Consider the following 92,348-nt stretch of genomic DNA (forward strand, 5'->3'; position numbering starts at 1 on the left):
GTACCAGTAGACCGGGAACTGGAGGACGATGGTGTCGTGCTCGCGCAGCAGCTCCTGCTCGCGTGCGGCATCGATCTTGAAATCGGGGTAGGTCTCGTAGAGGTCGTGGACGGTGACGTTGTCCAGGTCCTTGATCCCGGCGAGCCAGGTGGCGTTGCCACGGGATTCCGCGAGGTTCGGGTGGGCGACAATGACGAGGGTGCGATTGGTGGTCACTGACTGGTCCATTTCTCGTGTAGGACGCGAACCCGTGTGCGTCATCACTGTCAATGTTGGCGAGCGGGTCGGTCGTGTCCGCGGTCATGCGTTCTTCACGAGCGCTTCGAAAGGGCGATCGTTTCGGAACGAGCGGCTGTGTCCCTGTAAGTAAAGGCAGTCGGTGATCCGAGCGGAATTTATCACGCAATATTGACGGACTCGTTCCACCGGGGACCCTCCTGGTGGTGGATATTCACGCGCACCCGCCCCCAGGGCCTCGGCGTGGCCATGGCGCGATGCCGGTCCGCAGCTCGGAGGCGTCCTCGGCGAAGGTGGTGTCGCGGACGTGGTGTCCGCGCGGCCGTGGCCTGTGCCCCGGCCCTGACCCCGGCCCTGGAGCGGGATGTCCTTCTGGCGAAGGGGCTTGAGCTGCCTGCGGAGCTTTTTCATGTCGCCCTTGACGACGATCGGTCCGCGAGCCGGCGCCCGACCGCCGCGTCGAGGGCGTCACCGTCGATCCGGGCCGGCAGCCGCCGCACCGCGGACTCGGAGGGCCGTTGCCGGGCGGGCAGCAGCGGCGCTGCCCCGCGGAGCCGGTCAAGAGCGGGCGACATCGGCGATGACGCGCAGACAGGCACGGTCTTCCACTCGGATCACGGGGCGTGGAGAAGTCCATGATCGGGGAGACCGTGCCTGTCACGCTTCCCGGCCCGCCCTGCCCGACAGACCGTCACGCATCGCCGCTCCGGGAAATGGCCCGCAGGGACTCACGGGGTGAGGAGTTCGCACTCCTTGATGACCAGCACCGTTCCGTCCTCGCTGAAGACCCGGCATTCTCCCTTGACGGTGACGGGGACGCCCAGGGGGACGCTTCGCACAAGCCGGAATGATTCCTTGATTCGGTGGTCGAACGGCAGCACGAAGATGGCGAGGTGGGGGCCTCCGGGGGTATCTGACACCTCGACCACCGGCGTACCGTATTGGCTTTCGCCCGTTCGAATTGAGACTCCCTCAAGGGTGAGGAATTTCCCGTAGTAGGCGCGCTCGGCGGCGGCGCGGTCCGCGGTGAACTCGTCGTGGAGGTCTCGAATGTTCATTGGTTGCCGCCTTCTCTGGTGTCGCGTGATCCTGCTGGTCTCAATCGAGTTTGCCGTCGATGCAGGTGCGGAGCTTGGCGTTGAGGTCTTTTGACCGCGCTCAGGGTCACTGCCCGATGGTGTTGAGTTCGGCGATCGCCTCTTCGGGCAGTTGCAGGTCGGCCGCGGCGATGTTCTCCCGCAGGTGATCGACGCTGGAGGTTCCGGGGATCAGCACCGTCGACGGCGAGCGCCGCAGCAGCCAGGCGAGCGCCACCTGCTGCTCGGAGGCGCCGAGGCGGCAGGCGACGTCGCGCAGGGTCCGTGACCGCAGTGGGTGGAATCCGCCGCCAAGGGGGAAGAACGCGGCGTAGGCGATGTTCTCCTCGGCGCAGCGATCGACGAGGTCGTCGTCGGCGCGGTCGACCAGGTTGTACTGGTTCTGCACGGTGACCACGGGGGCGATGGCCTGGGCCTGGGTGAGCTGGGCGCCGGTGATCCCGCTGAGGCCGAGGTGACGGATCAGGCCCTGCTCACGCAGGCCGGCCAAGGTGCCGAACGGCTCGGCGACGGAGGACCCGTCACCGCCGAATGCGGCCGTGCGCAGGTTGACCACGTCCAGGGTCTCCAGGCCGAGGTGCCGGAGATTCTCGTGGACCTGGGCCTTGAGGTCGGCGGGGTCCAGGGAGGTGATCCAGCCGCCGGTGGCGCTGCGGCGGACGCCGACCTTGGTGACGATGTGCAGGCCGGCCGGGTAGGGGTGCAGGGCCTCCTTGATCAGTTCGTTGACGACGGTCGGCCCGTAGAAGTCGCTGGTATCGATGTGGGTGATGCCGAGCTCGACCGCTGCGCGCAGCACGGCGATCGCCCGAGTGCGGTCCTTGGGCGGTCCGAAGACACCGGGACCGGTCAGCTGCATCGCGCCGTATCCCATCCGAGTGATGCTCAGGTCGTCGGCGAGGGTCAACGTCGGCAGGGCGGGGATACTCATCGGAAAGCCTCTCGCGTCTGTTCGCGGCATCGTTGCGGACCGCTCGGCGCGTCCATTGGGTACGTTTCCATAGGTGCGGCGGAGACAGGGACGCGGTCGGGCGGCCGGGGACGCGAACCCCTGGCCACCCGACCGGTAGAAGACGAGCGGTCCTTGACTGTTCGTGAAATATTCAGGTTTTCACGAACAGTCACGTCATTTACTCCGAGGCCGAGCCTCGGACCCCTCGTTCCTGCACGTCACCGGCGGTTCATGCGACGGACGCTGCCGGATTGTCTCCGACAGCCGCCTTGGCGATGTCATCCTGCGGGGAAATTCGACGGACCGTCGCAAAGTTGAACGCCTTGTCGCGAATGGTGATCGTCCACGAGAGTCCGGACCTCTCGCCCACGGTAAGCCCCAACACGATGAGCGGCATATGCCACTCGTACTTCACGAGCGTGCCCTGGTCCGCATGGGCGTCCGAGCCGTCGTGCGCCGATACATTGCCGTAGTTGTTGACGGCAAAGACGTCGGGCGTGGCAATCATCTTCCCGATTCGGGCCTGGCCGGCTTCAATGAAGTCTTCTCGCCGCTCGACGCCAGACAGTGCGTCTATCTGCCGCTGCTCCTCGGCGCGATAGTAGTCACGGATCTGGATTCCCGTGCTCTGCTCGATGAAGCTTCGCGGCACCGTCAGGAACCGAAGCGTGTTGCCAAGGGGCAGCTTCGGCGAGTAAAGACTGTTCTTGAGGACGAACATGTTCGCACTGTCGCGGTCGAGGAAATCCGCCTTCATTCTTTCCAAAAAGGAGCCGATCTTGACCGGCGCGTCAGCGCCTTCGGTGAAGGTGACGGGGAGTTCCTTGCTCGCACCGGAGGGCGAAGTCTGAGCGGGCGGCAAGAAGGCCGCCAGCTCATCAGCCCGGATCTCCAGCTCTGCGAGGCCTTCGGCGATCCGGAAGCCGTCCTGCCGGGTCTTCAGGGTGCTCATCAGCGCCTGGTGGAATCGGAAAACCTTGTATCCGTCCTGCAGCGGAAACGGTATGCACGTGAAGATACCCTGCAGGTGTGGGTCGGAGCGATAGGTGACGGAGGCGAGCAGAAAGCTGTCGTAAAAGCTTTCGTACTTTTCCGCGAGGAGTCCCTGGAAGGACGAGAGGGGGAAATCCTCAGGAGTGTCGAAGGTCAGCTCTACCAAGTGGCACTTGGAGAAGAGCGGATTCCCCCGGAAGAAGTGCTTCATGGCCTCCTCGAACTCGGCGAGCTCGAAGGCTCTGTCAACCTTGTACGTGGAGAGCGATGGAAAGAACTGTGACGCGTCTATGAACGGGAACGTGGTCAGGGAGAGCCGAAGGATTTTGTCGGCGATGGAGAGGGTCATTTCGTTACCTCCATTAACTGGTGTGTGCCGGGGAGCGCCGCCGGCGATTTCCCATCAGAACGCGCCACATGATGCCCGGGGTGCACACTGCTGTCGGCGGTTCGAGCAGGTACTGGACTTTCAGGAATTTCTCGGCCACGACCATGTCCGTTTCGGCTGCGGCGAGCACCTTGTCCATGTAGGAGTTGATGAGCCGCACGGGAAGTGGCCTCGGACCTTCGATCTGAGGCAGGGCCAGGTCACTGCCGGTCGCCATCTTCCAGGCGACGCCGATGGGCTTGGCGGCCTTGCGGAAGAATCGTTGCGCGACCTGATCCAGGTCACCGCTCAGCGAGTCACGAAGCGCCATCGCCTGGAGCGAGGCCACCGTCATCCCCTGGGCGTAGATGGGGTTGAAGCTGGATATCGCATCGCCCACCACCAGCAGCCTGCGCGGGAATCGGGTCAGCTTCTCGTAGCGACGGCGCACGCTCGCCGGGAACCGGTGCGCGGAGATCTCGCTGAGCGGCTCAGCGTCGCGGATCGCCGCGAAGACGTGTTCGGGAACCAGCGGCCTGGCGAACTCCACCCACCCGGCCGGGTCGGTCGGCGGATGGTGGTCGCGGTATCCGATCAGCGTCAGGACCCAGCGGCCGTCCTCTTCCTCCAGGAATTCCGCGCCCTTGGGGCTCCCCGGTGCGTGCCCGATGATCACGACCTTCTCACGGCCCATCGAACCCGGGGCCGGCCGCAGATACCGGCTGGTGTACATGATGTCGACGTCGATACGCTCCTCGAGCGGCGGCTCGTATCCCATCTCGACCAGCCACTTGGTGGTACGTCCGGACCGGCCGGTCGCGTCCACGACCAGATCGGCGGGGATCACATCCTCGGAGCCGCTGCCCACGTACCTGACACGCACACCGGTGACAGCGTCATTGTCCGAGGTGGTCTCGAGGCCGGTGACCTGGCACTCGTCGATGAGCTTGATCTTCGCGACATCCCCGATCCGGGCGCGGAGCCGACTCTCCAGATGCGGCCGGCTCGGCTGGTAGGTGCGGGACAGATCGGCGTACTCGCCGTCCATGCACAACAAGTGCCCGCCCAAGCTCATCCGCAGCTCGGCGGGTCCGTCGATGACGGGCGCGCCACCGGCAACGAAGTCGTCGAGTATCCCGGGGAACAGCTCCTCGAAGATCTTCGCACCCTTGGAGAGCAGGCCATGAGCGTGGCGGCCCTGCGGCACACCTCGCCGCTGAGTCCGCTGCCCCTCCGGCAGCTGGTCACGCTCCACCACCGTTACCCGGTCGAATGCCTCGGAGAGCACCCGGGCGGCAAGTAGACCCGAGATACTCGCTCCCAGCACCACCGCATGTTCACCAATACGCTTCACTGGAATTCCTTCCGGTCGGGCAAGTGCCTTGTGTGGGGTAGTCATGGAATATATGGGTGATCGCGGCCGATGCTCGGCAATAGATTCCCGAATCCTTCGACATGGAAATCATCGAGATGTGCGGTGCGCACCGCGAACATAAGTGCCCCATAGGTTTGGCCACCGCACGTGGCGCCGTATTGGCTTGTTCGTTCCATCGAGCGCGGCTCGCGTGGCCGAAATTCACGTCGGATGCGAGGCTCCAGCCCGCGCCGACGGCCAGGCCGGCGGCACGTGTCCGGGCACCGGTGCCGGTCCGGAGCTCCGGGCTGCCGGTAGTAGTGGTCGCGGGCGTCCCTCATACAGGGGACAGGAGTGCAGGCCGGCGGGCGGGCCGACTCCCGGACGGTCGACTGGCCGTCGCTCTGAGCCCCGATCGGTGGATCGGGGCTCAGAGCTCGTAACACGATCACGGTGTCGGCTTGTTGATCCTTCGCCAGTAGACGAGGGCGCATGCGACTGAGACGAGTGAGTCGTGGAGGTCGAGGCGTCGTTCCCAGCGGGTGGCGAGGCGCTTGAACTGGTGGAGCGGGGCGAAGGTCCGCTCGATGACGTAGCGGAGCTTGCCGAGGCCGCGGATGTCGGGCTCGCCTCGACGGGAGACGACAGGCAGGACCCGACGCCGGGTCAGCTCGCGTCGGACGTGCCGACTGCCGTCACCCTTGTCACCGGGAAGGGACTCGGGCCGCTTGCGTGGCCGACCCGGCCGGCCGCGGACGGGACGCCGTCGACCAGGGCGAGTGCCTGGGTGATGTCGGGGACGTTGCCGCCGGTCGTGATCACTTTCGGCGGCGTGCCGCTGCCGTCGCGGATCAGGTGGTCCGAGCCGAAGCCCGGTTCAGGCGGCAACTGCTGCCACGTGACGCCCGTGAACAGCACGAACAGGATCCCCTGCAGGCACAGCCGGTCGTCCACCGGCCGCGGTCCCGGGGAGCGCTCCGGCCACGGCGGCAGGACCGGCACGATCAGCGCCCACAGCTCGTCATCGACCATCCACGGTGCACTCACACCACTACAACGGACGAATCGTCACACCGGACACGGCCCACCAGCCCACAGCCACAAGATCGTGTTACGAGTGTTCAGGCAGAGTCGCGCCCGCCATGGAGCAGATCCATCAGACGGTGATTCCGGCTGGAATTTTTCGGTCAGACAGCGGTGTTCGGCTTCCCGAACCAGCCACGGCATGAACAAGATTCCGCCTACCCGCCGAGCGCGGGAGGGGGGTTCAACAGAAATCTCATGAACCAATGCATGATTGTGCTCTTTCGGCGTCGTCATGAATTGTTGGGTCTGCCCTTGTGCGCGCGGTGATCCCGCTTTACTTCGGCACTACAGGAAGAGCCAATGGTCGACATCACCGGCACCGCTGAAACCACCGATACGTTGTCGAGTTCCCGCGGCGACGCGGAACTGCGAGCGAGCAACCGTGCGATCGTGGCGCAGTACATGAATACCCGCGGGGAGGATCGCCTGCGTCGGCACCTTCTGTTCACCGAAGACGGCACCGGTGGTCTCTGGACGACCGAAACGGGGCAGCCGATCGTCATCACGGGCAGGGACCGACTGGGTGACCACGGCCAATGGTCGCTCAAGTGCTTCCCCGACTGGGCCTGGACGAACGTCGAGATCTTCGACACGCAGGACCCCAACCAGTTCTGGGTCGAATGCGACGGCGAGGGAACGATCCGCTTCCCCGACTATCCCGACGGCCACTACCGCAATCACTTCCTGCACTCCTTCCTGTTCGAGAACGGGAAGATCAAGCGCCAGCGCGAGTTCATGAACCCCTGCCAGCAGTTCAGGGCTCTGGGCATCGCCGTCCCTCAGGTCAAGCGGGCCGACATACCGACCTGAACGCCGTTCGCCAGGCGTCTTCTTATCAATCAATGGAGAAGGTCGTTATGGGAAACATCCTTGCCGACATCGATAGGGCCCAGGCGCGCCATCAGCCCGAATGGGACAGTCCCTCACAGGTCGAGCTCGTACGGGCGATGCTGTCGTCCGTCACATCGCTGGTGACCGCGGCGCAGGTGGAGAACCTCCGTTCCCACCTGGCCCGCGTCGCCACCGGCGAGATGCAGGTGCTCCAGGCCGGAGATTGTGCGGAGGACCCGGCCGAGTGCACCGCTGGGCACATTCAGGGCAAGACCGGACTCATCGATCTGCTCGCCCAGAACCTGGAGACCGCCACCGGCAAGCCCACGCTACGGGTCGGGCGGATCGCAGGGCAGTTCTGCAAGCCCCGCTCCAGCCAGGTCGAAAAACTCGGCGATGACGAACTGCCGTCCTTCTTCGGGCACATGATCAACGGGCCGGAGCCCACCCACGAGAGCAGGCGTCCCGATCCACTGCGCATGCTCACGGGCTACATGGCGGCGCGGGAGATCACGACGCGGCTCGGGTGGGTCGGGTCAGCACCTCGGCTTGACGGGCCTGTTGTCTGGACCAGCCATGAAGCGCTGCTTCTGGACTATGAGATGTCGATGCTCCGAGAGCGCGACGGCGGTCGGCACTTGCTCGGCTCCACCCACTGGCCGTGGATCGGCGAGCGGACCCGGCAGATCGACGGCCCGCACGTCGCACTGCTCGCCCAGGTGGCCAACCCGGTCGCCTGCAAGGTCGGCCCGTCGATGACCGCCGGCGAGATCGTCGAGCTGTGCGACCGGTTGGACCCGGAGCGGGAGCCGGGCCGGCTTTCACTCATCGTGCGCATGGGCGCCGACCTCGTCGCCGACAGGCTGCCCCGGCTCGTCGAGGCTGTGCAGTCGGCCGGGCACCCGGTGGTCTGGCTCAGCGACCCGATGCACGGGAACACCGATTGCGCGGCTGACGGCACCAAGTACCGGCTCGTGGAAACCGTCGCCCGGGAAGTCCGCGGCTTCCGGCGGGTCCTGGACCTGGCGGGGGTTCCGGCCGGGGGACTTCACCTCGAGGCGACCCCCGACGACGTGACCGAGTGCGTGCTGGACACGGCCGAGCTGGGGTCGGGCCCCGTCACCAGCCTGTGTGATCCGCGACTCAACACCCCCCAGGCCATCAAGGTGGTCTCTGCGTGGTCCGAGTACTGAGATTCCTAGAGAGGGAGCCTTGTGATGACGGGAATACCGCCGATCGCGCCTTACAGACTGCCGCCGAGGGATGCGCTGCCGGAAAACACCGTGCGCTGGACCGTCGACCCGGATCGGGCGGTGCTCCTCATCCACGACATGCAGAGCTATTTCCTCAAGCCCTTCGAGGACGGCATGCGCAGCGAATTGGTGAGCAACATCGCCGACCTCAAGAAGCGCTGCGGAGCGCTGGGGGTGCCGGTGGCCTACACCGCCCAGCCCGGCGGGATGACGGACCGGCAGCGTGGGCTCCTGAAGGACTTCTGGGGCCCCGGCATGCGCACTGACGAGACCGAACGCGCGGTCGTTCCCGAACTCGAACCCGACGCGGACGACTGGGTGAGCACGAAATGGCGCTACAGCGCGTTCTTCGGGTCGGAGCTGCTCCAGCGCATGCGCGCGCTACAGCGTGACCAGTTGATCATTTGCGGCGTCTACGCGCATATCGGTGTGCTGTCGACCGCCTTGGAGGCGTTCTCCAACGACATCCAGCCCTTCCTGGTCGCCGACGCGCTCGGCGACTTCTCCGAAGACCGCCACAAGATGACCCTCGAATACGCGGCACGGTGCTGCGCCATGGTGGTCCGAACCGAGGACGTGCTCGCATGAGCGCCCTGCTTGAGCAGGTTCTCGCGCTGGAACTCCCCGCCTTCGCGATCATCCACCGTCCCGAAAGCGGCTCCCCCGGCACGCTGGACGTCCTGGCCGGCCAGGTGACCGAGTACAAGTCGCTGGACGACATCCCGTTGGCCGACGACTCCGGGCCGGGTCCCGCGCTCGACACGCTGGTGCTCGTCCCCTACCGGCAGCTGGCCGATCGCGGCTTCGCCGCGCGGGACGACGCCACGCCCCTGCTCGCGATGAGCCTCACCACTCGCGACACGGTGCCGGCCGCCGAAGCGCTCGCCGGCTTCCCGCAGGTCCCGACGGAACTGACCGACGGACACTTCGACATGGACGACGACGCCTATGCGCAGATGGTGCGTCAGATCGTCACCGAGGAGATCGGCACCGGCGAGGGCGCCAACTTCGTGATGAAGCGCTCGTTCGTCGCGGACATCGGCGACTACTCGCCGACCAGCGCCCTGTCGTTCTTCCGGCGGCTGTTGGAGCGCGAGGAGAAGGCCTACTGGACCTTCATCATCCACACCGGCCGCAACACTCTCGTCGGTGCGACACCGGAGCGCCACGTCTCGCTCGTCGGCGGCACGGCCGTCATGAACCCGATCAGCGGTACGTACCGGTATCCGTCCGGCGGCCCCAGCTTGCAGGGGGTCATGGAGTTCCTCGCCGACACCAAGGAGACCGACGAGCTCTACATGGTCCTCGACGAGGAACTGAAGATGATGGCCCGGCTGTGCGACGACGGCGGGCGCGTCCACGGGCCGTACCTGAAGGAAATGGCGCGGCTGGCTCACACCGAATACCTGATCGAGGGCAGGACCAACCGCGATGTGCGCGAGGTCCTGCACGAGACGATGTTCGCCCCGACCGTCACCGGGAGCCCGCTGGAGAGCGCCGCCAAGGTCATCTCGCGCTACGAACCGAACGGACGCGGCTATTACAGCGGGGTCGCCGCGCTGATCGGACGGGACGCGGCCGGACAGCAGACACTCGACTCGGCGATCTTGATCCGGACGGCCGACATCGATCCCGGCGGCCGGATGAACATTTCCGTGGGGGCCACGCTGGTGCGCCACTCCGACCCGATGGCCGAGGCCGCCGAGACCCACGGCAAGCTGGCGACCCTGCTCAACGCGCTCAAGTCCGACCGTCCATCCGGCTACGCGGCCGACCCGGAGGTCCTCGCCGCCCTGGAGCGCCGCAACGAAGGGATCGCGGGCTTCTGGCTCCGGGACAAGGACAAGGATGACCGTCCGTCGGCCGGGGCCTCGCTGGACGGCATGACGGCACTGGTCGTGGACGCGGAGGACACCTTCACCGCGATGCTCGACCAGCAGTTGCGGTCACTGGGGTTGTCCGTGGAGGTCCGCCGCTTCGACGAGCCGTACGACGTGGCGGCCTACGACCTGACGGTCTTCGGTCCCGGTCCGGGAGATCCGCGGACGACCTCCCACCCCAAGATCGCCAAGCTGCGGCAGTCGATCGACACCGCGCTGGCGAGTCGCCGGCCGATGCTGGCCGTGTGCCTGAGCCATCAGGTGCTCAGCACGAAGCTCGGCTTCGAGCTGCACCGCCGCGAGGTACCCAACCAGGGCGTACAGCGTGAGATCGAACTGTTCGGCGTGCCCGAACGAGTGGGCTTCTACAACACGTTCGCCGGGCACAGCGCGGTGAGCGAGCGAACCGTCGAAGGGATCGGCGTGGTCGAGGTGAGCCGGGACCAGGAGACCGGCGAGGTGAACGCGCTACGCGGGCCGGGCTTCGCCTCGATGCAGTTCCACGCCGAGTCGGTGCTCACCGTCGACGGCCCGCGCATCATCAGAGAGGCGATACAGGGGGTGCTCGGCCGATGAGAGTGGATGTCGTCTGGTGGGACCTGGCCAGGTCCCACCAGACCGTCGAATCCCTGGAGAAGGATCTTCGTGACGGCTCCGTCGAGCCGTGGCACGAGGTCAAGGGACTGCGCCTGAAGCTGTGGATCGCCGACCGTGAACGCGGCCGTTGGGGCGCGGTCATGTGGTGGGACTCGGACGTTCCGGCAGATCAGCAACTGCCCCCCAACCGGGCGGCCGAGCTGATCGGGTACGCACCCGACCACCGCACCGGGTTCGACGTCGCAGCGGTGGCCGAGGGGATCGACTCGCTCGGCCTCGCCTTCTCCGCCGGGCCCTCGGTACCGGCACAAGCCCTGGAGCGCCCGTAATGCACCGATACATGGTCGTAGACGCTTTTGCCAGCGAGCCCCTGCTGGGCAACCCGGTCGCCGTCTTCTTCGACAGCGAGGATCTGACCGGTGAGACGATGCAACGCATCGCGAAGGAGATGAACCTCTCCGAGGTCACCTTCGTGCTGCCGGCCGAGCAGGACGGCGACGCACGGATCAGGATCTTCACCCCGGTGAACGAACTGCCGTTCGCCGGGCACCCGATGCTCGGCACGGCCTTCGCGCTCGGTCGGACCTGGGGACGCGACAGGCTGCTGCTGGAGACCGCGATGGGTGCCATCCCGTTCGAGCTGGGCACCCGCGACGGCGCCGCGTGGGTCCGGATGGAGCAGCCGGTTCCCAGTTCGAAGCCCTACGATCTCGCCACGGAGCTCCTGGCCGCACTCGGGGTCGGGGCATCGACGGCCCCGGTCGAGATCTACCACAACGGGCCGCGTCACGTTTTCGTGGGGTTGAGCGACGTCGAGGCGCTTTCCGCTCTCCACCCGGATCACCGCGCCCTCTCGCGCTTCCCCGACATGGCCGCCAACTGCTTCGCCGAGGCGGACGGGGGTTGGCGGACGCGGATGTTCTCCCCCGCCTACGGCGTGGTCGAGGACGCGGCGACCGGTTCCGCCGCCGGGCCTCTCGCGATTCACCTGGCCAGACACGGGTTCGCCGAGTACGGGCAGGAGATCAGAATTACCCAGGGCGTGGAAATGGGACGCCCGTCGGTCATGAGGGCGACCGCCGAAGGGGTCGGCGAGTCGATCAGCTCGGTCCGCGTCGGCGGGCACGCCGCGATGGTTGCCGAGGGAACAATCAATGTCTAGCGGGGGGCCTTTCATGGACGCGAGTGGATACGAGTCCCTCAGCGGGAAGGTCGACCTCCCCTTCCCCGAGTACGACCAGCCGCCGTCGGAGCCTCTCCAGCTGGTGCGCAGCTGGCTTTCCGAGGCACGGGACATCGGAGTCCGCGAGCCCAGCGCGCTGGCGCTGGCCACCGCGGACTCCCGCGGCCGCGCCTCCAACCGGATAGTCGCCATCACCGATGTCACCGACCTCGGTCTGGTGTTCAGCAGCCACAGCTGCAGCCAGAAGGGACGCGAACTCGCTGCTACGGGGTGGGCGTCGGGTTTGCTGTACTGGCGAGAGACCGGTCAGCAGATCATCGTCTCCGGTCCGGTCGAGCTGCTGCCCGACGCCGAGTCGGACGCCCTGTGGTCCGCCCGGCCGATTCCGTTGCACGCCATGTCGACGGTCACCGAGCAGAGCGAGCCGCTGGAGGACGTCGAGGCTCTGCGCGCCAGGGCACGCAGCCTGGAACTGACCGGGGAGCCCCAGCCGCGGCCGGAGTTCTTCGTCGGCTACCGGCTGCAGCCCGACGTCGTCGAATTCTGGTCCGCGAGCTCGGACCGGCTGCACCGCAGGCTGCGCTATGACCGCGACTCGCTCGAGTGGCGTACGAGCCGGCTGCAACCGTAGTCCCCGCTCCTTCGACGAACCCTCCTGGCGCTCACCGCCCTTCACGGCTTCGGCTGCGTCGTCGTCGTGCCCGGACACACCCGACCCTTTCCATGAGGAAGAGACAATGCCTCTTACCGCAGACCAGATCCTGGATCTTCCGTTCGACGTCCAGCCCGATCCGGACGAGTTCATCCGCGCCGCCATGGAGTGGCACTTCAATCCCGAGACCGGCTGCACGTTCTGGCTGGACCGAGCCGCTACTCTCGGCTTCGATCCGCGAACCGATGTCAAGACGCACGAGGATCTCCGGCTCTTCCCGAACGTGGCCGCGGACCTTCGTGACGTCCGTGGCGAGGACCTGATTCCCAGGGGATACGGAAAACAGCCCGACGTGATCGGGTTCTTCGAGAGCGGCGGCACCACGGGCGCCCCGAAGCGGGTCGTTCTGATGCGGGACTGGCTGCACCGCATGGTGAGCTGGAGCAACGCGAACCTTGACCGTCACGGTGTGCCACGCGGAGGGAACTGGCTGGGAATCATCCCGACCGGGCCGCACGTCGTGGGCACCCTGTTCCGGCAGCACGCCGTGACGCACGGCCGCCACGGCTTCACGATCGACCTCGATCCGCGCTGGGTGAAGCGGCTCATCGCCGAGGGTCAGTTCGGGCAGGTCGACGCCTACGCCCAGCACCTCATCGACCAGGCCGCCGATGTCCTGCGGACGCAGGACATCGGCCTGCTCACCATCACGCCCCCGCTGCTGGAACGGCTGGCCAGGGACGAGAAGCTGGTCGCCCTGGTGAACGAGCGGGTGAAGTGCATCAGGTGGGGAGGCACGCAGATGGACGCCGACTCCCGGCACCTCTTCAAGACCGAGGTGTTCCCCGAGGTCGCGCTGTGCGGCGAGTACGGAAGCACGATGATCATCGGGGTCGCGGGCGAGCGCGCCGGGATCTCCCTCGACGATCCGTGTGTCTTCGACTCGCTCTCCCCCTACGTGACCTTCACGGTCGTCGATCCGAAGGGCCTCGAGCCGGTGCCCTACGGAGAGCGGGGCCGGGTGCTGGTCAACCACGTCAGCAAGTCCTTCCTGCTGCCCAGCAACCTGGAACGTGACCTCGCCACCCGGATTCCTCAGGTGAACGGCTTGGTCGGGGACTCGGTCGCCGACATCTCCACGGTCGCGGTCTTCGAGGACGAGGACGTCATCGAGGGGGTCTACTGATGATCGACCTGCCCGCGCTCGGCGCAACGGGTGCCTACCGCTCCAGGAACATACAGACGGTCACCGATGTGGCAGGCACGGTCCTCGCGGAACTGAGCCTCGTGCCGCCGTTGTTCGTCAACCGCACCATGGCCGCGCTGCGCCGGAGCAGCATCATGCCGGCCGACGAACGGGCCGACGCGATGATCCGTGCGGCCAAGCTCTTCGCGACCGCGACGATCGACGGCCTGACCGTCGAGGAGTACCAACACGCTGTCAGCAGGGTCGGTGGCGTCCCGATCTCCTCCGTCGTCACGGCGACCACGACGGTCGCCGAGCGGGTGGCGAAGGCTCATGCGAGCGTCCAGTGCGCGCGCCCGCGGGGGGCGGTCGACAACTGGCGCGATCCGCTGACGCGGACCGGGCGTTCGGTGTGGACACGGCGCGGAGACGTGTTCGCCGTGCACGCCGCGGGCAACCACCCCGGCACCCACAGCATCTGGCCGGAGGCACTGGCGCTGGGCTACCGCGTCGCGGTCCGCCCGTCGAGCCGCGATCCCTTCACCCCGCACCGGCTCGTGGCGGCACTGCGGAGCGCGGGATTCGCCGACGACCAGGTGGTGCTCCTGCCCACCGACCACGCCGGTGCCGACGCCATCCTGCGCGGCGCCGACCTGGGGATGGTGTACGGCGGCGAGGAGGTGACCCGCAAGTACGGCGAGGCCGCGACGGTGCTGCCGCAGGGGCCGGGTCGGTCGAAGATCCTCATCACGGCCGACGTGGACTGGCGCGACCACCTGGACGAGATCGTCTCATCCGTGAGCGGCCACGGCGGGACCGGATGCGTGAACACGACAGCCGTCTTCGTGGAGGGCGACCCGACTCCGCTCGCCGAGGCGGTCGCGGCACGGTTGTCCGCCGCGACCCCCTTGCCGCCCGAGGACGACAAGGCCGTACTCCCCGTACAGCCGGTCGCGGTCGCCAAGGCGATCGAAACGCACCTGCTCAAGAAGGCAGCCGGCGCCCGGCCCTGGCTCGGCGGCGACGGCGTCGTGGGTGAACTCGGGGACGGGAGCGCCGCGCTGATGCCGGCCGTCTTCCAACTCGACGATCCGGCCGCTCCGCAGGCAGGTGTGGAACTGCCGTTCCCTTGCGTGTGGATCGCGCCGTGGACACCCGAGGCCGGCACGGAGCCGCTGAGGAACACGCTCGTGCTCAACGCGATGACCCACGACAGCCGGCTCATCGACCGCCTGCTCGACGAGCCGACCATCAGCAACCTGTACCTGGGAAGCCAGCACACCCACTGGATGGATCCCTCGGTACCGCACGACGGCTACCTGGCCGACTTCCTCATGCGGAACAAGGGTGTCATCCGGAACTGAACCTGGTTCCGGCAACGCTCACGTTCGCACCGTGAGCGCGGTTCCGATGTCGCCCGCGGCGGCTCGCCACCGGGACGCTCCCTCCAACTCCAGCGAGATCGAAAGGGTCCTACCTTGTCCCACTCCGTCGAACCGGCCGACGTCCTGATCGTCGGCGGCGGGTCGGCCGGCGCGGTGCTCGCCGCGCGCCTGAGCGAGAACCCCGCCCGGCGCGTCGTGCTGCTCGAGGCCGGGCCGGACTACGGCCCCACCCGGTTCCCCGACTCACTGCTCGACGCCAACCGCATCGCCGATCTCGATCACGACTGGGGATACACCTCGCGGGGCGGGCGACTGAGCCCCTCGATGGTCGCCCTGCGCGGCAAGGTGATGGGCGGGAGTTCCGCCGTCAACGCAGGCGCCGCCCTCCGCGCCCGTGCCCGCGACTTCGCCCGCTGGGCCGAGAACGGGCTCGACGACTGGAGCTTCGCCGACGTCCTGCCGTACTTCCGCGACCTGGAGAACACCCCCACCGGCGAGGACGAGTTTCACGGGCGAAGCGGGCCGATGCCCGTGCGCCAGCTGACCGACTCCGAGCTGACCCCCGCGCATCGTGGCTTCATCGACGCCGCGGTCGCACGCGGCCACAAGCGGATCACCGACTTCAACGGTGCCGAGCAGGACGGCGTCGGAGCCTTCGCAGTCAACGTCCTCGATGGGATCCGACAGAACACCGCACTGGTCTACCTCACCGTTGAGGTGCGCGCTCGCCCGAATCTCACGGTGCACGGTGCCGTCACCGTCGACCGGGTCCTGTTCCGCGGTGGCAGCGCGACCGGAGTGGTCACCGCCGACGGGACCGTGCACCAAGCCGACGAGGTGATCCTCTCTGCCGGGACCTACGGAAGCGCGGCGATCCTGCTGCGCTCCGGCATCGGCCCCGCCGGCGACCTGGCGTCGCTCGGCATCGAACCCCTCGCCGACCTACCCGTCGGACAACACCTGCAGGACCACCCTTTCTGCCCCGCGGTCCATGCACTCGCCCCGGGGCGAGGGGAGATGGCTCCGGCCCTCGGCGCACTGCTGTGGACCGCCTCAAGCGAGGCCGCGGACGGTGAACTCGATCTGAACGTCGTCGCCGTGCATCCCAACGGGGCTCCGTTCATGCCCGCCGGCGGCGTCATAGCCCTGTCCACGGCTCTCGTGCTCCCCGAGGCGCAGGGCACGGTGCGCCTCACCAGCCGCGATCCGCTTGCCCAGCCCTTGATCGACCACAACTACCTCGGCACCGAGCGCGACCGCCGGCGGATGCTCGAAGGCGTACGAATCGCCCGTGATCTGGCCCGTGACCCGGCACTCGCGCCGTCGCTCGCCGGGCTTCTGATGCCGCGCGAACTGCCCGACGACGCCGAGGAACTGACGCGGGTGATCGAATCCAGCCTCTCCATCTACGGTCACCCCACCTCCACCGCCCCCATGGGTGCCGCCGACTCGCCTCAGGCCGTCGTCGACTCCCGCGGAGCCGTGCACGGAATCGCCGCCCTGCGTGTCGTGGACGCCTCGATCATTCCGTACGTGCCCTCCAGCGTCACCAACCTCACCACGATCATGATCGCCGAACGCATCGCCCACCTCGTCTACAACCACTGATGACCCTGGGCTGCCGAGAGGCCGGCCACTCACCTTGATGATTCCGGGGCCGAGCCCCGGGCCCCGCGTTCCTGCACGTCACCGCCGCTTCCCCTGGCTGAACTCGGCGGGAGTTCAGCCAGGGAAGCTCGGCTCGGGGCGCGGCGAGCGCCGCATCCGACGGGTGCGGTGGTTGGGCGCACTTCACGCAGGCCAGGCCACGTCATCAGACCTCTGGTCGAGGGAACGAGGCGCGTCAGGCTGAATTGATACGTCTGGGGCTGCTTTGCAGGAACGGACTGCAGGTTTTCAGAGTCCTCTGGACAGGACTTGTTTCGAGCATGCGGATGGAGTCCAGCGCGCTGAGCCTATCGGCCAGATAGTCATGCAGCTCACTGGGACTCTTGCACAAGACGAGGGCCACCAGGTTGGTCGGGCCGGTGGTAGAGGCCAGGAAGGCTAGTTCCCTGTGTTGGATCAGGGTGCTCGCTACCTGATTCAGGTGCGCGGGGGCGACAGACATCCACAGCAAGGCTTGCGTGGTGATGCCGTATACCTCCGCACTGATCTCGACGTCGAAGGTGAGCATGCCGCTGGCCTGCAAAGCAGCGAGTCGGCGCGTAATGGTCGAGGAAGACTGGCCGGTCTCGGCGGCGAGGTCTGTGTAGCTGATGCGGCCGTTGTTCTGCAACGCGTCCAGCAGCTGCCAGTCCGCCTGCGTCAGGGATGAGCGGAGCTTGGGCTCGTCAGCGTCATCTGACGAGTCGAGTGGTCGGCGTAGTTGTTCCTGCTGCTCGTTGGTGAGAGCGCTAGTGTGCCCCTGCCATGCGGTGGGACCGCCTAAATAGGTATGCAGCAGGCGGTGCGCCGACACCTCGGCGATGTTGGCCACACGAGGGATCTCGCGGAACAGCAGCGCATGGTGCGCCGCGGAGTTCATGACGAAGCAGATTTCGGTTCCCCCGGACACGAGCCGCACCCAGGTGGTGTCGTCCCGCCGAGCCAGGCTGTACGCGACACTCTGAGCGGTGTTCGGGCTGGCCGTGAGCCTCAGAATCCACTTCCCGCCTGACGGTTGCCGCGGATTCACCACCCCGACAACGCGAAGCGACAGCTCGCTGCTCAGTCGCCCGTAGCGACGGGCGACTGTTTGCGTGGAGACGCCCAGAACCTCGGCGATCCGGCTGAACGGCGCCCGACCGTCGATACGCAGGGCATGAATGATACAGTGGTCCAATTCATCGACTGCGGGGACCGTTGACTCGGAAAATTCGCCCACTGGCCGTTTAGGGCCATGGACGCTCAGCAAGGCTTGCTCAGCAAGGTTTGCGGCACTATTTCCCCCGAATAGCCTAGGACAGGACCTCGTCAATGGGCTTGGCTGTCGGCGACGGCGTTTTTCATCACCAGGGCCCCGGCGAGTTCCGTTCCACGATGATGGTCAGTCAGTTCTCGTGATCGGTCATTGCTTTGCCGGACTTGGCGCGCGGGCATGGAGTCCACAATCGCGGTTTAAGGAATACGTGTTCGGGATCACCAGCCTGTCGGCCTCGGACGCGAGACCCAGCGACCTGGCGGTCCGTCAACAGTTGCACTGGTCCGCCGAGTACCGGCATCACGTCCTGGATGACACCTTCGAGGAGGAGCGCCGCCAGGCCCGCACTGTACGCCTGCCTGGGAACCTCTCCACCCTGCACGACCTGGCATTCCAGGCGGTCAAGGCCGAACGATTCGGCAATATCGCATGCAGCCGCTGCCACTACACCAGCCCCCCGACCAGCTCCTGAACCACTACGGACCATGACCGTCACCACGAAGTGGATATCAATAGGTCAAGACTCGCCGGGTCCTGACTCGTCGCCAGGGCTGGATCGGCGTAATCCACTTTGGTCCAATCTTCGGACGAGTGTACATGTTCCTACTCATCCTGGGTATGGCGGTCCGCCACAGGGCCCCCGTAGCGGGGCCCCGTAGTCAGCGATTGCACAATCATCTGCGGTGAGGCGGTCATGACCACCGGTCGACACTAAGAAGCCGTTGCCGTACCGGAACTTGAGCGGTGTGTTCTTGCAGCTCAGGCATGATGTCGGGGTTGGCGGGACAGGCTGGGACCGTCGGGTTGTCTCGTCGGTGGAGGTGCCGGGATGGTGTCGATCGTGGGGCTGCGGGAGGAGGCGGAGCGGGTGCCGGCCGAGCTCGCGGAGGCGGACTGGCAGGAGTGGCTGAATCGCGCGGCAGCGCGTGGGTGAGGTCCTGTCCGTGCCGGCGAGTCCGCGCAGCCGGCGAGACCGGTCCGGTCCCGGTGGAGGAGCCCGCCGTGCCCGAGCGGGAGCCCGAGCCACGCCGGTCGCGCCGATCCCTACCCAGCTCATGAAGTACGGGTGATCCTTCAAGTCAGCTGACCAAGCGGCGAGTTGAAGGAGCCGTTCCTTCTGGTTCGAATCCGGGTTCCTTGGGAACAGCGTTCTCGCCTGGCGATGGCGTCCACGCGCCTCTCCGGCGACGGGCCCGTTCGGCAGGTGGAACAGAAGGTCTGGCCCAACGCCGAATGTCCCGTACTTGGTCTGCAACGGGCCGGGCGGGAGGACATCGAAGTTATGGAGAGTGTCACGCCCAGGCTTCCAGGAGAACAACGTCTCGCTCCCGGCTGTTCACCCCGAGCCCAGTGCACTCACTGATGAATCGGGGGCTCGCCGCGGCGACCCAGGCGCGAAAAGAGGAAGAGCGGGCCTCCTTCAGCGGCGGGGACCGGAAACGGAGCGACAGTCACCGCGCCGGTCCCCGACCGGCTCAGCGGACCGCGCGCTCCGCGACGTCGGAGTCGACCACCTCGGCCTCGGCCGCCGTCTCCGGCACCACGACCGGCCGCGGCGCCGGACGAGGCGCACCGTGCGCGGCCATGATCCCGGCGATGACCAGCACCGCCCCGAGCGGCTGGTTCCACGTCAGCCGCTCGCCCAGCAGGATCACGCCCGCCGTGACACCGACGACCGGGGTGAGATAGGTGACCGCGGCGGCGTTCACCGCGCCCCACGCCTGGACGATGTTGTTGTTCCACAGATAGGCGAGGCCGGTGCTCAGGGCACCCAGCGCCAGCATGCTCAGCGCGATCGGCGCGTCGATGCGGGGTGCGGGTGCCGCGAGCCACGGTGTGGCCGCCAGCATGATGATCGCGCCGATGGTGACCTGCACGAAGGCGACGCTGACCGCCGGCAGTCCGCGCGGGGTGATGCACCGGCGCAGATAGACGAAGGCGACGCCGTAGCAGGCGGTGGCGCCCAGACAGGCGAGCTCAGCCATGAGATGGCCGCCGCCACCGGCCAGGCCCCCCGGGCCGATCAGCACCAGGACCCCGGCGAACCCCGCGAGCAGACCCGCCGTACGGCGCCGGTCGAGCCGCTCGTCCGCCAGGGCGACCGTACTGACGACGAGGGTCAGCAGCGGGGTGGTGGCGTTGAGGATGCTGGCCATGCCGGAGTCGAGGTGCTGCTCGGCCCAGGAGAAGAGCAGGAAGGGTACGACGCACAGCAGGACGGACACGACGGACAGCCGCAGCCAGAGCCCGGGATCCCGGGGGATCCTGCTGCGGGTCACCGCCATGACCACGCAGAGCGCCAGCGCGCCCAGCACCAGTCGGCCCCACACCACCTGAGCGGGCGTCAGCCCGTCCAGCGCGACCTTGATGAACAGGAAACTCGAGCCCCACGCGCACGCCAGTGCGACGAACTGTGCCCCGATGCGCACTCGCAAGCCGACGCACCCCCCTTTTCTTGTGTCGGTCCCTACTCCGCGGCGACCGGGACCGCCGGCGCCGCGATGGGCGCCACCCTGGGCGCCACGATCCGTACGTAGTCCTCCGTGGCCATGACCACCGACCGGTCCAGCCGTCCCGCGTTGAAGGCGATCTCCTCGTGGGCCTCGAGGAACTCCGCGTCCACGACGACGGGCAGCGAACCGGACAGCGACAGCGGCGGAATGGCGCCGACCACGCAGCCGGTGAGCTGCTCGGCCAGTTCCGACGGGGCGAACCCGCCCTTCTTGCCCTCGACCGCGGCAACGACCTTCTTCAGGTCCGCTCGCCGGTCTCCCGCCAGCACGGCCAGCACCGCCGGGGACTCGATCCCCTTCACCCGGCACACGAGCGCCTTCGCGCCCTGCGACACGGTCGTGCCGCGCACCGCGGACACCTCCTCGGAGCGCCCTTCGGCCGGGTGCTCGACCACGCGGTACCTGGCCTCCTCACGGTCGAGAAGGTCGACGATCTGCTCAAAGGGACTCAACTGCGGCCTCCCGGGGCCTCTGCGGGCGTACGGCCACGGAGCGGGGCCGCGTAGCACCGCTCCAGCCGGCTGACGAAGGTGTCGACGAAGGACGGCGGCGCCTCGGTCCAGGACCGCCAGTCACGTGTCGCCTCCGCAAGGTACGACATGCGCCGCACGTGCTTCCAAGACCCGTCACCTGTGCGTGAATTGGGATCCCCGCTGAGATCGACGGGCAGATGGGCGCGCAGCGCCTCCAGATAGTCGGCGTAGACCCCGCTGCCGAAGTTCACCCGGGCGACCCCGTGCGCCGGCAGGGACGCGAGGTCGACCCGCGAGATCGAGCTGCCGCCGTGCACGACCAGAGCGCGGCCGGTGCCCTCCAGGACGCCGGTGAGGGCCCGGACGAGCCCGTGGTCGATCGCCGCGTACCGGTGCTCGCGCGCGGGGTCGACGGCGAAGACCTCGTCCCACAGTTCGGTCTTGCGCCGGGCCTTGGCCAGCCGCCGCTCCAGCCACTCCTTCTCCAGGGCATCGAGCAGCGGCCGCTGGAACACCGGGACGCGGGTCCGGGCGTCGCGGAACACCGCGTCGAGCCGCGGCCCGGCGTCCGGGCCCTCCCCTTGCGTCGTGGCCCGGCGGGCCAGCGCGGCCACCAGCCGGTGCTCGGCCGAATAGCCGGGCAACCCGGACTCCGTGAGGTCCTTCTCGACGCGCGCGCAGGCCTCGGCGAAGGCGTGCAGATCGTCGCCGGTGACACGGTCGTCCAGCAGACCGACCTCGGCCATCGACCGGCGGGTGGCGGCGAAGCCGTAGTCGAAGCTGTGGAACTGGCCCACGTGCGCGCCGACCAGATCGAGGTCCGTGTTCTCGACGAACCGGGTGAAGTCGCTCGTGGTCGTCTTGTTCCACTTGCGCAGCCCGGCCCCGTCGATGGAGCCGATCTCGCCCTCGACGAGGACGCCGTAGCGGCGCGCCAGTTCCGTGGCCGCGTTGGTGAACAGCACGTTCTGGTGCAGCGTACGACCGGACCCGTCGACCATGACCGAGTCGAACCCGGCCTCGCAGGCGGCCTGGACCACCTCGTGGTCGTCCGCGTGATCGAGGTGCAGCCGCAGCCGCGAGCCGAGCGCGGTGTTCAGCTGGTCGACGTCCTGCCGGAGCCTGCGGAAGACCTCGGCGACGGCGGCGACCGGACCCCGGCCGACGCTGTCCGCGACGAAGAGCAGGGCTTCCTGCGGCGAGATCTCGCAGTAGACGTCCCGCCGCGTGCGCGCCGAGAGCAGGGCGTACGGCAGCAGCATGGACGGGTGCTTCACGTTGAAGTTCGGCACGGTCCCGGTCCACCGGGCGGGGGGCGCCGCCGCTTCCCCGGCCGGCGGCGTGCCGGGCCGCCGGTTGCGCAGTTCCCAGTGGTACTCGTGCCGCACGCGCCGCACTTCGGCGAGGAAGTCGGGCAGGTCCGTGTCGCCGGGTGACAGGGTGCGAACGAGCGGGCCGAGGGCACGGGGGTCCAGAGCCCGGTGGTCCTCGACCATGAAGATCACGCCGAGCAGCGGGTCGTCGCGGCGCAGCGCCTCGGTGCGGCGAGCCGCCCAAGCCATCGCGGCCAGGCCGCTGACCGGGAGTTCCTCGCACACGAACGCCACCGACTGGGGCGCGAGCGTGTCGAGCACCCGCTCACACGACAGCCGCTCGTCGGCGATGACGGTCCGCAGTCCGAGCCGTTCGAGGAGCGGCCGGGCCCACTCGGTGTGCCAGACCTCCGCGCCGATCACGGCGTGCGGGGCGTCGGCGCGGCGCGGCCGTACGGCCGCGCCCAGCACACCGGGCGGCAGCGGAGGCCGGGGGATCAGGCGGGTCATCGGGCCCGCCGGGGAGCCCGGAGCGGCGGCACGCGCGGGGATCGCCGTACCCGTCGGGGCCATGACGGCGGTGGAGACCGCCGCACCCGCCCCGGCGGCACCGCTCGCACGGGTCGCCGTGCCCGCGGTGCCCGCCGAGGCCGACGCGCTCGCCGGAGTCGCCGTGCTCACCGGAACACCTCCCCCAGCAGACGGGCCGCGGCCGGCGAGTCGACGTAGGAGTCGAAGGAGTAGGCGAGTCGGTCCAGAGAATGGTGCTGGAGCAGATCGGCGACCTCGGCGCGGACCGTCGCGGGCTCCGCGCGGCGCAGCACCACCTTGGCCACCAGCCGGGCCACCTCGCGCATCTCCGCCTCGCGCAGCCCGCGCCTGGTCATCGCCTGGACGCCGAGCCTGAGACCGTGCAGCCCGTTGGCGCCCGGCACCTCGATGTTGGTGGTGCGGATGCCCGCGTGCGCCAGGTCGCCCAGGGACAGGCGCAGCGCGTCGGCGGCCGATCCGGTGATGACGTGCACCTGGTGGGTCTCGGTGAACCCGAAGGACTCCCCGGAGACCCGCACCCCCTCCTCGTGCAGGGCGTGCGCGAGTGCCTTGGAGTTGGCGATCGTCTGACGCGCGTAGTCGTGGCCGTAGAGGGCGATCTCGGAAAGGGCCACGTACATGGGTGCGATCAGCTCGGCGTGCGAGTTGCTCTGCATCTGCGGGCAGACCCAGTCCGACACCGCCCTGAGCTTCGGGTGGTCCGCGTCCCTGAAGGCGATGTAGGCCTTCTGCGGTCCGGCGATGGTCTTGTGGGTGTTGCCGTGCACGGCGTCCGCGCCGAGCAGCGTCGGCTGCGGCAGCGCCCCGCCCGCGATCAGGGCGCCGTCGTGACTGGAGTCGTAGGCGAGGAAGACACCCTCGGGCAGCGCGGCCCTGATCTGGGCGAGCGGCTGCCAGCGCAGTTTGAACGACTGGTCGAGGATGACGAGCTTGATCTCCGGGTGTTCGGCGCACAGCGTGGCCAGCCGGTCCACGTCGATGAGCAGGGTCCGGTCGACCATCGGCAGGTGGTACGTGTTGACGCCGGCCGCGGCGGCCAGCGACTCCAGGGCGAAGTGGCCGCCGTCCTTGTGCGCGAAGTGCACGAAGCCGTCGCCGCGCCCGCAGTTGCCCAGCAGCACGGCCTGCTCGGCGACCGAGCCGCCGTTGGGCCGCCAGTCGAAGGTGGCCGCCTCGAAGAGCTGCCGGCCGATCCCGGTCAGCTTCCCCACCAGGGACGCGTTCGCGCCGGAGTCCGGGAAGGCCCACTCGCCCGCCTCTGCCGGGTACGGCGGAGCGAACTCGTAGAAGCCGCCCTGCAGTCCGCTGCCGAGCATCCGTACCAGCTTGCTCGGGTAGTTCTCGCTGGCCGTGAGGCTCAGGTGCTGCTCACGGTAGGTGTTGTCGAGCACGAAGTCCGAGGCGAGCCGCTCCAGCAGGTGCGCCACCCGGTCGTCCGACCACACGTGGCCGAACACGCCGGCGCCGTCACCCCCCGAGGCCTCGTCGATGATCTCCTCGGCCGCCACGACCGCGGCCTGTGCTTCGTCGTCGACAACACCGATACCACTGTCTTGTTCTGCCGCACGCATAAATCAACCCCGCTGCATGTCGAAAAGAACCGGAAAGAAAAAGTAAGAGACGCTGGAAAGAGGCGAAGAGGCGGCACCGGCGCACGGCACTGTGCGGGGCCATACACCGGAACAAAGCCGAACGCGGCCCTTCGATGCTCTTTTACGAACCGTCCCCGCCCCGGCACCCCCGCGGCCCTTCCCGAAGGCATCCGGACATCAATGGAATCGACTGTACACGGGGAAGATCAACACTGGACCACCGCAATCCAGCCACTCTGCACTCCCGCCTTGTCCGTGGAAACCGCGCTCCGCGGAAGGTGCGCGATGCAGGCAGACATCCGTCGCACGGCCCGAATTGCAGGCGCAGATCCCGCGCTCCGGCGCGTACGAGGTGGCCGGTAAAGCACCCGGGGGTCTCGCCACCAATTTGACTCAAATCCGATCCACCGCGTACCGGCTCCCGACCTCGGCCGGCCCTCGCACGACACATCGGATGGCCGGAAACCCGCAGACCTAGGCGGCGGCTCTCGAGGACGGCACGGATGTCCACGTGTCGCGCCTGCGTGGCGTTGCGCTGCCTCCCGCCCGACAAGGCCCAGTTCGGCACCGCGCGCGGCGATCGCGTCCGCCCGGGTCTCGTCCGGCTCCTGGCCCGTGCGGCGAGCTGCGCCTTCGGCGACGGCCGCTGCACAGAATCACGGCACCGCAATCCCCGACTTCAAACATCGAAATTCGGTCATTGCACTCGGAAGATCGGCTGATTGAACATGCGACCACAAGGCCACCGAATGCACGGTATGCCCGACTCGGCTCCGCCAAATTCACCTGTCCGTATTCCGGAACGTCATTGCGGATTCCCTTGGGCGTCATGCAAGATCCACACCGACGAGGAGCACGGAGACGCTCCTCGCCGGGCGTGATCACGTCCGTGCTTCGCAAAAGAAAGGCGATGCGTGCTGCCTGAATCTTCGTCGGCAGCGGGATCCGGGTCCAACGTCGCGGAAACCTTGCTCAATGCCTTCGTAAACCGCGGTCATTCACACTTCACCGGCGTGCCGTGTTCACTGTTGAAGGGGTTCTTCCGATTACTGGAGGACCCCGACTGTCCGGCCACGTACATACCCGCCCCGCGTGAGGACAGCGCCCTGGGGGTGGCCTCCGGTCTCGCCGTGGCGGGGGCCAGGCCCGTGGTCCTCATGCAGAACTCCGGCCTCGGCTACTCGCTCAACGTCCTCACCTCGTTCAACCTCATCTACGACGTCCACCTCCCGATCGTCGTCAGCTGGCGCGGTCACGACGGCAACGACGCCGTCGAGCACGACGTCATCGGCCGCGAACTCACCCGGCTGCTCGACGTGTTCGGGCTTCCCTGGACCGTGCTGGACAACGAGCACCCCGAGGACTCCGTGGAGGCGTTCCTCAAGCAGTACGACTCCGGGCGAAGCACCGCCGTACTGATCGTCCGGGAAGGGATCTGAGCGTTGCTGGACATCCGTGACGCCCTGAGCGCACTGCTGGAGCGCGAGTCCGCCGCCCTGACGGTGAGCACGTGCGGCTACATCACACGCGACGTGTACAACATCCGCGATCGCGCCAACCACTTCTATCTCGTCGGCTCCATGGGCATGGCCGCGCCGATCGGGCTCGGCATCGCACTGGCCCACCCGGACCGCCGGGTGCTGGTGCTGGACGGCGACGGCTCGTTCGCCATGAACCCGGGCTGTCTGCCGATGATCGCCCAGCACCGGCCGAATCTGGTCCATGTCGTCCTCGACAACGGCGCCCACGAGAGCACCGGCGGCCAGCGCACCGTCGCGCTCGGCGACCCGGCGGCCATGGCCCTCGCGGCCGGTTACGCGACCGCCCACACCGTGGACGACCTCGACCAGCTGGCCGCCCTGGACCTGACCGGCACGCCCACTCTGGTGCGGATCCGCTGCAAGCCGCGCAGCCACCCCGCCGGAAAGCGCGTGGAGCAGACGCCCCAGCAGTTGGTGGAACGTTTCCGCGCCCAACTGGCCGATCCGGCGGCGCACCTGGAAGGAGCCGTGTGAAACCCACCCTGCTCGACTGCACCCTGCGCGACGGCGGGAACCAGAACGACTGGCAGTTCACCGCAACCGACGTCCGCACCATCGTGAGCACCCTGGACGCCGCCCGCGTCGACGTCATCGAGGTCGGCTACCGCGGCGGCTCCGGGAGCAGGGCCAGCGCCACCGCGGGAACATCGGCGCACTGTACGCCCGAGTACCTCGCGGCGCTGCCGGCCGTCTCGCACGCCGAGCTGGCCGTGATGGTCGTACCCACCGTGTGCCCGGTGAGGGCCATGGACGACCTGCCCGACAGTCCGGTGTCCATGGTGCGCATCGCCGCCTACCCGTGGAACATCGACGGGGTCCCCGAGTACGTCCGCGCCGTGCGGGCGCTCGGGCTGAAGGTCGGCGTCAACCTGATGGCCGTCAGCTACACCACCCAGGAGCAGCTGGCCGAGGTCGCCGCCGTCGTGGCGTCGGAACCGCCCGACGTCTTCTACATCGCCGACTCCTTCGGCGCGCTCACACCGGACGACGTCCAGCGGCGCGTCGAGCTGCTGGCCGAGCGGCTGCCGACAGCGCTCGGCATCCATGCCCACAACAACCTGGGCCTGGCCGCGGCCAACGCGGTCGCCGGCCTGGACGCGGGCGTGAGCTGGCTGGACGCCTCGCTGTGCGCCATGGCGCGGGGCGCCGGGAACCTCGCCACCGAACAGGCCGCGGCCTTCCTCACCGCGTGGCCCAAGTACGACACCCACGCCGATCTGACCCTGGTCTGCGAGGCCGCCGAGTACGTGGCCGAGCAAGTGCTGCCGCGCCCCATGACGGTGCGCCGCGCGGAGATCGCCGCCGGGATCAACGACCACCACTTCTACTTCCAGGACCGCATCGAGAAGATCAGCGCCCGCCACGGACTCGACCCGTGGGAGGTCGGACGCAGGATCGGTGCGGCGCGGCCCCGCAAGGTCCTCGACACGACGGTCGAGGACGTGTGCCGGGAACTGGCCGAACAGAGCGAACAGACCGACGGAGGGGACGCATGACCGGGAGCCGACCGCCCCAGCAGGAACAGAACGACCCGCCGACCGGCGCGGCACAGCGGCTGCGCGCGGCCCTCACCGCCCCGCGACTGACACGTGCCATGGGCTCGCACAGCCCGCTCAGCGCGCGGCTCGCCGAGGAGGCCGGCTTCGACGTCGTGTGGTCCAGCGGACTGGAGATCTCCGCCGCGGCCGGCGTGCCCGACGCCAACATCCTCCCCATGGGCGAGTGCCTCGACGCGGCGGCCGACCTCGCGTCCGCGGTGGACATCCCCGTCCTCGCCGACTGCGACTCCGGATTCGGCAACGTCAACAACGTCATCCACATGGTGCGCTCCTACGAGGCGCGCGGCGTGGCCGGCGTGTGCATCGAGGACAAGCAGTTCCCCAAGCTCAACAGCTTCGTCGACGGCAACCAGGACCTCGCCCCGCTGGACGACTTCGCGGGCAAGATCCGGGCCGCCTCCGAGACCCGTACCGACATGGTGGTGGTGGCCCGCCTGGAGGCGCTGATCTCCGGGCAGGGCATGGCGGAGGCGCTGCGCCGGGCCGACGTCTACGAGCGGGCCGGGGCGGACGCCCTGCTCATCCACTCCAAGCGCAAGGACCCGGAGGAGGTCTTCGCCTTCCGCGAGGCCTACCGCGGCGACCTCCCGGTGATCGTCGTGCCGACCACCTACAACCAGGTCACCGTCGAGGAGCTGGAGCAGCGCGGCTTCGCCATGGCGATCTACGCCAACCAGGCGCTGCGCAGCTCGATCCGGGCCATGCGGGAGACCCTCACCCGGATCATGCGGGACGGCACCACGCTGAACGTGGAGCCCGAACTCGCCCCGCTCAAGGAGATCTTCGACCTGCAGCGCATGCCCCAGATGCTGGAGCAGCAGGAGCGCTACGAGTCCCTGGGACGCGAACTCGCGGAGGCCGCACAGTGACCACCCACCCCACCGCCCTGCGGCTGGACTTCCACGGCACCCGGCTCGACCTGGAGGTGGCGCCCGGCGCCGGCGTCGAGGACGCGCTGGCCTTCCTCGCCACGCATCTGACCGCCGAGGAGGCCAAGCCCGACGAGACGGACCGCGAGCCGGTCGCGACGCTGCGCGTGCACGCCCCGGCCCCGGGGCTCCTCGCGCCTCCCGCCGGGACCGTGCAGGAGGAGATCTATCTCCGCAAGAGCGCCAGCGAATTCTTCACCGTGCCGGCCCGGCGGGCCGCGGTGGACGGCCGGGAGTACCTGGAGTGCACCAAGACGGGCAGCCGTTTCGTCTTCGACCGCGCCACCCGCGTGATCGACGTGGCGCTCGGGGCCGACGGGCACATGGACCTCGTCGAGCTGGTGCGCGACCTGGTGCTGAAACACCAGGAGAACACCGGCGCCGCGGTGCTGCACGCCACCGCCGCCTACCGGGACGGCGCGGTCGTGCTGGTCACCGGCGCGAAGGGGGCCGGCAAGAGCACGGTGCTCCTGGAGCTGGTGGAGCACTTCGGGTACGAGGTGCTCAGCGGCGACAAGACCGTGCTGCACGAGCTGCCGGACGGCTCGGTCGTCGCGGCCGGCTGGCCCGACTACCCGCACCTCGGCTACGGCACCGTCGCCAAGTACCCGGGACTCAGGGAGATCGCGGGCATCGGGGACGACTACGTGCCCGCCGAGGGCCACGCGTTCTCGCCCGTGGGGAAGTTCGCAGTGGACCCGCTGCCGTTCCGGGACCGCTTCCCGAGCGCCCCGGTCGGGGTGCGCGTCCCCGTCGCGGCGATCCTGCACCCGGCGATCGGGCCCGGCGAGCGCACGCTCGTCGAGCCGCTGACCGGCAGCCGTCAGGAGCACGCCGAAGTGCTGCGCGCCAACGTGGAGTCGGCGTTCGACGGCGCCAACGCCGGCTGGCACCACTACCTCGACGACGGCCGCGCCGCCCACGCCGAGCAGCTCGCCCGCATCGCCGACGTCCTGGCCGGGGTGCCCGCCTGGACTCTGACCGGCCCGGGCGACCTGACGGCCGAGAACGTGCCGTCCGCGATCGGCGGGCCCGCGGAGGTGGTCCGGTGATCGAACTGACGGTGGAGAGCACCGGCCTCAACTCCCACTACGACCTCACCGACCGGATCGCCACCGCCCTCCAGGAGCACGGCACGAGTGACGGACTGGCAGGGGTGTTCGCGCACGGCAGCACCATCGGTCTCACCGTGATGCGCTACGAGCCCGGCGCCGTGCAGGACCTGCTGCGGACCCTGGAACGGATCGCCCCGGAGTCCCCCGCCGACGGCAGCCGCTATCTGCACGAGCTGACCACCGCCGACCCGAACGGCTTCTCCCACCTGAAGTCGTCGCTGCTCGGCACCAGTCTGCTCGTGCCCTTCCAAGGCGGCCGCCTCGCCATGTCGCCGAGTCACCGTGTGGTGCTCTTCGACTTCGACCTGAAGCCCGCCACCCGCCGCGTCTTCGTCGACGCGCCCCGGACCGCGGCGCCCACCCCCCACACCGACACGGTTAAGGAGAACAGCCGGTGAAGCTGCGGCTGGCCACACCCGGACCCACCGAAGTCCCGCAGCGCCTGCTGCTGGCCGGGGCCCGCGAGATCATCCACCACCGCTCCACCGAGATGGAGCAGCTGATCCACGAGATCAGCGGCGGGCTGCCCCCGCTGTTCGGGACCGGCGCCCCCGTGTACACCATCGCCTCCTCCGGGACCGGCGCCATGGAGGCCGCGGTCGCCAACTGCTTCTCGGCCGGCGACGAGGTCCTGATCGTCTCCAACGGCTACTTCGGCGAGCGCTTCCAGGCGATCTGCACGTCGTACGGTCTCGTCGTGCACGTCGTCGAGAGCGACTGGGGCACCAGCGCCGACCCCGAGCGGGTGGCGGCCGCCTACCGCGAACACCCTGAGATCCGGGGCGCGTTCGTCGTCTACAGCGAGACATCCACCGGGGCGCTCAACGATGTCGAGGCGATCGGGCGGATCTTCCGCGACACCGACGTGGTCGTGGTCGTCGACGCCATCAGCGGTCTGCTGGTGCACCCGCTGGAGATGGACGCGTGGGGCCTGGACGTGGTCCTCGCCGCCTCCCACAAGGGCTTCATGCTGCCGCCGGGGCTCGCCTTCGTCGCCCTGTCCGACAAGGCGTGGACGGCCGTGGAGCGTTCCACCGGGCCGAACTACTACTGGTCGTTCAAGCGGCTGCGCCACTTCTACCCGATGTCGTCCTCGTCCCCCGCGGTGTCCCTGCTGCTCGCCCTGCACGAGTCGCTGAAGATGCTCGACGAGGAGGGCATGGAGGCCTTCCGCAGGCGCCACGCCGTGCTGGGCAGGGCGGCCGAACGCGGCCTGCTGAAGCTCGGGTTCAGCACCTTCGTCCAGCCCCCGAACCGGCGCAGCCACGTCATCACCCCGGCCCTCGCGCCCGAGGGCATCGACACCGGCCGGCTGCTGAAGACGCTGTCCACGTCTTACGGGGTCACGATGACCGGCGGCCAGGCACATCTCAAGGGCAAGCTCATCCGGGTCGGCCACGTGGGCGCGGCCGACGCCCTCGACCTGAGCGGGATCTTCGGCGCCCTGGAGATGGCCCTGCTCGACCTGGGCCACACGTTCACCCCGGGCTCCGGCGTCGGTGAGATCATCCGCACATTCCACGAGGAGGGCCACTGATGCTCGTCCTGTTCCAGCGGGAGACCTGCCCGGACTGCAAGCCGGTGCGCGAACTGCTCACCAGGCTCCAGGTCTCCTACATCAACATCAACGTGCCCAAGCCGCGCGAGGAGCGGCACGAGCTGATCCGCACCACGGGCAGCAAATTCATCCCGGCCCTGGTCGACGGCGCCACCGTCATCCCGGGCAAGTTGCGGGAGAACGCCGACATCGTCGCCTACCTCAAGGAGCGCTTCGGCGACCCGGAGGCGGTGACGCCTCAGGCGGGTACCGCCGTGGAAGCGCAGCAGGAGCCCGTGGCATGACCTTCGGGCAGCAGGTGCCCGCGACACCGCGTATCGCGGTGCTCGCGGGCACCCCGCAACTGGTGCGCGCGGCCCGCGCGTTGGGCATCGACACCGTCTTCGTGCACGACGCGGCGCAGTCGGCGCCGCCGGTGGCCGCGGAGGCCGACACGGCCATCGCCGTGGACCTGGCGGACACCGACGCATTGCACGCGGCCCTGGCGCCGCTGCACGCCGAACGCCCCTTCGGGCGCGTGCTGTCGCTCACCGAGCGCGGCCTGCTGCCGACGGCCGCGATCGCCGAACGGCTCGGCCTGCCCGGCAACTCGCTGCACACCGTGAGCCTGCTCCAGGACAAGCAACGCATGCGGGAGCTCCTCAACGCCCGCGGCATCGGCCCGGTGCACACCGGCGCACCGCGTGACGCGGCCGACCTCGCCGGGTTCTGCCGTACGACGGGCGGACCCGTCATCCTCAAACCCGCGGCCGGCACCAGCAGTCAGGCTGTCTTCCGGGTGGCCGGGCCGCGGGACGCCGAGGCCGTCTGGCGGGCGTTCGAAGCGGCGGGCGGCACCCGGCCGATCGCCGAGGAGTACCTCGACGGGCCCGAGATCAGCGTGGAGAGCTTCTCGTACGACGGGAAGCACACCGTGCTCGCGGTGACCGACAAATTGGTCGGCACCGCGTTCGTGGAGACCGGGCACACCCAGCCGAGCGCCCTGCCCCCGTCCGTCCTGGCGGAGGTCGCCGCGCTCGTCCAGGCCTTCCTGGACGCCGTGGGCCTGACGGAGGGCCCCGCCCACACCGAGGTCAAGATCACCGGGAAGGGCCCCCGGATCCTCGAGTCGCACAACCGCATCGGCGGCGACAAGATCCGCGAACTGCTTGGCCGCGCCTACGGACTGGACCTGGTGACCCTCACCGCGGGCTGCCCGCTCGGTCTGCTCCGGCCGCCCGCCGGCCCGCCCGTCGCCCGCCGGGGAGCGGCCATCCGCTTCCTCGCCCCACCGCCCGGAACGGTCCGGAACATCACCCTGCCCGACACCGGCGGCACTACCGCCGAGATCCGGCTGGACGTCGCGGTCGGCGACCGGGTCCGCCCGGTGCGCAGCTCGCAGGACCGCGCGGGACACGTCATCGCCGACGGCACGGACGCGGCCGACGCCGCCCGTCTCTGCGAGGTGCTGGCGGGCCGGGTGCGGATCGAAACGAGTGGGTGAGACCGGTGCGCCATGCCGTTGTGACCGACATTCACGGGGACACCGCTCGGCTGCGAACCGTTCTCGAGGGGGCCCGTGAGCAGCGGGTGGACCAGGTGGTCTGCCTCGGCGACGTCTTCGAGTGCCGGATCGGGAAACGGGAGGCGGCCGGGTACGAGTTCGGCGGCCGGCTGACCGACGTCTTCGACCCGGACCCCGAACTCGCCCGGCTCCTGGACGGGGTACGGCTGGTGCGGGGCAACCAGGAGGAGCGGATCCGCGCCCTCGTGCCCGACCACCGCCTGCCCGGCTGGACCCGCCCGCTGCTCGACGCCCCCTTGGAGCACCGCACCGAGTTCGCCCTGTACTGCCACGGCCACCCGTTGCCGTGGCGCGAACCGGAGCCCGGGCTGTGGTGCCCTGCCGACGCGGACTTTCCCGGGCGGGCGCTGGTGCACGGGCACCATCACCGCAGTGCGCTGTACAGGCTGTGGCCCGGCGACACCGGCCCGGTGCGGGTGGAGCGCCTGCCCGTACGGTTCGGGTCGCCGGTCCCGCTCGCACCGGACGGCCGCTACGTCATCAACGTGGGCTCAGTCACCCACTGCGCCCCGGACCGCGGCCCCTCCCCCGCCTGGGCCGTCGTCGACGAGGACGCCGCCACCGTCACCTACCACCACGCACCGCACCCCACGGCCCCACAACCTACGGAGAAGCAGTGACCCGGCAGGTACTCCTGCTCAACTCGGACAAGCCCGAGGTCCTCGAGGCCCTGGCCCGCCGCCCCGAAGTGACCCTCCGTGTCATCACCCGCAAGGTGTACGCCGACCTGTACCGGAACCACGAGGTGGCGTACGTCGACAGCTTCGCCGATCTGACACAGGTCGAGCAGGCGGCGTACGAACTCGCCGCACACGGCCCCGTCGACCACGTCATCGCGGCCACGGAGAAGAGCGTGGTGGCGGCCGGGCTGGTCCGCGTCCTGCTCGGAGTGCCCGGGATGGGCTTCGACCAGTCCCTGCGGGGCGCCCACAAGCGGGCGATGAAGGACAGGCTGCGCGCCGCCGGTCTCCCGGTGACGGACTACGCCCAGGCAGCGACGCTCGACGAGGTGCCCCGGGCGGCGGAGCGGACCGGCTGGCCCGTCATGATCAAGCCGGTGTTCGGCGCCGCCTCGAAGTGCACCCACCGCGTGGACTCCCCCGAGGAGTTCGCCGAACGGCACCGGGCCGGCGGCTTCGCCGACCTCGCGGACACGCGGCTGCCGGTCCAGGTGGAGCGCCTGGTGCGGTTCACGCACGAGTACCACTGCGACGGAGTCGTACACGACGGCCAGGTGGCCCGCGCGGCCGTCTCCCGCTACTTCCTCCCTCCGCTGCGCACCTCGCCGAACCTGAACAGCGGTTACGTCGCCGACCGGACGGACCCGTTCTCGCGGGACGTCCTGGACCTGCACCGCCGGGTGGTCGCCGCGCTCGGCCTGCCGGCCGGGGTCACGCACCTGGAGGTGTTCCGCACCGGGGCGGGACCGGTCATCGGCGAAGTGGCCGTACGGCCGGGCGGCATGGGCATCTCCCGGATGTGGTGGCACGCCTTCGGGGTGGACCTGTGGGAGGAGTTCGTCCGGGTCTCGGCCGGTGAGCGGCCCAGCCGGCCGGCCCGCGAACCGCACCCCGGGACGATCGGCCGTTCCCGGCTGCCCGCACTGCCCGGTCTACGGGAGCGGGTGCTGGCCCTGCCCGGCGTGCTGGAGGTGCTGACGCCCGAGGAGTGCGCCAGCCCGGGGCGTCTGGAGGCGTACTTCACGGCCGCGGACGAGGCGGCCGCGGAGACCTTCATCGCTCGGCTGCACGAGATGGCGGGGCCCGCGGCATGACCACACCCGCTCCCGGCCGGGCGCGCGCCCTGCTCGACGCCTGTCTGCCCGCCGCCGGCGATCCCCGGCTGCTCGCCGTGTCCTGGCTGGTCAAGACCGTCGGCAGCGGGCTCTACCTGACCACCAGCACGCTGTACTTCACCCGCGTCGTCGGCCTGCCCGTGCACCAGGTCGCCACCGGCCTCACCGTCGCCGGGATCGTGGCGCTGGCCGGTGCCGTACCGCTGGGCGCGCTGGCGGACCGGTTCGGCCCCCGGCGGACGTACACCGTCCTGCTCGGCGTCCAGTTCGCCACCATGGCGGCGCTGGCCTTCGCCCGTACCTTCCCGGCGATCCTGGCGCTGATCCTGGTCTTCCTCCTCGCCGAGCAGGGCAGCACCGCGGCCCGCGGCGCGCTGGTCGCCACCGTCGGGGAGGGCGCCGAACGCGTACGGCTGCGGGCCTATCTGCGGGTGGTGACCAACGTCGGCATCACGATCGGCGCGGCGGCCTCGGCGCTGGTCATCCAGGCCGACACCGAGGCCGGATACATGGCCCTGCTGTGGTGCACGGCGCTGACCTACGTGGGGGCGGCGGTGCCGTTGCGGTGGCTGCGGGCGCGCGAGAGACGGCCGGCCGAGAAGGCTGCGCGCACCGGTTCCGGCCGGCAGGTCCTGCGCGACGGGCGGTACGCCGCCGTCACCCTGATCTGCGGTGTGCTGTCCCTCCAGGCGCAGGTGCTGTCGTTCGCCGTACCGCTGTGGGTGCTCCGGCACACCGAGGCGCCGCCGGTCCTGGTGTCGGCCGTCGTCGCCGTCAACACGGTGATGGTGATCTGTCTGCAGATACGGTTCAGCCGCGGCGCCGAGGACGACCGCCGAGCCGCCCGGATGTGCCGCAACTCGGGGATCGCGCTGTTCGTCGCGTGCGCGCTGATCGCGTTCACCGGCGGGATGGGCGGCTGGCCTGCGACGCTTCTGCTGCTGCTGTTCGCGGCCGCCCTCACCTTCGGCGAACTGTGGCTGTCAGCGGGCTCGTTCGGGCTGAGTTTCTCACTCGCTCCGGAGGGCATGCACGGTCGGTACCAGGGCTTCTTCTCCCTGGGGCGCGGTGCCGCGACCGCGGTGGCACCGGCACTCATAGCGGTGCTCTGCCTCGGCGGGCGCCCGCGGGAGGGGTGGCTCCTGCTGGGCACCCTGTTCGCCGTGGCGGGGGCAGCGGCTCCGCTGGCGCTGCGGGTGCGGGGGGCGGCGGTGCGCGAACCGTCCCTGTCGACGGCCACGGAGTAGACGGCGCGCGGGCCACTCGACGACGGCGATCCGCAGGGTGGCCGGAATCAGCCGCCCGCTGGGTCCACCGGCCACGAAGAAGGCCCTGGCGCGGGCTGTTTCCGCCGGGCCCGACCCGCCGGGCCGGGCGCCGCTCGGCCCCGGCCCCCGTCAGTCCGGCCGCTTGTCCTCGGCGGCGGGTACCGGGCCCGAGCCGACCAGGACGTCGCTGTGCGGGGAACGGGCCTTGGCCGGCGGGGGCACGGCCGCTCCATGGGCGCCCGCGGGGTCCGGGTACAGCAGCCCGTGGCGTCGGCGGGCCTCGGCCGCCGCGTCGGAGCGTGGCACCGCGGTGTGCTCGGCCCGGCCGTCCGCCCGCAGGGTGGTGACCAGGCACAGGTCGCCGAGGCGGCGCGCGCTCCGCACATGCCGGGCCGCGCCCCGCGCCCCGGTCGGCACCGTCAGACACGCCTCGCTCGCGATGTCGAACTCGGTGACCGTCAGGCCCTCGGCCCGCAGCCGTCCCCCGACCGCCAGGCGTTCCCGGCCGGACCGGAAGGACCACACGTCGCTGTCCTTGTGCACGACGACCGCGGCCGCCTCCGGGCCCCTCCCGACGGCGGTCCCGCCTCCCGGGCCCTCGCTCCAGGGAAAGGGCCGGCACAGCAGCCGCACCCCGCCGCGCTCCGCCCAGTCCACGGCGCCCTCGTGGACGACCTTGGCGCCGTGCCGGGACATCCGGCGCACTCCCTCGTAGCTGATCCGGGAGAGGGTGCGGGCCTCCGGCACCAGGTAGGGGTCGGCGGTGCAGACACCGGGCACGTCGGAGAAGAGCTCGCACGTGTCGGCGCCCAGCGTCGCGGCCGTCGCCGCCGCCGAGAGGTCCGAACTGTTGCGGCCCAGCATGACGGTCCGCCCGGCCGCGTCGACCGCCTGGCCGCCGGGGACGACCGCGATCGGGCATTCGGCCAGCGCCCTGGACAGCGCCTCGGGACGGGCCGAGACGAGTTCCGCCCGGTCGCCCGGCCCCTCGGCCAGGAGCCCGGTGCCCGCCGCCGGCAGCGGGCACGCGGGCACACCCTCGGCGTCGAGCGCGGCCGCGAGCAGGGCGACGCTCACCGTCTCGCCGGCCGTCAGGAGCATCGCCGCGGCCTGGGCGGGCGGGTCGGCGGCCAGAGCGTCCAGGGTCTGCTGGAGTCTGCCCGTCGTACCGGACATCGCGCTCACCACGACGACCAGCGGGCGCCTGTCCTCGCCGCTGCGGCGCACCACGTACCGGGCCACGCGGTGGTAGCCGTCGAGATCGGCGAAGGCGGAGCCGCCGAACTTCAGCACCAGCGGCCGCCTGTCCGGCATGTGACGGCCCGTCATCCCAGCCACCCGTTCTTCGCGGCGAGTTCCACGATCTGCAGCGCGTTCAGCGCGGCCCCCACCCACAGGTTGTCGGCGACCACCCAGAGCGCCACCGCCCGGTCGTCCTCCGGCTCGACGCGTATGCGGCCGACATGGACCAGGGCCCGTTCCTCGGGCCCGGCGAAGACCGTACGGGGCATGGGGTACGAGGGGTTCTCCGAGCGGCGGTAGACCCGCAGGCCGGGCGTCGCGGCCAGGGCCGCCTCGACGGACGCGGTCGTCACGGGCTCACGCAGCCGCAGGTGCGCGGCCTCGGAGTGGCAGTCGAAGACCGGCACCCGCACCGCGGTGGCACTCACCCGCAGGTCCGGCAGGCCGAGGATCCTGCGTGGTTCGCGGACGAGTTTGCGTTCCTCGTGCGTGAACCCGGTGTCGTCCTGCAGCCCTATCTCGGGGACGAGGTTGAAGGACAGCGGCTGCCCGAAGCGCCCGCCGGGGGTGCCCTGCGCACGGGGGTCGTCCAGGATGTCCCTCGAGCCCTCCGCCAGTTCCCGCAGACCGCGCACACCGCCGCCGGACGCCGCCTGGTAGGTCGCCACCACGACGCTCTCCAGACCCGCCAGTTCGTGCACCGGGTGCAGGGCGCGCACCAGTTGGATGGTCGAGCAGTTGGGGTTGGCCACGAGGTTGGACGCCGGCCGGTCGTCGAGCGCACCGGGGTTGACCTGGGGGACCACGAGCGGGACGTCGGGCCGCATCCGGAAGGCCGAACTGTTGTCGACGACCAGTACCCCGGCCGAGGCGAGCCGCTCCGCCTCCCGGCCGCTCACCTCCGCGCCCGCGGAGAAGACGGCGACATCCAGACCCCGGGGGTCCAGGTCGTCCAGGGTGACCAGGTCCGCCATGGGCAGGGCCAGCGCCAGTTCGGTACCCAGGTCCCGGCCGACGCTGCGCGCCGATCCCACGGGCACCACCTGTTCCACGGGCACGATCCCGCCGTCGAGCAGGGCCAGGCATTCCCGGCCCACCGCTCCGGTGGCGCCGACTACCGCGATGCGCAGCATTCCCGTCCTCCTGTCGCCCCGTGCGGGGGCTCAGTGCGTGGTCGTGTCGGGTAACCGGCCCCGGAAAGCACGCCGGTACGCGTTGGGCGTGGTGTTGAGGAAGTGCACGAACTGGTACCGCAGGGCGGCCGCGTTGGCGAATCCCGTGCGGGCCGCCACCGCCTCCATCGTCTCGTCGGTGTTCTCCAGCAGCCGCTGGGCACTCAGCACCCGCTGGGCCAGCAGCCACCGGTAGGGCGTGGTGCCCGTCTCCGCCCGGAAGCGGCGGGCGAAGGTGCGCGGCGACATGCAGGCCCGCGCCGACAGCTGCTCGACGCTGATCTCCTGGTCCAGGTGCCGCTCGGCCCAGGTCAGCACCTCGCGCACGCCGTCCTCCCCGTACTGCGCCACGGGCCGTTCGATGTACTGGGCCTGGCCGCCCTCCCGGTGCGGGGGCACGACCATGCGCCGGGCGATGGCGTTGGCGACGTCGCTGCCCTGGAGCTTGCGCACCAGGTGGAGGCAGGCGTCGATCCCCGCGGAGGTACCGGCCGAGGTGAGGATCGGGTCCTCGTCGACGTAGAGCACTCCCGGTTCGACCTGGGCCTTGGGGTAGCGCTCGGCGAGCGCGTCGGCGTACCGCCAGTGGGTGGTGCAACGCCGTCCGTCGAGCAGCCCCGCGGCGCCCAGCACGAAGGCCCCGACACAGACGCTGACCACCCGGGCCCCGCGGGCCACCGCCTGGCGCAGGGCCTCCAGAAGAGCGGGCGGAAAGTCCCGGGTGTGGAAGTCGTCCCCCACCGGAATGGCGATGAGATCGGCCTCCTCCAGCCGGTCGAGCCCGTAGGGCGTGCTGATGGTGAACCCCGGCACCGCCCGGACCGACGGGGATTCCGCGGCGACGAGCGCGAAGTCGTACGCGGGCAGCCCCTCCTCCCGGCGGTCGATCCCGAATACCTCACATACGACACCCAGCTCGAAGGGATGGACATTGTCGAGCAGGACCGCGGCTACGTTCTTCAGCATGTGTTCCAATGTGGCAGTAATACATGGTGTTCTGACAGTCCCTCCGCTGTCCCATGACCGAATCAGCCCTCATACTCACGGCATGGACCCTGAAGCGGTCAGGATTCACTCACTCGCGCTCATAGGCGGAGACACGCCGCTGACGGGCCCGCCAATGGACACGATCCCGCTGCGGATGCCCATGACGACGGCTTGCGTCCGATCGGACGCGCCGACCTTCATGAAGACCGCGGACAAATGGTTCTTCACCGTCTTCTCGGATATGCCAAGCGCCTTGGCCACGCGCCGATTCGAATTTCCCTGGGCGATAAGCACCAGAATTTGTCGTTCACGGGCCGTCAGCAGGGAGAGTGCCTGCCGTGTCGCGAGCACCTCCTCGGAGGGCGGCGGGGCGGCGACGGCCGTCCGCCGGCCGTCGGCCCATAAGTCCTCGATCAACTGCTCCTGGGCCTCCAAGGCATCCTGCGCCTCGCCCAGGGCCTTGTGCACCTTGGCGACGCCTTCGGCCAAGGCCGTCACGGGCTGCGTCGGCGCCCCGCAGACCTCGCAGCACTGCCGACCCCTCAACTCCTCGACCGACCCGCGCGCAACTGGCGACATCAGATGAACTCCCTCCACCGATGTGAATTGACCGAACCGCTCTTCTCCGTAGGGCCGAGGGCTTGCGGGAAAATCGACGCACCGGGTCAGGAAGGAAGCTCCGCGTGGATCGCCACCGTCTTGCACCGCGTGTATTCGCGCAGCGCCTCCAGTCCTTTCTCCACTCCGATTCCCGAGCGCCGGTAACCGCCGAACGGCAGCTCGACTCCCCCGGCCGCGCTGTAGTTGTTCACGAACACCTGGCCCACCCGGAGCCGCTGGGCGAGCCAGTGGGCGGTGGTCACGTCGGACGTCCACAATCCGGCGGCCAGTCCGTACGTCGTGTGTTCCGCGAGTCCGACCGCTTCCTCCAGCGAGTCGAAGACCGAAACACACAGGACCGGACCGAATATCTCCTCGTTGAACACCCGGTGTTCCGGGGTGACCTGATCGAGGATGGTCGGCTCGACATAGAAACCCTCGCCGTACGCGTCCCCTCGGGGTACTCCACCGCCCGCGCGGACCACGGCGTCCCGTCGGCCCTCGGCCAGGTAGCCGAGCACCCTGTCGCGCTGTTTCGCGGAGATGAGCGGTCCCATGTCGGGATCGCTCGCCCCCGGCCCGAGGGTCAGGGCGCGGAACCGTTCGACGAGCGCGTCCACCAGTTCGTCGTGGACGGACCGGTGGACGAGCAGCCGGCTGCCGGCCGAGCAGTTCTGCCCCGCGTGCTCGGTGATCGACTCCACGATCTGCGGCACCGCGCGGGCGGCGTCGAAGTCGGGGAGCACGAGGTGCGGGGACTTGCCGCCGAGCTCCAGGGTGACCGGCACGATGGTGCGCGCCGCCGCGCTCATCACGGCTTCGCCGACCTCCCGCGAACCGGTGAAGGCCAGGCGGTCCAGGTCGGGATGCGCGGCGAGTGCGGCGCCCGCTTCCGCTCCGTAGCCCGGCACGATGTTCAGGGCCCCCGTCGGGAGTCCCGCTTCCTCAACGATGTCGGCCAGCCGGAGCGAGGTCAACGGCGCGTCCTCGGCCGGCTTGAGGACAGAGCAGTTTCCGGCCGCGAGGGCGGGCGCCAGGGTTCTGGCCGCGATCTGCAGCGGGTAGTTCCACGGAATGATGTGCCCGCACACGCCATAGGGTTCGCGCAGGGTGAAGGCCAGCCGGCCCGGCTGCTGCTGGATCGTTTCGCCGCCGAGCGCCTCGACGGCGTTGGCGTAGAAGTCGAAGTACCGGGCGGCGACCTCGGCGTCGACCAGCGACTGGCTGAGCGGCTTGCCGGTGTCGAGCGTCTCCAGTGCGGCGAGCTCCTCGCGCCGGGCGCGCAGGACCTCGGCGATGCGATGGCAGACCCGCGAGCGCTCCACCGGCGCGGCGAACCGCCACACCGTCTCGTAGGTATGGCGGGCCGCCTCCACGGCCGCCTGGACCTCGGCCGGGCCACAGCGGGCGACGCGTGCGAAGGGGTGGCCGTTCGACGGATCGAGGACCTCGATCCACCGCGCCGTGGGAACCTGCTTCCCCGCGATGACAGCCCTGTATTCCGGTATTGATGCATCACTCACGGGTGCATCCAGCTCCTCGGCGTGGGGGGCGCGCTGCTTCGGTGTCAGGAGGCCATCGAACCGGCGATCACCCGCCCGAGATCACGTGAGGCGACGTCACGCGGGCAGCACACCAGCAGCCGCCGCTGTTTGAGCGCGCCTTCGACGAGTTCGGGGAGATCCTTCGTCGAGTAGCCGAAGTCCCGCAGTCCGGCGGGTCCTCCGGTGTCCGCCACGATGCTCAGCAACGTGGCCGGAAGCACGTCCGAACCGTTCGCCTCGGTCACGCCGTTGAGATTGGCTCCGAGCAACTCGGCGGCGCGCAGATGGCGTTCGGGAGACGTCGGGTAGGTGAACTCGAAGGCCGCCGCCGCGGTGGAGACGACCGCCGCCCCGTGCGGCACCATGGCGTGGTCGACGTCGTACCCGTCCGGCCGGTAGTCACGCACCATCCCGGCTATGGGATAGGCGCAGGCATGCGGAATGTGGGTTCCGGCGTTGCCGAATCCCATCCCCGCGAAGCTCGCCGCCCGGCTCATTCCGGTACGGGCCTCCAGATCGGCGGAGTTGAGCACGGCACGCCTGAGGTAGCGGCCGACCAGCTCCAGCGCCTGTTCCGCCCACACGTCGCTGATCGGATTGGCGCCGATGTACAACGGCCGGTCCTCGGGCGTGGGGTACGGGGGACGCCGGTCGTAGGCGCGGGCCGTGTACGACTCACAGGCGTGCGTCAGGACGTCGTACCCCGAGGAGGCCGTGACCGCCGGGGGCAGCGTCAGGGTGTTCGCCGGGTCGACGAGGGCCAGCGAGGGCATCAGCCGCAGGTCGCTGATGCCCGTCTTCACGTTCAGGCCCGTCACACCGAGGGCGACCATGGCGGTGCACTCACTGCCGCTGCCGGCCGTGGTGGGCACCGCCACCAGGGGTTTGAGCGGGCCGGGAATCGGGGCTCCGGCGCCGATCGGCGCGTTCAGGTAGTCGCTCACCGGGCGGCCGGGGTAACTGAGCAGCAGGTTCAGCATCTTGGCCGTGTCGATCGAGCTGCCGCCGCCGAGACCGACATAACCGTCCACCTGTAGGGCTTCCAGTTCACGGGCCGCCTCGGAGCAGCTCTCGTCGGTGGGTTCCACCCGGGCCCGGTCGAACAGCGTGACCGAGATCCCCTCCTGCTCGATCTGCTTGGCGACACGGGCCGGCAGGCCGAGACCGGCCAGGACGGGATCGGTCACCAATAGCACCGACGCGATGCCGGCCCTGCGCAGTTCGTGGCCGATTTCCCGGGTTGCACCGACACCGAATTTCAGCGGTGGAGCCTGCCAGCTGACTATTCGTTCATGCTCCGGTGCTTCTCCGCCCCACCCGAGCGATTCCACAGTCCGTCCCCGCCTTCATTGGCTTGACATGGAAATCCGACCGAGAAATTGACATGGCGAACGGCGACGCGCCCAGACGTCTCGGCCGACGCGGCGAATCGACGTCGCCTTCACACAATTTTCGACCGGGCGAGGGCCAGAGTAGCCAGTCGGCCTGGGACCCGCCATAGGCCCCTTGCCCTATGACAGAAACGACTCAATCGCTACCATTGGCGCATATCGGAAGGCAGCGGACCAACACCTCTGTTCCGGCCCCGACAGCAGGCCGGTGTCACGCCCGCCCCCCGGGCGCCGACTGGCAGTAAATCGTGGATGTGTGTCAGTTCCGCCACTGTCGCCGCGGGTGCCCCGGCCAGCAGAGTTGAGTCATGAAGTCCACTGGGCGGCGGCATGTGATCGTCGTAGACGGCTACCACATCAGGGACGGCGACGACCGGGGCTTCGCCAGCGCCTTCCGGGCCCGGGGCGTGCTGCCGGTCACCGTCATGAGCACCCCACAGCCGCTGGCGAAATTCGTCAAGAAGAACATCTGGTACCCCGACGACTTCGAGGCCGTGCACTATTACGACGGCGACTTCGAGGCCATGGTGAAACTCGTCGAATCCTACGACCCGGTGGGCATCGTCACCGGGAACGAGAGCGGTGTCGAATTCGCCGCCCAGCTCGTCGAACGCCTCATGCCACAGTTCCAGAATGTACCCGGAAGCGCCAAGTGCCAACGCCACAAAGGGGAGATGGCCCTCGCCCTGGAGCGTGCCGGTGTTTCGGGTCCGCGCACCCTGTCGACCGCCGACCCCGCCGAGGCCGCCGCCTGGATCGAGGCCACCGGGCTCACCGACCGGCCGCTCATCCTGAAGCCGCCGCACAGCGCCGGGACCGACAACGTGCACTTCGTGCCGGCCGGCGGCGAATGGCTCGGCTACTTCACCCACATACTCGGCCAGGTCAACGGGTTCGAACTCCGCAACGACACCGTCATCGTGCAGGAGTTCCTGGAAGGGCCCGAATACATCGTCGACCTGTACTCGGTGGACGGACGGCACGGTCTGGTCGACACCTGTGTCTACGCCAAGCACGACCGGGGCCCCCGCATCGGCATCTACGACGTCGCCGACTTCCTGGCCCCCGACCACCCCGACGTGGCGGTCCTCGCCCCGTACGTGATGCGCGCCGCCGACGCGGTCGGCATCCGCAACGGCTCCACCCACGCCGAAGCGATCATGACGGCGGACGGGCCCCGGCTGGTGGAGCTGGCCGCCCGCTACTCGGGCAGCTGCATGATGATCTCCGGGTCCCTCGCCACCGGCGACAACCAGATCGAGCGCACCGTACGGCACGTCCTCGACGGCGAGTTCGTGCCGTCCTTCGAGCTCGTCAAAGAGGTCCGCACGCTCTGGCTCTGCTCGGACCGGTCCGGCCCCGTGCGGAACATGGAGATCCTCCAGGCGATCGCCGACCTGCCCACCACGTTCTCCATGTCGATCCCGCCCGAGGGCAGGGACATGCCGGTCACCAACGACGTGACCACCAGCCTGGGCTGGGTCGTCCAGGGCGCCGACGACTGGGACGCCATCGAGAAGGACTCGGCCCGCATCCGCGAGCTGGAACGAGCGTGGAACGCGGCCGCGCAGGACGCGGCCGGCACCGGGGGGACCGCCTGACATGCAAGGCCAGCTGTACGGGGCCCGTGTGCCCCACCTTCTGCTCATCTGTCCGCGCCACGACATCCTGGGCAAGTTCGTCGGCCTGCCGGTCGCCCTGACCGTGGTCCACCGCCCGGGCGGGGACCGGCAGTTGGAGGAGTCGCTCGCCCTGGCGGTGGTCGACGCCGACTTCACCGACCCGCGGGCGCTGCTCACCGTCGCCCGCGAGGTGCACGCCCGGCGCCCCGTGGACGCGGTGCTCGGGCTCACCGAGCTCTCCCTGCGCCCGGCGAGCGTGGTGGCCGAGGCACTGGGCGCGCGCGGCAACTCGCCCACCACGCTCGCCCTGACCCAGGACAAGGCCGCCATGCGCGGACACCTGCGGGACCACGGCCTCGGTACGGTCGCCCACCAGGTGTGCGCCACCGTCGACGAGGCCCGCGCGCTGCTCCGCCGCTGCCCGACCGGCGTGATCCTCAAACCGGTCGACGGCAACGGCGGAACGGGCGTGCATCTCGTGCGTACCGAAGGGGAACTGGCCGAGGCGTGGGCCTGGACCAGCGGTGCCAGAACCGGTTTCGCCTGGCCGCAGGGCGAGTCCGCGTCCACGGTGCTGGCCGAGGAGTTCCTCACCGGCCAGGAGTTCAGCGTCGAGTCGCTGTCGGCCGCCGGACGCCACCGGGTCCTGGCGGTCACCCGCAAGCACACCTCGGGCGGCCCGCACTTCGTGGAGACCGGCCACGACCTGCCCGCGACCCTGCCGGCCGACCGGTACCGGATGCTCGTCGACGCGGCGCTGAACGCCCTGGACGCCGTCGGCTACGCCTGGGGCCCCTGCCACACCGAGGTGATGCTCGCCGAGGACGGCGAGCGCGCCACCGTCGTCGAGATCAACGCCCGGCAGGGCGGCGACCAGATCTGGGAACTGGTCCACCACGTCACCGGCATCGACATGCTGCAGGGCGCCGTCCTCGCCCTCGCCCACGGCGTGCTGCCGGGGCCCGGAGCGGGCCACGCGGGCGGCGCCTCGATCCGCTACCTCACCCCACGGCCCGGCCGGGTCACCGAGCTGACGGGCGTGGCCGACGCGCTGGCCATGGAGGGGGTGATCCGTATCGGTGAACTCCCGAAGGTCGGGGACGAGTTGGTGTCACTCGGCGACTCCTGGAACCGGGCCGGGCATGTCGTCGCCGCGGGCCCCGACCCCAAGGCCGCCGCCGACGCGGCCGACGCGGCGGCCGCCCGGATCGCCATCCACACCGACGAGGAGGCCGCGCGGTGACACCCGAGAAAGGAGACGGGGTGACACTCGCCGGGAACTCCGGAACGGAGTCGGAGCACACGCCGAAGGCGCGGACCGGCCGATTCGTCACGGGCCGGGGTCCGGCGTACGTCGTCATCCTCGGCCGCTTCACCACCAACATCGGCTTCTTCATGGTCGTGCCGTTCCTCGCGGTGCACCTGACCAAGGACGAGGGGCTGAGCAGTTTCCAGACCGGTCTGCTCTTCGCCGTCATGGAATTCACCCGGCGCGGCCTCGGCATCCCGTCCGGCTGGGTCAGCGACCGCTTCGGTGCAGCCCGGATCCTGACCCTGGGTCTCGCCGTCGAGGCGGGCGCGTACGTCGTGTTCACCGTGGCGGGCGGCAGCGTCCTCGTCTGGGGCGCGGCGGTCGCGCTGCTCGGCATCGGCGGCTCCCTCAACAACAACGGCGCCCGCAGCGTCCTCGCCTCCAGCAAGTCCGGCGGGGTCGCGGCCAACCTCAGCCGCTACTACGTGTCCATCAACGGGGCCGCCCTGATCGGGCCGCTGATCGGCACCGCGCTGATGGCGGCCGGCGCGATGAAGGCCGGGTTCCTGATCGCGGCCGCGCTGCACCTGGCCTTCGCCGTGACCTCGGCCGTGCTGCTGCGCGGTCTGCACGCCACGAACGCGGCGCCCATCAAGGCCGCCGCCATGGCCGAGGCGCTGCGCGACCGCCCACTGATGATCTTCTGCTCGCTCGCGGTCGGCGGCTGGTTCCTCATCACCCAGTACCGGGTCGCGCTGCCGCTGACCGTCGTCCACCAGAAGCTCTCCTCCGACCTGGTCGGCCCGCTCACCGCGGGCAACGCGGTCGTGGTGATGCTGACCGTGTGGCTGCTCGGCTCGCGCATCGAGAAGCGGTCCACGATCGGCCGCCTCGACATGTTCATCGCGTCCGGAGTGCTGCTCGGCGGCGGCTGGCTGCTGTGCTCGGTGGACGGGATCAGCCCGATCGTCGCCGCCGTCATCGTCACCTCGATCGGCGAGTCACTGTTCTGCGGCGTGGTCGACGCGGTCGTCGCGGGCCTCGCGACCGAGGGCCGTACCGGCCTGTATCTGGGCTACTCCACGATGGCCTGGGGCGTCGGCGGCATGCTGGGCGGCTTCGTCGGAGGCGGCTTCGACCTGGCCGTCGGCCACGGCGCACTGCCTCTGTTCTGGCTGGTGCTGGCCCTCGTGGGCATCGGGTACGGGGCGGGCACGCGCGTGGTGCGCCGCTCGCTCGCCGAGGCGGTGGAACGGCGCAGGACCCCCGCGTCGGCCCCGGCCGACACACCGTCCCCCGCCGACACGCCGTCGCCGTCCGGCTGACCGGCCCCGCCGGACCCAGGTCCGCGCGCCTCGGGCATTCGCACGCAACGACCCGGAACACCCACAACCACCGACCGAGAAGGAGGCCGCATGCCGCCCAAGGCATTGCGCGCACGGGTGCACGAACTGATGGGCCGGGCTCAGGAGGACCTGCGGGACCTGGTCGCGCACCGGTCCGTCGCCGACCCCCGGCAGTATCCCGTGGAAGAGTGCGAGCGTGCCGCCGTGCAGGTGGCACGGCTGTTCACCGAGGCCGGCATCCCCGACATGCGTCTGCTGGACGCACCGGACGGCAGCAAGGCCGTGTTCGGTCATCTGCCGGCCGCCCCCGGCTTCCCCACCGTCCTCCTCTACAGCCACTACGACGTCCAGCCACCGCTCGACGAGCCGGCCTGGACCACCCCGGTCTGGACCCTCACCGAGCGCTCCGACGGCCGCTGGTACGGGCGCGGGGCCGCCGACTGCAAGGGCAACATCGTCATGCAGCTCACCGCCCTGCGGGCGCTCGGCGACCTGACCCGGCTCGGCGTCGGCGTCAAGGTCATCTCAGAGGGCGCCGAGGAGCAGAGCACCGGTGGCCTCGCCGCGCTGATCCGCGAGAACCCCAAACTCCTGTACGCCGACACCGTACTGGTGTGCGACACGGGCAACTCCGAGGCCGGGGTGCCCACGGCCACCACCGACCTGCGGGGCGTGGTGCACGCCACGGTCACCGTTCGCTCGCTGGCCGGGCCGGTCCACTCCGGCTCCTTCGGCGGGCCGGCCCCCGACCCGCTCAACGCGCTGATCGCGATGCTCGCCACCCTGCACGACGCGGACGGCAACACCACCGTGAACGGCCTCGACAACAGCGGGCGCTGGCAGGGAGCGGAATATCCCGCCGAGCGCTACCGCCAGGACATCGGGGTGCGCGACGGCGTCCGCCTGGTGGGCGACGGCAGCGTGGCGGACATGCTGTGGGCCAGGCCCGCACTGACCGTCGTCGGCATCGACTGCCCGCCGGTGGTCGGTTCGGCCCCCGCCGTGCTCGGCGAGGTCACCGCCAAGCTCAATCTGCGCATCCCCTACGGAACGGAACCGGACGCCGCCTGGCAGGCGCTCAGAGCGCACCTGGCGGAGACGGCTCCCTGGCAGGTCGAGGTGGAGACCGTCAGGCTCTCCTCCAGCCGCCCCTTCCGTGCGCGTACCGACGGCCCCGCCTACGCGGGTCTGGCGGAGGCGATGCGGGAGGCGTTCGGGCGAGAGCTGACGACCGCGGGGCAGGGCGGCTCGATTCCCACCTGCGACGCGCTGCAGGAGACCTTCCCGGACGCCGAGATCGCCCTGATCGGCGTCGAGGAGCCCCAGTGCCTCATCCACGCGCCCGACGAGAGCGTGGACCCGCAGGAGATCGAACGCATGGCGCTCGCCCTCGCGCTCTTCCTGGAGCCCACGGAGGAGCGGCCGTGACGAATCTGACGGAACGTCAAGTGACGTTCGGCGAGGCCGACATGGTCGACCATCTGCGTCGCCTGGGCCGGGCGGCACCCGACCTGCACGCGTGCGTCGACCCGGTACGGGCCCGGGCCTGGGCCCGTCGGCCGGCCCTGGCCGCCGACTTCAAGGACGACTTCGGCGAGGACGAGGACGGCGGCAGGGGCGCCTCCTACATCCGCGCGCAGGCCCGCAACCTCACCGCACGCGCCCAGGGCATCCACCATCTGCTCTCCCTGGTGCCGGCCCGGACCGACCGCCGGCCCGCCGTCGTGGTGGACGTGCTCGGCGGCGACGGTCTGGTCCGCAGGGTGGCGAACGCCCGACGTCTCACCGGCCTGTCCGTGCTGACCTGCGACGCGTCCCCGTACATGGTGCGCGCCGCCTGGGCGGCCAACTGTCCGGCGCTGGTGCAGCGCGCCGACCGGCTGCTCATGCGGGACGGCAGTGTCGACGCGGTCCTCGTCGCCTACGGATCCCACCACATCGCCGCCGAGGACCGCGCCGAACTCGTCCACGAGGCGTACCGGGTGCTGCGGCCCGGCGGAGTGCTGCTGCTCCACGACTTCCTCGTCGGGTCCCCGATGGACACCTGGTTCCGGGACGTGGTCGACCCGTACTCGCGAACCGGCCACGCCTTCGATCACTTCACCCGGGAGGAGATCCGGGGCTACCTGACGAAGGCGGGCTTCGAATCGGGTGAGGTGACCGAGATGGCCGATCCCTATGCCGCGACCGCGGCCACGGCCCGAGAGGCCGAACTGGAGCTGGGAAGCTACCTGTTGGACATGTACGGCCTCACCGGGATCGCGCGGGAACACCCGGCGGACGCCTCTCGCCACACCATCGAGCGGGCCAAGACGATCTTCCGCGACGAGCGCGCGGACGGGGCCCTGGAGACCTTCTCGGTCGCGTACGACCCCTCCGCCCGCGCGTGGAAGTGCACGGTGCCCAGAACGGCCGTGCTCGGAATCGGCCGGAAGGCCTCCTGAGGCCGGCGGTCGCACCCCGGTCGGATCGAGGCCGGGGTGCGAACCCCGGCCTGATCGGCGCGTCGGCGACCGCTGCGAGACCTGAAAGACCTGCGAGAGCTCCGGCACGGAACACGCCGTCGGCGACCACCTGGGGTGGTCGCCGACGGCGGTTACCGGGCCGGTGCCGGACGGGTCACCCGGCTTCCCACGGCTTCGCGTCGGCGAGGCCGACGAGGGCCTGGTCGAAGACCTCACGCGCCCGCTGGAGGACCTGCTCGCGCCAACGAGCGTCCTCCACGGGGCAGAAGGCGTCGCGGATCAGCCGCTTGAGGTCGGAGCGGACGGCGTCGGCCGGCGGATGGTGCCGGTGCAGCCAGGTGTCGGCGCACAGCGCCAGCAGCACCTCGGGGCCCGGCTGGGTGCCGAACTCCAGGGTGATCGCGGTCAGTCGGCTGCCCGCGCCGAGACCGTCAGCCACCGAGGTCGCCGTATTGCCCACGATCGGCGTGGAGGAGGAGGTGCCCTGCTCCGAGGCGGTGAGCGCGTCGCCGTACCACCGGCGGGCCCGCTGGTGGGCGTCGGCGTCGCGGCCACCGCGGAAGATGGGTTCGCCCACGCCGCGCTCGCCGAGCCCCGTGTGCAGGTCGATGTAGCCGACGTGGCCGGCACCGGCGATCTGCTCGGCCACCACCGTCTCGAACACCCGCCGGGACCAAGTCGGAGCGTGCCCGCCGTAGAACAGTCCGTCGGGGTGGCGGTACTGGCCGCGGGTCACGGCCTCCTGGAGGCGCTGCGGGCCGAGCCGGTCGCGGAGCGCGGTGAGGTTCGCGACCAGTTCGTGGGGCGCGAACCCGGTGACGTCCGCCGGCACCAGCGTGGGGTGCACGGCGTCGTAGGCGTCGTTGTGCGGCGGGGCGTCGTGGTCGACGAAGTTCCGGTTGAGGTCGATGTTGTCCTCGTTGACGCGCCGCAGATAGGCGAAGCCGTACGGGTTGAGGGAATGCACGAGCAGCACGCCGGTCGTGGGCCCGGCGGCAGCCTTCGCGACGCCTTCGCGCAGCAGGATGCCGGTCTGGCAGGCCGAGCCGCAGAAGCCCTCGATGCCGTGGGTCCCGGACACCGTCACCAGCAGCTTCGCCGGGTCGGGCGGCCCCAGGTACGCGGTGTCGACGCAGAGTTCGCCGCCGTCGGGCCCGCGGTGTCCGGGCAGGGTGAAGGTCCTCAGGCGTGCGCCCGCCTCCTCGGCGGCGCCCAGGAAGGCGGCGCGGGCCCGGGAGTAGTCGAGGGGAAATGTGTCCGCCATGCTGCCTCACGTTCCTGGAGTGCCTGGACTTCCCGGAGTGGTGCCGCGGGCGACGGGCCCGGAGCCTCGTACGGGGCGCCGGACCCGGCCGGTCGGGCGGGGTCAGCTCCGCCCGGAGGGCAACGGCACCCCCAGGGCCATGAGGATCGCGTGCGCCCCCGCCCGCGTGGGTACGTGCAGCAGGCACAGCACCCGGTCGCCCGGCTCCGTGTGCTCGGCGAAGTACCGGTTGGCCTCGGGCACATGGCTCAGCGGCCGCTCCCGGTAGAGGTCGAGCGGACGCCCGATGCCCGGGATGACTCCGCGCGCCGGGTCGAACGGGGCCCGGGGCGCGAGCGCCCCGGCCACCTCGGCCGCCAGGGCCTCCTGGCTGTCGTCCTTGCCCGCGAGGTCCGGGTACATGCTGATGTCCGGATGCCCGCTGAACGCCGACATCGCGCAGTGCACCACGGGGTTGTACGTCTTGAGCGCGATCACCTCGGGGAACGGGCGGCCGTCGGCGAGCAGCCGGGCGAAGTGCAGCGCCCAGCTCTCCTTGAAGATCGTGCCGTTGCGGTACGCGTCACCCACGAACTGGATCATGATGTGCAGGCAGGGCCGCCCCGACGGGATCTCCGCCCACCGGGAGGTGAGCAGCGAGACGACCCGGTCGCGCTCCCGGTCCACCCCTACGACGACGTGGTCGGCCTCGGTCAGCATCTCGCGGCGGAGCGTGAACAGCTGACGGGTGTGGAGCCCTGGCATGGCGAGGACCAGACCGTCCACGATCCACGTCTCGGTCTCGGTCGGCAGCTCCCGGCCGGGCGGCAGGGTCAGTACCTCGACCCTTCGCCGCCCGCCGGGCCGCGTGGCTCGCTCGTCGTCGGCCACCGCTGCCCGCTCAGACCTCGGCCGCAGTGGGCAGCGGAATCTGGGCGTCGCTCTTGCCGAGCACGGTGAGCTGGTGCAGCTCCACGAAGTAGAGCTTCCACAGCCAGTAGACGCTGTTGAGGTGCTCGACGACCTTCCGCTCGTCGGCCTCCGAGTGGATCAGCGTGGACAGCACGCGCCACACGAAGTCGTCGTGGTCGTCGTCGAGGTCGGTGTTGACGTGGGCACGGGCGCCCTTGACGTTCTCCTCGCCGAGGACGTCGCCCAGGTTGTCCAGCCAGTCGGGCTGGGTGCGCGTGGTGACGTACTCCACGAAGTACACGCTGGTGATCAGCGCCATCGGGCTGTCCTCGAACTCCATGCCGTACTGCAGGTATCCGGTGAGCAGCTTCGTGGAGAGCAGCGGCTCCGTGGAGTAGATCTGGTCCTTGGTGACTCCGACCTTGGCGAGGTCGGCGGCGAACAGCCGGTCGTGCAGCATCTCGTCGTCGGTGTAGTGCGCCCACGCCTTGGCCTGCACCGGGTCCACCTTGGTGAAGTACTTGATGGCCAGCGCGTCCACGGTCCGCTTGCGGCGCAGCCGCAGGATCGTCTCGATGTTGTGCCGCTTGTAGTAGTCGAGGTTCAGCTCGGAGGCGCTCTTCTGGTGCTGGGCGTACGGGACCGTCTCGTAGAAGTCCTTGATGAAGGTGTCGAGGACCGCGTCGACCTTCTTGCGCAGTTCGGAGTTGATCGTCATGGCGTGCTTCCCTCCTTGGGGTCAGTGACAGCCGCAGTTCGCGCTGGAGACGCGCTGCATCCGGCCACGGCGTACCGCCTTGCGGGCGCCGAGGACGGCGGTTCCGTCCGATGTCACCAGTGAGCTGCGGGGGCAGAGGAAGGCCAGGGCGAAGCGCGTGGCCGGCGTGATCCCCAGCCCGAGATTCACGACGCCGCCGGTGGCGCCGTACACCTCGTTCGGGCCGCAGTTCGCCGGGATGATCTCCGTGGTGGTGTTGATCCCGAAGCCGAGTTCCCAGATGACGCGGTAGCGCGGATCGTCCGTGAGGAGCTTCTCCAGCTCCACGGCGGCCGACGTCGCCCCCGGCGTCTGCGGCGTGACGCCCTCGATGGTTCCGGCGGCGATGTGCAGCGTCACGGCGTTGGAGACGAGCGGCGAGAGCGCTTCGAACAGCCGCTGCTGGTCGGCGTCGTCGGCCGGGTCCTGGTGGCGGTGGACGATCGGCCACCCGCGCAGGGTCAGGTCACCGTTGAGGCCGAGCAGCCGGGCCTCCGGTTCGAAGGTGGTGATCTCGGCGGCGGTGACGCTCAGCTTGCCCGAAGGGAAGATCTGCTGGTCACCCTCCTCCAGGACGCCCGCCTGCATGTTCCAGACGCACTCGCCGACCGTGTGGTCGAACTCGGCCTCGGTGCCGGAGGCGTCGTCGACGATCGTCAGCCGGTCGCTGTCGCCCACCAGGTCGAAGAACTCCTCGGCCACACGGGCGTGTTCGGCGACGTCGGTGCGGGCGGCGGTGCGCAGGAAGTAGCGGACGTGCTCGTCGGTCAACGGCGTGGACCCGGCCGGCAGCACGGCCAGCCTGCGCCCGCCCAGCTCCTGCGGGGTCGGCGAGTCGAGGAAGCGCCCGGGGCAGACCGCCAGCACGTGCGCGTCCGGGGGGACGCTGCCCGCGATCAGTTCACCCAGGCGCGTGCCGGGCGGGAGCGTCAGGTGGAGCGCGCGGGAGTACCCGTCACCGGAATTCAGGGAAAAGAGCTCGCCGCGCTGTTCACTCGTGATCAGACAGAAAGTCTCGACCGGCCGGCCAAACTGATCGAAGTCGCTTGTCGTGAGATCCAGCGATGGCACGGGTGCACTCCCTGTCGAAGACAAAATGGGAACCCCGCGGCGGGGTATCGTGAAATGCCCCGCCGCGGGTCGGTACTCAGCCCAGGAGCGTGCCCAGGTAGTTGCGGTTCTTCTGCACCTTGATCTTCTTCATGGGGAGTCACCTCCTGTTGGGTGTTATTTCCTTGCATTCACCCCGGCCGGGCGGTCGTGGTCCGCTATGCGGCGGGCACGACCCTCTCCACGGTGGGGTGGTCCGGGTGGCCGATCACCGCGACTCCATTACTGGTCAGCACGCGGGTGTCGGGCGAAATGATGTCCAGGTGGTACTGGGTGTACGGAGTGAGCCCGAGGCCGAAGTGCAGGCAGCCTTCCGTACCGCCGTACACCTCGTTCATGGCGTGGTTTCCGGGCAGGATGTCGTGCGAGGTGTTGAGGGCGTGGCCGATCTCCCACACGATCCGGTAGCGGGAGTCCACGGCGAACATCTGCTCGAGCATCGCCACGGCCGGCGCCGCTCCGGCGTCCAGCGCCTCCAGGCGCGTGATCCTGCCGTCCTCGACGATGGCCTTGATCGCGTTGTCGTGCATCGCCCAGAGCCGGGAGTGGATGCGGGCCTGGTCGGTGCGGGAGAAGGAGGGGGTGCCGTTGTGCAGGATCGGGTAGCCGCGCAGCGTGATCTCGCCCTCCAGCGGCAGCTTCAGGCCCTCGTCGAACTCCCTGATCTCGACCGGCAGCACGCTGATCTCACCGGACGGGACGATCTGCTGGTCGCCCCAGTCCAGCGGCCCGGCCTGCTGGTTCCACACCAGACCCTCGCGCAGATGATCGAGGGTGGCGCGGGTGCCGTGCACGGGGTCGACGTACACCAACTGGTCCGAGTCCTCGGCGAGTTCGAAGAAGGTGTCGCAGAACGCCGCCTGATCGGTCGCCGAGGTCCGTTCCATCACACCGAGGAAGTGCCGGATCTCGTCGAGGCCGGTGGGCGTCGAGTTGCACGCCATGCCCATGATCTTCCGCTGCCCCACCAGATCGGGGTCGGGTGATTCGAAGAACCTGTGCGGCGAGACCACCAGCACGTGCGCGGGTTCCGGGATCCTCTTTTCGAGAATTTCCTCGAACCGGTCTCCCGCGTCCAGCGTAATGGTGAGGAACTCCCGATACGGTGCCGTTTCGACGACTTCGATCCGATCCACCAGCTCGGAATTCGTGATCAGACAGAAGGTGCTTCCGGTGGCTTCCCCGAATTGGCTGAAGCGGCCGGGATCAATTGCTATCTGCGCGGACACGATCACTCCCGTCATGACCTTTACACGTTTTCTCGCCGTGGTCACCAATTTGACGGGTCGCAGGGTCGAAGGGCTATAGGACGATGGTCCCTGCCCCCTGTTCCGCGGCTGGTACTTCCGCCTGGATCCGCACTTGAGCGGGGGGCTGTACGGCTCCGCGCGGCTCCATCAGGCGCGGCCCGGCGCTGCTCGACAGACGCGGCTCGGCTCGCGTACCCGCGCCGGCCGTGACGCCCCGTGCGGGGCGGCGCGGGGGTGCCGGTCATGCGTGCGAGCGTGGAGGGGGCGAAGTGGGGGAATTTCAATGGCAGTTGTCCCCACGAACTGTCCCCCACGGACAAAGGCAGTTGATCCCCACGGACACCGGGCATCGCCCCGCGTGGTCCGCCCCCCCATGCACGGAGGCTCCACCCATGCTGCGAGGTATCGACGTCAGCGCCTACCAGTCGTCCGCGTACGGCACCACGGGCCTCTCCTTCGTCTTCGTCAAGGCGACGGAAGGCCGCTCGTACGTCAATCCGAGACTCACCGCACAGGCCAAGACCGCCCGCGACGCCGACTGCGTCGTCGGCTTCTACCACTTCCTGTGGCCCGGCAACATCACCGCCCAGGCCGCGTACTTCGTGAGCAAGGCCCCCGAGGGCGACCTGCTCGCCGTCGACTGGGAGACCACCGGCGACGGCACCCACGCGAGCAACGCGGAGAAGGACCGCTTCATCCGCAAGGTGAAGGAGCTGCGCCCGGACAACCGCGTGGTGCTCTACACCAACCGCGACTTCTGGCTGAACGTCGACACCACCTCGTACGCGGGCGACGGCCTCTGGATCGCCGACTACGTGACGGCCGGCAAACCCCGCATCAAGGCGAAGTGGCGCTTCCACCAGTACACCGACGAGCAGGTGGACAGGGACGTCGCGGACTTCGAGAGCGAGGCCGCCCTGCGCGCGTGGGCCGGCAGCGCCTAGATCCGCCTCACCCCGCACACCGAGCCACCCTCGTCGGCTCAAACGAGCGGCGAGGGGTCCCCGGCCTGGACCGGAGTACGGTGGCAGTACCGAGCGCACCTCGCACGCCGCCATCCATCGCGGCGTCGCCCTCGGGGAACGGCAAGGCCGGAGCACATCGCGTCCGGCCGGAAATGAGCCGCCCCACATGAGTCTGATGAGTCTCGGAGTACTCGCCACCTCCCGCAAGGAGAACGAGTTCCGCCTGCCGCTGCACCCGCGCCACCTCGACCGGATCGCCCCGGACATGCGCGAGAGAATCTTCCTCGAACGGGGCTACGGCGAGCGTTTCGGCGTCGCCGACGACGCGCTGCGGCCCCTCGTGGCCGGACTGCGCTCCCGCGAGGAACTCGTCGCCGAGTGCGACATCATGCTGCTGCCCAAGCCGATGCACGAGGACGTGGCCGAGCTGCGCGAGGGCCAGGTGCTGTGGGGATGGCCGCATTGCGTGCAGGACGAGAAGATGACCCAGATCGGCATCGACCGGCGGCTGACGCTGATCGCCTGGGAAGCCATGAACCACTGGACCTCGTCGGGCGCCTTCAGCGTCCATGTGTTCCACAAGAACAACGAGCTCGCGGGCTACTGCTCGGTGCTGCACGCGCTCCAGCTCGGCGGGCTGACCGGCAGCTACGGGCGCCGCCTGCGCGCGGTGGTCATCAGTTTCGGCGCCACGGCGCGCGGAGCGGTCACGGGCCTGGGCGCCATGGGGGTTTCCGACGTCACGGTGCTCACCCAGCGCGCCGCCGCGGCGGTCGCCTCGCCGATGCCCTCGGTCGTGATGGGCCACTTCGAGGAGCAGGAGGGCGACCCGTCACGCCTGCAGGCCTCCACTCCGGCCGGGCCCGTGCCGCTGGCGGAGTACCTGGCCGGGTTCGACATCATCGTCAACTGCATCCTTCAGGACACCGACGCGCCGCTCATGTTCGTCACCGACGAGGAACTCGCCCGCTTCCGGCCGGGGACCTTCTTCATCGACGTCGCCTGCGACGAGGGCATGGGCTTCGCATGGGCTCGCCCGACGACTTTCGGCGAGCCCATGCACACCGTGGGACCGGGCTGCCACTACTACGCGGTGGATCACAGCCCGTCCCACCTGTGGAACTCCGCCACCTGGGAGATCAGTGAGGCGCTCCTTCCCTACCTGCGCAAGGTCATGAGCGGCCCCACGGCATGGGACGCCGACGTCACGGTCAGAAAGGCCATCGAGATCCGCGACGGCGTCGTCCAGAACCCGAAGATCCTTTCCTTCCAGCAGCGCTCGGCCACCTATCCCCACGCTCCCGTGATTCCCACGACCGCGCTGAGCCCGGCGATCTAGAGATCGTTCATCGTGGGGCGGTCACCCGCGGAAGTCCGCCTGGCGCTCCGGGGACGCCTCCGCCAATGCCTTCGTGACCGCGTCGAGGCCTTCCTGGAGGCCGTAGACGGGGGTGCCGGGCTGCTGGCGCCAGGAGTCGTCCAGACCGCCGGAGTCGACGGTGTCGAAGCCGATCTCGTCGATGAGGTCGCGCACGCGCCGCTTCGCCGCCGCGTCGTCACCGGCCACCGGGAGGGCCATGCGGTCGGGGGCGCCGGCCGGGCGGGCGCGGTCCAGGAGGTCCTGCGCGAAGGTGCCGTTGAAGGCCTTGATGACCGTGTGGCCGATCTGCTGGGCGGTCCAGCGGCTCTCGGTGAGGCCGTCGTCCTCGATCCCGGCGATCTTGCCGTCGCGCTGCTGGGGGTAGTAGTTGCCGGTGTCGATGACGGCGACGCCCTCGGCGGCTCCGTCCAGGATGCCGTCCGGCAGGTTCGGTACGGCCTTGAGCGGGATCGTGACGATCACGACCTCCGCGCCCTGTGCCGCCTGCTCGACCGTGACCGGGGTCGCCCCGGTCTCCTCGGCGAGCGCGCCGAGCGTCTGGGGACCGCGCGAATTGGCGACGGAGACGTCGTGACCGACAGCGGTGAGCCGCCGGGTGAGGTTGCCGCCGATGTTGCCCGCGCCGATGATGCCGATCTTCATGAGAGACAGACCCTTCTGGGGTGGATGCTCCTGATGGGCACACCAACTCCGGGGGCGGATGAGCTATTCCGGGACGTACGGCATCCGGGTGACCGGCACCGAGAACGCCGGGGTCCGCGGGCCAGGACTCCGCACCGACGGGCTGCCGGACCTGCCCGCCCTGCCCGCTCGACCAGCCCTGCCCGCTCCGCCAACGGGTTCCGTCACGGCGAAGGGGCGCCCGCCGGAAACCCGGTGGGCGCCCCTTCGACGGGCGTCATTTGCTCAGGTGGGTCCAGAACTCGTCGAACGAGAGGACCTTGTCGCCGTTGAGGTCGCGGCTGGCGATGACGGCCTCCGCCACCGACTCGGTGACGTTCCAATCACCGCCCTGGGCGAGAGCGGTCTTGAACTCGGCTGCGGTGATGAAGCCGTCACCGTCCGTATCGATCCGCTCGAACTGCTTGCGTGCTTCCTCGATGTCGGCCACCGATCCGCCCCTTCGTCGTGCATCACTGCGTGCGTTACTGCCTTGTGTACGGAGGTCACATTAACGGTCCGCGCGAGCGCGCAGTGCGGCGACCACCCAGCCGAACTCGTCGCGGTGCGCCGGCAGCGGGTCCAGGCCGCGGACCAGCGCGGTCAGCTCCCTGAAGCGGGCCATCTCGGCATGCGCCGCGGATTCCATGCGCGCGAGGACGGCGGCCCGGTCGGCGTCGCCGAGCAGGCCTCCGAGCACCGCGTCCGCCTCCGGCGACCCGGGGTGGACACCCCGCCCCAGCGCCTCGCCCGCCAGCTGCACCAGCCGGCTCATGAACCACAAGGAGGTGCCCGATGGCACCTCCGGCCCCCGGTCCGCCGCGTTGAACTCGATCGTCTCGCGCATCCGCGCCCGGAAGCCCGGGTCCTGGATCAGCTCGGCCAGCTCCACCCAGGCGTCCACCTGCCCGGGTGTCGGGTCGTCCGGCAGATCGCCGATGCTGAACCGCATCCGGGTCCGGATGTCGGGGTCCGCGGTGTCCAGGCCCCCGAAGGTCTCCTCCATGAAGTCGTCGATGATGCGCCCTCGTTCGGCGGCCGAGAGCCGCGCCAGCTTGTTCATGAGTGTCATCTCCTGTGCGCTCGAACCACGTCGTGCCACGGTCGACAGCACCGCCCGGGTCACCTTCAGCGACCTGATCTGTGTGTCCAGGGCGGCCACGTGCGCGGCCGCCACCTCCGCCACCGTCGTCTCGCCCGCCAGCACCCTGCGCACATCGCCGAGACCCAGCCCGAGTTCGCGCAGGGTGCGGATCAGTTCCAGGCGGGCCACGGACCCGGCGTCGTACAGGCGGTAGCCGCCCGTGGACCGGGCCACCGGGGGCAGCGCGCCCTCGTCCGACCAGTAGCGGATGGTGCGGACGGTCAGGCCGGTGATCCGGGCCAGTTCGCCGATGGTGAAAAGGCCGGTGCCGTCGTCGATCATGTCTGCGAGTCTGGGCCTTCCAGTGGGTGGAGACTCAAGCGGCGGGGGACAGTCATGCCCGGTACTCTGCGCGACATTCTGGACGCCGCGGCCCGTGGAGTCCTCCCGCCGCCCGACGGTGCCACCACGGTCGTACGCCAGCACTCCCCCCGCGACGCCGGCGTCCTCGCCTTCACCGCGCACTCCGTCGTCTTCACCGACGAGGACGAGGGCTGGGTGCGCGCGGCACTGGGCGATCTCGACTGCGACGCGCTCGCCGCGACCATGAATCCCCGGTTCCTCGCCGCGTTCATGGAGCGGACGGGGCGGTCGAACGACACGATCTGCTGTCCGTCGCCGGCCCGCTCCCCGGCCCCGCGGCCCTCGCGCTCACGGAGATCGACGACGTCGGTCACCCCCGGGTCGCCGGGTCCCGAAGGCGGCGCGAAGAGGTGCGGGCATGGGCGGCGGACGGCGGGGTCCTCGTCCTCGGGCGCGGGGTCGGCGGGCGCCTGGAGGTCGCGGTCGAGGTGGACGAGGACGTACGGCACCGGGGGCTGGGCCGGGCGCTCGCGTCGGCGGCGCGACATCTCGCGGACGAGCCGGTCTGGGCGCAGGTGGCGGCGGGCAACGCCCGCAGTCTGCGGGCGTTCCAGGCGGCCGGTTACCGTCCCGTCGGAGCGGAGGCCCTGCTCAGCCTTCGCTGACCCGGCGCCCACCGAACCGGCCGTACCGAGCCGGCGCGTACCGAACCGACGCGGCGGTCTTGGTGCCGACGGCCGCCGGGGACCGGGCGACGGCAATGGCAACGGCCCGCCGCCGCAGGCGGGTTGTGATCGTACGGAGCACGATCACGGCGCTGCGGCGACGGGCCCGGGGTCGTCGCCCGTACGACGGCGTGTAAGCCACGGCCGGTCAACGGGCGCCGCTCTAGCGGAAGATGCCGGTGTGGCCGAGCGAGTACCGGCCCGGCTGGGGGTAGACGGCGAGGCCGTGCGGGCCGCTGCCGACTTTGATGCGGGCGAGCTGGACGCCGGTGCGGGTGTCGATGGCGTACACCTCCGAGTTGTAGCGGCCGGAGAGCCACAGGACCTTGCCGTCCGCCGACACACCGCCCATGTCGGGGCTGCCGCCGTCGGGCAGGTGCCACTTCTTGGTGAGCCGGTTCCGGGTGAAGTCGAAGAGGGAGATGGTGCCTTCGCCGCGGTTGGAGATGTACATCTCGCGCGAGTCCCGGCTGACGTAGAGGCCGTGCGCGCCCTTGCCCGTGTGCAGCAGGGTCGGCTCGGTGAACTTGTCGCCGTCCAGAACCCACACGCCGTCGGCCATCATGTCGGCGATGTAGAACTTCTTGCCGTCCGGCGAGATCTTCACGTCCTGCGGCATCGCCCCGTGGAACGGCAGCTTCTCCTGGCCGATCACCTTCATCCGCTCGGTGTCGACCTTCAGGAGTTCGCCGCTGAACTCGCAGGACACGATGAAGTAGCGGCCGTCCGGGGAGAAGTCGGCGTGGTTGACGCCGTAGCAGCTGACCGGCTCCGTCCTGACGGTCTTCATGGTGTGCGCGTCGCGGAAGACCAGTTCGCGGTCGAGGGAGGCCATCACGATGGCGTACTTGCCGTTGGGCGTGAAGTAGAGGTTGTACGGGTCGTGCACATCGACCGGCTGCCCCGCCTTCCCCGTCCTCGGGTCGATGGGGGTGAGGGTGTTGCCCCGGTCGTTGTTGACCCACAGGGTCTTCATGTCCCAGGAGGGGACGACGTGCTGGGGTTGGACGCCGACCGGGATCGTATCGACGACCTTGTACGTCTTCGGGTCGATGACCGAGACCGTGTTGGAGTTGGTGTTGGGCACGTAGACGCGGGACGGGAAGTCCTTGACCACCGGGGAGAGCCGGTTCGGGCGGTCGGCGGCGTAGACGTCCGCGGGATCCAGCAAGGGGGGCATACCGGGCAGGCCCTGGACCGTCCGCTGCTTCGGCTGGGCGGGCCGGACGACGGCGGCCTTGGTGCCGAGGGCTTCGTCGGCATGGTCCCGGGAAGGGCTGCTGCAGCCCGTGAGGGCGGCGAGCGTGGTGAGGGCGGCGCCGGCGATCAGGACGCGGCACAGGGAGGAGGGTGGCGTCAGCATCAGCTCAGCAGCTCCGTGGTGGTGACCGCGCGCAGGCCGCGGCGGTCGAGTTCGTGCAGGAGGGCGGGGAGCGCGGCGACCGTGTCGGCGTATCCGAAATGCATGCTCACGACGGAGCCGGGGCGGACTTCGGCCAGGACCTTGCGGGTGACCGCGGTGGCTCCCGGCGAGGTGTAGTCGAGGGAGTCGACCTCGTAGGAGAGCGTGTGCGGGTAGCCCGTTTCGCGGGCGAGGCGCTGGACCAGGGGGGAGGCCCGGGGGCTGCGGGACGGCCGGAACCACGTGCCGATCGAGCCGGTGAGCCGCTTGAGGCGGTCCGCGCAGCCCCGGATCTCCGCGGCGGCCTCCGCCGGTGACATCGCGTTGATGTCGAGGTGGCGAAGGGTGTGATTGCCGAGGTCGTGGCCGCCGTCGAGGATGCGGCGGGCGAGGTCCGGGTGCTCGTCCAGCCAGGTGCCGACGGCGAGGACGGTGACCCGGGCGCCGGCCTTCTCGGCCTCGCCCAGAAGCGAGTTCGCGACGGCGGGGTCGCCCTGGCCGTGGAAGGTGAGGGCGACCTTGGACGGGTGGGTGCGGGGCCCATGGGTGATTTCGGAGGGCTGGGCGGGGTAGCGGCGGGGGGCGGGGGCGAGCGCGGGGGCTCCGCGGGTCGCGGTGGCGGGGGGTGCGCTGGGTGCGGCCGGAGGTGTCGTGAGGTTGTGGGGGTGGGTGGCGCGCGGGGTGGAGCAGCCTGCGGTCACTCCGGCGGCGAGGGTTCCTGCGGTGAGCGCGAGTCCCGTGAGCAGGGCAGCGCGCCGGGGCGGGGCGGGGGCTGCGTGGTCTTCGGCGGGCGTGGTCACCGGACCATTTAAGGGTGAATCGGCCGAAAAACCGGCGATTGGTCCGGCTGGGTGGTGGTGCGGGTCGCTTTGCGGCTCCCGGATACGGAGTCGCACGGGGTCTGCGGAGCCCATAAGCGGAGCGGGATCCCCTGCTTTTGGATCAGTCGGCCGCGTCTGCGATAGTCGGCGATGCGACCTCCACCCATTGACCCGGGCCACGGTTGTCGCCGGTGGCGCGGTTCACACCCCAATTCGTTCCGCGACACCTCGCAAGCCCCGGCTGTCACACGGCCGGGGCTTTTGCGTTCGGGTCGCCAGGTACGAGGCTTGTGCGTACGAGGCTTGTGCGTACGGGGCTCGTGCGCACGGGGATTTCACGTACGGGGCTTTCGCGCACGGGCCGGAACGGGTCGGCGGCCGGAGCGGGTTGGCGGCCGGAACAGGTCAGGGGTCGGGACGAGTCAGCGGTCTACGACGCGCATCTCGAACCAGGTGGTCTTGCCCCGGGGCAGCAGGTCGACGCCCCAGCGATCGGAGAGCTTGTCGACGAGGAAGAGACCCCGGCCGCTCAGGTCCATGTCCTGGACCGGCATGAGACAGGGAAGGCCGCGGGAGGGGTCACGGACCTCGATACGGATCCAGCCGCGGCGGCGGCGCATACGGAGTCCGAAAACGCGGGCGCCTGTGTGCCGTACGGCGTTGCCCACGAGTTCGGAGACGAGTAAGACCGCGTCCTCGGTCATCTTCGGGGACAGGCCCCAGTGCCGCAGCACCACGACCTGGGTGAGTCGCCGCGCGGTGGCCGCGGACTCCGGGCGGGACGGCAACGGCACCTCTCCCTCGGTGGGATTGCCGAACAACTCCAGTGCCTTGAGCGCCCGTTCGTCCTCGACCGCAGGCGTCCAGCGCGCCGCGGTCGCACTTCCGTGCCGCCGCGGCTGTTCGATACCCTCCAGCCCCGCCATGCCCCCATCATGGCCGCCAAGACCCCCCTTCGGGGCCGTTCCGGAGGAATACGCCCCCCGGAACGCGACATTCCACACCATCCGATCGGCATATGCCGGGGGCAGTTCGGGGTTGGTGAGGACCCCTCCGACCTGCCGGAACAGGCCCGTCGAGGGCAATCGCCGGCCTCCCACGACAAGGTTCGCTTAAGGCTGTCTTAAGCCTGGGATAAACCGCCCCAACGGGGGACGCCGGGTAAGACATCGCGTCAACTGCGAGTGGATCAGCGGGATTGACGAGGGTGCCGTCCGCCACGTCGGCGGCCGTCGGCCGGTCGGCCCGGGAGACCAGGAATCCGTGTCCCGGGCCGACGCGGCGGACGGCTCAGAGGAACTTCGCCTTGCCGGGGCCCTCTTCCACGAAGCTCCGCATTCCCCGCTCGCGGTCCTCCGTCGCGAACAGGCCGGCGAACCAGTTCCGCTCGATGGTCAGTCCGGTCTCGATGTCCGTCTCCAGGCCCGCGTCGATCGACTCCTTCGCGGCGCGCAGCGCGATGGCCGGTCCCTGCGCGAGCCGGGCGGCCCACGCGTGCGCGGCGGTGTACACCTCGGCGGCGGGGACGACCCGGTCGACCAGGCCGAGCGCGAGGGCCTCGTCGGCCTTGACCATGCGGCCGGTGAAGATGAGGTCCTTGGCCTTGGAGGGGCCGATCAGCCGGGACAGCCGCTGGGTGCCGCCGGCACCGGGGATCAGGCCGAGCAGGATCTCCGGCTGGCCCAGCTTGGCGTTGTCCCCGGCGATGCGGTAGTCGGCGCAGAGGGCGAGTTCGCAGCCGCCGCCGAGCGCGTATCCGGTGACGGCGGCGACGACGGGCTTGGGGATGCGGGCGACGGCGGTGAAGGAGTCCTGCAGGGCCCGGGACCGTACGACCATCGCGGCGTGGTCCATGGCCTGCATCTCCTTGATGTCCGCGCCCGCCGCGAACACCTTCTCCCCGCCGTACAGCACCACCGCGCGGACGTCCGGCCGGATCGTGGCCTCCTCGGCCAGTTCCTTGAGGCGGTCCTGCGTCGCGACGTCCAGGGCGTTCATGGGAGGGCGGTCCAGGCGGATGGTGCCCACGCCTTCGGCCACTTCGAGATGCACAGTCATGGAAGCAGGTTAGTGGCCGTTAACGACCCCGGGCCGGGTGTGCTGAGTCACAGCACACCCGGCCCGGTGAAAAGCGGCCACTCGATCCGGTCCGGCGCGGTTGCCCGGTCCGGTCCGGCACGGTTACTTGATCCAGTCCGACCAGGACATGTTCCAGCCGTTGAGGCCGTTGTCCGGGGCGACCGTCTTGTCGTGGGAGTGCTTGACGACCACCACGTCGCCGATCATCGAGTTGTTGTAGAACCAGGCGGCCGGCACGTTGCCGTCGTAGCCGCCGCGCACATCGCGCAGGCCGACGCAGCCGTGGCTGGCGTTGAAGTTGCCGAAGGCGCCGCCACCCCAGTAGTTGCCGTGGATGAAGGTTCCCGAGTTGGTCAGGCGCTGGGCGTGCGGCACGTCCTTGATGTCGTACTCGCCGCCGTAACCGACCGTCTCGCCGTTCATACGGGTCACCTTGAGGCGCTCACTGATGACCATCTGACCGTTCCAGGTCTCGTAGCCCGGCTTGCCCGTGGTGATCGGGATGGTCTTGAGGACCTTTCCGTCGCGCCTGACGACCATCTTGTGGGTCTTGGCGTCGACGGTGCTGACCTGGCTGCGGCCGATCGTGAACTTCACGGTCCTGGCCTGCTTGCCGTAGACGCCGGGGCGGCCCTCGACACCGTCGAGGTCGAAGGTGACGGTGACCTTCGTACCGGCCTGCCAGTAGTGCTCGGGACGGAAGTCGAGACGGTCGTTGCCGAACCAGTGGCCCTCGACGTCGACCGCCGGCTCGGTCTTGAAGGTGATGGCCTTCTTGACGTCGTCGGGGTGCGTGATGCCCCGGGTGAAGTGGATCGAGAAGGGCATCCCGACGCCCACCTTGGAACCGTCCTCCGGCGTGTAGATGCCGACGAACGTGTTCTTCGGGGTCAGCGTGGTGAACGCGGCCTCCTCGGCCGCCTCACGGCCACTGGCGTCCTTGGCCACCGCGTGGACCTTGTACTTGGTGGCCGCGGTGAGGTGGGTCGAGGGCGTCCAGGTGGTGCCCCCGTCCGTGATGCTGCCCTGGACCGCCTTGCCCTTGGTGTCCTCGACCTCGACCTCGGTCAGCTTGCCCTTGGCCGCGGTCACCTTGAGGGCACCGCTGGTCTTCACGTCGGCGGCGCCGTCCTTGGGCGCGATGGTCACCACGGCCTGCGAGGCCTTGGTGTCCGCAGTGCCGCTGGAGCTCTTGCCCTTGCCGTCCCCGGAGCCGGACCCCTGGTCCGAACTCCCTCCCCCGCCGCAGGCGGTCACGGCGAGCAGCAGAACTCCCAGCAGCAGCGCCAGGATTCCCTTGCTCTTGTGTGTCCGCGCGCCAACCGACGCCCCCGATATCGGTCGCCCGTTCAAAATTGTTTCTCCCCTCGCACGGCCTGATCAGGCCCGCACTCCAGCGCGTCCCACGCGCGTATCGCGCTAATTAATCACACGACCTGGAGTGATGGCTCCCCGGGAAGGTCACCGTTCAGTCCCAACTTCGGCCGTACGGGGCGCGGCTGGAGCCCACCGTGCGCATACCCGTATATCGGGTTACTTCACCGCCCCACCCCTTTTCCACTCCTTCCAGCCCATGTTCCAGCCGCCCAGTCCGTTGTCGGGGGCGACCAGCTTGTCCTTGCTGTGGACGACCTCGATGACGTCCCCGATGAGGCTGCGGTCGAAGAACCAGCCCGCCGGGGTGTCCGAGCTGCCGCCCTTCACGTCCCGCAGGCCCACGCACCCGTGGCTCACATTGGCGTTGCCGAAGGCGTCCGGCGCCCAGTAGTTGCCGTGCAGGAAGGTTCCGGAGTCGGTCAGGCGCATCGCGTGCGGAACGTCGGGGATGTTGTACTCGCCGCCGAATCCGACGGTCCGGCTGTTCATCCGGGTCACTTCGAGCATCTCCGTGACGACCATCTTCCCGTTGTACGTCGTCGTCTTGGGCGCCCCCGCCGTGATCGGCACCGTGGCGATGAGGTTGCCGTCGCGGCGTACCTCCATGGTGTGGGCGCCGGCGTCGACCAGGGACGTCTGGCTGCGGCCGACGGTGAACGAGAAGGTCCTGGACTGGAGTCCGTACACCCCCGGTGCCGCTTCGACGTCGCGCAACCGCAGCGCCACGGTGACTTTCGTGCCCGGCTTCCAGTACCGCTCGGGCCGGAAGTCGACGCGGCCGTCGCCGAACCAGTGCGCGCGGATCTCGACCGGGGGCCGCGCCTGCACGTGGATGGCGCGCTCGACGGCGGCCCGGTTCGCGATCTCCCGGTTGAATTCGAGGGACACGATCATTCCGGTGCCGACGACGGACCGGTCCTCCGGAGTGACGTATCCGATGAACCGCTCGTCGGGGACGGCCGTGGTGAACGTGGTGTGCCGTGCCGAGCGGTGCCCGCTCCCGTCCAGGGCCACCACGTCGACGGTGTACTTGGCGGCCAGGGCGAGCCGCGTCCCGTCCGGTTTCCAGGACAGGCCGTCGTCGCTGATGTGCCCCGGCACCGGGGACTCCTGGGCGTCCTGGGACCTGACGACCTTCACGGACTCCAGGCGCCCGCTGGGCACCCTTACCAGCAGCGGCTCCTGCGGGCGTACGCCCTTGGTGTTGTCGTCGGGCGAGACATGGATGACGTCCTCGGGCGACCGTGGTTTTCCGAACGCCTCGCCGATCCCCTTCGAGATCCCGTCGGAGGAACAGCCGGAGGCTCCGGCCAGCAGGCCGGCCCAGGTCAGTACGGCGGCCAGCGCGGCCCCTGCGCGCCGCGCGCGCGTCTGTACGTGCTTCACAAGTGACCCAACGACGCCGCCCCTCCGGGGAAACGTGAGTGCGAGCCACGCTCTGGGCAGAACAGTGGGGAGGACGACGCGACAAGGAGCTGCGGCCGGGACGCCGTGCACCCTTTTTCGTGCCGTTCCACGAGCCGTGGGAGGCTGACCGGTGTCGAGCGCACCCGAGCAGGAGGCGGTCCACGAGGGACATGCCGCGGGCGGCGGGCTGCCCGCGCAGACCGCCACGGACCCGGCGGGGTCGTCCGCCGCCGCACCGGCGGCCGCGGACCCGGCGGTGGAGCCGGCCGCTCCCGCGGTGAACGGCGCGCGGCGGCGCCCCGCGGCGCCCCCCGTCTCCGTGTGGCCGGGTGCCCCGACTCCGCTCGGAGCACGCTTCCGGGTCGGGCCGGACGGCACCACGGGCACCAACTTCGCGCTGTGGGCGGGCGGTGCGGAGGCCGTCGACCTGTGCCTCTTCGACGAGGAGGGCGCCGAGACCCGCGTCCCGCTCACCGAACTCACCCACGAGATCTGGCACGGCTTCGTCCCCGGTGTGCACCCCGGCCGCCGCTACGGCTTCCGGGTGCACGGCCGCTGGGACCCGTGGACCGGCGCCCGATGGAACCCGGCGAAGCTGCTCCTCGACCCGTACGCCCGTGCCGTGGACGGCGACTTCAGCCTGCCGCCGGAGGTGTACGGGCACGTGCGGGACTGGCCCCAGCAGCAGGTCGCCGACACCGTGCGCGACGAGCGCGACTCGGCGCCCTTCGTCCCCAAGGGTGTCGTCGTCCAGGACGACGACGACTGGTCGGACGACCACCGCCCGAAGACCCCGTGGGCGGACTCGGTGATCTACGAACTGCACGTGCGCGGATTCACCCGTCTGCACCCCGGCATCCCCGAGGACCTGCGCGGCACGTACGCGGGACTGGCGCACCCGGCCGCGATCGAGCACCTGGTGAACCTCGGGGTGACGGCGGTGGAGCTGCTGCCGGTGCACCAGTTCGCGCACGAGGACCATCTGCTGCGCCGGGGCCTGAAGAACTACTGGGGCTACAACTCGATCGGCTACTTCGCCCCGCACGCGGGCTACGCCGCCTCCGGCACGACCGGCCAGCAGGTCGGCGAGTTCAAACGGATGGTGCGCGCGCTGCACGCGGCCGGGATCGAGGTCATCCTCGACGTGGTCTACAACCACACCGCGGAGGCGAGCGAGCTGGGCCCGATGCTGTCGCTGCGCGGCATCGACAACCGGGGGTACTACCGGCTCCAGTCGGACGCCCGCCGCTACGCGGACTACACGGGGTGCGGCAACACCCTGCACGTCGTGCAGCCGCAGGTGCTGCGGCTGATCACTGACTCGCTGCGGTACTGGGTGACGGAGATGGGCGTCGACGGCTTCCGCTTCGACCTGGCGGCCGCGCTCGCCCGGTCCATGCACGACGTCGACATGCTGTCGCCGTTCCTCGCCGTCATCGCGCAGGATCCGGTGCTGCGCCGGGTCAAGCTGATCGCCGAACCGTGGGACGTGGGCTCGGGCGGCTACCAGGTGGGCGCCTTCCCGCCCCTGTGGACCGAGTGGAACGACCGCTACCGCAACGCCGTCCGGGACTTCTGGCGCGGCGCGCTGCCCGACGTACGGGACCTGGGCTACCGGCTGTCCGGGTCGAGCGACCTGTACGCCTGGGGCGGACGGCGTCCGTACGCCTCCGTCAACTTCGTGACCGCGCACGACGGTTTCACCCTGCGGGACCTCGTGTCCTACGAGCGCAAGCACAACGAGGCGAACGGCGAGGGCAACCGGGACGGCACCGACGACAACCGGGCCTGGAACGGCGGGACGGAGGGCGAGAGCGAGGACGAGCGCGTACAGGCGCTGCGGCGGCGGCAGTTGAGGAACCTGCTGACGACGCTGCTGCTGTCGACCGGGGTGCCGATGCTGGTCGCCGGGGACGAGTTCGGGCGGACCCAGCGGGGCAACAACAACGCCTACTGCCAGGACAACGAGATCAGCTGGGTCGACTGGTCGCAGCTGGACGACCCCGGCTGGCGGGCGCTGTTCGAGCTGACGTCCCGTCTGATCGCGCTGCGGCACGAGCATCCCGTGCTGCGCCGCCGGGCGTTCTTCTCCGGGCGGGCCCATTCGGTCGACGGACTGCGGGACCTGGCCTGGTTCACCGCGCGGGGCACCGAGATGACGGAACGGGACTGGTACGCGCCCGCCGCGACGCTCGGGATGTATCTGTCCGGCCGGGACATCCCCGGCCGGGACGCGCGGGGCACCCCGGTCGTCGACGACAGCTTCCTCGCCGTGCTGCACGCCGGGGACCGGCCGGCCTCCTTCGACCTGCCGGGCACTCCCTGGGCCGCGCGGTACGAGGTGGTCGTGGACACCTCGCGCGAGGACCAGGCCGAGGCGCCCGGGCTCGTGCACCGGGCGGGCACGGCGATCACGGTGCCGGCGCGGTCCGTGCTGCTGCTGAAGGTCCGCTGACGGCGCGCCTACGGGTGCCGGAGCGCGGCCCGGTCAGCCGAGGATCCCCCGCTCGTACGCCGTCGCCACCGCCGCCGCGCGGTCCTTGACGCCCAACTTGGCGTACAGGTGGGTGAGATGGGTCTTCACGGTCGCCTCGCTGATGAACAGTTCGCGGGCGATCTCGCGGTTGGGGGTGCCCTTGGCGACCAGGGCCAGCACCTCCCTCTCACGGGCGGAGAGAGGCTCGTTGCCGGGGGCGCCGGAATCACGGACGGCGAAGCCGGAGCCGAGCCGGTCGGTGAGGCCGAGGCGTTCGGCCAGCGTCGACGACGGCCCGGCCGCCGTAGGACTTGCGCAGTCCGCTCACTTCGATGACTGACATGGTCCGAGAGTTCCAGCGGGCCCCCCGCCGGTACATCGGCCATCGCGCTCGAACCGGCATCAGCCGATCGGTTGATGCGGCGGTACGACCCCTCGAACGCCCGCCCCGGCAGTGGCCGCGCGGGCGCCCGCGTGCTTCGAACGATTCACGGTGCGCCGAAAACTCGGTGGGCACTGTCAGTGGTGAAACGTAGGCTCGCACGTGATGCCCACACCAGATGCCGCCGCCCTGGACCACCCCGACCGTTCGACCGTACGCAGCCTGCTGCGCCTGTGGCCGTATGTACGCCCGGTGCGGGCGCGGCTGTTCTGCGCGGCGTTCGTCGCGGTGGTCGCGTCCTGTCTGGCGCTCGTGTTCCCGCTGATCCTGAAGTGGATGGTGGACGGTCCGGTCACCGGGCACGATCCGGCGGGCGTCTGGCTCGGGGCGCTGTATCTGCTGCTGCTCGGCATCGCCGAGGCCGGTCTGTTCGGACTGCGCCGATGGCTGGTGGCACGCCCGCTGGCCGGGGTCGAGGCGGCGATGCGCGCCGATCTGTACCGGCATCTGCAGCGTCTGCCGGTCGCCTTCCACGACCGCTGGGCCTCGGGTCAGCTGCTGTCCCGCGCGACCACCGATCTGATGCTGGTCCGCATGTTCCTGGCGTTCCCCCTGACCTTCCTGCTGGTGAACTCCGTGACGATCCTCGCGGGCATCGCCATCATGCTGGCCCAGGAATGGACCCTCGGGCTGGTGCTCCTCGCCCCGGCCGTCCCGGTCATGATCGTCTGCTGGCTCTTCGAGCGGCGCTACGCGGAGGTGGCACGGCGGGCGCAGGACCAGGTCGGCGACCTCACGACGGTGGTCGAGGAGAGTGTGCTCGGCATCCGGATCATCAAGGGCTTCGGACGCCATCGCAGCCAGGCGCGCGCGTTCCGGGAGCTGTCCCGGACGTTGCGCGGCACGGAGCTGGTCAAGGCCCGGCTGCTCGCCTCCATCTGGGGCGTCATCGTCACGCTGCCCGAGTTCGCCATCGGCGCCGCCCTCGTCCTCGGGACGGTCCAGGTCGCCGACGGCCGTCTCTCCGCCGGCACGCTGGTCGCGTTCCTGTCGACCGCGCTCGCCCTGCGCTGGCCCGTCGACTCCATCGGCTTCCTCCTCGCGATGAGCCAGGAGGCCGGGACGGCCACGGAGCGGTACTTCGAGGTCATGCACGCGACGCCGGAGTCGGAGGCCACGTCCCCGCCGGCCGCGGTGGCCGGGCGGGCTCCGGGTTCGGCTCGGGTACGGGTCACCACGGTCGCCCAGGATGACAGCGGGACAGCCGGGCGGGGTTCCCGCGCGGCCGGGCCCGGGGTGGCCCGGACCGAGACCGGGGCCAGGACCGGGTCCGGGACCGAGACCAACACCCGGACCGACACCCGGACCGGGGCCAAGACCCGGACCGGGGCCAAGGCCGGGGCCGAGACCGGGACCGGAGCCGGGGTGACCGAGGCCGTGACCGAGGCCGTGACCGAGGCCGTGACCGAGGCCGTGACCGAGGCCGACGGTGGACTGCGGTTCCATGGTGTCGAGTTCCGCTATCCCGACGCGCCCGCGGACACGCCGCCCGTCCTGGTCCACATCGACCTGCATGTCCGCCCCGGCGAGAGCATGGCCCTCGTAGGCGCCACCGGCACCGGCAAGACCACTCTCACCGCACTCGTCCCCCGCCTGCACGAGGTGACCTCCGGCCGGATCACCCTGGACGGCCGGGACATCAGCGAAATGCCCCGCGAGGAGCTGCGCGAACTCGTCGCCGTCGCCTTCGAGGAACCCACCCTCTTCTCGGCCACCGTCGGCGAGAACGTCCTGATGGGCGCCGCGGAGACGGCGGGCCGGGCGGAGCTGGACCGCGCCCTCGCCGTCGCACAGGCCGACTTCGCGCACACGCTGCCCCAGGGCACGGCGACACAGGTCGGCGAGCAGGGCCTCAGTCTCTCCGGCGGGCAGCGCCAGCGGCTCGCGCTGGCCCGCGCGGTGGTCGGCCGGCCCCGGTTCCTGGTCCTCGACGACCCGCTGTCGGCGCTGGACGTGCACACGGAGGCGGCGGTCGAGGCCGCCCTGCGCCGGGTGCTGGCGGAGACGACCGCGCTGATCGTGGCGCACCGCCCGTCCACGGTCCTGCTGGCCGACCGGGTGGCCCTGCTCTCCGGCGGCCGGGTCACGGCGGTCGGCACCCACCACGAACTGCTGCGCACGCATGCCGAATACGCCCACCTGATGTCGGGTGCAGAGGAGGACGGCCGATGACGGCGGCGCCCAGGACCACCGCGCCGGACAAGGAACCCGAGGAGGGACCGGACGAGGGACCGAACGGGGGTCCGAGCGAGGCACCGGACAGAGGCCGGAACAAGGGGCCGCGCGAAGGCCGGGACGACGGACCGGGCGGCGGGCGAAACGGCCGACCGGGCCAGGACCGGAACGACGAACCGGGCGACGGACGGAGCGGCGGACGGCGGAAGGGCCGGGCCGTCCCGGAACCCGAGCCGTACCAGGACCCCTTCGACCGCGACACCCTTCCCACTCCCCCGGGCGCGACCGCGACGCTGCTGCGCTCACTGCTCGCCCCGCTCAGGGCCCGGGTGGCCGTGACCACCGTGCTGCTGCTGCTCCAGCAGGCCGCGGTCCAGGCGGGCCCACTGCTGGTGGCGTACGCCATCGACCGTGCCGTACCGGCGTTCCGGCAGGACGACCACGGGCCGCTGATCGCCGTCGGTGCCGCCTACCTGCTGTGTTCGGCGGCCTCCGGCGCACTCCAGTACGCCTTCATCATCGCCTCGGCCCGGGTCAACCAGGACGTCCTGCTCGATCTGCGCGGCCGGATCTTCCGGCACGCCCAGGCGCTCAGCATCGACTTCCACGAGCGCTACACCTCGGGCCGGCTGATCTCCCGCTCCACCACGGACGTCGAGTCGCTGCGCGAACTGCTCAGCGAGGGCCTCCAGGAGCTCGTCACGGTCATCCTGTCCTTCGTCTACATCTCGGCGATGCTGCTCTGGCTGGACGCCGGCCTGGGCGCCGTCGCGGTGGTCTCCTTCGTGCCGCTGTATCTGCTCATCCGCCGCTACCAGCGCCGGGCGGGCCGGATCTTCGCCGTCCGCTCGACGACGATCGCCGCGGTGATCGTGAAGTTCGCGGAGACGATGAACGGCATCCGGCCGGTGCGCGCGTTCCGCCGGGAGGCCGCCAACGAGGCCGAGTTCGGGGTGCTCAACCGGCGGCACGAGAAGACGAACGGCGACGCCCTGCTGGAGATGGCCCGCTATGTCGTCGGCTGCCGGCTCGTCGCCAACACGGCGGTCGCGGGCATCGTGCTGTGGGGTGCCTACCGGGTGGCATCGGACTCGCTGGCGCTCGGTGTGCTCGCCGCGGCGGTCCTCTACCTGCGCCGGCTGTACGACCCGATCGACCGCCTCGGCATGTTCCTGAACTCCTACCAGTCCGCGGCGGCCTCGCTGGAGAAGATCGCCGGTCTGCTGGCCCAGACGCCGTCCGTGCCGGAGCCTTCCGTACCGCGGCAGTTGCCTGAGCTCGCCTCCGAACACCCCGGCCGTGAGGTCGTGTTCGACGAGGTCCGCTTCGCGTACCGCACCGGAGGGGAGGTCCTGCCCTCCTTCTCGCTCACGCTGCCCGCCGGACAGACGGTGGCCGTGGTCGGCTCGACCGGCGCCGGCAAGTCGACGCTGGCCAAGCTCCTGGCCCGGTTCTACGACCCCTCCGACGGACGGGTCCTGCTCGACGGCGTCGATCTGCGCGAACTGTCGGTGCCCGAACTGCGGCGCGGGGTGGTGATGGTGACCCAGGAGGCGTTCCTGTTCTCCGGCACGGTCGCCGAGAACATCGCGATCGGCCGCCCCGAGGCGTCCCGCGAGGACATCGAGCGGGCCGCGAAGGCGATCGGCGCACACGACTTCATCAGCGCCCTGCCCGACGGCTACGACACGGACGTACGCAAGCGCGGCGGCCGGATCTCCGCAGGCCAGCGCCAACTCGTCGCCTTCGCACGGGCCTTGCTGGCCGACCCGGCCGTCCTGATCCTCGACGAGGCGACCAGCTCCCTGGACGTCCCGGGTGAACGGGCCGTGCAGCGCGCCATGTCGACGGTCCTGCGGGGCCGTACGGCGGTGGTCATCGCGCACCGGCTGTCGACGGTGGCGATCGCCGACCGGGTGCTGGTGATGGAGCACGGGCGGGTCGTCGAGGACGGCACACCCGCCGAACTCGTCGCGGGCACCGGCCGGTTCGCGGATCTGCACCGGGCATGGCGCGACAGCCTCGTCTAGCGGTGGACGGGCGGACCGACGGACAGAGGGGCGAAGAAGACACATGATCGACACGTACGCGGATCCGGGGACACCGGACCGGCGGGGCGGCTGGCGGTTTCTGTGGTGGCTGGTCACCCGGCAGGCGGGCCGGTCGGTCACCGGCGCGGTGGTCGCGAGCGTGTGGATGGGGCTCATGGCGCTGACGCCGTATCTGCTGTCCCGGGCGATCGACGACGGTCTGGAGCCGGGCGACGGGGTGGCACTGGCCGGCTGGACGGCCGCCGTGCTGGGCGCCGGGGTGGTCAACGCCGGTCTGGGTGTCGTACGGCACCGCACGATGACCCAGGTCCGGATGGACGCCAACTTCCGTACGGTCAAGCTCGTGGTCGAGCACGCGGCCCGGCTCGGTGCGGCGCTCTCGCGGCAGGTCGGCACGGGGGAGATCGTCACGGTCGGCGTCCGCGACGTGGACACGATCAGCACGTCGCTGACCGTCGTCGGGCCCGGTCTGGCCGCGGTCGTCACCTACGCCGTGGTGGCCGCCCTGCTGCTGCCGGTCTCGGTGCAGCTGTCCGCGGTCATCCTGCTCGGGGTGCCGCTGATGGCCGTCCTCGTCGGGCCGTTGATGAGCCGGCTCCAGGGGACCGAGACGGGGTACCGCGAACGTCAGTCCGTACTGACGGCACGCATCGGCGATCTCGCGGGCGGGCTGCGCGTCCTGAACGGGCTGGGCGGCAAGGGGCTGTTCGCGGACGCGTTCCGCCGTGACTCGCAGAAGCTGCGGGAACAGGGGTACCGGGTCGGCTCGGTGACGAGCTGGATCCAGGCACTGGGCATGGGGCTGCCGTCCGTGTTCCTGGCCGCGGTGACCTGGATGGCGGCCCGGCTGGCAGCTCAAGGCGCCATCACCATCGGCGAGTTGGTGTCCGTGTACGGCTATGTCGCGGTACTCGTCCTGCCGGTGTACTTCTTCATCGACTGCGCCTACGAACTCTCCCGGGCCGTGGTCGCCGCCCGGCGCGTCGTACAGTTCCTGTCCCTGGAGCCCGTCGCCTCTCCCCCGGGCGCGCTGGACGCCCCGGGGTCCCCGGCCGTGCTGCACGATCCGGAGTCCGGGGTCCGGGTGGTCCCGGGGAGGCTGACCGCGCTGGCCGGGGCCCGCCCCGCGGAGTCCGAGGCCGTCGTCGACCGGCTCGGCCGGTACGCCGCGTCGGACGTGACCTGGGGCGACGTACGGCTCGACGAGGTCGCCCTGCCCCAGGTACGCGAACGGATCCTGGTCGCCGACCACGAGGCCGACCTGTTCGCGGGCACCCTGCGCGAACTGGTCCGGGGACGCCGGGACCCCGCCGAGGAGGCCATCGCCACGGCCGTGCGTACGGCCGTAGCCGATGACATCGTGCTCGGTCTGCCGGGCGGTCTCGACTCGGCCGTCGACGCGCAGGGCCGCAGCCTGTCCGGCGGGCAGCGGCAGCGGGTGCGGCTCGTGCGCGCGCTCCTCGCCGACCCGGAGGTGCTGCTCGCCCTCGAACCGACCTCGGCGCTCGACGCCCACACCGAGGCGGCCGTCGCCACCCGGCTGCGCGCCGCGCGCTCGGGCCGTACGACCGTCGTGACCAGCACGTCGCCGCTCGTGCTGGACCGCGCGGACACCGTCTGCTTCCTGGTCGACGGCAAGACCGCCGCCACCGGCACCCACCGCGAACTCCTCAGAACGGAGCCGGGGTACCGGGCACTGGTGGCCCGTGACATGGAGCCGGACGGGGATACGGAGACGGGCGCGGCGAGAGACGCGGGTGGCCCGGAGGCGGGCGTGAACGAGGAGGTCGTGCTGTGAGCGTCCATCTGCCGGTCGCGGGGCGCGCCGACGTGCGGCGGGCGGCGGTACGGCTGATCCGGGCGGACAGACGGGTGTTCGCCGCCGTGCTCGGTCTCAACGCGCTGGCCGCCGCGGCCGGTCTGGTCGGCCCCTGGCTGCTCGGGCGGATGATCGACGACGTACGGAGCGGCGGCGGTGTGGAGGTGGTGGACGGGCCGGCGCTCCTCATCGTCGTGTCCGCACTGGCCCAGCTGCTGCTGGCGCGCTGGGCCCGGTACGTGGGGTACCGGTTCGGGGAGCGGACGCTCGCGCGGGTGCGGGAGGAGTTCGTGGAGCGGACACTGACGCTGCCCGCGTCGGTCGTGGAACGGGCGGGCACCGGCGATCTGACGGCCCGCGGCACCGCCGACGTCACGGTGGTGGGCAACACCCTGCGCGACACCGGACCCCAGCTGCTGATCTCCGGCGCGCAGGCGCTGTTCGTCCTGGTCGCCGTCTTCGTCATCAACCCGCTGCTCGGCGCCTGCGGCGTGCTGGGCCTGGTCGGCATCGCGTTCGCGCTGCGCTGGTATCTGCGCCGGGCGCGCACCGCCTATCTCGCCCAGGGCGCCGCCACCTCGGAGGTCGCCGAGATCCTCGCGGCCACCGCGTCGGGCGCCCGCACGGTGGAGGCGTTCGGACTGCGCGAGCGGCGGATCCGGGCGGGCCGGGACGCGCTGGAGGTCTCCCGGCTGACGCGGATGCGGACGCTGTTCCTGCGCAGCGTGTTCTTCCCGGCCGTGGAGATCTCGTACGTCGTGCCGGTCGTCGCGGTACTCCTGGTGGGCGGCGCGCTGCACGCCCGGGGCGCGCTGAGCCTCGGTACGGTGGTCGCCGCGACGCTCTATCTGCACCGGCTCGCCGAACCGCTCGACCAGATCCTGAACCAGGTCGAGCAACTGCAGAGCAGCGGCGCCTCGTTCGCCCGCGTGGAGGGCCTCGCCCGCGCGCCGCGCGCCGTCCGGGCCGACTCACCGGTACCGGTGGACGACCGGATCGACGTCACCGGTGTGCGGTACGCGTACGACCGCGGCGGCGAGGTGCTGCGCGGGGTCGACCTGACGGTGCGGCCCGGGGAGCGACTGGCCGTCGTGGGCCCCTCCGGCGCCGGGAAGACCACGCTGAGCAGACTGCTGGCGGGCGTCGACGCGCCGGGCAGCGGGTCGGTGACGGTCGGACGGGTGCCGGTCGTCGCCCTCGACCCCGAGCAGCTGCGCCGGCACGTCGTCCTCGTCACCCAGGAGCACCATGTCTTCCTCGGCACGGTCCGCGACAACCTGCTCATCGCCGAACCGACCGCAGGCGACGCCGAGTTGTGGGCGGCGCTCGCGGCGGTCGGCGCCGACGACTGGGCCGGGGAGCTCCCGGACGGGCTGGACACCGAGCTGGGTCCCGAGGCCCTGCGCGTCGACGGCTCACGGGCCCAGCAGCTGGCGCTGGCCCGGGTGGTGCTCGCCGACCCGCACACCCTGATCCTCGACGAGGCCACGGCGCTCCTCGACCCGACGACCGCCCGGCACACGGAGCGCGCGCTGGCCGCCGTCCTCGATGGCCGGACCGTCATCGCCATCGCCCACCGGCTGCACACCGCCCACGACGCCGACCGGGTGGCGGTGATGGAGGACGGCCGGCTGACCGAACTCGGCACGCACGACGAACTGGTGGCGGCCGAGGGGCCCTACGCGGCGCTGTGGCACTCATGGCACGGGGGGCGAGGTCCCGCCGACGGCTGAGCGGACGCGGTGGGCCACCGCGGCGGGCGTCCCTCCGGTCTTCCCCTAGGGTCTCTCCCCGATTCCCGCGAAGCGGGTGCCCGGCTAGCCTCGCAAGCAGTGGCGCTCCCTCGGCCAGCCGATCTGTTTCCGCACCCCACGAGTGCTTTACGGAGTTCCGATGAAAGCGATCGCCCAGGACCGGTACGGCTCTCCCGACGAACTGGAAGTGAGGGAGTTCGACAAACCGGTGCCGACGGGAAACCAGGTGCTCGTGCGGGTGAAGGCGGTCTCCCTCAACGCGTACGACTGGCACCTCATGCGCGGCGATCCCTATCTGGCCCGGCTGTCCTTCGGCGCCCGCCGGCCCAGGCAGCGGATCCGGGGGCGGGACTTCGCGGGTCTGGTGGAGGCGGTGGGCGCCGACGTGAAGCGGCTGCGTCCCGGGGACGAGGTGTTCGGTGAGGCCGACGGGGCGTTCGCCGAGTACGTGTGCGCCGCGGACGACGTGGTGGAGAAGAAGCCGGCGGGTCTGACCTTCGAGCAGGCCGCCGCGCTGCCGCTGGCGGGGAACACCGCCCTCATGGGGCTGCGCGACGTGGCACCGCTGCGGCCGGGGCTGCGGGTGCTGGTCAACGGCGCTTCGGGCGGTGTCGGCACCTTCGCCGTGCAGATCGCCAAGGCGTACGGCGCGGAGGTGACCGGCGTGTGCAGCGCGAGGAACGCGGACCTGGTGCGGTCGCTCGGCGCGGACCGCGTCATCGACTACGCCACGGTGGACTTCACCCGCGAGGGGCAGCGCTACGACGTCGTGTTCGACCTGGTGGGCAATCGCTCCCTGACCGCGTTCCGGCGAGCGCTGACGCCCCAGGGAACGCTCGTGCTGTCCGGCGGCGGGGTGTCCGAGGGCGGCAGTCTCTTCGGGCCGATGGGGCTCATCCTGCGGGGACCGGCCCTGTCGCGCTTCGTCGGTCAGCGGATTCTCACCTTGACCGCGAAGCAGCGCGGGGAGAACCTCGCGACCCTGCGGGAACTCGTCGATTCCGGGAAGGTCACCCCGGTCATCGACCGGACGTACGCATCCCTGAGCGAGGTCCCGGAGGCCATCCGCTATCTGGAAGTGGAGCACGCCCGGGCGAAGGTCGTCGTCACGGTGTGAGACGCGATGGGATGCAGGCTACGCGGGACCGTCGCTTTCAGCGGTCTCCTCGCCTGGCCCCCGCCGGGCTCCTCGCGGGGCCTGCTCCCCGGGCCCTTGCCAGGTTCCTCGCGGGGCCTTCTCGCCGGGCTCCTGTCGGGGCTTCTCCCCGGCCTCCTCGCGGGCTCGGCGGCGCAGCTCGGCGAGGGCCTGTTCCAGCTCCTCGTCGGCCTGCCGTTGCAGGGCCTCGGGGTCGCGCCCCGGACCGGCCGGCGCTTCGGGCGCGGGTTCCGGGGCGGACGACTCGGCGGTGAGCCGGTCGTAGATCCACCGACAGGCCTCGTCCTCGTCGGCGAACCGCTCGAAGACCTGGTGTGCCCCTCGCTCGTGGACGCCCACCGTCCATTCCCCGTCGTGTCCTTCGAGGAAGTAGCGGTCGTCCGCGCGGTGGCCGCCGGGGCAGTCCGCGATCTCGTAGGACGCGGCGGGCACCCCGGCGGCTTCGAGGGCCCGGCACAACGCGAACCGGTCCATGCCGTGAGCCTTCCGCCGGGGCGGGAAGCCGGGCCCGGTCACAGACGGGGCCGGCTTCCGCGCGGGGTTGCGCGCCACCGTGGGCGGAGGCAGGGTCAGTTGCCGATCCGCACCAGCGTGCCATTGCTCACGAGGTCCCCCACCGTGGTGCGGGGGATGTCCGGGCAGAACTTGCTCGACGTCACGTACTGGGTGCCGAGGCCTCGCTGCTCGAACCCGGGGGCGGTCCTGCCCGCGCAGACCGTCACGTCCTTGGCCAGCCGGTAGGCGTGGTAGTTGTACGGGTAGCGCGGGTCCATGGTGTTGAGGCTCGACGGCGGGATGGCACGCTTCCCGTACTTGGTGCCCGCCGGGGCGAGGAAGCGGCCCGCCTCGCCGCCGATACGGTCGAGCTTCAGGCCGGCGTGGAGCACCAGGGGCGTGGCGAGCACCGTCCCGTTCCGGTGGGTGAAGCCGTCGTCCGGCGGGTAACGCCAGTCGCCCTGGCCCGAGTCGGCGGTGGGGTCCCACCACTTGTGGAGGAACGTCACGGCGGTGAGGCCGCCGAGCCGGTCGTACCCGTCGAGGATGCGCCCCAGCGCGCCCCTGGTCGGCAGCCGCCGCGGGCCCAGCCGCCAGTCACCGCAGAAGTAGAGGCGCTCCAGCCTCGGCGGGATGGGGTCCGGCACGAGCCCCCTGCACACTCGCGGCCGGTCGTATCCGCCGTGCTCGTCCGCCGGCTTCACGTGCTGGTCCGCCGGCTTCACGTGCCCGGCGGCCGGCTTCGGCACGGGGGTGGCGGACAGGGGCCGCGTGACGCCGCTCGTACGGCTGTCGTCCGGACGCGCGGGCGCCGCGGACGAGGCGGAAACGCCGAGCGCCAGGGAGCCGGTCAGACCTCCCAGAGCCGCGAGGCTCGCACACCAATGTGACCTTCTCACCAAACCTCCTGCGGGAATACGTGTCCGGATCGCACGGCCTCGCGCAGCTGAGGCGCCGGGAGCGGCCGGAATGTCGGGATCACTCAAACCGCAGGGGACGGACGCGGGCGAGCGGACGTGCCGGAAGGCGCCCGAAAGGGTCTGGGCTTCATTCCGTTGCGGCCGGCGGGCCGGTCATCTGGCGGTACGCGCCACCCGGCCGGCGCCTCGCGCCGGTGCGTAGGGAGCAGCCCGTCTCCGCGTCCTTCTGTCCGGTTCACGCCCAGGCGAACACCCGAAGGACAGTCCGTATATCGAACATGACTAACCGGACAACGAACCGTTTCAGGCCATTTTAGTGACGCGGTCCTGACAGAAAGGGTTATCTCCTGCCACTCTTCCCTCGGCTACTTCACAGCAACCTCACAGCTACGTCCGCTGTGTTGTGCCGCACGACCCCATGCACCTGGTTCCGCGTAACTCCCAGTTCTGCCCGGACGGGTCATCCATCGTCCGGTCTCCCCTGGCCGCGCGACCCGCGGCCATGCAGAAGGAGTCAGTGTTGAGCACCAGTTCTCCCCACAGACGCACCTCCCACATCACCAAGCGCCGCGTCACCGGTGTCGCCCTCGTCGGCGTCACCGCCCTGCTGGCCGCGGCCGTCCAGTCGGGGGCCGCGAGCGCCGCCCCGGAGCAGGCTCCGCGGGCGGGCAGGATCAACCCGGGCGCCGTCGCCATGAAGCTCACCCCCTCGCAGCGCGCCGAGCTGATACGCAACGCCGACGCGGCCAAGGCCACGACCGCCAAGGACCTGGGTCTCGGCGCCGGCGAGAGCCTCGTCGCCCGTGACGTCATCAAGGACCACGACGGCACCGTCCACACCCGCTACGAGCGGACGTACCAAGGACTGCCGGTCCTCGGCGGCGACCTGGTCGTCGACACCTCCAAGTCCGGGAAGACCGGGCACGTCTACAAGGCGACGAAGGCGTCCCTCAAGGTCGCCACCCTCAAGCCCGCGGTCGCCGCCGGCACGGCGGAGAAGCAGGCCCTGTCCGCCGCCAAGGCCGCCGGCTCGAAGAGCACCGCCGCCGACCGCGCGCCCCGCAAGGTGATCTGGGCGGGAAGCGGCAGGCCGACCCTGGCCTACGAGACGGTCGTCGGCGGCCTCCAGGACGACGGCACCCCGAACGAGCTGCACGTCATCACCGACGCCGTTACCGGCAAGAAACTCTACGAGTACCAGGGCATCGAGACCGGCATCGGCAACACCCAGTACAGCGGCCAGGTGTCCCTGACGACCACGCAGTCGGGCTCCAACTTCACGCTGACCGACGGCGCGCGCGGCGGCCACAAGACGTACAACCTGAACCACGGGACGTCCGGCACCGGCACGCTGTTCTCGCAGACGAGCGACACCTGGGGCAACGGAACCACGTCGAACGCCGCGACGGCCGGCGCCGACGCCCACTACGGCGCCGCGGAGACCTGGGACTTCTACAAGAACACCTTCGGCCGCAGCGGCATCAAGAACAACGGCGTGGGAGCGTACTCGCGCGTCCACTACGGCAACGCGTACGTCAACGCGTTCTGGGACGACAGCTGCTTCTGCATGACGTACGGCGACGGGTCCGGGAACAACGACCCGCTGACGGCGCTGGACGTGGCCGGCCACGAGATGAGCCACGGCGTCACCGCCAACACCGCGGGCCTGAACTACTCGGGCGAGTCCGGCGGTCTGAACGAGGCGACCTCCGACATCTTCGGCACCGGCGTGGAGTTCTACGCCAACAACTCGACCGACGTGGGTGACTACCTCATCGGCGAGAAGATCGACATCAACGGTGACGGCACCCCGCTGCGCTACATGGACAAGCCGAGCAAGGACGGCGGCTCCGCGGACAGCTGGTACTCCGGTGTCGGAAACCTCGACGTGCACTACTCGTCGGGTGTCGCCAACCACTTCTTCTACCTGCTGAGCGAGGGCAGCGGCGCCAAGGTCATCAACGGCGTCAGCTACAACTCGCCCACCTCCGACGGGCTTCCGGTCACCGGCATCGGCCGCGACAAGGCGCTGCAGATCTGGTACCGCGCGCTCACCACGAAGTTCACCTCGACCACCAACTACGCGTCGGCCCGCACCGGCACGCTCGCGGCGGCGGGTGAGCTGTACGGCACGACGAGCGCCGAGTACACGGCGGTGCAGAACGCCTGGGCGGCCGTGAACGTCGGTTCACGTCCGGGCGGTGGCGGCGGTGGCGGCACGTCGTTCGAGAACACGACCGACGTATCGATTCCGGACAACGGTCCGGCGGTCACCTCGTCGATCACGGTCACCGGCCGCACCGGCAACGCCCCGTCGAACCTCGCGGTCGCCGTGGACATCGTGCACACCTGGCGCGGTGACCTGGTGATCGATCTGGTCGCCCCCGACGGCTCGACGTACCGCCTGAAGAACTTCAGCTCGTCCGACTCGGCGGACAACGTCAACGCGACCTACACGGTCAACGCCTCCTCCGAAGTCGCCAACGGCACCTGGAAACTCAAGGTCCAGGACCAGGCGGCCCAGGACACCGGCTACATCAACAGCTGGAAGCTGACCTTCCCGTAGACCGCAGCCGACCTCCGCGTGGACCGCGGCGGAAGTCGGTACGCGGGCAGGATGCCAGGGCGCCGTCCCGGAGGTTCAACTCCCCAGGGCGGCGCCCTCCTTTGCCCTGGAGGGGGTTTGCGATGACCCGCTCTTGGCGGCGACCGGCCCGCCCCCGGGAACCCAACTGTTCACCTGATCGACGATTTTCGGCCAAGGTCTTTATGGGCTCCTGACATGTACGCGCCCGGGGTGGCACGCTTCACCCGCACGGCTCACCCGCACCGCAACTTCACAACCGTCCGTCCGGCCACCCCACGCCGTTCGGACGCCCCCACAAGAAGGAGCTTGCGTGACCCCCCTCTACGCGCGTCACAAGCGCACCACTCTGGCCATCGCCACCGCCGTCGCCGCCGGAGCCCTGCTCGCCGCCGGTCTGACCACCGGTGCCGCCGCCCAGACCGCGGCACTCCCCGCCGGCAAAACCACCCCCCTCGCCGGTTCGCCCGTCCTGCTGTCCAACTCCGCGCGCACCGCGCTCATCAGGAAGGCCGACGCCGCCACGGCGGAGACGGCCCGGCAGATAGGCCTCGGCGCCAAGGAGAAGCTGGTCGTCAAGGACGTCGTCAAGGACGCCGACGGCACCGTCCACACCCGTTACGCACGCACGTACAACGGACTTCCGGTCCTCGGCGGCGACCTCGTCGTCCACGAGTCCAAGGCCGGCAAGACCGAGGGCGTGACGAAGGCGACCAAGACGTCCATCAAGGTCGCCTCGCTCAAGCCGCTCGTCACGACCGCCAAGGCCGAGAAGCAGGCGCTGACCGTCGCCAAGGCCGCGGGCTCGGACAAGACCGCCGCCGACCAGGCCCCCCGCAAGGTGATCTGGGCCGCCACCGGCAAGCCGACCCTCGCCTACGAGACCGTCGTCGGCGGCCTCCAGGACGACGGCACCCCCAACGAACTTCACGTCATCACCGACGCGGCCACCGGCAAGAAGCTCTACGAGTACCAGGGCATCGAGACCGGCACCGGCAAGACCCTCTACTCGGGCACGGTCACCCTCAACACGACCCTGTCGGGCTCGACGTACAGCCTGACCGACGGCACCCGCGGCGGCCACAAGACGTACAACAAGTCGCACACCACGTCCTCCTCCGCGGGCACGCTGTTCACCGACGCGGACGACGTGTGGGGCACCGGCACGGCCTCCAGCTCCACCACCGACCAGACCGCGGCCGCCGACGCCGCGTACGGCGCGCAGGAGACGTGGGACTTCTACAAGAACACCTTCGGCCGCAGCGGCATCAAGAACAACGGCGTCGGAGCGTACTCGCGCGTCCACTACGGCAGCGCGTACGTCAACGCGTTCTGGGACGACAGCTGCTTCTGCATGACGTACGGCGACGGCACCAGCAACACGCACCCGCTGACCTCGCTGGACGTGGCCGGCCACGAGATGAGCCACGGCGTCACCGCCAACACGGCGGGCCTGAACTACTCGGGCGAGTCAGGCGGTCTCAACGAGGCGACCTCCGACATCTTCGGCACCGGTGTCGAGTTCTACGCGGCGAACTCCTCCGACGTGGGCGACTACCTCATCGGCGAGAAGATCAACATCAACGGTGACGGCACCCCGCTGCGCTACATGGACCAGCCCAGCAAGGACGGCGGCTCCGCCAACTACTGGTCCTCCAGCGTCGGCAACCTGGACGTGCACTACTCGTCCGGCGTCGCGAACCACTTCTTCTACCTCCTCTCGGAGGGCAGCGGTTCGAAGACGATCAACGGAGTCAGCTACAACTCCCCGACCTACAACGGCTCGACGGTCACCGGCATCGGCCGGGCCGCGGCGCTGCAGATCTGGTACAAGGCGCTGACCACGTACTTCACGTCCACCACCAACTACAAGTCCGCCCGCACGGGCACCCTCTCGGCGGCGGCCGCGCTGTACGGCTCCGGCAGCACCCAGTACAACGCGGTGGCGGCGGCCTGGACCGCGGTCAACGTCAGCTAGTACGAACGTAATCGAACCGAGGCGGCACCCGGCACCGAACGGTGCCGGGTGCCGCCTTACTCTTGCCCCCATGCCCTACACGTACGAGGACGTGGGCGCGACCCGCGAGGACCGCTGCCCCCCGGGCTTCCACCGACTGCATGTCCGCTTCCGGATCGGCGAGGGCGAGGCCGTCTTCCGGCGCGCCTCCGAAGCCCTGATGACCTGGGAGCTCCACCGCGCCATGGGAATCGGCATGGTCTCCGACGCCGACAAGGCGGCACCGGGCGTCGCCGTCACGGTCGGTCTCGGCCCGATCAAGGCCCCCTGCCGCGTCGTCTGGACCGCCGAGGAACCCCGGCGCACCGCCTGGGCCTACGGAACGCTTTCCGGCCATCCCGAGTCCGGCGAGGAAGCCTTCGTCGTCTCCCGTACCGGCGACGGCACCGTCTGGCTGACGATCACGGCCTTCAGCCGCGCCGCCAAGTGGTACTCACGCGCGGGCGGCGCCGCGGTCCGAGGCCTGCAACACGCCTACGCCCAGCGGTGCGGGAAGGTGATGCGGCGGCTGTGCGAGGGGCTCGACAGCTGAATCCGCCCGCGAACGCCGGGCCGGCGGGACATCGCGAAGGCCGACGGCGTCAACGCTGAGGGCGAGCCATGACCCATGGCTCGCCCTCCGGCGGTTGCGCCCCCGCGCCTCACCGCATCAGCACGCCCGCCCCCTCCCCCATCTCCTCCGAAGGCACCGCCACCAGCCCCAGCTCCGCGCCGGAGGCCAGCAGGCGGTGGGCCGGCAGGATGCGGACCGTGTAGCCGAAGGAGCCCGTGCGGTCGAGGGACAGCGGGCCCTCGTACACCCAGCGGCCCTCCAGGTCGGGGCCGCCGGTCGGTTTCAACGGGACACAGACCGCGTCCGCGATGCGGTCGTCCGTGTCGACGCGGCCCGCGACCGCCTGGACCTCCACGTCGTCGGGGGCGAGGTCGCCGAGGCCGACGCGGACGCGCAGCGACAGGGTGGTGCCGAGTTCGGCGGTCGTGGTGGCCGAGGACGCCTCGACATGGTCGACGGTGATCCGCGGCCAGGCGGCGCGGACCCGGGACTTCCAGACGGCCAGTTCGCGGGCCGTCTCGGCGGTGAGGGAACGGTGGGCCTGGGCCGCCGGGGCGTACAGGCGCTCCACGTACTCGCGCACCATCCGGCCCGCCAGGACCTTCGGGCCGAGGTGGGTCAGCGTCCGGCGGACCATCTCGATCCAGCGGTCCGGCAGACCCGCCTGGCCACGCTCGTAGAAGCGGGGGGCCACCCGCTGTTCGAGGAGGTCGTACAGGGCCCCGGCCTCCAGCTCGTCGCGGCGGTCGTCGTCGGTCGCGGTGCCGTCCGCGGTGGGGATCGCCCAGCCGAAGTCGGGCTGGAACCACTCGTCCCACCAGCCGTCCAGGACGGAGAGGTTGAGGCAGCCGTTGAGCGCCGCCTTCATCCCGCTCGTGCCGCACGCCTCCAGCGGGCGCAGCGGGTTGTTGAGCCAGATATCGCAGCCCGGGTAGAGCTTCTGCGCCATCGCCATGCCGTAGTCGGGCAGGAAGACGATCCGGTGGCGCACCCGGGGGTCGTCCGCGAACCGGACCAGCTCCTGGATCAGCCGCTTCCCGCCGTCGTCCGCCGGGTGCGCCTTGCCCGCCACGACGATCTGGACCGGCCGCTCGGAGTGCAGCAGCAGGTCCATGAGCCGGTCGCGGTCACGCAGCATGAGGGTCAGCCGTTTGTACGAGGGGACCCGGCGCGCGAAGCCGATGGTGAGGACGTCGGGGTCCAGCACTCCGTCGATCCAGCCGAGTTCGGCCGTGCCGGCGCCGCGCTGACGCCAGGACGCCCGGAGCCGGTCCCGTACCTCCAGCACCAGTTGTTCCCGCAGCACCCTGCGCAGGTCCCAGATCTCCTGGTCGGCGATCTCGGCCACCGCGTCCCACCGGTCGGAGCCGCCGACGGTCAGCGCGTCCTCGGTGCGCTGCGCGCCGATCTGCCGGGCGCCGAGGCGGAAGACCTCGGGCGCCACCCAGGTCGGCGCGTGGACGCCGTTGGTGACCGAGGTGATCGGCACCTCCTCGGGGTCGAAGCCCGGCCAGAGTCCGGAGAACATCTCCCGGCTGACCTGGCCGTGCAGTAGCGAGACCCCGTTCGCCCGCTGGCCGAGGCGCAGGCCCATCACGGCCATGTTGAAGAGGTTCGGCTCGCCTCCGGGATAGGTCTCCATGCCGAGGGCGAGGATGCGCTCCACGTCGATGCGCGGGAGTTCGGCGTCGGCGCCGAAGTGGCGGGCGACCACCTCCCGGTCGAAGCGGTCGATGCCGGCGGGCACGGGGGTGTGGGTGGTGAAGACGGTGCCGGCCCTGACCGCCTCCAGGGAGGACGCGAAGTCCAGTCCCTCGTCGGCGAGTTCGGCGATCCGCTCCAGGCCGAGGAACCCCGCGTGCCCCTCGTTGGTGTGGAACACCTCGGGCTGCGGGTGCCCGGTCAGCCGGCAGTACGTCCGGACCGCCCGCACCCCTCCTATGCCGAGCAGCATCTCCTGCAGCAGACGGTGTTCGCTGCCGCCGCCGTACAGCCGGTCGGTGACCCCGCGTTCGCCGAGGTCGTTCTCCTCCACGTCGGAGTCGAGCATGAGCAGCGGGACGCGGCCGACCTGGGCCAGCCAGATCCGGGCACGCAGCGCGCGGCCGCCGGGCAGGGCGAGGGAGACCTGGGCGGGCGTGCCGTCGTCCTCGCTCAGGGGCACGACGGGCAGTTCGTTGGGGTCGAGGACCGGATAGTGCTCCTGCTGCCAGCCCTCGCGGGACAGGGACTGGCGGAAGTAGCCGTGCCGGTAGAGCAGGCCCACGCCGATCAGTGGGGCGCCGAGGTCGCTGGCGGCCTTGAGATGGTCGCCCGCGAGGATGCCGAGGCCCCCGGAGTACTGCGGCAGCGCGGCGGTGATGCCGAACTCGGGCGAGAAGTAGGCGATGGCGGCGGGCAGGTCGGAGGTCTGCGTCTGGTACCAGCGGTCGCCGGTCACGTACTCGCGCAGGTCGTCGGAGACCGCGGCGAGACGGCGCAGGAAGCGGCTGTCCTCCGTGAGCTCCGCGAGCCGGCCGGCCGACACGCTGCCGAGCAGTCGTACGGGGTCGCCGCCGCACGCGGCCCAGCGCTCGGGGTCGACGGACTGGAAGAGATCGCGGGTCTCGGCATGCCAGGACCAGCGGAGATTGCGAGCCAGGTCGCTGAGCGGGTGAAGGGCTTCGGGGAGAACGGGTCGGACGGTGAATCTGCGGATCGCCTTCACGAGTTCCACCTTCACACAGGACGTACGCGGCAGAGGGACGCACGGCGTTGTGCGGCCTTCGTCACCCACGACGTTAGCGGCGAGGGTGCCTTCGCGACACGGCGCATCGCGGCACTGCCCCGGATGGGGCCGACCGTGTGACGTCGGCGAGAAATCGACGCAACCATCACGGACACCCCCCGGACGGTATGGCCGATTCCGCCCTCATGGGCGGCCTTGTGGCGCTTCGCACCGCACGAGAGGCTCACCGGGTGACGTACGACGGACCCTGCCCACAGCGGTCGGCTCCGGTCTCGGTACGTCGAGTTGAGGAGGGGAACTCAAGTCATGGCACGGACGAGGAAGTGGCGTCTGCGCTGGGCGGTGGGTCTCACCGCGGTCACGACGGCCGCGGCGCTTTCGGCCATCGCCCCACCCGCGCAGGCTGCCCCGGAGGGGCAGATACTCGGAGCGGGGGAACCCGGCTCCGTCAGCGGGAGCTACATCGTGACGCTCAAAGGGGGTACGCGGGCTCCGTCGTCGGCCGGCACGGGCATCGCCGAGCGGTACGGAGCGATAATCAGCCACACCTACGGCACGGCCCTCAACGGCTTCGCCGTGCGGGTCGACGAGAGACGGGCCCGGTGGCTCGCCGCTGACCCCCGGGTGGCCTCGGTCGTCCAGGACACCCGGGTGACGCTCGACCGCGTCCAGGGGAACCCGCTCTCGTGGGGCCTGGACCGGATCGACCAGCCGAGCCGGCCGCTGGACAAGCGGTACACGGCATCCGGGTCGGCGGGTTCGGGGGTGACCGTCTACGTCATCGACACCGGCATCCGCGTCACGCACCGGGACTTCGGGGGGCGGGCGAGCTACGGCTGGGACTTCGTCGACAACGACAGGACGGCACAGGACGGCAACGGCCACGGCACCCATGTCGCCGGAACCGTCGCGGGAACCGGGTACGGCGTCGCCAAGAAGGCCCGGGTCGTCGCCGTCCGCGTCCTCGACGACAAGGGGGCCGGCTCCACCGCCCAGGTCATCGCCGGCATCGACTGGGTCACCCGGCACGCGAGAAAGCCGGCCGTGGCCAATCTCAGTCTGGGCGGGTACGCCAACGCCCAGCTGGACGCGGCCGTCCGCAACTCCATCGCCTCCGGCGTGACCTACACGGTCGCGGCGGGCAACTCCGGACTGCCGGCCTCGCTCTACTCCCCGGCCCGGGTCGCCCAGGCCCTCACCGTCGGCGCGAGCGACCGGACCGACGCGCGGGCGGGCTTCTCGAACACCGGATCGTCGCTCGACCTGTTCGCGCCGGGGGTGGACATCACGTCGGATTCGTACACCAGCGACACGGGCAAGGTGACGTACTCCGGTACGTCGATGGCGAGCCCGCACGCCGCCGGCGCGGCCGCGCTGTACCTGGCGGACCATCCGAGGGCAGCACCGGACCAGGTGGTGAAGGCGCTGGTGAAGCGGGCGGTCCAGGGAAAGATGTCGGGCGTCGGCCCGGGTTCACCGAACAGGCTCCTGCAAGTCGGCTGACACTGGTGGGACGCTGGTACAACCAGGGTGATTCGGCCACACCGCACCGGCCTCGCCTGCCCGGGACGAGGCCGGTCTTGTGTGTAGACATACGCGTGAGTAGTTAACAAAGTGCCGGAATGCTCACCCGCATAGGGTGGGAAGGCTCCCCCGGTACACCCGCAGGCCCCACCTCCCCACACCCTCATCCGCCCACCCACGTTGACGCGGACAGGAGCGGTCATGCCCGCCACGCACCACACGTCGCCACCCCCGACGACCACCCCCGAGACACCCCGAACGCGCAAGGCCGAAGCCCGTCCCCGTACACCTGAGAAACCGTCGGCCGCCCCCGGCGCGACCGACTCCTCCGCGCGCTCCACGACCGCCGACTCCGCCGTCCCGGGCATCGACACCTCCGTCGCAGATACCCCCGCCGCCGGTCCGTCCGTCGCCGGTCGGTCCGCCCCGGACACCACCGCTCCCGACACATCCGCTCCGGGAGCGGATGTGCCCCGCGTCGCCGCTCCCAAGGCAAAGACAGCCAAGGCCTCGCCCAAGACGGTCAAGGCCTCGCCCAAGACGGCCAAGGCCGCTCCGAAGGCGGGCAAGGCCGCTCCCGGGGCGGGCAAGGCCGCCGTCCCCGCCACCCGCACCCCCGATGCCCCGCTCGCCCCCGCCGTCACCCCGGCGACGGCCGTCGGGCGCATCCCCGTCCTCGACGTCCGCCCGGTCGTGCAGAACGGGCGCCGTCCCGCGAAGGCGGTGGTGGACGAGGAGTTCGAGGTCTCGGCCACGGTCTTCCGCGAGGGCCATGACGCGGTCGCCGCGAATGTCGTCCTGCGCGATCCGGACGGCCGTCCCGGCCCGTGGGCGCCGATGCGCGAGCTGGCCCCCGGCACCGACCGCTGGGGTGCCGGGGTGAGCGCCGGCGCGGAGGGCCGCTGGACGTACGCGGTGGAGGCGTGGGGGGATCCGGTCACCACCTGGCGGCATCACGCGGGGATCAAGATCCCGGCCGGGATGGACACGGAACTGGTGCTGGAGGAGGGTGCCCTGCTGTACGAGCGGGCGGTCGCCGCCCTGCCGAAGGGGCCCAAGGGCAAGAGCCGCAGGGACACGCTGCTCGGGGCCGTCGACGCGCTGCGCGACACCGGCCGTCCCGTCTCCTCCCGCCTCGCCGCAGCCCTCACCCCCGAGGTGGACGAGGTGCTGGCCCGCCATCCGCTGCGCGACCTGGTGACCTCCTCCGAGCCGTTGCCGCTCCTCGTGGAGCGGGAGCGGGCGCTGTTCGGTTCCTGGTACGAGTTCTTCCCGCGCTCGGAGAGCGGTCGGGGCGGACAGCTGGATCCGCCGGTGCACGGCACGTTCCGTACGGCCGCCGAACGCCTGCCCGCGATCGCGGAGATGGGCTTCGACGTCGTCTACCTCCCGCCGATCCATCCGATCGGCACGACCTTCCGCAAGGGCCCGGACAACAGTCTGTCGGCGACACCGGAGGACGTCGGTGTGCCCTGGGCCATCGGCTCCCCGGAGGGCGGTCACGACGCGATCCACCCCGACCTGGGCACCCTGGAGGACTTCGACGCCTTCGTGCGCCGGGCGGCCTCGCTGGACCTGGAGATCGCGCTCGACTTCGCCCTCCAGTGCTCCCCGGACCACCCCTGGGTGGAGAAGCATCCGGAGTGGTTCCACCACCGCCCGGACGGCACGATCGCCTACGCGGAGAACCCGCCGAAGAAGTACCAGGACATCTACCCGATCGCCTTCGACCAGGACATGCCGGGCCTGGTCCGCGAGACCGTGCGGGTGCTGCGTTTCTGGATGGACCACGGCGTACGGATCTTCCGCGTCGACAACCCGCACACCAAACCGGTGGTCTTCTGGGAACAGGTGATCGCGGACATCAACGGAACCGACCCCGACGTCATCTTCCTCGCCGAGGCGTTCACCCGCCCGGCGATGATGCGGACGCTGGGGGCGGTCGGTTTCCAGCAGTCGTACACCTACTTCACCTGGCGCAACACCAAGCAGGAGCTGACGGAGTACCTCACCGAACTCTCCGGTGATGCGGCCGCCTGCATGCGGCCCAACTTCTTCGTCAACACCCCCGACATCCTGCACGAGTTCCTCCAGCACGGCGGCCGGCCCGCCTTCGAACTGCGCGCCGTCCTCGCCGCCACCCTGTCCCCCACCTGGGGCATCTACAGCGGTTTCGAACTCTGCGAGAACGTCCCGCTGCGCGAGGGCAGCGAGGAGTATCTGCACTCCGAGAAATACCAACTGCGCCCACGGGACTGGGCGTCGGCGGAGCGGGACGGCCGGAGCATCGCGCCACTGGTGAGCGAGCTCAACGCGATCAGGCGACGCAGTCCCGCGCTGCGCCGGCTGCGTGATCTGCACTTCCACCACGCCGACCAAGAGGCGGTGATCGCCTACTCCAAGTCCGTGACGGACGCGCGCGGTTCGAACACGGTTGTGGTGGTGGTCAACCTCGACCCCCACCACACCCAGGAGGCCACGATCTCGTTGGACATGCCGCAACTCGGCCTGGAATGGCACGAGTCCGTGCCGGTGCGCGACGAGCTCACCGGCGAGACCTACACCTGGGGCAGGACCAACTATGTGCGCCTGGAGCCGGGATCCCGGCCCGCGCACATCCTCACCGTCCTGCGACCGTCCTCACCGCAGATCGGAGGGTCACCCACCACATGATCGTCAATGAGCCCGTCCCGGATACGTTCGAGGACACCCCGGCCAAGGACCGCGATCCCGAGTGGTTCAAACGCGCCGTCTTCTACGAGGTCCTGGT

General features: G+C 70.2%; 76 protein-coding genes and 2 pseudogenes (1 of these 78 only partly in view). 42 read left to right on the forward strand and 36 right to left on the reverse strand.

Annotated features, from left to right (window positions below):
- The 7 genes from ACZ4N5_RS33385 to ACZ4N5_RS33415 all read right to left on the reverse strand — a co-directional run.
- Nucleotides 1-216: the beginning of an NAD(P)H-dependent oxidoreductase gene (locus ACZ4N5_RS33385; RefSeq protein ID WP_467760763.1), read on the reverse strand. Its footprint begins 339 nt before the window's first position; 216 of the gene's 555 nt are visible here — the first part of the coding sequence; it begins with the start codon at nucleotides 214-216; the stop codon falls past the left edge of the window.
- A gap of 749 nt (nucleotides 217-965) precedes the next feature.
- A complete protein-coding gene (locus ACZ4N5_RS33390) occupies nucleotides 966-1,484 on the reverse strand; it encodes an OB-fold protein (protein ID WP_467760835.1) in 519 nt (172 codons plus the stop codon).
- Nucleotides 1,402-2,265 (reverse strand): oxidoreductase, encoded by an 864-nt coding sequence (locus ACZ4N5_RS33395; RefSeq protein ID WP_467760764.1) that lies wholly within the window; start codon nucleotides 2,263-2,265, stop codon nucleotides 1,402-1,404. Before ACZ4N5_RS33395 ends, ACZ4N5_RS33390 begins: the two co-directional genes overlap by 83 nt.
- A gap of 250 nt (nucleotides 2,266-2,515) precedes the next feature.
- The gene (locus ACZ4N5_RS33400) at nucleotides 2,516-3,628 is read right to left on the reverse strand and encodes a hypothetical protein (RefSeq protein WP_467760765.1); all 1,113 of its coding nucleotides are present in this window, start codon (nucleotides 3,626-3,628) and stop codon (nucleotides 2,516-2,518) included.
- Nucleotides 3,629-3,641: 13 nt separating this feature from the next.
- Entirely contained in the window at nucleotides 3,642-5,000 is a 1,359-nt protein-coding gene (locus ACZ4N5_RS33405; RefSeq protein ID WP_467760766.1) for an FAD-dependent oxidoreductase, read from the reverse strand.
- A 448-nt stretch (nucleotides 5,001-5,448) separates the two neighbouring features.
- The gene (locus ACZ4N5_RS33410) at nucleotides 5,449-5,670 is read right to left on the reverse strand and encodes a transposase (RefSeq protein ID WP_467760836.1); all 222 of its coding nucleotides are present in this window, start codon (nucleotides 5,668-5,670) and stop codon (nucleotides 5,449-5,451) included.
- The gene (locus tag ACZ4N5_RS33415) at nucleotides 5,667-6,047 is read right to left on the reverse strand and encodes a transposase (protein WP_467760767.1); all 381 of its coding nucleotides are present in this window, start codon (nucleotides 6,045-6,047) and stop codon (nucleotides 5,667-5,669) included. Before ACZ4N5_RS33415 ends, ACZ4N5_RS33410 begins: the two co-directional genes overlap by 4 nt.
- A gap of 339 nt (nucleotides 6,048-6,386) precedes the next feature.
- Here ACZ4N5_RS33415 and ACZ4N5_RS33420 point away from each other — a divergent pair, with 339 nt between their 5' ends.
- The 10 genes from ACZ4N5_RS33420 to ACZ4N5_RS33465 all read left to right on the forward strand — a co-directional run bounded on the left by ACZ4N5_RS33420 (nucleotide 6,387) and on the right by ACZ4N5_RS33465 (nucleotide 16,661).
- The gene (locus ACZ4N5_RS33420) at nucleotides 6,387-6,896 is read left to right on the forward strand and encodes a PhzA/PhzB family protein (protein ID WP_467760768.1); all 510 of its coding nucleotides are present in this window, start codon (nucleotides 6,387-6,389) and stop codon (nucleotides 6,894-6,896) included.
- A 47-nt stretch (nucleotides 6,897-6,943) separates the two neighbouring features.
- Nucleotides 6,944-8,110 (forward strand): 3-deoxy-7-phosphoheptulonate synthase, encoded by a 1,167-nt coding sequence (locus ACZ4N5_RS33425; RefSeq protein ID WP_467760769.1) that lies wholly within the window; start codon nucleotides 6,944-6,946, stop codon nucleotides 8,108-8,110.
- Between the two features lie 24 nt (nucleotides 8,111-8,134).
- Nucleotides 8,135-8,758 carry an isochorismatase family protein gene (locus tag ACZ4N5_RS33430; RefSeq protein WP_467760770.1) on the forward strand — a complete coding sequence of 208 codons (624 nt, stop codon included), beginning with the start codon at nucleotides 8,135-8,137 and terminating at the stop codon, nucleotides 8,756-8,758.
- Nucleotides 8,755-10,626 carry an anthranilate synthase family protein gene (locus tag ACZ4N5_RS33435; protein ID WP_467760771.1) on the forward strand — a complete coding sequence of 624 codons (1,872 nt, stop codon included), beginning with the start codon at nucleotides 8,755-8,757 and terminating at the stop codon, nucleotides 10,624-10,626. Before ACZ4N5_RS33430 ends, ACZ4N5_RS33435 begins: the two co-directional genes overlap by 4 nt.
- Entirely contained in the window at nucleotides 10,623-10,976 is a 354-nt protein-coding gene (locus tag ACZ4N5_RS33440; RefSeq protein ID WP_467760772.1) for a hypothetical protein, read from the forward strand. The genes ACZ4N5_RS33435 and ACZ4N5_RS33440 overlap by 4 nt, the downstream gene beginning before the upstream one ends.
- 11 nt (nucleotides 10,977-10,987) lie before the next feature.
- Nucleotides 10,988-11,809 carry a PhzF family phenazine biosynthesis protein gene (locus ACZ4N5_RS33445; protein WP_467760773.1) on the forward strand — a complete coding sequence of 274 codons (822 nt, stop codon included), beginning with the start codon at nucleotides 10,988-10,990 and terminating at the stop codon, nucleotides 11,807-11,809.
- Between the two features lie 13 nt (nucleotides 11,810-11,822).
- On the forward strand, nucleotides 11,823-12,461 hold the full coding sequence (gene phzG / locus ACZ4N5_RS33450; RefSeq protein WP_467760774.1) for a phenazine biosynthesis FMN-dependent oxidase PhzG: 639 nt from the start codon (nucleotides 11,823-11,825) through the stop codon (nucleotides 12,459-12,461).
- Nucleotides 12,462-12,567: 106 nt separating this feature from the next.
- Entirely contained in the window at nucleotides 12,568-13,668 is a 1,101-nt protein-coding gene (locus ACZ4N5_RS33455) for a phenazine antibiotic biosynthesis protein (protein WP_467760775.1), read from the forward strand.
- Nucleotides 13,668-15,032 carry an aldehyde dehydrogenase family protein gene (locus ACZ4N5_RS33460; RefSeq protein WP_467760776.1) on the forward strand — a complete coding sequence of 455 codons (1,365 nt, stop codon included), beginning with the start codon at nucleotides 13,668-13,670 and terminating at the stop codon, nucleotides 15,030-15,032. Before ACZ4N5_RS33455 ends, ACZ4N5_RS33460 begins: the two co-directional genes overlap by 1 nt.
- A gap of 114 nt (nucleotides 15,033-15,146) precedes the next feature.
- On the forward strand, nucleotides 15,147-16,661 hold the full coding sequence (locus ACZ4N5_RS33465) for a GMC family oxidoreductase (protein ID WP_467760777.1): 1,515 nt from the start codon (nucleotides 15,147-15,149) through the stop codon (nucleotides 16,659-16,661).
- Nucleotides 16,662-16,896: 235 nt separating this feature from the next.
- On the opposite strand, the gene ACZ4N5_RS33470 is transcribed toward ACZ4N5_RS33465, so the two are convergent.
- On the reverse strand, nucleotides 16,897-17,919 hold the full coding sequence (locus ACZ4N5_RS33470) for an Lrp/AsnC family transcriptional regulator (RefSeq protein WP_467760778.1): 1,023 nt from the start codon (nucleotides 17,917-17,919) through the stop codon (nucleotides 16,897-16,899).
- A gap of 244 nt (nucleotides 17,920-18,163) precedes the next feature.
- Between ACZ4N5_RS33470 and ACZ4N5_RS33475 the strand changes: the two genes are divergently transcribed.
- The gene (locus ACZ4N5_RS33475; RefSeq protein WP_467760779.1) at nucleotides 18,164-18,427 is read left to right on the forward strand and encodes a hypothetical protein; all 264 of its coding nucleotides are present in this window, start codon (nucleotides 18,164-18,166) and stop codon (nucleotides 18,425-18,427) included.
- A 1,003-nt stretch (nucleotides 18,428-19,430) separates the two neighbouring features.
- Here ACZ4N5_RS33475 and ACZ4N5_RS33480 read toward each other — a convergent pair.
- The 4 genes from ACZ4N5_RS33480 to ACZ4N5_RS33495 are packed head-to-tail and all read right to left on the reverse strand — an operon-like array spanning nucleotide 19,431 to nucleotide 24,377.
- Complete coding sequence (locus ACZ4N5_RS33480) at nucleotides 19,431-20,384, reverse strand: DMT family transporter (RefSeq protein WP_467760837.1); 954 nt, start codon at nucleotides 20,382-20,384, stop codon at nucleotides 19,431-19,433.
- A 38-nt stretch (nucleotides 20,385-20,422) separates the two neighbouring features.
- Nucleotides 20,423-20,920 carry a YbaK/EbsC family protein gene (locus ACZ4N5_RS33485; protein ID WP_467760780.1) on the reverse strand — a complete coding sequence of 166 codons (498 nt, stop codon included), beginning with the start codon at nucleotides 20,918-20,920 and terminating at the stop codon, nucleotides 20,423-20,425.
- Nucleotides 20,917-22,935, reverse strand: a complete 2,019-nt coding sequence (locus ACZ4N5_RS33490; protein WP_467760781.1) for a class II fructose-bisphosphate aldolase — start codon at nucleotides 22,933-22,935, stop codon at nucleotides 20,917-20,919. Before ACZ4N5_RS33490 ends, ACZ4N5_RS33485 begins: the two co-directional genes overlap by 4 nt.
- Complete coding sequence (locus ACZ4N5_RS33495; protein ID WP_467760782.1) at nucleotides 22,932-24,377, reverse strand: PLP-dependent aminotransferase family protein; 1,446 nt, start codon at nucleotides 24,375-24,377, stop codon at nucleotides 22,932-22,934. Before ACZ4N5_RS33495 ends, ACZ4N5_RS33490 begins: the two co-directional genes overlap by 4 nt.
- Nucleotides 24,378-25,312: 935 nt before the next feature.
- Here ACZ4N5_RS33495 and ACZ4N5_RS33500 point away from each other — a divergent pair.
- From ACZ4N5_RS33500 to ACZ4N5_RS33555, 12 genes are read left to right on the forward strand one after another with little or no spacing between them, the layout of a single operon-like run.
- Entirely contained in the window at nucleotides 25,313-25,837 is a 525-nt protein-coding gene (locus ACZ4N5_RS33500) for a thiamine pyrophosphate-binding protein (RefSeq protein ID WP_467760783.1), read from the forward strand.
- Between the two features lie 3 nt (nucleotides 25,838-25,840).
- A complete protein-coding gene (locus ACZ4N5_RS33505; RefSeq protein WP_467760784.1) occupies nucleotides 25,841-26,413 on the forward strand; it encodes a thiamine pyrophosphate-dependent enzyme in 573 nt (190 codons plus the stop codon).
- Nucleotides 26,410-27,435 (forward strand): beta/alpha barrel domain-containing protein, encoded by a 1,026-nt coding sequence (locus ACZ4N5_RS33510; RefSeq protein WP_467760785.1) that lies wholly within the window; start codon nucleotides 26,410-26,412, stop codon nucleotides 27,433-27,435. The genes ACZ4N5_RS33505 and ACZ4N5_RS33510 overlap by 4 nt, the downstream gene beginning before the upstream one ends.
- Entirely contained in the window at nucleotides 27,432-28,367 is a 936-nt protein-coding gene (locus ACZ4N5_RS33515; protein ID WP_467760786.1) for an isocitrate lyase/phosphoenolpyruvate mutase family protein, read from the forward strand. Before ACZ4N5_RS33510 ends, ACZ4N5_RS33515 begins: the two co-directional genes overlap by 4 nt.
- Nucleotides 28,364-29,479: a phosphoenolpyruvate carboxykinase (ATP) gene (locus ACZ4N5_RS33520; protein WP_467760787.1), complete on the forward strand. Its 1,116-nt coding sequence runs from the start codon at nucleotides 28,364-28,366 to the stop codon at nucleotides 29,477-29,479. The genes ACZ4N5_RS33515 and ACZ4N5_RS33520 overlap by 4 nt, the downstream gene beginning before the upstream one ends.
- A complete protein-coding gene (locus tag ACZ4N5_RS33525) occupies nucleotides 29,476-29,940 on the forward strand; it encodes a YjbQ family protein (protein ID WP_467760788.1) in 465 nt (154 codons plus the stop codon). Before ACZ4N5_RS33520 ends, ACZ4N5_RS33525 begins: the two co-directional genes overlap by 4 nt.
- A complete protein-coding gene (locus ACZ4N5_RS33530; RefSeq protein ID WP_467760789.1) occupies nucleotides 29,937-31,079 on the forward strand; it encodes a pyridoxal-phosphate-dependent aminotransferase family protein in 1,143 nt (380 codons plus the stop codon). Before ACZ4N5_RS33525 ends, ACZ4N5_RS33530 begins: the two co-directional genes overlap by 4 nt.
- A complete protein-coding gene (locus ACZ4N5_RS33535) occupies nucleotides 31,079-31,384 on the forward strand; it encodes a glutaredoxin domain-containing protein (protein ID WP_467760790.1) in 306 nt (101 codons plus the stop codon). The genes ACZ4N5_RS33530 and ACZ4N5_RS33535 overlap by 1 nt, the downstream gene beginning before the upstream one ends.
- Nucleotides 31,381-32,583 carry an ATP-grasp domain-containing protein gene (locus tag ACZ4N5_RS33540; RefSeq protein WP_467760791.1) on the forward strand — a complete coding sequence of 401 codons (1,203 nt, stop codon included), beginning with the start codon at nucleotides 31,381-31,383 and terminating at the stop codon, nucleotides 32,581-32,583. Before ACZ4N5_RS33535 ends, ACZ4N5_RS33540 begins: the two co-directional genes overlap by 4 nt.
- Nucleotides 32,584-32,603: 20 nt before the next feature.
- Nucleotides 32,604-33,284 (forward strand): metallophosphoesterase family protein, encoded by a 681-nt coding sequence (locus ACZ4N5_RS33545; RefSeq protein ID WP_467760792.1) that lies wholly within the window; start codon nucleotides 32,604-32,606, stop codon nucleotides 33,282-33,284.
- Complete coding sequence (locus tag ACZ4N5_RS33550; protein ID WP_467760793.1) at nucleotides 33,281-34,438, forward strand: ATP-grasp domain-containing protein; 1,158 nt, start codon at nucleotides 33,281-33,283, stop codon at nucleotides 34,436-34,438. Before ACZ4N5_RS33545 ends, ACZ4N5_RS33550 begins: the two co-directional genes overlap by 4 nt.
- Nucleotides 34,435-35,706 (forward strand): MFS transporter, encoded by a 1,272-nt coding sequence (locus ACZ4N5_RS33555; RefSeq protein ID WP_467760794.1) that lies wholly within the window; start codon nucleotides 34,435-34,437, stop codon nucleotides 35,704-35,706. Before ACZ4N5_RS33550 ends, ACZ4N5_RS33555 begins: the two co-directional genes overlap by 4 nt.
- A gap of 150 nt (nucleotides 35,707-35,856) precedes the next feature.
- Here ACZ4N5_RS33555 and ACZ4N5_RS33560 read toward each other — a convergent pair whose 3' ends face one another.
- From ACZ4N5_RS33560 to ACZ4N5_RS33585, 6 genes are all read right to left on the reverse strand, one after another.
- Complete coding sequence (locus ACZ4N5_RS33560) at nucleotides 35,857-37,056, reverse strand: amino acid kinase family protein (protein ID WP_467760795.1); 1,200 nt, start codon at nucleotides 37,054-37,056, stop codon at nucleotides 35,857-35,859.
- Entirely contained in the window at nucleotides 37,053-38,102 is a 1,050-nt protein-coding gene (locus ACZ4N5_RS33565; protein WP_467760796.1) for an aspartate-semialdehyde dehydrogenase, read from the reverse strand. The genes ACZ4N5_RS33560 and ACZ4N5_RS33565 overlap by 4 nt, the downstream gene beginning before the upstream one ends.
- A 30-nt stretch (nucleotides 38,103-38,132) precedes the next feature.
- On the reverse strand, nucleotides 38,133-39,107 hold the full coding sequence (locus tag ACZ4N5_RS33570; RefSeq protein ID WP_467760797.1) for a GlxA family transcriptional regulator: 975 nt from the start codon (nucleotides 39,105-39,107) through the stop codon (nucleotides 38,133-38,135).
- 105 nt (nucleotides 39,108-39,212) lie between these two features.
- Entirely contained in the window at nucleotides 39,213-39,707 is a 495-nt protein-coding gene (locus ACZ4N5_RS33575; RefSeq protein WP_467760798.1) for a LuxR C-terminal-related transcriptional regulator, read from the reverse strand.
- Nucleotides 39,708-39,793: 86 nt separating this feature from the next.
- Entirely contained in the window at nucleotides 39,794-41,251 is a 1,458-nt protein-coding gene (locus tag ACZ4N5_RS33580) for an aldehyde dehydrogenase family protein (RefSeq protein WP_467760799.1), read from the reverse strand.
- Between the two features lie 44 nt (nucleotides 41,252-41,295).
- A complete protein-coding gene (locus ACZ4N5_RS33585; protein WP_467760800.1) occupies nucleotides 41,296-42,603 on the reverse strand; it encodes a hydroxyacid-oxoacid transhydrogenase in 1,308 nt (435 codons plus the stop codon).
- A 368-nt stretch (nucleotides 42,604-42,971) separates the two neighbouring features.
- On the opposite strand from ACZ4N5_RS33585, the gene ACZ4N5_RS33590 reads away from it, so the two are divergent.
- The 5 genes from ACZ4N5_RS33590 to ACZ4N5_RS33610 all read left to right on the forward strand — a co-directional run bounded on the left by ACZ4N5_RS33590 (nucleotide 42,972) and on the right by ACZ4N5_RS33610 (nucleotide 49,327).
- Nucleotides 42,972-44,264, forward strand: a complete 1,293-nt coding sequence (locus ACZ4N5_RS33590) for an ATP-grasp domain-containing protein (RefSeq protein ID WP_467760801.1) — start codon at nucleotides 42,972-42,974, stop codon at nucleotides 44,262-44,264.
- A gap of 1 nt (nucleotide 44,265) precedes the next feature.
- Nucleotides 44,266-45,528, forward strand: a complete 1,263-nt coding sequence (locus ACZ4N5_RS33595; RefSeq protein WP_467760802.1) for an ATP-grasp domain-containing protein — start codon at nucleotides 44,266-44,268, stop codon at nucleotides 45,526-45,528.
- Nucleotides 45,525-46,862: an MFS transporter gene (locus ACZ4N5_RS33600; protein WP_467760803.1), complete on the forward strand. Its 1,338-nt coding sequence runs from the start codon at nucleotides 45,525-45,527 to the stop codon at nucleotides 46,860-46,862. Before ACZ4N5_RS33595 ends, ACZ4N5_RS33600 begins: the two co-directional genes overlap by 4 nt.
- Before the next feature lie 90 nt (nucleotides 46,863-46,952).
- Nucleotides 46,953-48,311, forward strand: coding sequence for a M20/M25/M40 family metallo-hydrolase (locus ACZ4N5_RS33605; protein ID WP_467760804.1), 1,359 nt, complete (start codon nucleotides 46,953-46,955; stop codon nucleotides 48,309-48,311).
- Nucleotides 48,308-49,327, forward strand: a complete 1,020-nt coding sequence (locus ACZ4N5_RS33610) for a class I SAM-dependent methyltransferase (protein WP_467760805.1) — start codon at nucleotides 48,308-48,310, stop codon at nucleotides 49,325-49,327. The genes ACZ4N5_RS33605 and ACZ4N5_RS33610 overlap by 4 nt, the downstream gene beginning before the upstream one ends.
- A 175-nt stretch (nucleotides 49,328-49,502) precedes the next feature.
- Here the strand turns inward: ACZ4N5_RS33610 and ACZ4N5_RS33615 are convergent, their stop codons facing one another.
- From ACZ4N5_RS33615 to ACZ4N5_RS33635, 5 genes are all read right to left on the reverse strand, one after another.
- Nucleotides 49,503-50,612: a M14 family metallopeptidase gene (locus tag ACZ4N5_RS33615; protein WP_467760806.1), complete on the reverse strand. Its 1,110-nt coding sequence runs from the start codon at nucleotides 50,610-50,612 to the stop codon at nucleotides 49,503-49,505.
- 102 nt (nucleotides 50,613-50,714) lie between these two features.
- Entirely contained in the window at nucleotides 50,715-51,482 is a 768-nt protein-coding gene (locus ACZ4N5_RS33620) for a hypothetical protein (protein ID WP_467760807.1), read from the reverse strand.
- 10 nt (nucleotides 51,483-51,492) lie between these two features.
- Complete coding sequence (locus ACZ4N5_RS33625) at nucleotides 51,493-52,221, reverse strand: hypothetical protein (protein WP_467760808.1); 729 nt, start codon at nucleotides 52,219-52,221, stop codon at nucleotides 51,493-51,495.
- A 21-nt stretch (nucleotides 52,222-52,242) separates the two neighbouring features.
- The gene (locus ACZ4N5_RS33630) at nucleotides 52,243-53,331 is read right to left on the reverse strand and encodes a hypothetical protein (RefSeq protein WP_467760809.1); all 1,089 of its coding nucleotides are present in this window, start codon (nucleotides 53,329-53,331) and stop codon (nucleotides 52,243-52,245) included.
- Nucleotides 53,332-53,528: 197 nt separating this feature from the next.
- Nucleotides 53,529-54,614, reverse strand: coding sequence for a hypothetical protein (locus ACZ4N5_RS33635; RefSeq protein WP_467760810.1), 1,086 nt, complete (start codon nucleotides 54,612-54,614; stop codon nucleotides 53,529-53,531).
- Between the two features lie 398 nt (nucleotides 54,615-55,012).
- On the opposite strand from ACZ4N5_RS33635, the gene ACZ4N5_RS33640 reads away from it, so the two are divergent.
- Together ACZ4N5_RS33640 and ACZ4N5_RS33645 are read left to right on the forward strand one after the other, a co-directional pair.
- A complete protein-coding gene (locus ACZ4N5_RS33640; RefSeq protein WP_467760811.1) occupies nucleotides 55,013-55,564 on the forward strand; it encodes a glycoside hydrolase family 25 protein in 552 nt (183 codons plus the stop codon).
- A gap of 187 nt (nucleotides 55,565-55,751) precedes the next feature.
- Entirely contained in the window at nucleotides 55,752-56,924 is a 1,173-nt protein-coding gene (locus ACZ4N5_RS33645) for a N(5)-(carboxyethyl)ornithine synthase (RefSeq protein WP_467760812.1), read from the forward strand.
- A gap of 21 nt (nucleotides 56,925-56,945) precedes the next feature.
- On the opposite strand, the gene ACZ4N5_RS33650 is transcribed toward ACZ4N5_RS33645, so the two are convergent.
- The 3 genes from ACZ4N5_RS33650 to ACZ4N5_RS33660 form a co-directional block, all read right to left on the reverse strand.
- Nucleotides 56,946-57,668, reverse strand: coding sequence for an NADPH-dependent F420 reductase (locus ACZ4N5_RS33650; RefSeq protein ID WP_467760838.1), 723 nt, complete (start codon nucleotides 57,666-57,668; stop codon nucleotides 56,946-56,948).
- Nucleotides 57,669-57,864: 196 nt separating this feature from the next.
- Entirely contained in the window at nucleotides 57,865-58,077 is a 213-nt protein-coding gene (locus ACZ4N5_RS33655; RefSeq protein WP_261705625.1) for an EF-hand domain-containing protein, read from the reverse strand.
- Between the two features lie 60 nt (nucleotides 58,078-58,137).
- A complete protein-coding gene (locus ACZ4N5_RS33660) occupies nucleotides 58,138-59,052 on the reverse strand; it encodes a MerR family transcriptional regulator (RefSeq protein ID WP_467760813.1) in 915 nt (304 codons plus the stop codon).
- Between the two features lie 54 nt (nucleotides 59,053-59,106).
- Between ACZ4N5_RS33660 and ACZ4N5_RS33665 the strand changes: the two are divergent.
- Nucleotides 59,107-59,738 (forward strand): annotated as a pseudogene (locus ACZ4N5_RS33665) (GNAT family N-acetyltransferase).
- 223 nt (nucleotides 59,739-59,961) lie between these two features.
- On the opposite strand, the gene ACZ4N5_RS33670 reads toward ACZ4N5_RS33665, so the two are convergent.
- From ACZ4N5_RS33670 to ACZ4N5_RS33695, 6 genes are all read right to left on the reverse strand, one after another.
- Nucleotides 59,962-61,161, reverse strand: a complete 1,200-nt coding sequence (locus tag ACZ4N5_RS33670) for a YncE family protein (protein WP_467760814.1) — start codon at nucleotides 61,159-61,161, stop codon at nucleotides 59,962-59,964.
- Entirely contained in the window at nucleotides 61,161-62,000 is an 840-nt protein-coding gene (locus ACZ4N5_RS33675; protein ID WP_467760815.1) for a polysaccharide deacetylase family protein, read from the reverse strand. Before ACZ4N5_RS33675 ends, ACZ4N5_RS33670 begins: the two co-directional genes overlap by 1 nt.
- Before the next feature lie 443 nt (nucleotides 62,001-62,443).
- Nucleotides 62,444-62,947: an ATP-binding protein gene (locus ACZ4N5_RS33680; RefSeq protein WP_467760816.1), complete on the reverse strand. Its 504-nt coding sequence runs from the start codon at nucleotides 62,945-62,947 to the stop codon at nucleotides 62,444-62,446.
- A gap of 364 nt (nucleotides 62,948-63,311) precedes the next feature.
- Nucleotides 63,312-64,079, reverse strand: coding sequence for an enoyl-CoA hydratase/isomerase family protein (locus tag ACZ4N5_RS33685; RefSeq protein ID WP_261705631.1), 768 nt, complete (start codon nucleotides 64,077-64,079; stop codon nucleotides 63,312-63,314).
- A 123-nt stretch (nucleotides 64,080-64,202) separates the two neighbouring features.
- On the reverse strand, nucleotides 64,203-65,453 hold the full coding sequence (locus tag ACZ4N5_RS33690; RefSeq protein ID WP_467760817.1) for a L,D-transpeptidase: 1,251 nt from the start codon (nucleotides 65,451-65,453) through the stop codon (nucleotides 64,203-64,205).
- A 180-nt stretch (nucleotides 65,454-65,633) separates the two neighbouring features.
- Nucleotides 65,634-66,863: a L,D-transpeptidase gene (locus ACZ4N5_RS33695; protein WP_467760818.1), complete on the reverse strand. Its 1,230-nt coding sequence runs from the start codon at nucleotides 66,861-66,863 to the stop codon at nucleotides 65,634-65,636.
- A gap of 151 nt (nucleotides 66,864-67,014) precedes the next feature.
- On the opposite strand from ACZ4N5_RS33695, the gene glgX reads away from it, so the two are divergent.
- Complete coding sequence (glgX, locus tag ACZ4N5_RS33700; RefSeq protein WP_467760819.1) at nucleotides 67,015-69,339, forward strand: glycogen debranching protein GlgX; 2,325 nt, start codon at nucleotides 67,015-67,017, stop codon at nucleotides 69,337-69,339.
- Between the two features lie 33 nt (nucleotides 69,340-69,372).
- Here glgX and ACZ4N5_RS33705 read toward each other — a convergent pair.
- Nucleotides 69,373-69,597: pseudogene (locus tag ACZ4N5_RS33705) on the reverse strand (response regulator transcription factor); the annotation flags it as partial.
- A 310-nt stretch (nucleotides 69,598-69,907) separates the two neighbouring features.
- Between ACZ4N5_RS33705 and ACZ4N5_RS33710 the strand changes: the two are divergent.
- From ACZ4N5_RS33710 to ACZ4N5_RS33730, 5 genes are all read left to right on the forward strand, one after another.
- Nucleotides 69,908-71,974 carry an ABC transporter ATP-binding protein gene (locus tag ACZ4N5_RS33710; RefSeq protein ID WP_467760820.1) on the forward strand — a complete coding sequence of 689 codons (2,067 nt, stop codon included), beginning with the start codon at nucleotides 69,908-69,910 and terminating at the stop codon, nucleotides 71,972-71,974.
- Entirely contained in the window at nucleotides 71,971-74,007 is a 2,037-nt protein-coding gene (locus ACZ4N5_RS33715) for an ABC transporter ATP-binding protein (RefSeq protein ID WP_467760821.1), read from the forward strand. The genes ACZ4N5_RS33710 and ACZ4N5_RS33715 overlap by 4 nt, the downstream gene beginning before the upstream one ends.
- Nucleotides 74,008-74,050: 43 nt before the next feature.
- The gene (locus ACZ4N5_RS33720; protein ID WP_467760822.1) at nucleotides 74,051-75,826 is read left to right on the forward strand and encodes an ABC transporter transmembrane domain-containing protein; all 1,776 of its coding nucleotides are present in this window, start codon (nucleotides 74,051-74,053) and stop codon (nucleotides 75,824-75,826) included.
- Nucleotides 75,823-77,580 carry an ABC transporter ATP-binding protein gene (locus ACZ4N5_RS33725; RefSeq protein ID WP_467760823.1) on the forward strand — a complete coding sequence of 586 codons (1,758 nt, stop codon included), beginning with the start codon at nucleotides 75,823-75,825 and terminating at the stop codon, nucleotides 77,578-77,580. Before ACZ4N5_RS33720 ends, ACZ4N5_RS33725 begins: the two co-directional genes overlap by 4 nt.
- A gap of 160 nt (nucleotides 77,581-77,740) precedes the next feature.
- A complete protein-coding gene (locus tag ACZ4N5_RS33730) occupies nucleotides 77,741-78,718 on the forward strand; it encodes an NAD(P)-dependent alcohol dehydrogenase (protein WP_467760824.1) in 978 nt (325 codons plus the stop codon).
- 18 nt (nucleotides 78,719-78,736) lie between these two features.
- Here the strand turns inward: ACZ4N5_RS33730 and ACZ4N5_RS33735 are convergent, their stop codons facing one another.
- Together ACZ4N5_RS33735 and ACZ4N5_RS33740 are read right to left on the reverse strand one after the other, a co-directional pair.
- A complete protein-coding gene (locus ACZ4N5_RS33735; protein ID WP_467760825.1) occupies nucleotides 78,737-79,231 on the reverse strand; it encodes a hypothetical protein in 495 nt (164 codons plus the stop codon).
- A 95-nt stretch (nucleotides 79,232-79,326) separates the two neighbouring features.
- Complete coding sequence (locus ACZ4N5_RS33740; protein ID WP_467760826.1) at nucleotides 79,327-80,151, reverse strand: TNT domain-containing protein; 825 nt, start codon at nucleotides 80,149-80,151, stop codon at nucleotides 79,327-79,329.
- Between the two features lie 523 nt (nucleotides 80,152-80,674).
- Between ACZ4N5_RS33740 and ACZ4N5_RS33745 the strand changes: the two genes are divergently transcribed.
- The 3 genes from ACZ4N5_RS33745 to ACZ4N5_RS33755 all read left to right on the forward strand — a co-directional run bounded on the left by ACZ4N5_RS33745 (nucleotide 80,675) and on the right by ACZ4N5_RS33755 (nucleotide 85,305).
- The gene (locus ACZ4N5_RS33745) at nucleotides 80,675-82,738 is read left to right on the forward strand and encodes a M4 family metallopeptidase (protein ID WP_467760827.1); all 2,064 of its coding nucleotides are present in this window, start codon (nucleotides 80,675-80,677) and stop codon (nucleotides 82,736-82,738) included.
- A 331-nt stretch (nucleotides 82,739-83,069) separates the two neighbouring features.
- Complete coding sequence (locus tag ACZ4N5_RS33750) at nucleotides 83,070-84,734, forward strand: M4 family metallopeptidase (protein ID WP_467760828.1); 1,665 nt, start codon at nucleotides 83,070-83,072, stop codon at nucleotides 84,732-84,734.
- 70 nt (nucleotides 84,735-84,804) lie between these two features.
- A complete protein-coding gene (locus tag ACZ4N5_RS33755) occupies nucleotides 84,805-85,305 on the forward strand; it encodes a DUF1990 family protein (RefSeq protein WP_467760829.1) in 501 nt (166 codons plus the stop codon).
- Between the two features lie 109 nt (nucleotides 85,306-85,414).
- On the opposite strand, the gene ACZ4N5_RS33760 is transcribed toward ACZ4N5_RS33755, so the two are convergent.
- Nucleotides 85,415-88,033, reverse strand: coding sequence for a glycosyltransferase family 1 protein (locus tag ACZ4N5_RS33760; RefSeq protein WP_467760830.1), 2,619 nt, complete (start codon nucleotides 88,031-88,033; stop codon nucleotides 85,415-85,417).
- Between the two features lie 327 nt (nucleotides 88,034-88,360).
- Between ACZ4N5_RS33760 and ACZ4N5_RS33765 the strand changes: the two genes are divergently transcribed.
- Together ACZ4N5_RS33765 and ACZ4N5_RS33770 are read left to right on the forward strand one after the other, a co-directional pair.
- A complete protein-coding gene (locus tag ACZ4N5_RS33765; protein WP_467760831.1) occupies nucleotides 88,361-89,557 on the forward strand; it encodes a S8 family peptidase in 1,197 nt (398 codons plus the stop codon).
- Between the two features lie 222 nt (nucleotides 89,558-89,779).
- A complete protein-coding gene (locus ACZ4N5_RS33770) occupies nucleotides 89,780-92,251 on the forward strand; it encodes an alpha-1,4-glucan--maltose-1-phosphate maltosyltransferase (protein ID WP_467760832.1) in 2,472 nt (823 codons plus the stop codon).
- The last annotated feature ends 97 nt before the right edge of the window (nucleotides 92,252-92,348 follow it).

Source organism: Streptomyces sp. NPDC026500, assembly GCF_055567635.1.

Excerpts from the sequence above, each read along its gene's own strand:
- ACZ4N5_RS33395 (WP_467760764.1), bottom strand. The coding sequence starts at position 2,265 with ATGAGTATCCCCGCCCTGCCGACGTTGACCCTCGCCGACGACCTGAGC.
- ACZ4N5_RS33400 (WP_467760765.1), bottom strand. The coding sequence starts at position 3,628 with ATGACCCTCTCCATCGCCGACAAAATCCTTCGGCTCTCCCTGACCACG.
- ACZ4N5_RS33420 (WP_467760768.1), top strand. The coding sequence starts at position 6,387 with ATGGTCGACATCACCGGCACCGCTGAAACCACCGATACGTTGTCGAGT.
- ACZ4N5_RS33425 (WP_467760769.1), top strand. The coding sequence starts at position 6,944 with ATGGGAAACATCCTTGCCGACATCGATAGGGCCCAGGCGCGCCATCAG.
- ACZ4N5_RS33430 (WP_467760770.1), top strand. The coding sequence starts at position 8,135 with ATGACGGGAATACCGCCGATCGCGCCTTACAGACTGCCGCCGAGGGAT.
- ACZ4N5_RS33435 (WP_467760771.1), top strand. The coding sequence starts at position 8,755 with ATGAGCGCCCTGCTTGAGCAGGTTCTCGCGCTGGAACTCCCCGCCTTC.
- ACZ4N5_RS33440 (WP_467760772.1), top strand. The coding sequence starts at position 10,623 with ATGAGAGTGGATGTCGTCTGGTGGGACCTGGCCAGGTCCCACCAGACC.
- ACZ4N5_RS33445 (WP_467760773.1), top strand. The coding sequence starts at position 10,988 with ATGGTCGTAGACGCTTTTGCCAGCGAGCCCCTGCTGGGCAACCCGGTC.
- phzG (WP_467760774.1), top strand. The coding sequence starts at position 11,823 with ATGGACGCGAGTGGATACGAGTCCCTCAGCGGGAAGGTCGACCTCCCC.
- ACZ4N5_RS33455 (WP_467760775.1), top strand. The coding sequence starts at position 12,568 with ATGCCTCTTACCGCAGACCAGATCCTGGATCTTCCGTTCGACGTCCAG.
- ACZ4N5_RS33460 (WP_467760776.1), top strand. The coding sequence starts at position 13,668 with ATGATCGACCTGCCCGCGCTCGGCGCAACGGGTGCCTACCGCTCCAGG.
- ACZ4N5_RS33495 (WP_467760782.1), bottom strand. The coding sequence starts at position 24,377 with ATGCGTGCGGCAGAACAAGACAGTGGTATCGGTGTTGTCGACGACGAA.
- ACZ4N5_RS33515 (WP_467760786.1), top strand. The coding sequence starts at position 27,432 with ATGACCGGGAGCCGACCGCCCCAGCAGGAACAGAACGACCCGCCGACC.
- ACZ4N5_RS33535 (WP_467760790.1), top strand. The coding sequence starts at position 31,079 with ATGCTCGTCCTGTTCCAGCGGGAGACCTGCCCGGACTGCAAGCCGGTG.
- ACZ4N5_RS33540 (WP_467760791.1), top strand. The coding sequence starts at position 31,381 with ATGACCTTCGGGCAGCAGGTGCCCGCGACACCGCGTATCGCGGTGCTC.
- ACZ4N5_RS33555 (WP_467760794.1), top strand. The coding sequence starts at position 34,435 with ATGACCACACCCGCTCCCGGCCGGGCGCGCGCCCTGCTCGACGCCTGT.
- ACZ4N5_RS33560 (WP_467760795.1), bottom strand. The coding sequence starts at position 37,056 with ATGACGGGCCGTCACATGCCGGACAGGCGGCCGCTGGTGCTGAAGTTC.
- ACZ4N5_RS33565 (WP_467760796.1), bottom strand. The coding sequence starts at position 38,102 with ATGCTGCGCATCGCGGTAGTCGGCGCCACCGGAGCGGTGGGCCGGGAA.
- ACZ4N5_RS33570 (WP_467760797.1), bottom strand. The coding sequence starts at position 39,107 with ATGCTGAAGAACGTAGCCGCGGTCCTGCTCGACAATGTCCATCCCTTC.
- ACZ4N5_RS33575 (WP_467760798.1), bottom strand. The coding sequence starts at position 39,707 with ATGTCGCCAGTTGCGCGCGGGTCGGTCGAGGAGTTGAGGGGTCGGCAG.
- ACZ4N5_RS33590 (WP_467760801.1), top strand. The coding sequence starts at position 42,972 with ATGAAGTCCACTGGGCGGCGGCATGTGATCGTCGTAGACGGCTACCAC.
- ACZ4N5_RS33595 (WP_467760802.1), top strand. The coding sequence starts at position 44,266 with ATGCAAGGCCAGCTGTACGGGGCCCGTGTGCCCCACCTTCTGCTCATC.
- ACZ4N5_RS33605 (WP_467760804.1), top strand. The coding sequence starts at position 46,953 with ATGCCGCCCAAGGCATTGCGCGCACGGGTGCACGAACTGATGGGCCGG.
- ACZ4N5_RS33615 (WP_467760806.1), bottom strand. The coding sequence starts at position 50,612 with ATGGCGGACACATTTCCCCTCGACTACTCCCGGGCCCGCGCCGCCTTC.
- ACZ4N5_RS33625 (WP_467760808.1), bottom strand. The coding sequence starts at position 52,221 with ATGACGATCAACTCCGAACTGCGCAAGAAGGTCGACGCGGTCCTCGAC.
- ACZ4N5_RS33635 (WP_467760810.1), bottom strand. The coding sequence starts at position 54,614 with ATGACGGGAGTGATCGTGTCCGCGCAGATAGCAATTGATCCCGGCCGC.
- ACZ4N5_RS33640 (WP_467760811.1), top strand. The coding sequence starts at position 55,013 with ATGCTGCGAGGTATCGACGTCAGCGCCTACCAGTCGTCCGCGTACGGC.
- ACZ4N5_RS33645 (WP_467760812.1), top strand. The coding sequence starts at position 55,752 with ATGAGTCTGATGAGTCTCGGAGTACTCGCCACCTCCCGCAAGGAGAAC.
- ACZ4N5_RS33660 (WP_467760813.1), bottom strand. The coding sequence starts at position 59,052 with ATGATCGACGACGGCACCGGCCTTTTCACCATCGGCGAACTGGCCCGG.
- ACZ4N5_RS33670 (WP_467760814.1), bottom strand. The coding sequence starts at position 61,161 with ATGCTGACGCCACCCTCCTCCCTGTGCCGCGTCCTGATCGCCGGCGCC.
- ACZ4N5_RS33680 (WP_467760816.1), bottom strand. The coding sequence starts at position 62,947 with ATGGCGGGGCTGGAGGGTATCGAACAGCCGCGGCGGCACGGAAGTGCG.
- ACZ4N5_RS33685 (WP_261705631.1), bottom strand. The coding sequence starts at position 64,079 with ATGACTGTGCATCTCGAAGTGGCCGAAGGCGTGGGCACCATCCGCCTG.
- ACZ4N5_RS33710 (WP_467760820.1), top strand. The coding sequence starts at position 69,908 with ATGCCCACACCAGATGCCGCCGCCCTGGACCACCCCGACCGTTCGACC.
- ACZ4N5_RS33715 (WP_467760821.1), top strand. The coding sequence starts at position 71,971 with ATGACGGCGGCGCCCAGGACCACCGCGCCGGACAAGGAACCCGAGGAG.
- ACZ4N5_RS33720 (WP_467760822.1), top strand. The coding sequence starts at position 74,051 with ATGATCGACACGTACGCGGATCCGGGGACACCGGACCGGCGGGGCGGC.
- ACZ4N5_RS33730 (WP_467760824.1), top strand. The coding sequence starts at position 77,741 with ATGAAAGCGATCGCCCAGGACCGGTACGGCTCTCCCGACGAACTGGAA.
- ACZ4N5_RS33735 (WP_467760825.1), bottom strand. The coding sequence starts at position 79,231 with ATGGACCGGTTCGCGTTGTGCCGGGCCCTCGAAGCCGCCGGGGTGCCC.
- ACZ4N5_RS33745 (WP_467760827.1), top strand. The coding sequence starts at position 80,675 with ATGCAGAAGGAGTCAGTGTTGAGCACCAGTTCTCCCCACAGACGCACC.
- ACZ4N5_RS33755 (WP_467760829.1), top strand. The coding sequence starts at position 84,805 with ATGCCCTACACGTACGAGGACGTGGGCGCGACCCGCGAGGACCGCTGC.
- ACZ4N5_RS33765 (WP_467760831.1), top strand. The coding sequence starts at position 88,361 with ATGGCACGGACGAGGAAGTGGCGTCTGCGCTGGGCGGTGGGTCTCACC.
- ACZ4N5_RS33770 (WP_467760832.1), top strand. The coding sequence starts at position 89,780 with ATGCCCGCCACGCACCACACGTCGCCACCCCCGACGACCACCCCCGAG.